This is a genomic window from Flavobacterium sp. PL02 (assembly GCF_035013205.1).
In the GTDB taxonomy this organism is placed as follows: domain Bacteria; phylum Bacteroidota; class Bacteroidia; order Flavobacteriales; family Flavobacteriaceae; genus Flavobacterium.
In genome coordinates this window covers 1-115,343 of sequence record NZ_JAYGJP010000005.1, presented here as the reverse complement: position 1 = coordinate 115,343, position 115,343 = coordinate 1, and the positions used below count along the sequence as shown (strand labels likewise).

90 protein-coding genes and 1 tRNA gene (1 of these 91 running past the window's edge) are annotated in these 115,343 nt (G+C 34.5%); 49 read left to right on the top strand and 42 right to left on the bottom strand.

Annotated features, from left to right (window positions below; all coding sequences use genetic code 11):
• The 3 genes from SHI72_RS15540 to SHI72_RS15530 form a co-directional block, all read left to right on the top strand.
• On the top strand, positions 1 to 1,677 hold the 3' portion of the coding sequence (locus tag SHI72_RS15540) for an alpha-keto acid decarboxylase family protein (protein WP_323490591.1). Its footprint begins 42 nt before the window's first position; only the last 1,677 of its 1,719 coding nucleotides appear in the window; its start codon lies off the left edge, out of view; its stop codon occupies positions 1,675 to 1,677.
• Positions 1,678 to 1,723: 46 nt separating this feature from the next.
• Entirely contained in the window at positions 1,724 to 3,709 is a 1,986-nt protein-coding gene (locus SHI72_RS15535; protein ID WP_323490590.1) for an FAD-dependent oxidoreductase, read from the top strand.
• Positions 3,710 to 3,887: 178 nt separating this feature from the next.
• Positions 3,888 to 4,169, top strand: coding sequence for a hypothetical protein (locus SHI72_RS15530; RefSeq protein ID WP_323490589.1), 282 nt, complete (start codon positions 3,888 to 3,890; stop codon positions 4,167 to 4,169).
• 537 nt (positions 4,170 to 4,706) lie between these two features.
• Here SHI72_RS15530 and SHI72_RS15525 read toward each other — a convergent pair.
• A complete protein-coding gene (locus SHI72_RS15525; RefSeq protein ID WP_323490588.1) occupies positions 4,707 to 5,633 on the bottom strand; it encodes a hypothetical protein in 927 nt (308 codons plus the stop codon).
• 617 nt (positions 5,634 to 6,250) lie between these two features.
• Between SHI72_RS15525 and SHI72_RS15520 the strand changes: the two genes are divergently transcribed.
• Positions 6,251 to 8,596 (top strand): hypothetical protein, encoded by a 2,346-nt coding sequence (locus SHI72_RS15520; protein WP_323490587.1) that lies wholly within the window; start codon positions 6,251 to 6,253, stop codon positions 8,594 to 8,596.
• 14 nt (positions 8,597 to 8,610) lie between these two features.
• Here the strand turns inward: SHI72_RS15520 and SHI72_RS15515 are convergent, their stop codons facing one another.
• The 18 genes from SHI72_RS15515 to SHI72_RS15430 all read right to left on the bottom strand — a co-directional run bounded on the left by SHI72_RS15515 (position 8,611) and on the right by SHI72_RS15430 (position 32,340).
• Entirely contained in the window at positions 8,611 to 12,543 is a 3,933-nt protein-coding gene (locus SHI72_RS15515; protein WP_323490586.1) for a hypothetical protein, read from the bottom strand.
• Positions 12,544 to 12,583: 40 nt separating this feature from the next.
• The gene (locus tag SHI72_RS15510) at positions 12,584 to 13,327 is read right to left on the bottom strand and encodes a hypothetical protein (RefSeq protein ID WP_323490585.1); all 744 of its coding nucleotides are present in this window, start codon (positions 13,325 to 13,327) and stop codon (positions 12,584 to 12,586) included.
• Positions 13,328 to 13,415: 88 nt separating this feature from the next.
• Positions 13,416 to 13,655 carry a hypothetical protein gene (locus SHI72_RS15505; RefSeq protein ID WP_323490584.1) on the bottom strand — a complete coding sequence of 80 codons (240 nt, stop codon included), beginning with the start codon at positions 13,653 to 13,655 and terminating at the stop codon, positions 13,416 to 13,418.
• A complete protein-coding gene (avs1c, locus tag SHI72_RS15500; protein WP_323490583.1) occupies positions 13,630 to 13,899 on the bottom strand; it encodes an AVAST type 1 anti-phage system protein Avs1c in 270 nt (89 codons plus the stop codon). The genes SHI72_RS15505 and avs1c overlap by 26 nt, the downstream gene beginning before the upstream one ends.
• Positions 13,900 to 13,919: 20 nt before the next feature.
• Positions 13,920 to 19,175, bottom strand: coding sequence for a serine protease (locus tag SHI72_RS15495; RefSeq protein ID WP_323490582.1), 5,256 nt, complete (start codon positions 19,173 to 19,175; stop codon positions 13,920 to 13,922).
• Positions 19,175 to 20,359 (bottom strand): AVAST type 1 anti-phage system MBL fold metallo-hydrolase Avs1a, encoded by a 1,185-nt coding sequence (gene avs1a / locus SHI72_RS15490; RefSeq protein WP_323490581.1) that lies wholly within the window; start codon positions 20,357 to 20,359, stop codon positions 19,175 to 19,177. The genes SHI72_RS15495 and avs1a overlap by 1 nt, the downstream gene beginning before the upstream one ends.
• Before the next feature lie 287 nt (positions 20,360 to 20,646).
• Positions 20,647 to 21,609, bottom strand: coding sequence for a hypothetical protein (locus tag SHI72_RS15485; protein ID WP_323490579.1), 963 nt, complete (start codon positions 21,607 to 21,609; stop codon positions 20,647 to 20,649).
• Positions 21,606 to 23,690 (bottom strand): AAA family ATPase, encoded by a 2,085-nt coding sequence (locus tag SHI72_RS15480; protein WP_323490578.1) that lies wholly within the window; start codon positions 23,688 to 23,690, stop codon positions 21,606 to 21,608. The genes SHI72_RS15485 and SHI72_RS15480 overlap by 4 nt, the downstream gene beginning before the upstream one ends.
• 123 nt (positions 23,691 to 23,813) lie before the next feature.
• Positions 23,814 to 26,108 carry a helicase-related protein gene (locus SHI72_RS15475; protein WP_323490577.1) on the bottom strand — a complete coding sequence of 765 codons (2,295 nt, stop codon included), beginning with the start codon at positions 26,106 to 26,108 and terminating at the stop codon, positions 23,814 to 23,816.
• Positions 26,075 to 26,974 (bottom strand): Hachiman antiphage defense system protein HamA, encoded by a 900-nt coding sequence (locus SHI72_RS15470; RefSeq protein WP_323490576.1) that lies wholly within the window; start codon positions 26,972 to 26,974, stop codon positions 26,075 to 26,077. Before SHI72_RS15470 ends, SHI72_RS15475 begins: the two co-directional genes overlap by 34 nt.
• A gap of 406 nt (positions 26,975 to 27,380) precedes the next feature.
• A complete protein-coding gene (locus SHI72_RS15465) occupies positions 27,381 to 28,184 on the bottom strand; it encodes a PRTRC system ThiF family protein (RefSeq protein WP_323490575.1) in 804 nt (267 codons plus the stop codon).
• Positions 28,181 to 28,897 carry a PRTRC system protein B gene (locus SHI72_RS15460; RefSeq protein ID WP_323490574.1) on the bottom strand — a complete coding sequence of 239 codons (717 nt, stop codon included), beginning with the start codon at positions 28,895 to 28,897 and terminating at the stop codon, positions 28,181 to 28,183. The genes SHI72_RS15465 and SHI72_RS15460 overlap by 4 nt, the downstream gene beginning before the upstream one ends.
• Positions 28,894 to 29,853 (bottom strand): hypothetical protein, encoded by a 960-nt coding sequence (locus tag SHI72_RS15455; protein ID WP_323490573.1) that lies wholly within the window; start codon positions 29,851 to 29,853, stop codon positions 28,894 to 28,896. The genes SHI72_RS15460 and SHI72_RS15455 overlap by 4 nt, the downstream gene beginning before the upstream one ends.
• Positions 29,854 to 29,861: 8 nt before the next feature.
• Positions 29,862 to 30,038, bottom strand: a complete 177-nt coding sequence (locus SHI72_RS15450) for a hypothetical protein (RefSeq protein ID WP_323490572.1) — start codon at positions 30,036 to 30,038, stop codon at positions 29,862 to 29,864.
• A 3-nt stretch (positions 30,039 to 30,041) separates the two neighbouring features.
• Complete coding sequence (locus SHI72_RS15445; protein WP_323490571.1) at positions 30,042 to 30,260, bottom strand: PRTRC system protein C; 219 nt, start codon at positions 30,258 to 30,260, stop codon at positions 30,042 to 30,044.
• Positions 30,254 to 30,787, bottom strand: a complete 534-nt coding sequence (locus SHI72_RS15440) for a prtrc system protein e (protein ID WP_323490570.1) — start codon at positions 30,785 to 30,787, stop codon at positions 30,254 to 30,256. The genes SHI72_RS15445 and SHI72_RS15440 overlap by 7 nt, the downstream gene beginning before the upstream one ends.
• Positions 30,788 to 30,847: 60 nt before the next feature.
• Complete coding sequence (locus SHI72_RS15435; protein WP_323490569.1) at positions 30,848 to 31,909, bottom strand: DUF932 domain-containing protein; 1,062 nt, start codon at positions 31,907 to 31,909, stop codon at positions 30,848 to 30,850.
• Positions 31,910 to 31,944: 35 nt separating this feature from the next.
• A complete protein-coding gene (locus SHI72_RS15430) occupies positions 31,945 to 32,340 on the bottom strand; it encodes a single-stranded DNA-binding protein (RefSeq protein ID WP_323490568.1) in 396 nt (131 codons plus the stop codon).
• Positions 32,341 to 33,105: 765 nt separating this feature from the next.
• Between SHI72_RS15430 and SHI72_RS15425 the strand changes: the two genes are divergently transcribed.
• The 9 genes from SHI72_RS15425 (at position 33,106) to SHI72_RS15385 (ending at position 42,669) form a co-directional block, all read left to right on the top strand.
• On the top strand, positions 33,106 to 33,765 hold the full coding sequence (locus SHI72_RS15425) for a response regulator (RefSeq protein ID WP_323490567.1): 660 nt from the start codon (positions 33,106 to 33,108) through the stop codon (positions 33,763 to 33,765).
• Positions 33,766 to 34,093: 328 nt separating this feature from the next.
• Entirely contained in the window at positions 34,094 to 34,342 is a 249-nt protein-coding gene (locus SHI72_RS15420; protein WP_323490566.1) for a bacteriocin, read from the top strand.
• A gap of 214 nt (positions 34,343 to 34,556) precedes the next feature.
• Positions 34,557 to 35,402: a hypothetical protein gene (locus tag SHI72_RS15415; protein WP_323490565.1), complete on the top strand. Its 846-nt coding sequence runs from the start codon at positions 34,557 to 34,559 to the stop codon at positions 35,400 to 35,402.
• Positions 35,399 to 36,370: a grasp-with-spasm system ATP-grasp peptide maturase gene (gene gwsG, locus SHI72_RS15410; RefSeq protein ID WP_323490564.1), complete on the top strand. Its 972-nt coding sequence runs from the start codon at positions 35,399 to 35,401 to the stop codon at positions 36,368 to 36,370. Before SHI72_RS15415 ends, gwsG begins: the two co-directional genes overlap by 4 nt.
• Complete coding sequence (locus SHI72_RS15405) at positions 36,363 to 36,578, top strand: hypothetical protein (RefSeq protein ID WP_323490563.1); 216 nt, start codon at positions 36,363 to 36,365, stop codon at positions 36,576 to 36,578. The genes gwsG and SHI72_RS15405 overlap by 8 nt, the downstream gene beginning before the upstream one ends.
• Before the next feature lie 2 nt (positions 36,579 to 36,580).
• Positions 36,581 to 37,666, top strand: coding sequence for a grasp-with-spasm system SPASM domain peptide maturase (gwsS, locus tag SHI72_RS15400; protein WP_323490562.1), 1,086 nt, complete (start codon positions 36,581 to 36,583; stop codon positions 37,664 to 37,666).
• A gap of 67 nt (positions 37,667 to 37,733) precedes the next feature.
• Positions 37,734 to 40,004, top strand: coding sequence for a peptidase domain-containing ABC transporter (locus SHI72_RS15395; RefSeq protein WP_323490561.1), 2,271 nt, complete (start codon positions 37,734 to 37,736; stop codon positions 40,002 to 40,004).
• Positions 40,005 to 40,014: 10 nt separating this feature from the next.
• Positions 40,015 to 41,253 carry an HlyD family secretion protein gene (locus tag SHI72_RS15390; protein WP_323490560.1) on the top strand — a complete coding sequence of 413 codons (1,239 nt, stop codon included), beginning with the start codon at positions 40,015 to 40,017 and terminating at the stop codon, positions 41,251 to 41,253.
• Between the two features lie 66 nt (positions 41,254 to 41,319).
• Positions 41,320 to 42,669 carry a TolC family protein gene (locus tag SHI72_RS15385; RefSeq protein WP_323490559.1) on the top strand — a complete coding sequence of 450 codons (1,350 nt, stop codon included), beginning with the start codon at positions 41,320 to 41,322 and terminating at the stop codon, positions 42,667 to 42,669.
• A gap of 122 nt (positions 42,670 to 42,791) precedes the next feature.
• Here SHI72_RS15385 and SHI72_RS15380 read toward each other — a convergent pair whose 3' ends face one another.
• The 3 genes from SHI72_RS15380 to dinB all read right to left on the bottom strand — a co-directional run bounded on the left by SHI72_RS15380 (position 42,792) and on the right by dinB (position 48,473).
• Positions 42,792 to 44,168: an exonuclease domain-containing protein gene (locus SHI72_RS15380; RefSeq protein WP_323490558.1), complete on the bottom strand. Its 1,377-nt coding sequence runs from the start codon at positions 44,166 to 44,168 to the stop codon at positions 42,792 to 42,794.
• A gap of 63 nt (positions 44,169 to 44,231) precedes the next feature.
• Positions 44,232 to 47,285, bottom strand: a complete 3,054-nt coding sequence (locus tag SHI72_RS15375) for a DNA polymerase III subunit alpha (RefSeq protein ID WP_323490557.1) — start codon at positions 47,283 to 47,285, stop codon at positions 44,232 to 44,234.
• 6 nt (positions 47,286 to 47,291) lie between these two features.
• Entirely contained in the window at positions 47,292 to 48,473 is a 1,182-nt protein-coding gene (gene dinB / locus SHI72_RS15370) for a DNA polymerase IV (protein WP_323490556.1), read from the bottom strand.
• Between the two features lie 87 nt (positions 48,474 to 48,560).
• Between dinB and SHI72_RS15365 the strand changes: the two genes are divergently transcribed.
• On the top strand, positions 48,561 to 49,328 hold the full coding sequence (locus SHI72_RS15365; protein ID WP_323490555.1) for a LexA family transcriptional regulator: 768 nt from the start codon (positions 48,561 to 48,563) through the stop codon (positions 49,326 to 49,328).
• A gap of 52 nt (positions 49,329 to 49,380) precedes the next feature.
• On the opposite strand, the gene SHI72_RS15360 is transcribed toward SHI72_RS15365, so the two are convergent.
• From SHI72_RS15360 to SHI72_RS15330, 7 genes are all read right to left on the bottom strand, one after another.
• Positions 49,381 to 50,028, bottom strand: coding sequence for a hypothetical protein (locus tag SHI72_RS15360; protein WP_323490554.1), 648 nt, complete (start codon positions 50,026 to 50,028; stop codon positions 49,381 to 49,383).
• A 100-nt stretch (positions 50,029 to 50,128) separates the two neighbouring features.
• Positions 50,129 to 50,731: a hypothetical protein gene (locus SHI72_RS15355; RefSeq protein ID WP_323490553.1), complete on the bottom strand. Its 603-nt coding sequence runs from the start codon at positions 50,729 to 50,731 to the stop codon at positions 50,129 to 50,131.
• Positions 50,732 to 50,758: 27 nt separating this feature from the next.
• On the bottom strand, positions 50,759 to 51,412 hold the full coding sequence (locus SHI72_RS15350; RefSeq protein ID WP_323490552.1) for a hypothetical protein: 654 nt from the start codon (positions 51,410 to 51,412) through the stop codon (positions 50,759 to 50,761).
• A 62-nt stretch (positions 51,413 to 51,474) separates the two neighbouring features.
• Positions 51,475 to 52,620, bottom strand: coding sequence for an HNH endonuclease (locus tag SHI72_RS15345; protein WP_323490551.1), 1,146 nt, complete (start codon positions 52,618 to 52,620; stop codon positions 51,475 to 51,477).
• A 78-nt stretch (positions 52,621 to 52,698) separates the two neighbouring features.
• The gene (gene mobC / locus SHI72_RS15340; RefSeq protein ID WP_323490710.1) at positions 52,699 to 54,678 is read right to left on the bottom strand and encodes a conjugal transfer protein MobC; all 1,980 of its coding nucleotides are present in this window, start codon (positions 54,676 to 54,678) and stop codon (positions 52,699 to 52,701) included.
• Between the two features lie 17 nt (positions 54,679 to 54,695).
• Positions 54,696 to 56,006, bottom strand: coding sequence for a relaxase/mobilization nuclease domain-containing protein (locus SHI72_RS15335; RefSeq protein WP_323490550.1), 1,311 nt, complete (start codon positions 56,004 to 56,006; stop codon positions 54,696 to 54,698).
• The gene (locus SHI72_RS15330; protein ID WP_323490549.1) at positions 55,991 to 56,383 is read right to left on the bottom strand and encodes a plasmid mobilization protein; all 393 of its coding nucleotides are present in this window, start codon (positions 56,381 to 56,383) and stop codon (positions 55,991 to 55,993) included. The genes SHI72_RS15335 and SHI72_RS15330 overlap by 16 nt, the downstream gene beginning before the upstream one ends.
• Positions 56,384 to 57,185: 802 nt before the next feature.
• Here SHI72_RS15330 and SHI72_RS15325 point away from each other — a divergent pair.
• The 3 genes from SHI72_RS15325 to SHI72_RS15315 all read left to right on the top strand — a co-directional run bounded on the left by SHI72_RS15325 (position 57,186) and on the right by SHI72_RS15315 (position 59,602).
• Positions 57,186 to 57,479 carry a hypothetical protein gene (locus SHI72_RS15325; protein WP_323490548.1) on the top strand — a complete coding sequence of 98 codons (294 nt, stop codon included), beginning with the start codon at positions 57,186 to 57,188 and terminating at the stop codon, positions 57,477 to 57,479.
• Positions 57,480 to 57,709: 230 nt separating this feature from the next.
• Positions 57,710 to 59,248, top strand: coding sequence for a MauE/DoxX family redox-associated membrane protein (locus tag SHI72_RS15320; RefSeq protein WP_323490547.1), 1,539 nt, complete (start codon positions 57,710 to 57,712; stop codon positions 59,246 to 59,248).
• A 78-nt stretch (positions 59,249 to 59,326) separates the two neighbouring features.
• Positions 59,327 to 59,602: a hypothetical protein gene (locus SHI72_RS15315; RefSeq protein WP_323490546.1), complete on the top strand. Its 276-nt coding sequence runs from the start codon at positions 59,327 to 59,329 to the stop codon at positions 59,600 to 59,602.
• 61 nt (positions 59,603 to 59,663) lie between these two features.
• On the opposite strand, the gene SHI72_RS15310 is transcribed toward SHI72_RS15315, so the two are convergent.
• Genes SHI72_RS15310 through SHI72_RS15300 form a run of 3 tightly spaced genes read right to left on the bottom strand, consistent with a single transcriptional unit; the run spans position 59,664 to position 66,724 of the window.
• Positions 59,664 to 62,216, bottom strand: a complete 2,553-nt coding sequence (locus tag SHI72_RS15310) for an alpha/beta hydrolase family protein (RefSeq protein ID WP_323490545.1) — start codon at positions 62,214 to 62,216, stop codon at positions 59,664 to 59,666.
• A gap of 55 nt (positions 62,217 to 62,271) precedes the next feature.
• Positions 62,272 to 63,690 (bottom strand): RagB/SusD family nutrient uptake outer membrane protein, encoded by a 1,419-nt coding sequence (locus SHI72_RS15305; protein ID WP_323490544.1) that lies wholly within the window; start codon positions 63,688 to 63,690, stop codon positions 62,272 to 62,274.
• Positions 63,691 to 63,700: 10 nt separating this feature from the next.
• Positions 63,701 to 66,724, bottom strand: coding sequence for a SusC/RagA family TonB-linked outer membrane protein (locus SHI72_RS15300; protein ID WP_323490543.1), 3,024 nt, complete (start codon positions 66,722 to 66,724; stop codon positions 63,701 to 63,703).
• Between the two features lie 508 nt (positions 66,725 to 67,232).
• Here SHI72_RS15300 and SHI72_RS15295 point away from each other — a divergent pair.
• The 8 genes from SHI72_RS15295 (at position 67,233) to SHI72_RS15260 (ending at position 73,118) form a co-directional block, all read left to right on the top strand.
• A complete protein-coding gene (locus tag SHI72_RS15295; RefSeq protein WP_323490542.1) occupies positions 67,233 to 67,589 on the top strand; it encodes a helix-turn-helix transcriptional regulator in 357 nt (118 codons plus the stop codon).
• A 215-nt stretch (positions 67,590 to 67,804) separates the two neighbouring features.
• The gene (locus tag SHI72_RS15290; protein ID WP_323490541.1) at positions 67,805 to 69,109 is read left to right on the top strand and encodes a DUF6602 domain-containing protein; all 1,305 of its coding nucleotides are present in this window, start codon (positions 67,805 to 67,807) and stop codon (positions 69,107 to 69,109) included.
• A gap of 36 nt (positions 69,110 to 69,145) precedes the next feature.
• Positions 69,146 to 69,517 carry a hypothetical protein gene (locus tag SHI72_RS15285; protein WP_323490540.1) on the top strand — a complete coding sequence of 124 codons (372 nt, stop codon included), beginning with the start codon at positions 69,146 to 69,148 and terminating at the stop codon, positions 69,515 to 69,517.
• Positions 69,518 to 69,591: 74 nt separating this feature from the next.
• Complete coding sequence (locus SHI72_RS15280) at positions 69,592 to 70,398, top strand: pentapeptide repeat-containing protein (protein ID WP_323490539.1); 807 nt, start codon at positions 69,592 to 69,594, stop codon at positions 70,396 to 70,398.
• 4 nt (positions 70,399 to 70,402) lie between these two features.
• Positions 70,403 to 71,035: a nucleotidyltransferase domain-containing protein gene (locus SHI72_RS15275; protein ID WP_323490538.1), complete on the top strand. Its 633-nt coding sequence runs from the start codon at positions 70,403 to 70,405 to the stop codon at positions 71,033 to 71,035.
• Complete coding sequence (locus tag SHI72_RS15270) at positions 71,028 to 71,330, top strand: hypothetical protein (RefSeq protein WP_323490537.1); 303 nt, start codon at positions 71,028 to 71,030, stop codon at positions 71,328 to 71,330. The genes SHI72_RS15275 and SHI72_RS15270 overlap by 8 nt, the downstream gene beginning before the upstream one ends.
• Before the next feature lie 9 nt (positions 71,331 to 71,339).
• Positions 71,340 to 72,494 (top strand): hypothetical protein, encoded by a 1,155-nt coding sequence (locus SHI72_RS15265; RefSeq protein ID WP_323490536.1) that lies wholly within the window; start codon positions 71,340 to 71,342, stop codon positions 72,492 to 72,494.
• Positions 72,495 to 72,527: 33 nt separating this feature from the next.
• Positions 72,528 to 73,118, top strand: a complete 591-nt coding sequence (locus SHI72_RS15260) for a hypothetical protein (RefSeq protein ID WP_323490535.1) — start codon at positions 72,528 to 72,530, stop codon at positions 73,116 to 73,118.
• Positions 73,119 to 73,203: 85 nt separating this feature from the next.
• On the opposite strand, the gene SHI72_RS15255 is transcribed toward SHI72_RS15260, so the two are convergent.
• The 8 genes from SHI72_RS15255 to SHI72_RS15220 all read right to left on the bottom strand — a co-directional run bounded on the left by SHI72_RS15255 (position 73,204) and on the right by SHI72_RS15220 (position 88,645).
• Positions 73,204 to 73,377, bottom strand: coding sequence for a histone H1 (locus tag SHI72_RS15255; RefSeq protein WP_323490534.1), 174 nt, complete (start codon positions 73,375 to 73,377; stop codon positions 73,204 to 73,206).
• 192 nt (positions 73,378 to 73,569) lie between these two features.
• Positions 73,570 to 74,172 carry a hypothetical protein gene (locus tag SHI72_RS15250; protein WP_323490533.1) on the bottom strand — a complete coding sequence of 201 codons (603 nt, stop codon included), beginning with the start codon at positions 74,170 to 74,172 and terminating at the stop codon, positions 73,570 to 73,572.
• Between the two features lie 175 nt (positions 74,173 to 74,347).
• A complete protein-coding gene (locus SHI72_RS15245; protein ID WP_323490532.1) occupies positions 74,348 to 75,043 on the bottom strand; it encodes a hypothetical protein in 696 nt (231 codons plus the stop codon).
• Between the two features lie 264 nt (positions 75,044 to 75,307).
• Positions 75,308 to 75,739 (bottom strand): hypothetical protein, encoded by a 432-nt coding sequence (locus SHI72_RS15240; protein ID WP_323490531.1) that lies wholly within the window; start codon positions 75,737 to 75,739, stop codon positions 75,308 to 75,310.
• A gap of 14 nt (positions 75,740 to 75,753) precedes the next feature.
• A complete protein-coding gene (locus tag SHI72_RS15235; protein WP_323490530.1) occupies positions 75,754 to 81,585 on the bottom strand; it encodes a DUF6443 domain-containing protein in 5,832 nt (1,943 codons plus the stop codon).
• 10 nt (positions 81,586 to 81,595) lie between these two features.
• On the bottom strand, positions 81,596 to 84,835 hold the full coding sequence (locus tag SHI72_RS15230; protein ID WP_323490529.1) for a SpvB/TcaC N-terminal domain-containing protein: 3,240 nt from the start codon (positions 84,833 to 84,835) through the stop codon (positions 81,596 to 81,598).
• 10 nt (positions 84,836 to 84,845) lie between these two features.
• Positions 84,846 to 86,504: a T9SS type A sorting domain-containing protein gene (locus SHI72_RS15225; protein ID WP_323490528.1), complete on the bottom strand. Its 1,659-nt coding sequence runs from the start codon at positions 86,502 to 86,504 to the stop codon at positions 84,846 to 84,848.
• A 464-nt stretch (positions 86,505 to 86,968) separates the two neighbouring features.
• A complete protein-coding gene (locus tag SHI72_RS15220; RefSeq protein WP_323490527.1) occupies positions 86,969 to 88,645 on the bottom strand; it encodes an AraC family transcriptional regulator in 1,677 nt (558 codons plus the stop codon).
• A 344-nt stretch (positions 88,646 to 88,989) separates the two neighbouring features.
• Between SHI72_RS15220 and SHI72_RS15215 the strand changes: the two genes are divergently transcribed.
• The 23 genes from SHI72_RS15215 (at position 88,990) to SHI72_RS15105 (ending at position 111,920) form a co-directional block, all read left to right on the top strand.
• Complete coding sequence (locus SHI72_RS15215) at positions 88,990 to 89,724, top strand: hypothetical protein (RefSeq protein ID WP_323490526.1); 735 nt, start codon at positions 88,990 to 88,992, stop codon at positions 89,722 to 89,724.
• Positions 89,725 to 90,038: 314 nt separating this feature from the next.
• Positions 90,039 to 90,911 (top strand): helix-turn-helix domain-containing protein, encoded by an 873-nt coding sequence (locus SHI72_RS15210; RefSeq protein ID WP_323490525.1) that lies wholly within the window; start codon positions 90,039 to 90,041, stop codon positions 90,909 to 90,911.
• 96 nt (positions 90,912 to 91,007) lie between these two features.
• Positions 91,008 to 91,688: a hypothetical protein gene (locus tag SHI72_RS15205; protein WP_323490524.1), complete on the top strand. Its 681-nt coding sequence runs from the start codon at positions 91,008 to 91,010 to the stop codon at positions 91,686 to 91,688.
• Positions 91,689 to 91,719: 31 nt separating this feature from the next.
• Positions 91,720 to 92,271, top strand: a complete 552-nt coding sequence (locus SHI72_RS15200) for a hypothetical protein (protein WP_323490523.1) — start codon at positions 91,720 to 91,722, stop codon at positions 92,269 to 92,271.
• Positions 92,272 to 92,586: 315 nt separating this feature from the next.
• Positions 92,587 to 93,066: a hypothetical protein gene (locus SHI72_RS15195; protein ID WP_323490522.1), complete on the top strand. Its 480-nt coding sequence runs from the start codon at positions 92,587 to 92,589 to the stop codon at positions 93,064 to 93,066.
• Positions 93,067 to 93,206: 140 nt separating this feature from the next.
• Positions 93,207 to 93,545, top strand: coding sequence for a DUF4134 domain-containing protein (locus SHI72_RS15190; RefSeq protein ID WP_323490521.1), 339 nt, complete (start codon positions 93,207 to 93,209; stop codon positions 93,543 to 93,545).
• Positions 93,546 to 93,556: 11 nt separating this feature from the next.
• A complete protein-coding gene (locus SHI72_RS15185) occupies positions 93,557 to 93,985 on the top strand; it encodes a hypothetical protein (protein WP_323490520.1) in 429 nt (142 codons plus the stop codon).
• A gap of 38 nt (positions 93,986 to 94,023) precedes the next feature.
• Positions 94,024 to 99,594 (top strand): helicase-related protein, encoded by a 5,571-nt coding sequence (locus SHI72_RS15180; protein WP_323490519.1) that lies wholly within the window; start codon positions 94,024 to 94,026, stop codon positions 99,592 to 99,594.
• Positions 99,595 to 99,921: a DUF4133 domain-containing protein gene (locus SHI72_RS15175; protein WP_323490518.1), complete on the top strand. Its 327-nt coding sequence runs from the start codon at positions 99,595 to 99,597 to the stop codon at positions 99,919 to 99,921. It abuts the gene before it with no gap.
• Positions 99,922 to 99,960: 39 nt separating this feature from the next.
• Positions 99,961 to 102,429 carry a TraG family conjugative transposon ATPase gene (locus SHI72_RS15170; protein ID WP_323490517.1) on the top strand — a complete coding sequence of 823 codons (2,469 nt, stop codon included), beginning with the start codon at positions 99,961 to 99,963 and terminating at the stop codon, positions 102,427 to 102,429.
• A gap of 10 nt (positions 102,430 to 102,439) precedes the next feature.
• Complete coding sequence (locus SHI72_RS15165; protein ID WP_323490516.1) at positions 102,440 to 103,129, top strand: conjugal transfer protein TraI; 690 nt, start codon at positions 102,440 to 102,442, stop codon at positions 103,127 to 103,129.
• 14 nt (positions 103,130 to 103,143) lie between these two features.
• On the top strand, positions 103,144 to 103,773 hold the full coding sequence (locus SHI72_RS15160) for a hypothetical protein (RefSeq protein WP_323490515.1): 630 nt from the start codon (positions 103,144 to 103,146) through the stop codon (positions 103,771 to 103,773).
• Complete coding sequence (locus tag SHI72_RS15155; protein WP_323490514.1) at positions 103,770 to 104,405, top strand: TerB family tellurite resistance protein; 636 nt, start codon at positions 103,770 to 103,772, stop codon at positions 104,403 to 104,405. The genes SHI72_RS15160 and SHI72_RS15155 overlap by 4 nt, the downstream gene beginning before the upstream one ends.
• A gap of 12 nt (positions 104,406 to 104,417) precedes the next feature.
• On the top strand, positions 104,418 to 105,614 hold the full coding sequence (gene traJ, locus SHI72_RS15150) for a conjugative transposon protein TraJ (RefSeq protein ID WP_323490513.1): 1,197 nt from the start codon (positions 104,418 to 104,420) through the stop codon (positions 105,612 to 105,614).
• A gap of 18 nt (positions 105,615 to 105,632) precedes the next feature.
• The gene (gene traK, locus SHI72_RS15145; protein ID WP_323490512.1) at positions 105,633 to 106,253 is read left to right on the top strand and encodes a conjugative transposon protein TraK; all 621 of its coding nucleotides are present in this window, start codon (positions 105,633 to 105,635) and stop codon (positions 106,251 to 106,253) included.
• A gap of 13 nt (positions 106,254 to 106,266) precedes the next feature.
• Positions 106,267 to 106,761: a hypothetical protein gene (locus SHI72_RS15140; RefSeq protein ID WP_323490511.1), complete on the top strand. Its 495-nt coding sequence runs from the start codon at positions 106,267 to 106,269 to the stop codon at positions 106,759 to 106,761.
• Between the two features lie 4 nt (positions 106,762 to 106,765).
• Positions 106,766 to 108,061, top strand: coding sequence for a conjugative transposon protein TraM (traM, locus tag SHI72_RS15135; RefSeq protein ID WP_323490510.1), 1,296 nt, complete (start codon positions 106,766 to 106,768; stop codon positions 108,059 to 108,061).
• 18 nt (positions 108,062 to 108,079) lie between these two features.
• The gene (gene traN, locus SHI72_RS15130; protein ID WP_323490509.1) at positions 108,080 to 108,925 is read left to right on the top strand and encodes a conjugative transposon protein TraN; all 846 of its coding nucleotides are present in this window, start codon (positions 108,080 to 108,082) and stop codon (positions 108,923 to 108,925) included.
• Between the two features lie 27 nt (positions 108,926 to 108,952).
• Positions 108,953 to 109,756 (top strand): hypothetical protein, encoded by an 804-nt coding sequence (locus SHI72_RS15125; protein ID WP_323490508.1) that lies wholly within the window; start codon positions 108,953 to 108,955, stop codon positions 109,754 to 109,756.
• 25 nt (positions 109,757 to 109,781) lie between these two features.
• Entirely contained in the window at positions 109,782 to 110,837 is a 1,056-nt protein-coding gene (locus SHI72_RS15120; RefSeq protein WP_323490507.1) for a hypothetical protein, read from the top strand.
• 13 nt (positions 110,838 to 110,850) lie between these two features.
• Positions 110,851 to 111,147, top strand: coding sequence for a hypothetical protein (locus tag SHI72_RS15115; RefSeq protein WP_323490506.1), 297 nt, complete (start codon positions 110,851 to 110,853; stop codon positions 111,145 to 111,147).
• 28 nt (positions 111,148 to 111,175) lie between these two features.
• Complete coding sequence (locus SHI72_RS15110) at positions 111,176 to 111,604, top strand: hypothetical protein (protein ID WP_323490505.1); 429 nt, start codon at positions 111,176 to 111,178, stop codon at positions 111,602 to 111,604.
• A 34-nt stretch (positions 111,605 to 111,638) separates the two neighbouring features.
• Positions 111,639 to 111,920: a DNA-binding protein gene (locus SHI72_RS15105; protein WP_323490504.1), complete on the top strand. Its 282-nt coding sequence runs from the start codon at positions 111,639 to 111,641 to the stop codon at positions 111,918 to 111,920.
• A 110-nt stretch (positions 111,921 to 112,030) separates the two neighbouring features.
• Here the strand turns inward: SHI72_RS15105 and SHI72_RS15100 are convergent, their stop codons facing one another.
• The gene (locus SHI72_RS15100) at positions 112,031 to 113,251 is read right to left on the bottom strand and encodes a site-specific integrase (RefSeq protein ID WP_323490503.1); all 1,221 of its coding nucleotides are present in this window, start codon (positions 113,249 to 113,251) and stop codon (positions 112,031 to 112,033) included.
• Between the two features lie 259 nt (positions 113,252 to 113,510).
• Positions 113,511 to 113,598 (bottom strand) — tRNA-Ser (locus SHI72_RS15095).
• 658 nt (positions 113,599 to 114,256) lie between these two features.
• Between SHI72_RS15095 and SHI72_RS15090 the strand changes: the two genes are divergently transcribed.
• Complete coding sequence (locus SHI72_RS15090; RefSeq protein ID WP_323490502.1) at positions 114,257 to 115,264, top strand: terpene synthase family protein; 1,008 nt, start codon at positions 114,257 to 114,259, stop codon at positions 115,262 to 115,264.
• Positions 115,265 to 115,343: the final 79 nt, after the last annotated feature.

Here is a 115,343-nt window from a genome sequence, read left to right as displayed (position 1 = left end):
ACGCGTCTCAAGCAATTAAATGTTACCGAAGTTTTCCAAATCCCAGGCGATTATGTAAAACACTTTACGCAGGCCTTAGAAGACTTTGAAGGCATTAAAACCATTGGAGCTTCAAACGAATTGGATGCTTCTTATGCAGCAGATGCTTATGCTCGTACCCGAGGTTTAGCCGCAGTTTCCTTACAATATGGAGTAAGTACTTATAGTGCATTAAACGCTATTGCCGGAGCTTATGTAGAGCGTAGCCCAGTTATTGTAATTAGTGCTACTCCCGGAGCAGATGCCCGGCAAATAGGCAGTATGTACAACGTACTTTATCATCATTCTACAGGTAATCTCAATGCCGATCAGGAAATTTACGAAAGAGTAACTGTTGCAGCCGAGACTCTGAGCAGTTCTGTAAATGCTCCCGAAAGAATCGATAAATTAATCATTGCAGCACTTACACACCAGCGACCAGTGTACATAGCATGTTTTAAAGAAGTTTGGGGCGAACCTTGCCCCAAACCTTCGAACAAAAAACTAACACCGCTGATAATAAAAAGTGAAGTAGCAGCACTTAACAATGCTGTTTCTCAAGCTTGGAGTCAAATTAGTCAAGCAAAATCTCCTCTTATTCTTGCAGGTGTAGAAATCTTACGACACGATTTATCAAATCAATTAGAAGAACTTATTAAAGAAAGTGGCATGTTGTACACTACAACTTCACTAGGAAAAACAGTTCTGGATGAGAAAGGAGATAAATTTATAGGAACATATTCTGATCAAGCTTCAATACCCGAAGTTATCAAACTGGTTGAAGCTTCTGATTGTATTCTATCGCTAGGAACTATCATTACCGATGATTATTTATGGTTGGTCGAAAATAAATTTTCGGATATGATTCAGGCAACCACTCAAGAAATGAGAGTTGGTTATTTTACGTATAATAATGTAACCCTAAAAGACTTTATCGAAGCATTAATAGAACGTTTTAAAAAAGCCGCAACATATCCTTTAAAAACTGTGGCGCCAGCTCAACCAAAATTCCCAGAACCCTGGATATCCAATTCAGATCCTAAATATGATAAAACACCCGAAGTAATAACGTTTAACCGTTTTTTTGAACATACTGTTTCTTTCTTAAAAAAGAACAAAATGCTAGACGATATTGTTATGACTTTTGGTGTAAGTACCTCTATGTATGTGGCAACTAATATCTACGGATTATCTAAGAATGCATATATTTCTTCGGCTGCTTGGCAATGTATTGGTTTTGAAACCGGTGCTGCATCTGGTGCGCAACTTGGGAGTGGTAAACAAGCCTGGACTGTAGCTGGCGATGGTGGTTTTATGACGGTAGCACAATCACTTTCGACTCTTGTAAAATACAATATCAACTCAATACTCTTTGTAATGAGTAACGGAGTATATGCCATAGAGCAAGTATATGTAAATATAGATGCATTTAAAGCAGGACCATCTCATAAGTTTGATGCATTTGATATTCTTCCAAAATGGGATTATCAGGCACTAGCCAAAGCATTTGGTGCAAACAGCTACCGAGTCGAAACAGTTACTGAGCTAAACGAAGTACTACTTAATCTCAAAAAGAAAACCCACCTCCCAACCTTAGTCGAAATTGTAATTCCTCAAAAAGATCTGGCGCAGCAAATGGCAAGATTGGGTAATGAATAAAAGCAATCACAAAACAATCGAATAAAAATTTTAAAAACATATAATCATGAGTACAAAAACATATTCAATTTTTGGAGCTGGTGCAGCTGGACTCTATACCGCTTGGAGATTACTTGACGGAACTTCCAAAAACAAAAAAAACGAAAAATTACTTGTCAAAGGGGATATATTAGAACTCTATGACTGGGGGAAATATGATTTTTCTAAAAAAAATCCTGGAACCAGAGAACCAGGTGCACGTGTTTGTACATGGCACTATAAAGACAATAAAGATAATTCGTACCTAGAATTGGGTGGTATGAGATATTTGTATTGGGACGGAACCCCTAAGGGACCAGGGCATCGTTTAGTAACTAAAGCCATAGAAAAACTGGATTTAAAGAAAGATTCAATTCCTTTTAATGAATCTGCAGACCCACTAATGTCTTTGCGTTCTAAAAACATGTATATATCAGATGTTACTTCTAACCAGCCAGCTCCGTATGCCGCAAACAATTACGGCGAAGATGCTCCACCAGATGATGGATTTACTGTCATACAATCTGTAGCTATTACTCAAGATTCCGGACCAGTTACCCGAAGAGAGTGGTGCAAATTTTATGAAGATGGAAAAATTAATATTGAAATGCCTGAAAGTTCTATCTTCAAAAAAGGCGATTTGCTAAAAGAAATTGGGTACTGGAATCTCGGTTATGATATGCTTGGACAAGAAGGATTCAGCTATTTATCTGATGGTAATGGCTATAGTTCAAACGTAGTAAACAGCAATAGTGCACAGTCCTTTAATGTCAATGACGAGTTTACTCCAGGAACAGAATACAAAACTTTAATAAAAGGATATTCGAGCTTATTTGATTCCTTATTTGAAGAAGTCGAAAAACTAGCAAAACAAAAAGGGATTACTCTAAATTATTATCCAAATACACGATTGCGTTCTATTTTACATACCAAGTCAGGAATACATTTTACAACAGCAAAACGTGAATCTCCTGATAAACTTGCAGAAAGTAAAAAATGTGATGCTGCATTTCTTGCAATGCCAAGAGCTGCCATAGAATTAGTAGCTGAAGCAACTAGATATTCCGACACAGAAGGTATGGATGTATTAAATCACGAAAAAGTTCAGTTGTATTTAGAATCTGTAATCATGGAACCTTCATACAAAATAGGTATGTTTTTCAAGACTCCATGGTGGAGAGAAACACCAGACGGAGGTCCAACTTATCCTGCCAAACTAACAAGTTACTTTCTGACACTGGAGGGAATAGCTAAATTAAAAAAAGAGAATTTCCCTGCTGAATATCTAAATAAAATAAATAATCCAGCTATTATAGGTATTCCGTTTAACGATAAAGCCAGTTTTATTGCTGCTGTAGAAAATGCAATTCAAGAGCATTTAACTTTTAAACAAGAAAGTCAAATTTTAACTGTAGCCGAATTAGATACCATTGGGCCTAGTATTACAGATATGCCTATCCGACAAGTAGTTTATTTTGGGGATAATGCCAGAAATGAAAAAGGAGATAAAGTATATGGTATTCTTGCCAGTTATGATGATATCCAGTATTCAACATTCTGGAAAGCTTTAGAACTCGGTCCAAAAGCAACACGTAAAATTCCTGAATCCAGAGATTGCCAACCACTCGAAGGACCGAGAAAGGCCACACCTGTAATGGTAAAAATGCTTCGCTCACAATTGGCGGCATTACATTTTGGACCACAGACAGATTATTCAGCTGTACCAGAACCTTTAGAAACTAAGTATATGGACTGGTCGCTCCCTCCTTTTAATGCGGGTTACCATGCCTATAAATCACATTATAATTTAGGTGATGTGCAAAGAAAAATTAGAAAACCATCACAACTTGTTCCAAAAACAGATTGCGATATTTTTATAGTTGGTGAAACGTACTCAAATGATCAGGCTTGGGTAGAAGGTGCTTTTTGTACAGCCGAATCTGTTCTTAATGATTTTTTCGGCATTGAACCAATTATAGATGAAAAATACTATCCATTTATTTCTCCAGAGTAATACTCTAAAAACTGTAACTATGTAAGAAAGCCCAAAAACTTTTTACACTAACAAATGAGGTGACAAAAGAGAATCTCTAAGAGGTAATACAACACCAGATCTAATGGGTTGGAAAAGATCGTTCTTTTCCAACCCATTAAATATAGTTACTATGAATAATTTTTTATAGTCTCAGAAAATGGACAAAAAAGTCAAAACACCATTACAAGATTTCCAACAATGGATGCAACAACTTCTGCCTGATCCATACCAACAAACAGGAATCAAGCCTAGTAGTTTACTTTCTAAAGCATCAAATAAATCATGTCTGACAAGACAAAGAGCAGAAATAAGAAAAGCCATAAAAGCAAAAAACCCGAAACTTTCGTTTGGGGTTTTAAATACTGGCGGAGAAAGAGGTTCCGATGCCTTTATTTTAATCCCAGTAAATACAAGTGTTTCGATATATTATTTAAGCTAGGGTCACCTATAGGGTCACTTAACTTTCAGCGTATTAAATCATTACAATGTAAAGATAATGAATATCTGTTTAAACTTGTAATTTTGGGCACTGGTTTTATTTTTTATATAGTATATTTATATGAAAAATTCAGTTGTATTAGTTCTTCCCTTATTCGGAGTCGATTGTATTTCTATCGAACACTTGATACCTGTTTTGACTTTTTTCGAAAGTATAAAATGAAATTTTTCGTAACGTAATGGCGCTTTGCTAAGTTGTGAGCTTTGGAAATTCGTATATTCGAAAGAGATGATTTCTAGCGAAAAAAAAGCTTCTAGCTTGCTTACAAAAAAGTTTTTCCAAACTTCCAACAAACGCTCGAAAGAGATTTTTTTGTCGAAAAAGAACCGACATATACCCCTTTTTTAAAGTTGTTCAAAACTTTATAGTGCTTTACATACGATCGGGTATAATAGGCAGTGCTATTTTAAATGTTCAGTAATTTTAATTAATTCTCTAAATGATTTTATGTTAGAAAATTTATAAAAACTTATTTGATTAATAATTTATTAACATCTGCGTATACTGTGAGGTCATAACTTCAATATTATTGATATATAAACTAGCTTTTGCAAGTATCTCATATTTTGCACTTCCATTAGTTGGCATAAGATTTAGCGCATAATACGGAATTTGAAATGTTCTAGAACTAAGATCGACAAATTTATTGGTTATAGGAAGTACACCAGTACCAGTAACAACTAATCCCGTAATATCCCTGTAAAAAGTTTCATTTGGATGAGCATATAAAGTTCTTCCGTTAGGAGTATAAAATCGAACTAAAAGTTCTGCATTATTACCTTGAGCGTTACTCATAAATCCAGGGATGGTGATAACCATTCCAGCAAAAGTGCCAGCAGGAGTTCTAACAGCAACATTATGATAAATCAAAGGTTCATTTAAGGAAATTTCTTGTTTAGATCCAGAAGGAACCGTGAATTGCATCTTTACACTTGATTTATTTAAAAAATTTGTGGCAGTATCATTAAAAAATTTTGCGTCAGCTGGACGATTATCTAATGCAGCTTCAGCTGCTAAAGCACGAATACGTTCAATCATTTGTGTTTCCATCCCATTTGTTGGCAATGAAGAAGGACTAAATAAACTCGACCAAAAGTCAGTTCCAAAATATTCTTGCAAAAGAGCAATCATTTGATTCGCTGCTTTTTGAGAAACTAATACTTTCCCAGCACCAACTTGAACAGTTGTATTTGGACCAGCATCTGTTTTTTTTCCTCCGTCACTACCTCCTTTCCCCCCGGGCTCGCCTTTTGGCCCTCTTTCAGGAACACGACCCTCTACACCAATTGGATCATGAAATTCATGACTTTGTCCACCATTATTTTCTTTGGTAGTCACATCGTGTTGCGCTGACATATATATAGGTGTTACAAAAATAAACACCAAAATCAAGAATATTTTCATAATTAATTGGTTTTTAATTACATAAATGTATGATAATAAATTTTAACACCAAAATTCTAACCAAAAAACATGCAGTTTTTCTAGGTTCAAAAAAGTAAGTATCTTAAAATAAAACCCAGTTCTGTCGCATTTAAGAAAAACTTTTTCTTTAAAGACTAAAAAAATATCAGATAAACATTAAAGGTGATTGTTGTCCTAAAACTGTAGTTTTTCAGGTTGCGTATTTCAAATTACGATTTACCCTAAGTTATAGAGATGTAGAAGAGATAATGAAAATGCAGGTTGTTTATGTTGAGTTTACTATCCAAACATGTGTTAAAATTAAAAAAGCCTATTTAATATAAGTAGGCTTTTTTATGGAGTCGATGAGGCTACAATCGAACACCATATTCCCGTTTTAACTTTTCTTGATAGCTTGAAATTATGACTTAATATGTTAAATTTATAACTTTTAAAAAAAAATCTCTTACGGAGAAGGAGCTTCCGATGCCTTTATTTCAATCCCAGTAAATACAAGGATTGCGATATATTATTTAAGCTAGGGTCACCTATAGGGTAGCTGCTATGAGAAGGAATGTTAAATTTGTATATTTAAACAATTCAAAAACGTAACTACTATGCCACAAAGCAGGAAAAGAAAGAAAGCCATAAAAAATAATCCCTCCAAAAATCCTAAGAAAAAGCAATATAAACCTTATGAGGTTGTTAAGCAAAACCTGTACAGTTTTCCCAATCCTATTAAGGAAGAGCTGACCTTTGAAGAACGCAAGGCTCATATCCTTAAAATAGCTGAAAAGGCGGGTGAAGAATTCGAAAAACAGTATGAGGAGCTTATGTTATATTTTAAGGAATATGACGCTAGGTATCTTTGTTCTTTCTGCCTGCTGTATTTTCTTGCAGGCCCAGAGGGTGTCGACCGGGAGGCGATTGATGGTAAGCTGGATTTCCATCCTTTTATGCTTGAGGTACTACAGTGCTTCGCGCTGTTACAGCCTAATGCCATATCAGCAAAACCTTTACAAAATGAGGTTCATACATTTAAAAAGTTGCTCATGGGGATTAATCAAAATCTTTCCCTAAGCTATTTGAGTTTAAATGAAAAGGCGGAAAATCTGGACGATATTTCGCGGTTTTCGTTGCGAATTGAAATGATGATGCACACCCTAGCAGTTCGTAATTGGGCTTATGAGCATCAGATGAAGGAGATTGCCTTTGACCTTGCCCATATCATTGGAGAACGTTTTGTAAGTGCTAAAGGGCATGACCCAGTAATGCTTCTAGATGTACTTTTTAGCCTAAATGACATTACCAATATCAGGCTTACCAACCACATTTTAAAAATGAAGCCAATGTTAAAGGCTAAAAATTATAATGATGTTTTCAATCTATACGAGAGTGCTTTTCCACATGTATCAATCGTTTCTCCCACAGAGCGGGAAAACATGTGGCATCATTGTGGAAAAAACCTAAAGCAACTGCAAAGTATTATGATGCAACATGCAGATATAGTTTTAAGAGAGGCATTCACCTACAGTGTAGAGGATATTCGAGCAATTAATAAAACAGAAATAAATAAAGTCTTGACGGTTGAAATCTTTGATGAGCTTTCCTATGTTTTTGGCGATTTGGAAGGCTTTGATAAGAACCATATTTTTTTGAACAATCCAGTGCACCAAAAGCCTTTTATTAAGCTCGAGGACGGTTCTTATTTTTCAGCAATTACATTCCTTTTACCTCATTTAGGAATGGATATTTTAGAAAACGTAATCAATACAGATCCAAAGCTCAAGAAACAATATGCTGCTGAAAAAGGGAAGTATCTGGAAGATAAACTTGAAAAATTGTTCAAGGATGCTTTTACAGATTGCCAGATTTTTTCAGGGAGCATGTGGCAGGATGCCGACAGCGATCGGTTATATGAGAATGATCTTCTGGTCATTATAGATGACTTTGCGCTTATTGTGGAAGCAAAGTCGGGCACGGTAAGCCCTCCTGCAAAAAGAGGGGCGCCAGATCGCTTGTTTGGAACACTTAAAGATTTGGTTGAGGCACCATCAATGCAGGCGATACGTTTTGAGAAATATCTTAAAGCTAACAAGAAAATACATAATTTCAAAACCAAGTCAGGAAAGAAAAATGTAGTTGACGCTTCAAAGATCAAATATTATGTGCCGTTGGGTGTTACTTTATCCAACTTAGGTTCCATTGGTTGCAACCTAAAAAAACTTATCGAGGCTGGGGTAATCAATAGTGGCCTAAATGAACTTGCACCCTCAATCAGTATCACTGATCTTGAGGTGATTTTTGAGTTGCTACCCATGCAGGCAGAGAAGATTCATTATTTGATGCGTAGGAGAGAATTTGAGGCACATGTGAGTTTTCAGGGAGATGAGATGGATCTTTTTAGTTTCTATCTGGGAACTGGATTCAACATCGGTCCGACAGAATATGACAATTCAATGTGGCTGAATCTTACATTAAAATCCAAAGAGCTTGATCCTTATATAATAGGTAAATCCAGAGGAGTGGATGTTTCCAAGCCGAAGCTGGAAAAATCTTCCTATTGGGAAGACATATTACATTCCCTTGAAGAGTCTAAAGGCCCAATGTGGCTGCAGTCATCTTTTATCCTTTTGAATGTGGCAAAAGAGGACCAGCAGCAATTCGAGAAGAATCTAAAAGAGCTTAAGAAGAAAATAAAGGCTGGCAGTATGTCCCTAAAACATAATTACATGCGCCTGCTTAGTGGCCCCGAACGAAGATGCTATTCTATAGTCGGCTACCCGTATACCAACATAGATATCGACGAAAGAAACAACATGTTAGAGGATATTATTAATAAAGATACCGAAAATCTGCGAGGTACGGTTATACTAGGATTCAATCTTGAATATGACCACTATCCCTATTCGTTAGTTGCAGGTAATCTTGGTACCGATCTTCAGGATGACCTTGAGCTGTAATAATCTTAAATCTTTTATAAGGAAGGCACATTGTTGGCTACCTGCTCTTGGGTAATCTCAATTATCTTGTGCAAAAAATCGTTTTCTGATTTTGTACGACCAGATTCAAGGGTATTATTTATCCATTTCGCAAATTCGCTTTTCCTATCTATTTTTGCCTCAGCCAGATAGGTAGTAATTTTCCTTTGGCTGCTGTCCCTGATGTCAAGTAGCCATGACTTGTCAAATGCCTGACGTGTGTCCAGGATTTTACCTGCTTGATTGAGTTTCCACAACTCCATTACGACTTGTGCCTTTTTTTCAGTTTTTTCATTAGTTTGCATGGGAAGAATCTTCAGCCCTGGAAAGCACGGCAGTAATTCATCGGTTGGTAAAATGGGATATATATTTTCCATTTTTAACGCCTTGTTATTTCCCGAAGTAAGGAACTGATCCATTGTGATAAAGAAGTCTTGAGAGGCACGTACCGCATTTGTTATCGTATTATTGGAAACACTGACCAATGTAAAAAAAGTTGCAGGGTATATCGCCAGAGAACTTAACGCTGCCAATATCTTTCCTACGGACTCTTCATTGCGGAAATCTATACCTTCTATAGCAATAGGTACAGTGGTTAAGGTCTCCGTTTCTATAAATTGTTTGGGAGCAGTAAGACTTGCCCCTGTAATTTGTGATGCAATACTAAGTACGGATGAGAGCTGGTGTAAACGATTGAGCTGAAAATTATAGTACCACAGCTCAATAGCCTTTTTAGCTACAGCTACTTTTGGCTGTTCTTCAATAGGGAGGTGCGCCATAGTATAAAGTACACTTTGGTAAAGTCTTGTGTATAGAATATTTTCCTGTCGGTCCCTTGAAGCAGAATCAAAATAAGCAATAGTAAGTTTTTCCATTTCGTGGAAAGCCTTCTGCATCTGTTTCAGGTTAAAAAAAGCAGCTTTTATATTAATGGAAGCTTGGTTGCGGTCATTATCCCCTTTTGGAGAAAATAGGCTATACACCTCTTTGTTGGAACTATTTAAAGAGCTAGTCCATTTTTTAATCGGCTTTTCCATATTGAGTCTATGTTTGCTATCAGACATTTTCCTGCCATAGCTCGGATAAGGTTTCTCAGGATTTATGGAGTTACCGAGTTTCTCTCTTGAAATTTCAAAAGCCTTTAGAGCTCCATCCCGTTTGGATACATTGGCTTCAAATATGGCATCGGTTACCTTTAGAAGGTTTCGCACCCATTCTATTGCTATATCGCGAATATCAAGCATATTTTTTTGCCACTGATAAGCCGAACTGACTTCATAATTTTTTTCGATGGTGTCGATCCAGATACGGTTGTAACGGCTCTCAAAGCGATCTGTTATATTTTGTGGGCTCATGCTCTTTTGTGAATCCCTTAAAGTATGTTCTACAATCTCTCTGGAAGGATAAGGTAGCATTACAGCAGTAGCTTTGTACATTTTGAAAAAGGGAAGAAAATTAAATACGATTTCAATACGGTTTACACTTAAATCATTGGCAGAGATACTTTCATTACCATCAAATATATATTCAAGCAAAATATTTTTTCCTTCCTGCTTTATTGATAAAGTATTGGTTGCTTTTCTCAGGTAGTTTATAATATCTATTTTATGTTTTTTTGTAAAGTCTTGAAATTTAGCGGGGTGGAATATCCTATGGAATTGCATGAGACCTTTTGCTTGTTCCAAGGGCATGGCGGCCAGATTTGCATGAAGAGCCTTGGTATCAAATAAATGCAAAAAGCTTATATCGAGTTTTAATTTTCCGAACCATTTGGAAAGATCGTCGAGTCCTGAGTAGGATATTGCCTGTACTGTTCTTGTAACTAGAGCTTCTTTTAACATTTCTGCAAAATAACAAACATCCGTCGTGTCAGGGTTGTACGGAGGCAGTTCTTTCAAGATTTCCACGTAGTACTCGAGATTCTTACGCATGCCTTGCGGTACAATATTAATTAGGCTTTCGAATGTATTTAAGTTCAAGCCAGGAATGGTATGCATGGTAAAGAGTACTATTCCTCCTTTTTGAAATGCCTTATCATAGATATGTTTATTCTCCAGCCAATATTTTTGAGGTTCGCCATGAGCAATACCGTCCAATGCGTTTGCAATGGCAATATAGGGACGTTCCTTAAGTATCTGTGCCATTTGACGATAAAAAGCTTGGCGGTCGGTCTGTCGAAGGAGCTGAGGTGCAGCTATAAAGAAATCTTCTGTATCGATTTCATTAAGAATAGAATAAAGGTTGATTAGGGATTCGGACAAAGGAAGGGTCTTGTGGAGTATATCACGCATATGTATGGAGCGCACTGGATGCAAGCCTTCGATAAAAGTATTTTCAAAACTCAGGAAATACTCGTCCTGCAGTTCGGAAAGTACTTCTCCACGGTCTTGAGAAAATCCAGTGGATGTGGCAATATACCCAAGTAGCTGCGATGTATTGATTTTCATATTCATAGAATCTGCTAGAGATACCATTCGGAGTATTTCTAATTTGGACGCGGCTCCAGTAAGTTGATTGAGTGTTTTTATTTGGGCATCTATTCGCTCGTGTATCATCTGGCCACGCGTTAACAGAAAGGTATATTCAATAAGGAGACCTCTTTGACCGACCTGCTCCCAGACAGGCTGCCATTGAAGGATATCTGGATGTATTTTGCCCTTATTACTAAACTGTCTGAATATTTCCCTAGCTTCTTCCGCAGATAGAGAAATATCTATATGGCGTACTGCTATCCTAGATATATCGGCTCCATAACGTATCCAGTCTTCGTGACGAGAGGTAATGATATATTTTACAGGCTGCTGCGCAGTAAGCTCCACTAGATGTGCCCAGTATTCCAGAGAAGATGATAAACCGTCTATGACCACAAGTGGATATTGCCCAATAGCAACCCGGGATTCAATAAACTCTCTAATGGAGTTGGCTTGCTCATGATTTCTTAGACTGTTTATGCGATAAACAGTATGTTGCGGACAAAGATTATAGCTCACTTGCCAGGCCAGTGTAGATTTACCCTGTCCGCTTGATGAGCGTATAATTACAACATCGTTTGATTTCAAGGTATCGTATATTTCCTTTTCCCAAAACTTCCTGCGGGCTGGTAGTCCTGAGGCAATATGATAAGGTTGCGCAGCCTTACCATCATAATAATGACTGACATTGCCTTCGCCGCTGTTCAAATAATCTACGGATTCGATCCATTTATACTTGATAGCCTCATTTATACTTGCTTTGGAAAAAGCATCATTAATATCTGTAAATAGCTGAGCCAGATCTTGATACCCTATGGTTTCTCGTTTTTGCGACCACTGAAGCACATGATAAGACAAACCGCTAATAAACTGCATTTCAGTACCCCGGTTAACATTCCAATTCTCGTAGAGCTGTCCATTTATTTCCTGAGTAAGTTCTGACACAGTATGTTTTTCAAAGGTAATTCTTCGTAAAAAATCCGCAATATCAAATTCATTTTCAAAAGCTAATTTTATTTTTTTCTGCCAATGTTCAAAAGCTCGGGCACTTAGTCTGCAGTCAAATAATTCCTGCAAAAGACCTTCAGCTATTTTAAAGTTATAAACGAGCCTGAAGGTACTCTGGAGATCGGCGAGGTAGATCGGTATAAAATTTTGAAGCACTCCCATTGCCCAGAAATCAGCCGCATTAATTTTGTTTTCAGAGGATTTTAATTGGATATAATTGTGACTGTCTAAAGTTAAGGCGGGGCGGATAAGATCTGCGTCCTCAATACCTTCTAGTCGAATTTTAGTTGTTGTGTTCGAATCGGTGAGCTGCGCTAGCAGCAAGTGGCAACTGTAAAGCATTTGATAGTTTATGCCACGAAAATTGACTGCTCCGCCAGTCCTTTTGCGTAATAATTCTTCCAAAGTGTAAGAAGTAAGAGCCGTGGAAACTTTGGAGGATTTACTCATAGTGATTTGTTAAATAGTTTATATTTTGTTTGAGAACAAATTAATCAATTAACTCTCTTTCTTTCTTCAATAGTTCATCTTTCACTAAATCATATATCAAAATATATTTTGATGTACTGACGACATAGTATCTATTTTTATCCGTCTTCTGTAAAAAAAAAGTTCCGTCCTTTAGCTTTATGTCTTTTTTTAGCGCAACAATTTTAATTTGTCTTGCATCAGCTCCTGCAGATGTAACTAGAAATAATCCAGCAAGTAAGGCAAGACCATACATAGCATATTTATTGACAAATAAATATAAAACTACAATTACAAATGCCATAACTATATATAAAACGATTTGATACCACATAAAATGTCCAATATTACCTATGACTCCAATAACTAGACATGTGAATGATATTATTCCAAATGGAAGATGGTATTTCCAAAAGCGGACAGAAATTACGCAGGCTGCAATGGCAAATACCATAATTAACATTGTAAACCAAAGTAATGTACCCTTTCTGTAGAGGATATAGTAGACATCATCAAAACTATAGCAGAATTCAAAATAATCAACGTGAAATTCTTCAAGAAGTAATCTCCAATATGTAAATGCAGAAAGTGGAAGTATTAAAGCGAAAGTCGTGATAAGTCCTGTTATTTTCATTCCGTGTTCTTCTCTCTGATTGATTTGGATGTATCTTTCTACTTTCTGATGCAGAGTGTGAAATACTGTTATAACTTTTTCGTATGTGGTACTTATTATTTTTTGCAAATTCATTTTATTGTATTTTTTCAAGACTTTATTCCATTATTTAAAATCCTCCTTGTCAATACACAGAATAACAATACCATCTTTTATTAGATTAGTAGTATACTAGCAAGTACTAACGAAAACTATCGTTATTTTCCATATTTGCTTGGAGCCTTATCATTTCATTAATTGTCAATAAGTTTATTCGGGCATTTGGTAATCTTTTTACTTTCTTCAAATGTGGCCATGTTGCACTTGAAAAATTTTGCATTGCACTTTCGTTTTCAGACCGTACTACCCTCAAAGCACGCTCTTCCATGAGATGTAGATTATGCTCAAATTCTTCTCTACTCTTCGGTGTTTTGATGCTCATTTTTTATTTTTTTAAAAATACTTAAGTCCATGTCTATCATACTTGCAATATGATTAGCTTTTAGTCGGGCCGTTTCGTTAACTGTCAAGAAATTTATCCTTTTGTTAGGTAGTTCCCTTACTTTAGACAATTCTTCCACCTGTCCCGAACCTTGCGGAAAGAAATGTTGCCCTTTTTTAATTCTATCTACAAGAATATACATATTGCGTTCAAACTCATCCCTAGTTCTGGGAATACTTTTCATCTTTTCCATTTTCATATTACTCATAATTTTAAAATTGTACTAATCTCATCAATCTGCAAATCACCTACACGTCCAATTAGTGTTTTATTAATAGCAATACGTAATAGGTATGTATAGTGCCCCATATTAATGTTCTCTTCATAAAAACTTCTTCGAATATATCTTTCTACCCGCAGCTGATCGACAATGCTAAGAGGTTCTGACAGTTCACTGATATTATCCATAAGATTTTCGCAGAAAGTACGGTTAAGTACCTCCATGCTATTTAGTTCGTCAATCAAATTTTCAATAGGTTGCAAGGAAACATCATCGAGATAAACATCAGAACCAATAATCTTCCCAACAGGAAATTCATCTGAAAAACGTTTGTATAAAGCTTCAGCATATGCATCCTGTGACCTACAAGCCGCTAATACATCTCGCCAATAAATCCGAATCATTATGTGTCCGACTTTAAAAATGTCATCCTGAAAAGATTTTTTATAGACTAAGTTATTCCAAATATAAATGGCATGAGTCTTGGAAAGATTTTTTAATAAATATGCACTCATTTCGCTAGCTCTTTCTATTTTGCCAATTAAAGAATATTCAATTAGAATAGGTATTACAAGACTTGGCTGTACGGTTCCTAACCATTGAAGTGCATTAAGAACTACCTTTTGAACCGAAGCATAAGGATGATTCAGCAGCCAAACTAAGAATTTTGTTAATTGGATATCCTCATTTTCGATTTGTCCATTTCCATCTGCAAGCCATTCATATTTTTCCTTGAAAATTCCATTAGAACGAATTAAGATTTCGATATGTTCTTTTACTATTAAAATAATTTTTTCCTTCTCATCATCAGGTAACTTATTATCTAATAATCCCAACAAGAAACTGGCTACATGCCAGTCTTCAGTTAAATGCTCAAGAATCAAATCTTTAAATAAAAGGATTAACTCTTTAGAAGAACTATGATCTTTTAGAAGATTGAACAATAGCCCCAGTTCTGAAGTTAAATACCTGCCCTGCCATATATCAGATTCATCGGCGTGTAACATCTTTAAACAATCTATCAATAGCTGCCGACCGCCTTCATCGTTTTCTATAGCAAACTCTTGTTCAGCAGCTTGAATTGCGATTGTAATTTTTGGAAAATTACTCATTTTTCCGACTCCAGGAAATGGCAGTCCATATTTGGCCATTTTTTCGTCCTCTTCTTCTGTATATTTTGGGCTTTTCTTTTCTAATTTTGGTTGTTTTTTCTCCGGAAGAATATCTGGGCTCAAGCCCGCTTCAAGCAATTTTCTCTCCAAATGTTCAAACTCTTCCCCAAAGGCTTCAGAAAGTTTATATATATAACTCGACTTTTCTCCCTCTAGACGAGGTGATAAAATAATGCTTGTAAGTCGATGTAGTATGTGCTCACAATCTTCCCTGGAGGTTGATTTCGCATCTTGATACACTTTATATTGAATTTCTGTAAACCCCTTCAGATATCTTTCAGTATCTGAACTAATCAAAAATACTTCACTTAGAGCAATTATTAGCATGGAGTTAGAGGTTGTCGTCTCCAGTAGCTCTAATATCGCACTTGGCTCAATAATTGTTCGAGCTCCTAAAACATAGCCGTCACCTTTTATAGGAGCATCGATCAAACTAGATTCAGCGTTGGCCAAAATAACAATCGGATCTGGTAATAACTGAAATTTGAAATATTCTATTGCTTTGGAAAGATATCCAGCTTTTGTAAGTGTTCCTATAAAACCATGTATTTCAGACTGAACATAACGTTGAAAGGTCATTTCACCCGAAGCGAATTCCAGACACGCTGCGAAATCAACAAAGTGTTTATGTGCATTTGGTACATTCATTTTTCTCAAAACAGAATTAATCAGAGCAAGTTGCCCCTCCTTATACCAGCTAGGCCCCATTGAGGTATCTAACATCTCCTGATATACGTACTTTGCTTTAGATTTCGAGCCTAACTTAGAATATAAATTAACAATATGGATGAGTTCAGGTGTGCGTTCCCAACGATTCTGGACTGCCACATAAACATGCTGTTCCAGTATCTCGATCAATTTAAATGCATTTTGCTTTTGCGAAGGATATTGTGCTAGCTTTTCTGCCATTTCAGCCATTGATTTGCGATAACCTTCTGTGTATTGGCCCAATTGGTTCTCACAAGCCTTAATGATATGCCCAATGAACCAACTTTGAGTTAGAGGTTTAAATTCCAAATATAAACTTATCAACCGATGGTAAAGAATAGGCATTATCTTTTCTATAAGTTGGTATGAGCGCTCGAATTTTGTCCTGTCAAGCAAAGTGAAATTTAGCTGTAATACTAAATCTCTGCTTTTTTGCTCTAAAGTGACAATTGACTCCGGAAGACCTTCAGCTTTTAGGCGATATACTTTACCTGTGATAAAACCTGCTAGTTCAAATGCAGATTTAAAAAATAACTCCCATGAATTTGCACTTCTACTTCTTAAAATAGGAAAAGCATTGAGCTGATCAATGTAACCATCGTAAGTCCTTTCATTGAACAGCTTTATAAAAGAATCAAAATCAGCATCAACACCATTAATATTCCTAAAGTTAAATTCGACCCTATTAGTTAATTGTTTATTAATAATGCCTTCAATTAAAGTTGGATTTTTACTTTCTTCTATAAGGGTTTTAATTAAAAATTCGCTATCCTGATCGCGATAACCATAGTTGGTAATTAGCTCCTCAATATCATCTGTTAAATGTAGGTAGGCACTATTGTCTTCACTGCCCTGTATCCCAATTTCCTTTAAATGATAATAGTGAATGGCGGCCTCTGCCAAATACTTTGCAGAGCTATTGTTGTAGATTTCATCTGAAATCTCTGCCATTTTTTCAATTCCAGGGTATCTATTAAAACGGTAAATAATATAACCCAAATACCATGTCGAAATATAGTCACGAAGTTCATGAATATATTGTCTGTCTTTCGCTGGTGTATCTGGATAATCCTCTAGATCTTTAAGAATTTGCATGCCGTTCATAAATTTGAGCATGACACTGTTAATTGGCTCTATATTACATCGTAGAGTAATTGCTTGAAGATTATAAACAAATCCTTGCAAATCAATTTCTTGACCTTGATGAGCTTTTTCAATCATGGCTTTGAAGCGAATATCAATCGCATCATTAATTAAAGAAGCTTCTTTACAAGCTCCTGTTTCATAAAGTTTTTGCAAAAAATAGACCGCATCATCCAGCGATACGAGAAGTAAGTTGCCTCTAAGTATATATTTCAAAGCATCCTCAGAATTCCCCATTTGAATCAAAGCGTCTGTAATTTCATAAGCATGTTTTGCTAAGACATTATTATAGCGAAATCTCAAGCGCTGTAATAGTAATTTGATACGAATCAGATCAGCAGCAGAAGCCTGATCGATGCATAGTGCTTCAACTCGAAGGATATCGTCAATAATCCGATCAGGCTCCATATGAACCAAGGCACAATCATCAGCCCACTTTTGATTACAATACGCCATAGCCGGAACAGGATTAGGAGAATGTAGTAAATGATGCAATCGGTTTTTCAAAGCATATACAGATTCGTTTGTCGAGAGATTAAAATCCGATATATATTTGTGCGCATCTTTAATATCTGCCAGGCCTTTTTGTTCAATAAAGTTTTCAAATGAATTGTGATAAATGCTCACTTTTCCACCAGTCTTAAACAAATGTCTAATGTTTGCAAACTTACGCTGGAAATGATAACGGGTTGCTTCAGGAAGCATACCTTTAAATTCATTCGTTGTCACGGATTCTCTCAACTGCGATCCAATAAGTGCCATCCAGTATTTGTCTGTATCTGACATAATTTGAGAACTCCAAAGTGATTCATAATAGTTTTTTATGTCACCACCAATGACAGGTAATGCAGTAATCCATTCATCCCTATCAGTTGGTAAATTGATTTTTAGTGTTTCAATAAGATATCGCAAATAAAGCGGATGTCCTTCAGATTTTTGTGTCAGAAATGTTTCCTGAATAAGCGTTAAACCTAAGTCTATTCTTTTATTCTCCTGTTGAATGAACCTAACAGTTTGCGATTGAGATAGCGGTGTCACATAAATCTTTTGTTCTTCAGTCAATTTACTGGCAATACTCACCGGCAGAATCTCAATTGTAGTGCATGATAATATTACAGTGAGATTTGTTGGTAATTTTTCTGGCAAAACACTCAAAAAATCACCTATGGTATTATTTCCGTTTATTAAAAGCTCGTCAAGTCCATCGACAACAATTACAGCAAACTCATTTTTAGCTGAATAATAGTCATTGAATTGCCCTAGCCAATTTGATAGGCGAGCCACCCGCTCATTCCACCCGAGCATCTCTTTAGCAATGGGTTCACCTGTTAGTGTTTTACTGATCAGGTCTTCCATCCACTGCATGAAATTCTCACGTGTAGCTTTGACATAAATTGGAATTGGATCTCCGGGAGTTCTGATAAGGTAACGACCAATCACCTTTATTTTTGGATCTTCCAGTTTGATGGTGGAAGCTATAATACTTTTTCCAGAACCTGGTGAACCATGTAACAAATAGTAGTGACCAGCTGAACTTACAGCAGATTGCAGAGTTTTAATGACTTCCTCATTTGCTACTGCGCGATCCATTTCAGCCAAAAAATCGTTCGACCAAGATGCATCGATCATATCCTCAAACTCCACATTGTTTTTAGTCAAGAATTTAATAATTTTCTTTATACTGATAGCTCCCAAACCTCTGATAGTACTCCATGTAATTATTCCAGTCACTCTACCCGACATTATCAAGGGAGAACCTGATAATCCATTGTAATCTAAACAAGTCTCTATATCAGCGGAAACTAAACTTAAATCATAAGGAAGATTTCGTATCAACGCAAGAACAGTTCCACTTATATGTTGTCCTTCAGCAAGCTTAGCAAACGGATAACCAAAAGTAACCCATTCTTCATTATAACGAATATAGTCAAGCAAGACTGGTAAACATGTCTTATTGGTTCTCTCTCCAGCAATCTCAATTATTGCAATATCTAAATTTTCATCTTCGTCAATTAACTTAGCTAAAAATTCCGTAAATCCTTCTTGATTTTTATCTGGAAATTGAATGGCTATCTCATAAGCATCTGTTAGATGATCAACTATCACATGCCGAGCCGTCAAAAGTCGTGTAGGAGAAATAAAAAAACCGGTACCCTGCTCATCACCGCATGAAATCCGACTTACATTGTCAACAAGTTGTTCAGGATGAATAAGCATTATATGGTGATTTTGCGGTTAGATAATTGATCTGAAAGGATTACTTCGTAATTATATTTTGTCTTTAAAGTCTGCTTATTGAGAACATCATATCCCGAATTTTCATAGTTAAAATAAATTTTTCGTAGGTTCTCTGTCGAACGACCAACCAACCAAGCTAATGTCGCCTTACTTGGATGGGGGCTAGATTCTCCTTTAGTTGAAACGAGGTAATTTCTTGCATCTGTTATTTCGAATAACTTAGGGCTATTGCTAGCATAAGAACCATGATGAGATAATTTGATCAGATCAAACAGAACTGGCTTTGACTCGGAGGCAAGTTTTTTTTCTAATTGTTCGTTGACAATACTCGGTATGGCATCACCTAGGAACAGCATTTTTTTATCATTAACAGTTAATATGAAAGCAAGAGAACTTCCATTTTTAGGTGTCCTGTCCAGAACACAACTTTGTTTTCGAAGTTCTTCCACATCAAAGTCTGAGGCTGAAATTTCTTGTGATGAAGTTTCATCTGGTGCTATTTTGTCATTCATCAAAACAAATTCAAAAGCATCGTCGAATATTGCCTGCTTCGTTATCTTATCTCGAAAACCGAGTTTATACAATTCCTTTCTCCAGTACTTTTCCAAACGATTTAGCGCCGCATCATCTGGGGATAAAAGTTCGAATTTAATTTTTTCGCTGACTTTCACTTCTGGGAAATGATCTATAGAAAATGCTTTACCCTCAAAATCGTTGTTCCAATTATATCCATTTTGTAATATTAAAGCAGCTAATGAACTTCCCTGTTTGGCGCTTATCTGTTTCTCCGTTTGTAATTCAATTGTTTTAAAAGAAGACTTCAATATCGATTCTGCATTACTACTTATTTTTTCGTCTGCTCTTTCAGCTTGAAGATGTTTGTAACTGTTATGCCAAATTTGATCGATTTTTATGATTTGAGGATTACTTGCATTGCCATTTTCGGCTAGAAATTTAATAGCGCCTTGAATATGGTCTTCGTCAATATGGGTCAAAATAAATCTTAGAATAGATTTACCCTGCTCATTTAATTTTTCCAATGCTGGTTTTAAATGAGAACTATAAGTTGACACATAACCACAATCAATTAAGATTAATCCTTCATCGGTATGTATTAAAAAACAGTCACCATTAATGGCAGGAAATATTTCTATTTGTATCATTCAATTAATTTTAAATTATATTTAGAAACCAAAATACAGACATTTTTTTAACGTATTAAAAAAATGAATAATTAGAAGTAAAATGGAAGGTTGAAGTTAATAAACATTACTTTGGTAAAATAGATAAGTTTAATAAAAAAGAACTTTAGTAGCAAAAGCTACTAAAAATCTGTCATTAGCAAACTTTTTTTAAAATATTATTTTTATTTAATTTTAGCTAATCTTATATGTAGTAAATGGAAAACAACGAGTATTAACTACTCGCCAGACTCCTTGCACACAGATAATTATAGCTTAAATTTTAAGCTTTTTATTTCATTAAAGAGGTCTTTCTTAATTTTACTAAAAGGTCTTTTATATTGCTTTTCATCCTCAAAGTATGTTTCAAAAAGAATACGATATGCTTCGTTGAAACTTATACCATAATCTTGTAATGATTGGATATACTCATCGCTATTGGCAATTCGTTTGTTCAATATATCTTTAATTAGTCCCTTGTGATTTTGCTCATAAGTTTCTTTTAAGCTGAAAAATTCAAACGAAGATTCCATTCGATCTTTTAATTGAGTGGAAGGAGAATCTACCGTAGTATTTATAGCTAAAGAAAAATTATCGCCTTTCCCTAAGAGACTATCATAATCACTTGGAATAAAAGTAAACTTAAAATGTTTAGTGACGTCTTTATCCGTATAAGGATTTAATAAATTATGATCATCAGGATTTATGGATCCTTTAAAATACGTATTACAAACATTGCAACTAGGAATTAAGTTAAAAAACGATAATGCCAAAAGGGGAAAAGTTGTTTTCGGATAAAAATGATCAAATTCGGGAAAAACATTTTTGTTTTTCGAATTTATTCGATGTGAGGTGGTGTAGTTCCGGTTACAGTACGGGCACACATCGATAGATAGTGCCACCGCCAAATCAAATCCGTCATAGAGTGTCTTTTTGTACGTTCGGAACCAAGAGTAGTCAAAAATATATTCCAAATCTCCAATTAAATTAGCTAAATCAGTAACGAGAATGTTTAGAACCTCAGAACATTCTAGTACCGAACTAAGATCACCAATCAATATTTTTTCAATATTTAAATCTAAATGACTTTCCAAAATAAGGAAGTCGGCTATTGATAGGCAAACATCGGGCGAATTTTTTCTTCTAGTGATGCGTAACTTTATTTGATCTTTCAGCCCCTTGAAGTGTTTTCTTGCTGCACTTTTGGTACGTTCTGTTTGTATTGATATCATTTAAGCTTGTTTTGTAGTCTTTCAATTTCTTTTCTGATCGCATCCTCATCGACAACCGCATCAACGTACATTCTCCGTAGCTTTTCCTTCACAATAGGTTCATCTATTATCTCAATAAGTTTTTTGTGATAAGAAGAAGAATTATCTTTTTCAGAATAACGAACGGACACATCATACTCATTGCCTAGTTCCCTATTAAGCCAATTGATTGTTCGTGTTATTTTATTCTTAGCGAAGTCCCCAACCAAGCCTTTTTTCACAAAAAAAGAATCAGATAAAAGGTCATTGACATTAGCTCCGAACGATTTTGGACGGCTAATATCTTTATAGTCTAAAACTTCTACAAAATTATTTTCGTCCTCTTTTTTTAAGAATACAATATTATGGTTTGGAATGTCCGACAGGGCCAAAGGATCATGTGTCGTAAAAACAATCTGTACAGATGGTGTTCCATCAATCAATTCGAAAAAATAAGGAATTGTTTTCACCAAAGATGTGATATATAGTTTTTTCCAAGTAGGGTGAAAAGATAAATCTGCTTCGTCTAAAAGTAGTATAAAGTGCTTTTCCGTTTTTAGTGAATATGGATTATCTATAAAATTTTCTTTTAAATGCGTATACAGTCTAGAGAAGAAATTCAATAGTGAATTTTCTCCTGAACTTAATTTTTTTTCAAATGGCTCATAATTAATAAATCCATCAATTTTATTCCTGTTATCCAGATAACGAGTTTCATCTTTTCTTACACCAAAAAAAAAGTACTGTTCAAGTGCTATAATAAACTCACGTTGTAATTTCAGAATTTTTGTTGCAATTTGAGGGTCAGGATAAATGGTTTTCTTATAAAAATCTATTTTATTATCTGCATAACCAATTGTATATTGCTCATCATTAGGTAATATGTCAATCTGCTCGAAAATAGCATCTAATAAATCTAAAACTACTTTTTCAGGAAGCGGCTTTCGTTCTACCCCGTGATAAATAATCTTATGTTCCTTAACAAAAAGCTTAAATGTATCGATAAAAGACAGTGATTTTGTACGGTCAGCGAAGTTCTCGTCAAGCCAACCTTCTGACAAAAAAGTATTCTTTTTCTCCATTTGGCGAACAACAACAGAAAGTAAATCATTAATTACTTCGTTCTTAAAGCTGGCACGATCATTAACAGACTGAATAATTTTTCTTTCTTCTAAAGAGGACTCATTATTATTTTTTCGATTAGAAAGTTTCTCACTGTCCTTTTTTTCTTGAAGAATTTTGAATAGATCTCGAAATTGAAAAGGTGTATTGTCAAAGTCAAGTTCCTTTAATTCCAAAGCCTCATGACCTCTAAAAACAAGTTTAGGAAAGCCGTGATCAGGAAAATTGAAAACATCAGCAAATATTTTTTTTTGTTGTACCAATTCTGACGTTTGAAATTGAAGTTGCCTTAATGAGTTTTTAAATCGTAGCTCCTGAGATGCTGAAAATTTTTGGTTTTGGCTTATAGAATCCTTGTTCTCAAGGTCCTCCAAATCTTTTTCTAAAATTGCATCGAAGGAAATATCGTTCAAGTCAACATCATCAAAATTAGAGTTGTATAAATAGTCAAAATGAGGAGAATAATATATAGACGAAATTGTTTCCCGTTTTTCCATTAATTGGGAAAAATCTTCAGTAGTAACTTTTTTTGAGGTAGAATTTACCTTTTCTAATATTTCATAGGAGTTTAATAAATACAAATTGTCTGAAAATGATGAGAACATTATAAATGGCAATGATTCGCAATCGTCTTCACCAACCAGAGCTAAACGCATATGAGGAAATGCCTGTCTGTATTCTACAAAACCACTTCTAATACAATCCAAAAGGGAACTTTTCCCAGCTCCATTTTGACCTACAATAGCTGAAATTAGAGATAACTTAGATATGGCCGTAGTCTCTGAAAAGAAATCATCTATGAACAAATCATTTTTTTCTCTACTCACCCTCAATTTATTGTTACCTGAACGAATATCATAATAAAATTTCCCTCCCAAATTAATGGTTTCCGGTTTTTCAAATAAAAAATGGTCCTCAATATATATAGCTGCTAGTCGCATATTTTTTTAAAGTTAAAGGTTTTATTCAAAAATATATCTGTAAATCCTCCATCCTTCTAAATCAATATATTATAACACTGATAGTTTTGAGATTAAGGTGTCAGGTACTTAAGAAACTTAATTTTAAGTGAAATCAGTTTTATTTATAATATGATCTATCTTTTTAAATATTTCAAACTCATAAGAATCAAATCCTTCTCGGATAGTTGCAGAATTATTTTCATTTTCATAATATTCAACAATGTTTGACGGGACTCCAAAATCACTTGCAATTCTTCCTTTTTCTGTCAAGGCATTATATTCTAGTTTTACTAGCAATTTATCGATTCCTGTAATTTCTTTAAAAGGTCTACTAGTCTCTTGCGAAATACAAAACTTATACATAATATTAAAGACTCCTAAGTATTTCACTACCTGATATTTTAGCATATTATACACAAAATCAGCAGTATCTTTTATAGCTTCATCAATAGTTTTTCCGTGTTCAATTTTATATCTCATAGAACCCAAAAATCCTCCTATAAGATAAAAATGGACTAAATTAGTTAATGTTGAATACTGCCCATTTCCTTTAAATTCGATGAAGAATTTCAATTTCTGATTTTTTACAATAGGTTCAATCACTTTTAGTATCGTTTCAAATCCATTGTAATCTATATCCATTCTAAAGTTAAGATTTCTGATAAGCACATGAATGGATTCCCTCTCTGAAGGGTTAAGTGCTTTTATTCTGTCATATATTGTTATCTTATCAACACGGCTTACTACCTTGTATTGCTCAAATACAAAGTCTGGAATATTCCGTTGTAATTGCTCAGCTTTGATGTTTTCTAGTTTAGCTTTATCAGCTGGAGATAAGAATTCGTCACCTGTGTAGTATAGATCTATTTCATCTTTTGGGGCATCAAGATCAAAATTTTTGTGTTTTATTCCTTCAGATTTAGAATTAATTGCGTCCATAAAATCATTCTGAAGAGCCATAACCCGACCACTGTAATGATATAGAAACCTTCCTGCTCTTCCCGCAATATTTTTTGCATCAAATTTTTTGAGGTCTTTATTACCTTTTTTACTGTGTAATACTATAAGGTTTTTTGCAGAAGTATTCACTCCTTCCGTTATTGTTGTTGTGGAGATCAGAACTTTTAACTCGCCTCGGTTGAACAGGGAAATGATCTCTTTTTGAATATATTTAGGAATAAGTCCATGATGAATACCTATACCATATTTTAAAGCCTGAATCAAAACCCAGCGCTCATTAAAGTTCTTCGAAGTATGTGTAATAAAATCAATATAATTAGAGCTATCATGCTGTTTTAAAATTTCAGACGCTATTATTTTCTTTGCATAAGATTCAACTCCATTTCTTGATGAGCAATAAACAATAGTATTTTCATTTATCTCCTTTATTGTTTTAATTATTTCGATCAACCTTCTCTCTTTATCATTAGTCTGAAAGTTAAAAGTTAAGGCGTCATCAATTTTGATCTGCTTTTTAGTTTTAATTTCGTTGTATGATTTATTTACGATTTCGTAGTTGTTGTAATCAATGAGGTTTATCTCGTTTTGTAATAGAAAACTATTAAATGAATTATTATAATTTTGGTCACCAGGCTGTGAAAAATCGATGTAAGGGCCAGCAAGGAGTACATCCACATTTTCTTTTAACGTATAAAATACAGCAAGCCTGTACGCAACATCTCTCTCATTTTCTTTTACTTCTTCATCGATAATATAATCGTTATCTATTTTATATACCTCATCTACGAAAGCAAAGTCAAAATGAATATTGGTTTCATTTTTCTCTATAAATGACAAAAATCTTTCCGGAGTAAATATAAAAAGATTTTTTTCTCCAAAATTTTCTACCTCACTTAAGGTATGAATTGTAAAATTATCTTTGAAATAGACATAATTGCCGTCTGAAATTATTCTCTCCAGATTTTCTGATAACAGAGCAATTGTTGGAAAAATCAGGACAACATTCTTATAGTCCATTTTTTTTATTACTTCAAAAACAATGTGTGTTTTTCCAAATGAGGTACTGGCAGATAAAAAAAATCTATTCAGCTTCCCAATACTGAAAAGTTCCAAAATTTCTTTCTGATATTTATGTACCTTATTGTTTTCGCTTGTATGTAAGGTACTTTCATATAAAATTGAAGAAAAGGTATTTAAATCAAAATTTTCTATTTCTGTTTGTTGTTCAAACTTTGAAAGAAGATCATAGAAATGTGGAATCCCAACGACATTTGAAATATATTTTAAGAAACATAGATCTGCATATCCAATTTGCTCATCTTTTACCTCATCAAAATAATCACATACAACTTTGATTAAATCGTAATCCTCGATTTCATTTTTTCTGTACTTGTTTAGTTCAATTACAACATTGGCGGTTTCCTTGATTCTATCCATTGAATAACACTTAATTTAGTTTCTTTGACTTTCTCGATAGGAAGCAGTATAAAAAATATGCTGTAATCGATTGATAATGAAAATTTCTTTGCTGAAAATTTTTTTTTAATGTATTCGGGAATTTTTTTAATGTTCCCATCATATCCTTTTAAATCATCTTCATAGAGAAGTAGTATTGGATATACTAGTTTTATTCCATGTTTTTTGATCTCATCACCAATTTTTATTATAGGATTTTGTTCCCACTCGTTTAATATTACTTCAATTTTAGACCCTTTGAGATTCAAGTTGTTCTTATGATTATGAATAGCTATAATATTGTTCTCAAAATACCAATCTGATAGTGCTTTATCAATATTTTCCATCACACTGTTTATACCTGAAATATGACTTATATGAAACTTCACTTCTCCAAACCAGAGTTCAGTAATTCCCTTATTCTCCACTAACTGGTATGAATCATAGCCTTTTGTTTCAGCATTTTCAAGTGGGTTATAAAAGTAACCTCTGGCAATTAAGGGCTTCGCTTTAAACATGACCATAAGTAAGCTGTAAAGCAAAACTTCACCAAAAAAACCATATTTTATTTTCGTTTCTTCGGTGGCAGCCGGGTTGTATTTTAATTTATTTCGCAATGCGACAGTATGCAATGCCTGATAATCTTTTCCTGTAATATCAAATTCATTAAAAGAATACTCAATAATTGAGTTAAATATTATTTCAGCAATATCATCTTTGTCATTTGCAGCATAGCATCTGTCATTTTCAGTTGAGTAAATAGTACTGAAAATTCCTGCACCGCTATTGGGCAAATCATATTTATATACAATTGTTTTATTAATCAGATCTAAAAGACTTTTTCTCATTTATTTCAAAATATATTCTATACTCATTATAACATAGAACCTGTCAATTTGATTCTAGACTTAATCTTGAAACGCAGTCTTGTAATAATAGTAGTGTTTTTCATTATGCTAATATATTCTATTTTATAACCTTATACATTTTTAATACATGAATTTTGTAAGATTTAATGTGTTTTGTAAGTAAAAATAAAAAATGTTTGATATTTAATTATAGATAGTCGGCTCTTAAATAGTTTTAAGTTTAAGTAGACATCATTGTAGAGGAGTTATCCTTGGAGGTAATAAAAACCTCGTGCCCGCTTGCATGAACTGCCTATAAAGGCATGTTCTGTGCAAGTGGGCGCATCCGATTAGAACGCCCCGCAATTGTCCCGACGAAGGAAGTGCAATTGTGGGGCGGCGGGTATCAGCCCACCATTATGGGTTCTGACCTGAAATTACTCAAATTCAAAAAGAATCCCCTTTGGGCTGTCATGCCTTCACGAAACAGCTTCCAAAGTAAAGAAGCCCCCATACTTGCTAGCGTAGCATTGATGAACAAATCCTGTTTTTCGAGTGCTTCGGCAAGCGAACAACTCGGTTCTTTGTTTTCTGTCTGCGCTTCTAACAGTTCTTTAAATTCATCGGTAACCATTGGAAGATTTGCCACAGTCCTGTATAGTTTGGATGTTGGTTGCCTGATTTCTCCGATAGTAGACAAAAAAGCCTGACCAGTATTTCGGGAATTACCAAGGTCGAGCCAATAGAGTGATTTATTGCGTTCCCAACTGCTGTTTCCTATACAGTCCTGTAACGCTTTTGCAATATCAAATCGTGCCGATACGGTATCGACACAGCTGATATACATATTTGCCTTACCACGGTTGGGCAGGGATTTAAGATTTGCTGTAGAAAACTGCTGTGTTATGGCTTTCCAATTCGTACCAAAAAAACGATTGGTTCGGTTAATGAGTGCTACTGCTTTGTATAACCCTACTTCGGTATCAGCAAAAAGCTGTCGCCCCTGATTGGCTTGGGTTATCCTATCATCATCGTATAGATTGACTTGTAATCCTGTATGCCCTAAAGCCATAAGGCTATGGTTCATTCTTGCGAGTTCTGTGAGCATCCTGCTTCCTGTCCCTCCTGCACCAATAAGATTTATTGTAATTGGATTGGTTGGATTTATCAGGTAATTATCGGTGTAATGCATTGGTTTTAATGTGTTCATGACAGTAATTTATTAAGGGTTAGACCGTTTTTTATCAGCACTTTCATAGGGAACTTTTTTCGGGTATTTACAAGGCTTTGCCACAACTGAATGATGTTTCCTTTTACTGGACTTTTTTCGCTAATCAGGTGGCTGAAATAACTGTTAAAAAAGTATTGTTCCCACAACTGAATAAATTCTTCCAATAGGCAATCTGTTTTAATATTGACTGAAACGGTTCCCATGCAAACCCTACCATCGGAGTATAGATTAAAGTAGGGGGCATGGTATAAAGAGGTCGTTTCTGTAATGGCTGTAGTTCCGTCCAAAGCGTATATCCAAAGCGTGTTTTTAGAGGCTTTCCAAAGCAAAGGAGGTATTGATGCCTTGCCATTTGGAATACCCAAACTCTCGACAAAAAACAAATCTGCCTTTTGTGAAGGGGTATGCCAAATGGCATAACCATCATGGTCGGGATTGATATACAGTACATTTTTAGGTAGCAGTCCTAAAGGTTTCAAAAAGTTGCGTTTAAGTTCGTCAGAAGTATCTAAGGCATTGGCTAGCTGTGTACTTTCTTTTAAACTTAAGGGATGCGCATTGGTAGGATAACCATTTTTGTCCATGTCATAGCTTTCCACATAAATAGTCTTGTCAGACGCATATTTCTGATAAATAACAAGAGCTTTTACAGGGTTGTACAATGTTCCGAAGTCGGCTGTTATGTCTTTCATGGTACATGGTTTAAAAGGGTACATAGTTCATTAATCAAAGGGAAAATTCGGTATTCAAAATCAAGACTATCTTTAGACGGACGGCTTTCGCTATCATAGATTTGCTGTAGTGTGGGTTCTTCGATTTCCCCACATTCATTGAACTCATCATTCACAACACGAGCAATATTTTCATATAACATACCATCGCTGTCCGCTATAAAAGAGATGTATTGTTCTGCACGAATAATGCTATCATATTCTTCACGTTCCTGATTCAGGGTATTTCGGAAAATACTGGCATCGGGATAATCGGTTAACAGGGTAAACGCTTTTTGTGCTACGCTAAGGCAATCCCGACTAAAAGAAGACTTTGGCTTGTAGGTATCTATTCGCTTTTTAAAAACATTCAGATGATAGGGATTGTATATTTTTCGAAGCATAATATCCCCATAGTGGTTTGCCTCGTTAAATTCTAAAAATTCATTGTTTGCATCATCACTATCGCAACTTTCCAAATCATCTATCATCCATTCTTCCATACACTCATACTGATAAAATAGATAGGTATGATTCTCCCTGTAGTACGGAATCCCTGCAATATGGTAGAGATACCCAAACACAGACAAGAGAAGTTCAGCAATTCGTTTCTGTTTTTTGTCCTGCAATAATCGGTACAAAGGAAGCACTGGAATATAATACAGTGTTGTGCCTGTATTATAACTGTGATTGGTTGCCAATTTTATGATTCCATCATCTTCCTGCATAATGGTAAGTTCTATGTCCTGACCTGACTTTTTAAGTTGTCTTTGAGCATACTGATGCGCTAACAAGATGTTATACGGATAGGGTTGACACTCTACTTCTATCTGCTCGAATCCATATAATCCTGTCAGGATGTTCAATGAATCAAAAAATCCCTTTTCGGATTCTTCGCAGTTTGGTATTTCCTCGCCTTGTTCGTATAACGGTAACAACTGGTGTTTTAAAAAACCATCGGTAAGAGTTCCAAAGAAACTGAGACAGGCTTGTTGTTTTTTACTTGTTGAGCATCGGGGAGACGGTTGGTGTTTTCTGCCCAATTGCCTAACTGTTGGTATAGTTTGCATAGTTTTTTCGTTTTAGGCAATTTGATACTGCCTGTTATGGATTTCGTTTTCATGGTTTATCCTTTTGTGCCTATTTGTGATACAAATTTGTAGTGTACGGCATCATCATTTATTACAGGTCCTTCGATGGTTGCTGTTGTTAGTATGGGATAGGTCTGCGCATAAAAGTTCAGTACCGCTTCGGGGCTAAATGAGGCGCACGGGTCAGCAAGTTTTATCTCCTGCTCTTTATCTTTAAAGGAAAAAACTCTTTCTAATAGTGTGGCTGTTAACATGGTGCTGAAGTATTAGGGTCGTTAAAAAGGTCTATTGGAAACTTATCGGAGAGTTCCGCTTTGCGTTTGTGAATCATGTCCTTATGTTCGGGATATAGGTCAGCAGGGGGGACTTTCATCCATGCTTCTTTGAATTTGCCTATCGCTTCAAGTTCATCGGCTTTTTTCATGGCTTCTTCATATTTCTTCTGCATTTCAGTTTTTTCCTTGCCCATCTTAAGGATATTGTCCTTTTCCATTTGGGAGCTGATTTTTGCCTGTGCTGATTCTTTGAGGAAGTGTTCCATATTGGTAAAGAGCTGTGCCGTATCTTTTACAGGCTCTGCAATAGCTTCAAAAAATCCTGCATCCAATTCCTCGGCTGTACCTTTAAGCAGTATGGGCGGTACTTTTTTACGCGCTTCATCGCCAATGGTATCATTAAAAAATAGTACCGATACGATAAGCCTGTCGGTAGTTTCTTTGGCTATATTTATTTTCCAATCGCCTGCAACCTGCAAAGCGATTAGGGATTGAAAGAAATTCATAATGTTGCGTTTTAAGTGGATAAAAAGAGGTACAGGTAGGTTGCGCCTGTACCTATGAGATTAGTTTAGCAATAATGCATCTGTTCCTTTGCTCGCAAAATCCATACACAAATTGAATGCGGACTGTGTGCGTAGCTGTCCTGTACCACCCATTAAAAGGGAGGTTAATTTAGCCTCATCGTCTTTATAATTTCGGACATTCTGAAAGTAACCCGTTACACTGTTGTATGCCCCAAACACCGTTCCTTTGGTGGTGTCCATTAGCTGTGTGGGGTCACTCATGGCATACTCAAAAGCACTATCCACCATATTGGTAAAACAGGTAGAAAGTTCGTCTTCTTTACCGTTCTGTATGGATTTTAAAACCTCCTTATTGGGAACAAGCGCCAACGAAATGAGTTTTTTAACCTCTTTATCTGTGATGCGCACTTTTGTCCAATCGTTGAAAATGGATTCCATTTGTGATGATAGCATATCTGATATGCCCATTACCTTATGCGCCTGTTCCAAACGTTGTTTGGCATTGGAGGTATGACGAATGCGTACGGTATTGGTTTTATTGTTCAGAGCGGCATTAAGGGTATTGGCGCATACAATTCGTATGGGAGTAAAAGCGGCTGTTATGCTCCCGCTTCCATCGTGTGAAGTGGTAAGGAACAGGTATTTTTCGATAAGGTCGTCATTGCCGACCCTGATATAATTGGGTAGTTTAGCAGTTATAAAAATGCGTTCGCCTTTACCCAAAGCCCCTGCGGTTTCGTATAGGATGCCGTCACCGCCAACGATGCTATCGAAAAAAGAAAAGGCATCACGGTTTTGCACGATTTGGTAGTCCTTCCCCACTACACCCAAAACAGTATCATTGTCGGTGCGTACGGTGCTGAAATAATTCGGTACTTCGATTTTATTGTGGGTGGTTTCATTATTTACAATAATTTCCTGAGAACAGGGTGTAAATAACTTGCGTTTTTCGACTTCGTAATCTAATCCAGCATGCGCAATAGCTTCTGCGCTTGTTGGGTAGTCCGAAATTATCTGCCCTAAATTGTGCCATGCTTTTTCTTTAACGCTGAAAAAACTGTGTTTTTGGCTTTGCTCGTTATAATATATATGATGTGCCATGATATTTAAATTTAGAATGTTACTGTTTGAATGGATTAAAAAGGCAGGTCGTCTGCGGGTTCTTGTTTTACTCCCTTAATGGATTGGGGTGTTATTTCGGTTTGGGTCTGTTCTGCTTTTTTGGCAAAAGCCAAAATTTTAATGTTGTTGGTATGAAACGTAAGGCTACCCAAAGGTTTACCATCGCTACTGCTGTACACATTCAGACCGATACGCCCGAATAGTTGTACGAGTGCGCCTTTTTTAAGCCACTGGGCAGTCTTTGCGCTTAACCAGTACGAACAATCGATATAGGTTGTAATTTCCTTTACCTCGGAACTGTTTTTGGGTTTGTAACTGTCATTGATGGCAATTGAAAAATTGACCACCTCTTTGTCACTCTTCACTTTGTAAATTGTGGCATCTTTTGTAATGCGTCCTGTGATTTCCATGATGTAAAATTTTAATGATTACTACTGTTTTGATTTCTTCCCCAATCCCTACAAAAAATTGTTTTCAAAAGAAAAAACGGGAAAAAAGAAAGCAAGAATCAAGTGACCGGTTAACGGATGCGAAGTGCTATAAGTCCCGAAGGGTGGCGCAAGCGTGAGCGAAGCCATTATGCGCACGGGGCATACGGCGGGCACTATCTTGGCTGCCCTTTTACTCCGTTTTGAGTTGGAATTCAATTCAAATTATTTCACAAATTTTGAGGTCACTTTCGGAAAAGACTTATTGGGGAGTAGTGTATCATAAAGAATAATCAAAGCAAGACCTTTGAAGTTATGGAAGAGAAAAAGCATCAGTGATTGTAATGGAAATCCTTTTCTTTTGAGAAAAGATTGGAATGAAAAGCGCGACCCAGACAAGGGATGCCAAACAGGACAACTTCGAAAAATTAACCATACAAAAAAGACCAGCCGTTATGCGCTGGTCTCAGGGATGTGGTATTCGGCAATTATGATTGTGATTTTTCCTCTATTCAAAAGACCACAGCATAATTATTTTTTGTAGGATACCGGTAAAAGTGAGTAAGGTAAATATAGTAAATAGTTGTGTATATATTTGAGAGAAGAAAGTAAGTAGTATTTTTATCACAAAATAAAACATCAAAATTTGAATCTTCTGAAACAACTTATCAATTAATGGATTAGATTTATTCTACAGTTCTCTTTAAAAATCATACAGATTAGATTACAATTTTAAAAATTTGAATAATGAACATTCTTATCGTAGATGACCATCCTATGAATGTAGAATTATATGAAAATGTACTTCTACAAGATTTTGCATCCTACAAGCCTCTTTTTATTACAAAAGCATTTGACTGCAAAGAGTGTTATACTGCGATTGAATACGCTAACTTAAATCATGAATTATTTTTTGATTTAGCGATTCTCGATTATTCTTTACCTATTTATCAAGAGAAAAATATTTTATCCGGAGCTGACCTGGCTAACCTTATTAGAAAATATTTTGAAAACTGCAAAATCATAATTATAACATCACATACGCAAAAGCTACTGGTTTATGATATTATTAGGAAAATCAAACCTGAAGGGATCGCTGTAAAAGCAGATGTAACCACGTCAAGTTTTACCAATATTGTTACCCATGTCTTAGAAGGTAATCTGTATCAAAGTGTATTGGTAAAAGAATATGTTAGCGAAATTTGGAAAAAGGAGTTAATGGTAGAAGACACCAACAGACAAATTCTTTTTTACTTAGCTAAAGGGTACAGAGTTAAAGAGCTGGAAGAAGTAATACCATTAGCTGCCAGCACGATTCAAAGACGCATTGTAGATTTAAAGAAAATCTTTGGAGTAATAGATGACACCACACTTGTAAAAGAAGTAATTAGGCAAGGTTTTTTATAACTGTTAAAATAATTAACACCAATGGGGGTTCTACTATCTCATTTGTTAATTCTGTATTTGTAGTAATTATCTGTATCAGTTTTCTTTTTACATTCGACCCAATAATATCATAAAAATACCTTTAAATTTTAATTGAATTACTACCATTATCATCATAATGATAATGTTTTGTTTGTTTTTTTAATAAAACTTACAGTCAATATAACAATATTTAGTCGCGATAGATTGAGGTCTTACCTTTTATTAGACCAAAGAAAAAATGAAATAAAGGAAGCGCTAAACCCATATGCGTTAAAGGGATTAATCAACCATTTTTAATCTATTAATTATGCAATTAGAAACATTAAAATCTGCAAGATTTGAACCACTTACTAAAGAACAATTGAAAAATGTTACAGGTGGTGCAGAGAGAGAAGGAAGCAGCCAATCACCTCGAGAAGGTCAACCTATGCTGTTTGTTCATAAAGGAGTGAAGTACTATGTAAAAGCTGACAAATTTACTCAAGATTTGGATACAGGAGAATATACCTGCCTGGAGTTGCAAGACATGAAAGGCAATTGGGTTACAATAGTTTAATCTATTTTTATTAAACTATTTATTTTTTGATTTTGGAATGGTACTTAAACTAATTAAGTATCATTCCATTTCATATTATTCAATACTATATTATACCATATCATAAATCAATATGAAAAGACACTTTTATATATTTATCTGTTGCTTATATCTGACTTTAAATTGCTACGCCCAGAGCGAAAACTTACTAAGAGATTACTACTATACTGTAAATTTGGCGGAACTTTCAATAATTGATAATAAACTACCTGAGGCTAAAAAAAATTATGAAAAGGCATTTGGAACGGGCTATTCTTTTCCTTCCGATAAATTTAACGCGTTTGCCGTTTCTTATTTTATGAAAGATACCATTAAGTCTATACAATACTTTAATGATCTTGCAGCATTAGGTCAGGATAAAGAAAAATTCATTAAATACTTTTTGCACTCTGACCCTAAACCGAATCCATACATTGATTTTGTTACAAAAGATTATAAAAACATCCATGAGAAAGTAATGAAGAGTGAAATGCCCTTATTAGCAAAAAAAATGGATGCAATCTTCAAGATGGATCAAGACTGCAGAAATAATGGCTCCGAAGATAATCTCTTAAGTTGTGATCGAAAAGTAAGAGAGCAATTATATGCTTTTATCGATACTTATGGTTTTCCCAGTTACAAAAAAGTTGGTGTGCTGGAGGAGGGTGTAATTCAAGCTACCAATGTAGGTAATTTTGATATGATGCTTTGGCATACACGTGGATTGCCAGAGGAAGAAATATATAGTATAGGACTTGAAAATGTGAAAAAGGGCGTCTATGATGCCCGAAGATTCGCAATGGGATTTTTTTACCAAGGCAGTGATTATCCTGTAGCTGTTCCCTATGATCCAATTACTAAGGAGGAACTTGATGCTATCAATAAAAAAAGAGCCGAAATTTACCTAGAGCCTATCGAAGACTATATTCGTAAAGTTGCCTATCATACTAAAAATGAGCTATACTATAGAGGCGATTATTGTTTTTTAGATCCATTCCTTTGCATTTATTCGTTGAATCAACCATTGGTTATAAAAGAATGATTGTTATACAAAGCATTCGTGATGACTTTTCAACGAATGACGTTTTGGATTGGCTATATTTTTCCAAGAGTGATCCGGTCTTACGATTAAATGACTCCATCGCTGTCGAGAGTATTACTATCGATGAGAAAGTTGTATTTAGCTTTGAAAATACTCAATTGGATCTTGAAGAAATAAGTTCGTATTGGTACAGAAGAGGAAATTTACGCACTCCTAAAAACAAGCTAAAAAACCTTACTTATTTGGCTCAGAAACTTAGTACACCTTTATTTAAAGAGATTGATTCTGCCTATGCCAAAGTGGATTTAGCCTCAGGGAAGAATGCTATAGGTAAATACGCTGATAATACAATTGACAAGATACAGATGCTGGTTCTGGCAGTGCGTTCAGGCTTAAAGGTACCTAAAAGCATTGTCACTGGGAAAACGAAAAAATTAAATGAATTTATTGCATTGTGTCCTTCGAAGATAATAACCAAAGCTATAGATATTGACGTTATGACTCTTGAAAACTATCCAGGATTCAATTGTTCATTGACTTTAGCAACTACGATTATTACTCCCGAAAGTTTTAAAAACACCAACATTGAAAACTGTACACCGGCATTATTTCAACAATATATTGAAAAAAAATATGAATTGCGGGTGTTTTATTTAAGAGGTAAATTTTACTCAATGGCTATTTTTTCACAACGAAATGAAAAAACCAAAATAGATTTTAGGAATTACGATAAAGATATGCCCAACAGAACTGTTCCCTATACGTTACCGGATGAGATACAACACAAGATTACAGCATTTATGCAGTGTATAGGTTTAGACACAGGCTCTTTGGATTTAATCTACTCTATAGATAATGAATATGTCTTTTTGGAAGTTAATCCAATTGGACAGTACCAATGGCTGGAGAAAAATTGCAATTATCCAATAAGCAAAGAAATTGCAGAAGATTTAATGTATTATGGATAAAGACAAAATAACTTCTGAAATAAGAGAATGGATAAATGACAATAAAGAAATACTCCCCCTTAATGTTGACTATTGGGATATTAATGTATATGAAAATAACGCAATAGAAATAAACGTAAGAGAAATGTCTTTTGGTAAATATAATTCTATCGACCTGAGTACAAATAAATTTTACAAACCCCTTTCCCGAATAGTGAAATTAAGATAGAAATGTATATTAAAATATTCAGTTGTTGTACTATTACAAAAGGCAGTAGCAGAGCTGCTATTGTAGACATACAGAGAGAACAAATTTTCTTTATTCCTTTGTCACTTTATGATCTCATAGATCAACAGGTAAATGCCATTAATGTGCTGAAAACAAAGCAAATTATTGAGGAAAAACATTATCCAATCTTAGATGAATATATAGAATTTTTAATCGACAATGAATTAGGCTTCTATTGCGATAGTGATGAATTAGCAATTTTTCCGAAAATGTCTGAAGAATGGCGTTTTCCTGCCCATATTACAAATTGTATAATCGATAGCAATGGTACTATTGAATTTCTTAACGAGCAATTTTTCTTGCAGCTTGAGGAACTTTGCTGCAATCATATTCAGTTACGTTTTTTTTCTCCAGTCGAACAAGAAGATTTGGATGTAGTTCTAACGTTAATAAATGAAAATCAGATTAAATCTCTGGAAATAGTACTTCCCATAAATAATTATTTAAGAGACGAAAAAAACATTGTCCATTTTTTAGAATTCAATCGTAAGGTTAAAAACTTAATTATTACTTCAGCGGATGAATATAAAATACTACAACCAGATGATTTCTCAGGAACTGCGGTATTAACGGATAAAAATATTACAAACAATCTGCATTGTGGTTTAGTACAGTTAGAGCAATTTTCAATTAACGTTTTGCATTATACAGAATCATTAAATTCTAATACGTGTTTAAACCGTAAAATCGCGATAGATACTGAGGGCAATATTAAAAACTGTCCGTCGATGAAAGAAAGTTATGGAAATATTCGAGATACAACTTTAAAAGAAGCTGTGGCTAATCCCTATTTTAAAAAATACTGGAACATTACAAAGGATCAAATAACGAAATGTCAGGACTGCGAATTTCGACATGTCTGTACTGATTGCAGAGCATTTATCGATGTGCCGGATGATATTTATTCTGCTCCATTAAAATGTGGTTACAACCCGTATACCTGTGAGTGGGAAGAATGGAGTCTGAATCCTTTAAAACAAAAAGGAATCTCTCACTATGGCTTACAGGAATTAATCAAAAAACAATAAGTATTGTAAACTATAATCGGGTTTTAAAAACAAAATTTAATTTTAATTTCCTTAATTATCTACCAAATTGAAATACGTTTTTTATAAACAATTGGACAAAATGGATTGTGGTGCTACCTGTTTAAGAATGGTAGCTAAACAATATGGAAAAGAGTACAGTATTAACAAATTAAGACGAATCTGTGAAACAGGTAAGCAAGGTGTTAATATGTATTACATTAGCAATGCTGCCGAACAAATAGGATTTAATACATTAGGAGTTAAAGTTAGTATTGAAGATTTAAAGGACATCCCTCTGCCTTCTATACTGCATTGGAAAAGCAGTCATTTTGTGGTATTACATAAAATAACCAATACCAAATCCAGTCCTAAAAATTGGAATTTTCTAGTTGCAGATCCCGCCACAGATGGTCTTTTGACTATTGAGGGGGACACATTTAAACAGATGTGGTTAGGAGATACTCAACATAAAGGAATTGCTTTGCTTCTGGAACCATCGCTTGAATTCAATAACAGTGAAGACGAGTTTGGCCATGAAAAGCAGGTAAATAAGAAACTCTCATGGAGTAAATTATCAGGTTATTTATTTCAACACAAAGGATACTTTTTTCAGATCATCTTAGGTTTATTGGTAGCGAGTGTTCTTCAGCTAATGATTCCATTTCTAACACAAAGTATTGTAGACAAAGGTATAAATACACAAGATATTAATTTTATATATATTGTCCTTGTTGCGCAATTCGTATTAATGCTGGGAAGAGCAATCGTAGAATTTTCCAGACAAGGACTACTCTTATTTATCAGTACAAGGATTAATCTTTCGCTACTTACTGATTTTTGGAAAAAATTAATGCGTTTACCTATTTCTTATTTTGATACCAAGCAGACCGGCGATATTATGCAGAGGATCGGTGATCAACATAAAATAGAGCGGTTCCTTACCGGAAACAGCATCAATATTCTTTTCTCCTTAATGAATCTAGTGGTTTATTCATTTGTAATGCTACTCTATAGTTTTCAGGTGTTTTTAATATTTATCATTGGAAGTGCATTATATATCTTTTGGGTTACGTTGTTTTTAAAACAAAGAAGAAAGCTTAATTATAAACAATTTGCTTTAGCATCCAGAGAAAATAGCGCCACATTGGAAATGGTGCAAGGTATGCAGGAGATTAAAATGCACAATGCAGAGAAACCTTTTCGATGGAAATGGGAAAATATGCAAAGAGGGCTTTTCAGTATTGGTTTTAAGAATCTATCCCTTAACCAGGCACAAACGGCAGGTGCTTTATTTATAAATGAAGGGAAAAATCTTCTTGTTACAGCTATAGTTGCTACATCAGTAATTAAGGGTGATCTAACCTTAGGTGCGATGTTAGCTATTCAATATATTCTGGGAGCGCTAAATAGTCCCATCCAGCAATTCATCAGTTTTATTCAGGAATTCCAGGATGCAAATATTGCATTAGAACGACTAAATGAAATACATCAGGAAGAAGATGAACCCGAAGGCCCCGTTTCAGCCTCAAAAACAGAAAATGCACAAATTGGAATATCAATCAAAAACTTAACATTCGGTTATTTTTCTGGCGAAGATGAACAAGTACTAAAAAATATTGATTTAGAGATTCCGGCTGGAAAAGTCACAGCTATTGTAGGGATGAGCGGAAGTGGAAAAACGACAATTTTGAAAATTATACAAAAATTCTATGACGATAAATACAAAGGTAGTATTAGAATTTGGGAAGCACAAAATGAGCCATTATTAACCAATGAAAAAGAACTACTCTCTAAAAATCAGGAATTAAAGATGATCATTCCTGAACACTGGAGATCCAGAATTGGAAGTGTGATGCAGGATGGTTATATTTTCAGTGAGACTGTAAGTGGCAATATTGCTGTAGGGGTAGAAGAACCCGATAGAGCCCGTTTAGAATACGCGGCTACTGTGGCAAATATCCTGCCTTTTATTGAAACATTGCCTTTAGGTTTTCTTACTAAGATTGGAATGGAAGGAAATGGAATTAGTGCTGGGCAAAAACAAAGAATTCTAATAGCCCGTGCTGTATATAAAAACCCAGATATTTTATTGTTTGACGAAGCCACCAATTCTCTTGATGCCAATAATGAAAAAGTAATTCTTGAAAATCTGGAATCTTTCTTTAAAGGAAGAACTGTCGTAGTTGTCGCTCATCGATTAAGCACAGTGAAAAACGCCGATAAAATTGTAGTGCTTGAACAAGGCAAAATTGTTGAAGAAGGAACGCATTCAAAGCTAACCGCACTAAAAGGCAAATATTTTGAACTAGTAAAAAATCAATTGGAATTAGGTAATTAATTATATAGAAATGGACAACATCAAACCCAACATTTTAAGCAGATATGGAACTCCGATTACTTTTGGGATCTTATTGTTTGTAGGGATTTTAACATGGTTTATTCAATATCCGGAAACAGTTTCCTCAAAAGCAAAATTGACAGGTAGTAATGCACCCAAGCCTATTATGGCAAAACAAGCTGCCAGATTAATTTCATTGGATAAAAAAAACGGTTCATTAGTAAATAAAGGTGACATTATTGGTAGCCTCGAATCAACCGCACAAGTAGATGAGGTATTGCAATTCTCAAAATTTATTGATGAGGTTTATACCCTTTTACAAGAGCATAACCCGCAAACTATGAAGCTATTAATGAAAAGTGAGTTTAGTCATTTAGGAGAATTACAAGGTGACTATCAAGTATTTATGCAAGCTTATATCCCTTACCGTGATTATGTTTTAGGCGACTACTCGAACAAAAAGAAAAATCTTCTGAATAAAGACTTAAATAATGCCCACCAATCACGAAATGTGCTAAATGAGCAAAAGGACTTGTATAATGCAGATTTGCAGTTAAACTTAACTACACTTGAAAAGAATAAGCAATTACTAGAAGAAAAAATTATATCCGAACAAGAGTTTAGAGAATTAACAAGCCAAAACATTGGAAAAAAGATGTCCCAACCACAAATGAAATCCAATTATATAAATAACTCTTCAGAGTTAAACGGAATTCAAAAAGAGATTGTGGAATTGGACAAGGAAATTGTTTCGCAACAAGCTTTATTTCAGCAAGTAGTTTATAATCTTAAAAGTAAAATAGATGATTGGAAAAATAGATATCTTTTAGTAGCGACTGAAAAAGGGAAGTTAGTTTTCACTTCATTTTTGCAGGAAAACCAAATAGTACAAGCCGGTAAAATAATAGCGTATATCATTCCAGAAAATAGTGAAATCTATGTTGAGAGTCTTGTGCCTCAGGGAAATTTTGGTAAGGTAAAAGAGGGACAAAAAGTATTCCTGAAATTTAATGCTTACCCTTCTCATGAATATGGTAAGGTAACCGGTAAAGTAGAATACATCAGTCCGATTCCTGCCGACAGCGGCTATTATTTGGTCAAAGTAATACTTCCAGATCACCTGAAGACAAATTATAATAAAGAGATTCCTTTTATCGAAGGACTTACAGTACAGTCTGATATTGTTACCAAGGATATGCGACTGGCAGAGAGCTTGTATTATGATGTTATAAAACAGATGAAAAAATAAAGCTACGATGTCAGACTATGAAAACATTCAAACGATAATTTCAATTAATTAAAATTAAACTACCTCTTGAAAAGGATATTAATACTGTTTACCCTCTCTTATTTTGGGGCACTATGTCAGGCTTATGCACAAGATTCTATCTGGACTTTATCCAAATGTATTCAACATGCCCAAGTAAACAATCTATCGATTAAACAAGATGAATTGGATGCCAGAGCTGCAAAAATGATTTATCAATCCAGTAAATACAGTCATATTCCAAGTTTAAACTTATCCTCAAATTATGGAACTAGCTTTGGACGTTCAATAAATCCAACAACAAACCAGTTTGAAAATACAAAATTTTCCTCTCTAGGATTATCTGCCGGATCAAGTGTATTACTCTTTGGATGGTTTCAAAAAAGGTATGCTATACAGAGTAATGAATTAAAATATAAAATAGCACAAGAGAGCATGGAACAATTAAAAAATGATCTTTTGCTTAATGTTGCAACAGCCTACCTCAGAGCGCTATTAGCCAAAGAACAAATTACTAATGTATTATATCAAATTGAGATAAGTACTAATAATCAAACCAGAATTGAAAAACTTACAACAGCCGGGAGAAGTAATATCTTAGAGCTTTCCCAAGCGAAAACACAATTTTACAATGACAAAGGAATATACTTAGAAGCACTACTAAACTATGAGCAATCTTTAATTGATCTCAAGGTTATACTAAATATTGATTTGCAACAAAAAATTGTACCTGTTCCAAATTTAAATGAAAGTGTATTTTTATCAGTTGAAGAAATAGATCCTGAGGCTATTTATAATAGTGCATTAACCTATATCCATTCGATTAAAAGTAGCACCTATAATGTACAAGTAGCAGAAAAAGATATCCAACTGACCAAGGCGAAAGAACTGCCTCAATTGAGTTTAAATTTTTCATCAGGTACAAACTATTCTTCTTCATACTATGAGGTACTGCCTTCAGGTGATAGCCAATTAATTTCATTCGGAAAACAGTTTAACAATAACCTATCCCACTTTGTTGGATTAGGACTTAATATTCCTGTTTTTAATAATTTTTCTTCCAGAGACGCTATTAGAAGTGCTAAGATCGGTTTAGAAAAAGCTAGAATTACCGATGAAGAAAATAAACAAAAATTAAAGCAGGAAATATATAAATCCTGTATTGAGTATAAAAGAACCTTACAACAATACAATTCTTCCCTAAGTGCTTTAGAAAATGCAGGAATTGCATTGAAGGCAGCAACAATAAGACAAGAAAAAGGTTTTATTTCTTATTTCGAATATCTAACAGAAAAAAATAACTTTCTTAAAATTCAAAATGAAACCACAGCATTAAAATATGAACTACAATTTAAAAAAATAACAGTTGAATATTTTCAGGGCATATTTACAATTTAAAATTCAAAGCTGATGATTCGACAGTAAAAATTCAAGTACTAATGTATTTGCAGTTATACCTGAAAATGAAAATAATTATATTGGAAAAATTAAGATTGGACCAGCAGTAAATATAAGGCTGATTAACTTTCCTTTTTCATACCGTGAACTTTACCTGGATGTTTCTCTGCATACGTATAGATTAACTGCATGATATAATGATTGCTTTTATAGGGTGTAATATAATCCTTGATCTCCGATGGCTGCGTAATTCCTACGTCCGATGTGATATAGCCCATTCCGTAAAAGTGTCCGTTTTCAATCCATATAAAACTACGTTCCTCTGCCGTTCTGCCTTTATCTTTAATAAAAAAGCTTGGCCTATTTTTTAAAACATAATCAATAGCATTTTCAATTTGCTGATTATGATGCTCAATCGCAGGCAGATTTGTGAGGTCATGTTGTTGAGGAGCTTCTGCTTCTGTAGAGGTGCAGTATCTACAAAACCTGTAGTCAATCTCAAACTTTTCTGTCAAACTCTGTAGTACGTTTATCCCATCATAGATTGTATTGAAAACTTCGATACAGTTCTGAAATTTATTCACCTTGCCAATTGCCAGATACTTGTAGCCATTGCGTGCTTCATATTCGTAAAGTCCAAATTTTGCCTCGAAGCGCTTCAATGCCTTGTTATATATTGGCCAAAGTTTCTTAATTTCAGTACATTCTAGTAATAGCGCCATTAACTCAGTGGCACATATCTCAAAAGAAATAGCGTATATATCCCTTAAGAAATGCTGTCTTTGGGGCGTAATTTTGTGCCCACTAAAATGTGAAGCTACACGCTTTTTTAAATTGACAGCCTTACCTACATAAATGACTTTATTAGCCTGATTATAAAAATAATATACACCCGGTTTTTCAGGTAATTGCTCAAAGTCTGCAGGAGGCAGATTTGGAGGCAGACGCTGATCTTGTGCTGTCATCTTTACCATTTTGCCAATTTCGTCCTCTTCATCCCATTGTAGTAATCGGGAAAACAATACAGTAGTAGCATCCGCATCACCACCAGCACGGTGCTGATTCTCCAAAGGTATATCCAGTGAGTGACAAAGTTTCCCCAGACTATACGAGGCTAACCCAGGTCTTATCTTTCTGGCTGCCCTAACGGTGCATAGTTTTCTTGCTGTCCACTTAAAACCGGCTTGCTCCAACTCATGGCGAACGAAAGAATAATCGAAGTTGACATTATGAGCAACGAAGATACGCCCGGTAAGCATCTCTAATACCTTCTCAGATATGTCATCGAATATTGGCGCATTTTTTACCATTTCATTGTTGATGCCCGTCAATGCAAAAATGGGAAGAGGAATTTCCTTTTGGGGATTTACAAGTGTTTCGAAACGGTCAATTACATTTGTACCATCATGGATTACAATTGCAATTTCCGTAATACAACTGCCACTGGCATTACCGCCTGTGGTTTCTATATCTACTATGGCATATTCCGTTTTTTTCATCTATTATATAACGTGTTTTTTTTGCATTCTTGCTAATGGGGTACTATGAAATATCTTATTTTACTATCCCATTTTATGCCGTGGCATGTTGTATTCATGTTCTTGTGGGTATGGAGCGCGGTGTGTCATACTCACATCTTCCCGAATATGCTCATGCACTTTAAATTGCCTGTCGTTAGTATTAGAATAACGCGGATCCGGTATAAAGGGCATCTTAGCCATTTTGGTAACGGTTATTGTTGGAAAATGATAATCGACCTCAACATTTCCTAATAATAAATAACAGCCACCACCTTGAAAAGGATATTTTTCCAGTGAATCTGTAAAATGTGCTGTATCGAAATATTCACCTTCTACGTCAATCCAAGTACCAAAGTACATTGTTCCTCTTTTGGTAGGAACATGTTTTCGAGAAATCAGATAAGCGAGCATTTTTACCGATTTCTTATGGTGCTTAACTAAATCTTTAGCCATTATAGCACCTCTGTATGTGGTTTGTAAGAGATCAAAAGGAGAGCAAGACACGGGAAAACTCAATAACTCTATTTCGTCAAAGGCATCTTCAAAAGCAGAGCGTTCCAATACAGGTAGCTTATATTCTTTAACGGGTTCCTGAATGAGCATCAGATTTCTATTTTCTGGCTTAAAATTCACCAGTATTAATCTGGCAATTACCAGTAACTGATTTTTAGTTTTACCAGTAAAGTGAAATGCACCAATAAAAATCAAAATTTGAATGCCTTCAATTCCTATGGGTATGCGATTGATAAAATCTTCCAAAGATTTAAACTCCCCATGCATATTCCTTTCTTTGACTATAAACTGAGCTATTTTGGTTTCCAAACCTTCCAAGTGCATCAAACCAAGATAAATATCAATACCATACAGATTTGTTTCATATTCGCTTTTGTTCACACAAGGATTATGCACAATAGCACCTGACATTCGCGCCTCATGAATGTATACCTCCGTACGATAAAAGCCTCCTTGATTATTTATAACTGCAACCATAAACTCAACAGGGTAGTGTACCTTCAGGTATAAACTTTGATAACTTTCTACTGCATAAGATGCGGAATGTGCTTTACAGAAAGAGTATCCTGCAAAGGATTCTATCTGCCGATATATTTCTTCGCTTAATTTTATGGGATGTCCTTTTTGCAGACAAGAAGCAAAGAAGTTGTCTTTTACTTTTTGTAAGGCTTCTTTTGAACGCCCTTTGCCGCTCATGGCACGGCGCAAAATATCTCCATCAGCAGCTGGCAGACCTCCATAGTACAAAGCAATTTTAATAACATCTTCCTGATATACCATTATTCCGTAGGTTTCTCCTAACTGCTCTTTGAATACCTCATGAAAATATTCAAACTTATCAGGATAGTTGTGACGGAATATATACTCTTTCATCATTCCTGATTGAGCTACCCCTGGGCGGATTATGGATGAAGCTGCAACCAGCGTTTTATAATTATCACATTTTAGGCGACGGAGTAATCCACGCATGGCGGGGCTTTCAATATAAAAGCATCCAATTGTTCTTCCGCGTTCTAAATATAGATTGGCATTGGCTTCATTTTTAGATAGTGACGTATTGCGTATATCTACTTTAATACCACGATTCTTTTCTATTAGTTTCACACTGTCGTCAATATGCCCGATACCACGTTGGCTAAGGATATCAAACTTTTCAAAACCTATATCTTCTGCAATATGCATGTCAAACAACACAATAGGAAAGCCTTTGGGTGGCATTTCTAGTACTGTATAGTTCGTGAGTGGCTTTTCTGAAATTATTATCCCACAAGAATGCATACTGCGCTGATTAGGGTATTTTTCAAGCATCATCCCATATTCCTGTACATATTTTACCACTGAATTTCCATCATGCAAAGCCATTGGATTTTTAGCCAACATATCCAGTTCTTCTTTGGGTAGCCCGAAGACTTTACCCACTTCCCGAAATATAGACCGGTATTTGAATTCCACATTAGTTCCGCAAAAAGCTACGTGTTCAGCACCATACCGATTGAAAATATATTCCAATATGGTATCACGTTCCTTCCATGACCAGTCAATATCAAAATCAGGAGGGCTTTTACGGTTTAAATTCAAGAAACGTTCAAAGTATAAATCGAGTTCTATTGGACAGATATCAGTGATACCCAGACAATAACTTACGATGCTATTGGCTCCACTTCCACGTCCAATATGCAAAAAACCACAACTATTGCTATAGCGTATAATATCCCAGGTTATTAAAAAATAGCCACTGAATTCCAGTTCTTCAATTACTTTTAATTCCTTTTCCACTCGTGCTGTAGCCTGAGTGTTAGTAGCACCATATCTCCAGAGAAGACCTTGCTTCGCTAGACTTGTAAGTAAAGCCATATCACTAGTTCTACTGTTGGTATAGTACTTTTTATTTTTCGGGGTTTTAAAATCAAATTCAAAATTACACTGGTCTATAATTTTTTCGGTATTGCCAATAATCTCAGGATAATCGCTGAATTTTGAAATCAGTTCTTCAAGTGGTAGCATCACTTCAGTGGTTTTGCAATAATCATTCAGGGTAAGCTTCGATAGAATGACATTTGTATCAATAGCTCGTAGGATCTTATGCAGATTAAATTCTTTTTTAACCCGAAAAGTAACAGGTTGAAAAATAACCATTTTATCAAGTCTTTGTTTCCAATGGGAACCAAATAATTTAGGAAGCTCTTCAAGGCGGATACCGATATACTCGTATTCTTTCAAAGTTGTCGGAGCATTCTCAAAAGAATAAATTATAAAGACCTCTTTGAATTCAGGCGCTTCTAAAGGTAAAACTGTATTGTCGAAATTATGTTTGGTCAAAAAACGATTCATTTCTGCAAGACCTTCAGCATTCTTGGCTAGCCCAATATAACGCAGTTCATTATTGCAGCGAAATTCGATACCAACAAGCGGTTTAATAGCTACTGCTTTACATTCTTTGATAAAATCATAAATACCTGTAACGGTATTAATGTCCGTGAGTGCCATAGCTTTCACATTGCATTGCACAGCTTGCTGCACCAAGTCAGTCAAGGGTATCGTACCGTAACGCAGGGAATGGAAAGAATGACAATTGAGGTACATGATGTGTTAGTATTTACGTTTTAAAATTTCTGCTTTGTTATTGGGTTTGAATGTAGCACCGGCGCAACGCATCACGGCATCGAAACCATAGCGGCTTTTCATTTTATCCATCGCCTGATATAATGCTAACATTTCTTCTGTATCCTCAAAGAGATTGATTTGATAGGTACCACGAACCAGTCCACTAAAACGAATTCCTATCAATCTGAGACGCATACGACGTTGGTATAACTTATCGAATAAATCGGTAATGCTTTTGGTTAATATATGATCGGCAGAAGTGTATTGTATCCTGCATTGCTTGGTCTCCGTATCGAAATTAGAATACCGTATCTTAATTACTACAGTAGAAGTCAACCACTGCTCAGATCGCAATTGAAAAGCCAGTTTTTCTACCATACCCACCAGTATTGATTTGAGTCTTTGAATATCGATTGTATCCTGAGTGAAAGTGTGTTCTGTTGAGATAGATTTACGCTCTGTGTAGGGTTCAACGGGGTTGTTATCTATACCGTTGGCTTTCTTCCATAGCTCAACACCATTTTTACCGATCATTCGCTGTAATACCTCAGCAGGCATTTCTGAAAGCGTCTGGATTGTTCGAATACCAATTCTGGATAATAATTGAAAAGTAACATCACCGACCATAGGGATTTTCTTTATCGATAGAGGATTTAAGAAGGGTTGAACCATTTTTTCAGTTATTTCCAGATTTCCTTTGGGTTTTCCCTCGCCAGTAGCAATTTTAGAAACGGTTTTGTTAACAGATAAAGCGAAACTTATTGGTAGACCTGTTTCTTTAGTAATTGACTGAGCTAACTCGTTGGTCCATTTATAACCTCCATAGAATTTATCCATCCCGCTTATATCAAGATAGAACTCATCAATACTTGCCTTCTCCATAACTGGGGCTTTCTCTTCGATAACCTGGGTAACATCATGAGATAACTTAGAATACAATTCCATGTCACCTTTCATCACTCTTGCTTGTGGACAAAGTCGAAGCGCCATTTTAATAGGCATAGCGGAGCGCACTCCAAATGTGCGCGCTTCGTACGAGCAAGATGCTACTACTCCACGATCGCCACCGCCTATAATCAAAGGTATTCCTTCTAATTTTGAGTTCCCTAATCTTTCACAGGACACAAAAAAAGTATCTAAATCCATATGTACAATTGCTCTTTCCAACGCCGTCTCTTTTTATACACGACAAAATTAGTACAGATTGTAACAAAATGTTTTACATTTGTTGTTACAAATTATAACAAAATCGACATGTCTTTATTTTCCGACAACATCAGGAGCCTTAGGCTTAAAAAGAAGATTTCTCAGGAAAAAGTCGCTGAAAGCCTTCTAATCACGCGAGGGAGATACGTTAAATACGAAGATGGCAGCTCCGAAGCTCCCTATGAAATATTAAAGAAAATCGCACATTACTATCATATTAGTATCGATTTGTTGCTTTCTGTAGATGTACGAAAAATTCCGATGGATGATTTGCTGAAGCTAGAAGGTAACCGTTTAGTACTTCCCATTACAGTAGATAAGGAAGGAGAAAGTTTTATCGAAGTCGTGACTCAAAAAGTAAAAGCTGGATATTTGAATGGTTATGCGGATCCGGAATATATTGAAAACCTACAACAGATTTCACTACCTTTTTTAGGACCAGGCAAGCATAGAGGATTTCCTGTAGAAGGTGATTCTATGCCACCTCATGAAGATGGTTCTATCATAGTTGGCCGCTATGTAGAAAGGCTGGGAGAAGTTCTTGATGGGAAGACCTATATCTTAATTACAAAAAGTGACGGTATGGTATATAAACGACTCAATAAAAATAAAAAAAATATACTCGTTTTAGAATCAGATAATAACTTTTATCCACCATATGAAGTAAAAGCTTCTGACATTCTTGAGATATGGGAATATAAATGTAATATTGGACGTTCAGATAAAAAACAAGCACCGACAGAGACAGAAAGTCTGAGAGAATTAATTATGGAACTAAAAAGAGATGTAGTAAAAATAAAAGACTCATTACTTTAGATATAATTTTGATTTTCTTTCGTTAAGTTTTTAACTCTCAATTTATACATTATTATGACTGAGGAGGGAGTTCGTTTTCAAGCTTATATTCCTTAGCCAATCCTCTATACTTTTCCATTGAGTTTTTCTTTTCTACTACGATTGAACTTATACTATATTTCAAACTTACTGCAGGGGAATTTATAACATCAAACATTCTATGGGTTAAGTTTAAAAGCTTACCCAAAAACAATATTATTTCTTTTGCTAAATCTAAAAAAAGAGTAATTGTTGTAAGAGGTATTAAATTACTAATATTGTCACTGCCATCCTCGTGTACATAGATTTTATCACGTTGGAGTTTTAAATTGTTTATTGATTGCTCTTGTTCCTCTAATATTTTCTCCCATTTTATAATTTGTGAAACAGGTACTTTAAGCTCACTATATTCACCATCTTTTTTCAGTTTTTGAATAATCCTAAATAAACTGAATTTTTCTTTTTCTTTCAATAATTTAGCTAATTCTATTATCGTCATTTGCCAGTAAATAACTCGAGAATAATAGAAAAAAGTATTCATTTGTTTTTCATACATAACATCTTGATCGATTTCATTTTCCTGCAAATACTTAACTATTAAATAAGCTTCCTGAGCTTTGATTGTAATATTATTAATGATTGTAATTTCTTTTTCTAGATTACTTCTTCTTTGAACATTCATATTATTTGCTATATTAACTTTATTTGAAGTCGTTTAATAGGTTTGTAGCATGTGATTTATAGATAAAAACGAATAATACCTCAATTCCGTCGAACTTAAATTATAGAAATTCTTCATATTCATTTCCATTACACTCAAAACAAATACCATTCATATAATATTGATATTGATGTACATAACCGCTACCATTACATCTATTGCATTTTTTTAAATTCAATTCAGTTTGCATTAAATCATTTAAATAAACTGGAATATTTTCCGTATCGTGAATTTCTTGGTGACAATTTTTACATAAGCTAATTAGTGCTTCAGAGGGATAATTCCATGGCAGTCTATTTTTTATATAATATTTATGATGAACATGTAGAAATGTTGGTTGATAATCAATATGCAATGGATTTTCAATTCTATCAGGTATAGGAGCTACTATATTCATTTCTTCAAGGAATTTTTTTATGCTTTCTCTAACTTTTTGAACAAATTCGTCTTCTTCCTCTTTTGTATAATTAATATAAGCTTGTCCGTTAATGTATTTAGATTGTCTGACATTACACTTAACACACATTTGATTATCACGGTCAATTATCTCAGAACGTTTTTTTTGCCATTCGCTTGTATTAAGCTTCTCTACATAAGTTATGTATTCTTCATTTAGTTTTTTTTCATAAACTAGTGTATTATAATCGATATATGATTTTTCCATATAGGGGCTTTTAATTTTAGTGTAATGTTACTTTTTTTCATTACTCATAGTTCTGTCTGATACTACTGCCGCTAGATATAATGTTTCTAGGTCATTCATAATTTCAAGGTAATGAGTATCTACAGATCCAAGAAATAAAAATCGAAAACTGTCAAATGAATAGGAGTATAAAACATTATTATAAATCCCCCCTTTACTAATATATTTTTCATTCTGCTGTTCAAAAAATGGCACAAGATCAAGAAATATTAACTCAAAAATTTGGACCAGTTGCGCTTTGTTTTTTATTGAAAAATCTATATTGTAAATCTGTAAAAATAGATTATATCTTACTCTTACAAATTCTCTTTTCATAAATGGGTCATTTTTCTCAATCTCAATGAATCTTATATCCAGGACTGTTTTCCATTCTGAGAAACGGTCTTGTTTTAGCTTATCACTATTTGCATCGGTCGCTACTTTTAACCGATTAAGCCCAAAATAAGCTGCAATAGTTGTTACCGTTGCGGTAAATAATGCTTTATATTGACCAAATGAAGTTAGGTAAGTATTTATGTCATCTGGTAAAAATGAAAAAGAATATTTGTTATAAAGAGTCCAATGGATTGTTATTAATGCAACAAGAGACATAAAAATTAAGGCTATAATTATTATTAGTAGAATACCGTCGAATATTTTCATTCTTATTTGCATATGATTTTTTCTAAATTTTTTATTATTAGTTTTCTGTGTAATTTATGTAACTAACTAAATGATTCCAAGAAAGTGGTATGATTTTCTAATCTATTTTTAAACTGTTTGTAATCGATAACAACTCTGCAGCAATTATTTTGTGAAAGTATACCTAAATCAGGAATACAAAATGAAAAAGCAAACTGTCCATTGAACAGACTAATCCTTATATTTAAGAAGTTGTCCATTTGGTATATAAATATATTATGAGTACCAGCAATGGTATCAATAATTTTATTTCTACTTTCCATCTGTACATTGAAAGTACGATTTCCCGTTTTTACAAAATCTTTAAAGTTCTGAAGTTGTGGTTTATTTTTAATATGAGGAAAATAATGTAAAAGAACATTGACTCCAATTTTCACAAGAGCTTGCTCACACTTCTTTGAATCAAAGCTCATTCCCACAGAAACTTCAGGAAGATTTTTGTTTGTAACAGGAAAACTCTTTATTACTTGTTTTGTATCGGAGAATTTGAGTAATTTAAGAATGAATTTAATTCCCTGATTTTCTGTACGAGCTCTAATTTTTAATCGAAAGTCATCATCCATATAAATTCTCGTTTCTAGATACTTATAAAGTTTATGAGATTTTGGAAGCAAATCTAGAACTATTTCATTTTTTATTTTTAGATAATCAGTTGAAATTGAATGTTCAAAATTACTTTTTGAATCTCCTATTTGGATGAACCTTACTTTATCATTTTTGGTTTCTGGAAACTTTAAAACGACTTTTAGATTACTATTTTTCCAATCTTTGAATTTCATAAGTAAGCGATCAACATTAGTTTGTGAATCCCCCTCAATGTATAAAATTTTATTGATTTCAATTATTTGAGGTCTCAAATGAAGTGCCATTTTTTCAGACTGTCCTACTTCATAGACTATGTTATTTATCTTTTCATGACTTAGGAGAAGGGGAGCTTTAAATGATGCTTTAGAATTCCCTCTTTTATATCCACGCACACCTTCAACACTCCTGATTAATCCTATTGGAGATTTTTGATATAATTCTCTTTCTAAAGCCGAAAATTTATTATTGCAAGCGCTACATACACAATCCAAAAAAACATCTTCACCTCCCAAACCTAAAGGAAAAACATGTTCAGTATCTTTTAAATATTCTGCATTACAATATTGACAAGTTTTTATTATCATAAACTTTAATATAATCTGCTAATATATTGAATATTAATGACTGTTAAAGAAGCTTTTTGTTTATGCTATTTCTAAGCTTTACTTTTTCTTAATTACTAAATAAATCTGTCTAGGATCATTAAGTAATCGTTCCATTTCAGAATGAATTATATCCTGAATGTCCTGTTTTATTTGCAGGTAATTTCGCTGGATCATTATGTTGTCCAGTTTACGTACCGGAGGTATTTCTTTATAGTTTTCTTCTTCTTTTTTAATTGCCTCATGGTCATTTACAATTTCGCAGTGGAAGGTTTTTAAATCAATTTTACAATCAGGATCGTCGGCGACCATCCCCACAAATTCACCAGAACTAAGACCGGAAATTTTTGAAGGAGGCACTGCCGATTCCAACTGTTTTGAACGACTGATTGAAGTATCTCCACTATTAATTGATAGGCTTTCCCGATCCTGCATAATCTTTCCAAAACGTTCCGATAATTGCTTGGAAGTATCTCCGGTGACTTGTCCACTAATGATATTTCCGGTAATGTTCATAATTACATCAGCCTGTTCCCGTCCATAGTCTTTTCGCAACTGACTAAAGTCCTGAATTCCTAAACAAGTTGCTACTTTATTACTGCGTGCAGTGGCAATGAGGCTATCCACATTATTGAGGTAAATGGTAGGAAATTCATCAAAGATGAGGCTGGATTTCATTTTACCTTTTTTGTTTACCAGCTTCACAAGACGGTTTACATATAACGATAAAACAGCTCCATAAATTTGTATTTTCTGCGGGTTATTCCCCATGCATATAATCTTAGGTTCCTGCGGATTATTGATGTCCAAAGTGAAGTCATTTCCCGATAATACATAATACAGTTGCGGCGAGGAAAGCCTTGCCATTGCTACTTTCGCTGAAGCAATTTGTCCCTCCAATTGCTCCATAACATCATTTAAATAGGCGTTGACAAAGGGATTAATTAATACCTCAATTTCCTTTTCGGTTCTAAGTAATGTAAAGAGACTATCATAATCGACCTGCATGAGTTCAATTACATGAGGCAGGGTACAAAACTCCCCATCTTTATATCTCCTGAGATACCATATAATAGCAGATAAAAAGTTAATGGGTGATTCCACAAAAAAGTCACCTTGCCGTTTGATCCATTCTCTGTTAAGACCCATTAATATCGTTCGGGCAGACTCGGAAGCATCCGTAATATCTTCCATACTCTGAGGATCTAAGGGATTACAACGATGCATGATTTTATCAAAATTTATAAAATAACATTTGGGCAGTACTTTATAAACATGCTTGTATTTTTCAAAGGTATTATAGACTATTTTGGAAAGATCATCATACTTAAAATCATAGACGAACATACTGAATCCTTTTTTAATATGCTGCGTGATTACATGCCGAATTACAAAGTAGGATTTACCTGAGCCAGGAGTGCCCAGGACCATCAATGCCCTGAAGGGATTAATAATGTTTATCCAACTGTTCCGTATTTTATCTTTTAAATGGTAACGAGCTGGCAGGTTAATGGAATATTCATTTTCCAGAAGTCGTTCTTCCTGAGGGAAGGTCTCATTTTCTTTATTGAAAATATCCTTCTGGTTAAGCCTGTTTTTTATAATTCGGGATAGTAAAGTACCTCCTGAAAGCATCAAAAGAAATCCTATTATGGTCATGCCCATATAGATCGTAGCAACTTGTACAATTTCAATTTTTAAAAGCAAAGAAAGATAGCTGATGAAATAAACCAACAACCCTGTAATTATATAGGCAAAAGCCGTTTTATAATTAAGTTTTTCATCCTTACGTCCTTTAGCACCAATGAGTGAAATAATTAAAAAGGCTAAGGCAAATAGTTTGGATTTATGAAAATTACTGAATAATCCGGTGTTGTATAGATTGCCTAGAATTTTATCACTGAATGCACTAACAAGATGCCACTCTCTAAAAGCGGCATAACAATAGTAATAAAAATGTATACTTAAAATAATGATACTGATGAGTCTTGTCATATCCAAGATCTTTCGTAGCGCCTGTTCATTTTCTCCTGTCTGCATCGCCATGATTTCAATTTTTATTGATTATCAGATTGTCCTCTTCTTTTTTTCTTTTTCTTCTTCCCTTTAAGCTGATTGGGAATGTAGTTTGCTGTCTGTTGAGATTCAGTAAGTATAGCTGCGAGTTGCCTCATTAAGGTATTGGATCCAACGTATTTATTATTCTGGAAATCACTACCAAACAACGTTGCCATAATTTCCGAATTAGGTGTTTCAAAAGTGATATTTTGCGATTTTTCAGTATTAGAATCAGTTGTTTTTTGTTCTACCAGACGAATTGATGTACAACGATCCTGTATGGCTTTAGCACTGTATTCTTTACCCAGCGCACTGCCGTTAAAAACACATTTGGTTGTATGGTCTACATAGGTAATTCCGTAAAGCAATCCTTCTGCGTTTTTCCTGAAAACTGTATTAATTCCTTCTTTTTCTAATAGTACTACCAATTCAGTCATTGACATTTTTGTTCTTAAAAATGCCTTGTCAATGACATTTTTTATTCTGCTTTTATCCGAAGTTTTAGTAGTAGCATTTGATATGAATTTTTTCTCCAAAAACTTTAAAGTAGGTGTATAGTAAAAGTCACTAGCCTTTATAGGTACTCCAATAGATTTACCGTCATCATCCAGTATTCTATACACTAATCCTTTAGCTTTGAATATTCTTGAATTTTCATTGCCTCGGTCCGCCAAAACATTATATTGTTTGAGTACTGCATTGAGTTCTGCCAGACTTGCATATCTATAAGACGTAAGTACCTGAGACAATACATTTGAAATTGCTTTTTTGGATTGGATTCTACCGTATTTAACTTTACCAATTGAAATAGGTTGGAGTTCCTTATTGTGATTTTTTCTACGTCCCTCAGCTACGACAAGTCCAAAGGATTTTTCAATTTCTTTTCTTGCCGTTTCAGATTGATTTCGACCAATATTATGCATGTCAATTCTACTTCCGTCTGCTCTTACTTTTATTGAGGTTATGTGAATGTGCGGATGTGCGGAATCATAATGCTGATATACCAGATAGGGTTGTTCTCTAAAACCAATTTTTTCCATATATGAATTAGCAATGGCCATCAGTTTACCATTTGAATAGTTTTCTGAGGGATCAAAGTTTAGTGATATATGTACGCTGTTTCGCTTTACATTGTCATTCAAAGCTGCTTGTTTTAGAAACCGATTTAGTTTCATAGTATCACTCATTTTATCCACATCCATAGGATAATTTCCTTCGCCTATACATTCTGCTACTCCTTGTTTTACTTTGTTTTCGTTGTAGTTAAAAATACTGTGTATCGAATGTCCGGTTTTTATGATCGCAACCATCTTACTGAAATTTGCTGGATAAATTTTTTGATTTCTTCAAGCTTTTCCATGAGGTTTTTTTTATCCAGTTCAGCGCTAATAATCCATACTTTAAATTCCGGAATCTGGTTAAGTGTATGCAGCTTTTTTACGGCTTGGTTAAAGTTATTTCCAATGGCATTTAGTTCGCCTCGAAGCCGTATAATCTCCAACATAAATTCGTCAAGGGATTCGTTACGAAATTTAGTCGTAATTTGTTTATCTAATAAGTGTTTACGGATGTAGTCACTTAGCTTGCGGGAAGTACTGGCTTTCCATTTACGCTCAATTTTCACATACTCTTCAGGGGTAAATCTTAACCCAACTATGCGTGTTCTGTTTGAATTTTCTCTTTCCATTTTCTCTCTTTTTCATTATTATCAAACTCTTTTTATCCTTTTAGTTTCACTGCTCACGAGTTCCGAGTGTAGAGCAGCCAGAGTCGGTTGTTTAACAACCGGACATCTGGCCGATCACAGGAACGTTGTGATCTTCCTGCTACTTTAAATGTCTATTAGACATTCCAGTATTTCTAAAACCTTCAAAATTCAAAGTTCCCATTTGTAACCTCTTTTTATAAAATTGCATTTCCCTACTATTACTTCAGTCCTTCATTCCGGCTACAGCTGATGGAATTAAAATATCAGTAGCTTTTATAAAAATCATTTCAGTGCTATTTTTAATACTCCAAGAAAGTGCACACTGCCGATTATATTTTCACTGTTGTGAATCCTGAACAGCCAAACCAATTCAAATTCACTTTTTTCTCATAAAAAAAAGTGCTCTTTCAAAATAATAAACCCATTTTAAAACAATAAAGTCCTGACTGTTTTCAGGAAGGTTTTTATTGTTATTTTCTGATGTAAAAAACAGTTGTAACACTACTTAAATTGAACTCTTTTTTTTTAAATAATATGTCAAGTGAAAAGCCAGTCTTAAAAAAGTATTACTATCGCTTTTTTATCCTTTTTGATTTTCTGCTATCCCAACAACTTAACAGATAGAACCCTTTTGAATTTATTTACTCTCACACTCAATTTGAAATACGAAATTAGATAAGTGATATGAATCCTACCTAACATGGGTATATTATGCCCATGTTACTTTGACAATGGCTTTATATATTTGTGTAATAGATTATTAACTTAAAACGTGGAAATTATGCTAACAACAAATGACGTGGCCCAGGTACTCGATACTATACTTAGTATCCCTGGAATGAATGAGGTGGTGAAGATTGATTTGAAAATTTCGCGAAAGAATGTACTTTTATTAAATCATGTTATTGAACGCGGTTTATCTGGGAAAGACAGTGAAAAACCATCGATTCTTTTAAAGAGTATTCCTGATGAAAATCTGCATGAATTAAAAGTACTTGCTGAAGAATGCCTTCAAAAAGCAGGTCTGATAGAATTCAGTGAAAAACTAACTACTCTGAGTGAAAACAGTAAGTAAATCAAAGCGATTTAATTAAAAATGAAGTGATGCCATTCAATAGTAACTATTGAATGGCATTTTTATTTATTATGAATTCATTTTGTAAGAAATGAAACGCTCTTTTTGCTTTTGATTGTAAAATGGCAGGATTTTCTAAACTTTTAGGATGTTTTAGCAGGATTTTCGCAACATACTGTAAAACAAACTTCTATAATTTTGTTTACGTTTCAATTAAAGCTCCAAATATCATGAAATTGAATGTAAATATTAAAAGCATAATTTTAGATGCAATCTGCTTACTATATATACTACTATTTGTATATGCAGCCGTAAGTAAATTTCGTGATTTTGAAAACTTTCAAACTCAACTAGGACAATCTCCTTTGCTAAGTGCATTTGCAAGTTGGGTTGCTTGGGTTGTCCCATTGGTAGAGTTGATAATTGTCGTTTTTCTTATATTTCCAAAACTACGGAACATTGGTCTTTTTGCTTCTTTTAGCCTAATGGTAATGTTTACAACTTATATTTATATCATTTTAAATTACAGTTCATTTGTTCCCTGTTCTTGCGGAGGTATTTTGGAAAAATTGGGATGGAAGGAACACTTGATTTTCAATCTTATTTTTATTGTCCTTGCCATCTTAGGATTATTTTTGTACTACGAAAAAGAGAAAGTGAACGAGACTTCTTTCAGAAGGATAAGGTCAAAAAAAATGAATATTGCTTTTCTTCTTTTATTCCTGCTTTTAATTAGTGGGGGGATGGTTGTTTTCTTATTTAATAAATCTGAAAATATTATTCAATATCACAATACTTTCATTAGAAGATTTCCACAACATCCAAATATCGAAACAGCCCCAATTGATTTAAAATTCAACTCTTACTACTTTGCAGGCGCGGGAAATGGAAAAATTTATCTAGGTAATTATACAGCTGCACTGCATGTTTTGGAGTATGATACTATCCTGAAAACAAGAACTGTCCATCAAATAAAAGTTGATAAAAAAGACTTGCCATTTCAGTCTTTGCAACTGCGTGTGGCTCCTCCATATTTCTTTATGACCGACGGAACTGTACCATGTATATTTCGCGGTATTATACAAGACTGGTCTGCGAAACTTTTAAAATTTAAAAAACCAACTTTCACTCAAGCAGAACCTATCGATTCTATTACAATAGCATTAAGAGCTGAAGTACCTCGAACAGGAGAAAATATTTTGGCAGTAGTTAATTTAAAAGATTCTTCAGAAGTGAAATATGGAATTGGTTTTCTTAAAAAACAGATTGATGGCATTTTTGATACAGACGGCAGCCTGCATGTTGATCCTGTTACCCTTGAGTTATCTTATTTATACCGCTATAGAAATCAATATATGACTATGGACAACAGATTAGAAAAGGTTCATTACGGACAAACAATTGATACTGTAAGTAAAGCCAATATAATTGTTGATACCATTCAAAGTAGAAATGAGCGAAAGTTTGCTGCACCACCTCTTATTGTAAATAGATTAAGTATTTCTTACAATGATTTGTTGTTCGTCAATTCAGGACTCCGTGGACAATATGAAACTGAAAAAATGTGGAAAGATGCAAGTATAATTGATATTTATAAATTGAGCGATAGGCGCTATCTACTGAGCCTCTATATTTATAATGTAGGGAATCATAAACTTAAACAAATACTGGTTTATAGGGACAATATTTATGTACTAATTGACAATCAATTAATACGATATGTAATTACTCCTGTAATCACTGATTACTACAAAATTAAAATCAAATAAAACATACCCGGCCGGTATCAGGAATTTGATCGAAAACCTGTAAAAGAGTAGATCATAAACCAATTAAATTTTATTATTATGAAAAACAAGTTTGTAAAATTCGTAACCCCGGCATTATTTGTTGTTGCCGGTATTGGAGGAGCATTTGTAACGACTTCGGCACAAAGTACAGCTTCACTTACACAGGTGCCTGGTTATCGTGCATTCAATGGTAATCCCTGTCACTCAGAAATTATGTGCGAAACTTTAATTACTCCCGATCTTTGTACCATCAGTGGTGGTGTTAAGCTTTGGGGAAAAGAAAACCCATCCGATACAGACTGCCCAGTCAAATTGTATCGTATTCAAAATTAATAATCAAATAACTCTAAAATGCAATGCGGCTTCTACTAAAGCCGCATTGTAATTTTACAAATTAATTGCTTTGATAGGGTTTTGCCCATTCAGGATACGCCTCGTCCTTTAAATAATAACCAAACCATTGTTCTATTTTTTGTGTCAGATCAGCTTGGTTTTTTGGGTCTTCAAATACATGGTTTTCGTCAGGGTAAACAAGCATAATATTTTCCTTTCCAAGCCGTTTTAAGGCGAGCCAAAATTCAAGACTTTGGTCAGGATTGACCTGTGTGTCTTTTGCTCCAATATATGTAAGAATTGGCATACTAAGATTCTTAGATGCACGAAGTGGTGAATTACGATCATATTTTGCCCAATCTTCAAAAGGAGTAACTTTCATTCGTTGCTGAGAATTTTCAGAGCGCCAATATTCAGGAATTTTATGATTGCCGCTTATTGACAAATAATATTTTGTAAAATCCATAAATCCTGCTCCACTGACAACTGTAGCAAAAAGGTTAGTATGTGTTGCTATATACGAACTTTCATATCCTCCGAAAGAATGACCTATAAGTCCAATTTTCGTCTTATCAATATTAGCCTTTTGTAACGCTGAATCAATGGAAGCCAGAACACATTTTAATGCAGATTCCCCTGGTTCGCCCAACACATACTCAATATCAGGAAATAATACAAAGTAACCTTTAGCCGTTAAATTTGCAGCATTAAATCCTGCTTCATTTAATAAGGTTGGTTTCCAGTATTGATGACGAGTCCATCCCATAGTTTCATAAATATTTATTATCATGGGATATTTTTTCTGAGGGTTATATTCAGCAGGATAATAAAGGACTCCGCTCAGGTTTTGTCCATTAGCCCCCTTATATTGAATTTGATCAGAGGAACTCCAATTGTAGTTTTTAAAATGTGTATTACTCTGAAAGAGCTTTTCTTTATGATTATTTTCCTGAATTTTAATCAGTCTCGGGGGAGTGGCAACGTCCTGTTCCATTACTGTTATCATTTTTCCATTTGCAGACTGCTGGAATTCAGAATATTTATAATATCCTGAGATAATCTCTTTTATGCCATTAGATGTCCATAAAAAATATCCTGATGTAGTATGATTTAATTCCTTTGCCAGTATAACAAACCCTTTGTCAAGATTGTAAATTTCCTCATTTCCAATATAAGCCTGTTGCCATTTTTTAGAGTTCCGAACTATTCTGTAAATAATATTTTTTTCTCGCCCCTTGGTTAGCCGTTGACTTGACGAACCATCAGTTGCCACCTTATAGATATCAAATTTATCATAGATCAATATATGACTATCTTCGGCAGTCCAACCCGCTATTCCGTATTCTCCGATGCTACCAGCATTATCGTTTACATTACTAAGAGGCACTTTTATTTCGCCTGATATCATCTTGTGACGACATTGTTTAGAATCATAAACCCACCAATTTCCATCAAGGAAATAGGTAAAATAACGTCCTGTAGATGATTCTGTAACACTTCTGGCATGACCAGGGAAATCTTTGAGTATCAATGTTTTTTTACCGCTCTGTAAATCCTTTACAAAATAATTGTTGTTTGGGACAAGCGTATTATATTTCAGAGGAAGGACAGGTTCTGCTATTAGAATCTTTTCCATGTCGGAACTCAGAAGGATGCTTGTATCAATTCTTTCAGTCAATGGGATGATTTTGGAGGTCTCTGGCAGCCATACAAAAATACTTTTCTTCTGCGGACGTTTTGATGACCTGATTGACGATGTATGAATGTAATCATCTGCTGTATTCCAAACTTCTACCACTTCGGGTTTTAACTGTTCTGCGGGAATGTGCATAGGAATATAGATATATTTGCCATTAGGTGAAACTGCAGGTTTTATTGGTGTGAATTCCCAATCAACTGAAGCTGGTACAATCGCATTGCTACTGAGTGTAAAAAGTCGTTTATCGGATAACCTAAAGTAGTGGATATTTTTGTTTTGTTGTAAACTTGTAGTAGATGTGTTGGCTTTTGATAACAAAGTCAAACCGGTACTGATTTCATCCCATTCAATGTTATAAAATGAGCTTTCTGAAGAATTGATTGCTTTGATCGGTTCGATTGTTTTGCCTAATTTTAAAATGATTACTTCTTTAGATGTAACACATGCTATAAAGTTAGCGCAAGGAGAAACCTTCCATGCCAGCACTTCATTTACTCTCATAATTTCTTTCCCATACATATCCCTTAAAATAAGGTATCCATTATCGCCAGACTTAAAAAAAGAAGCAATGAATTTTTTATTTCCTGAGAAATGATATTCAGTTGTTTGGGGAACATGTTGAATAATTCCTTTTGCGAGATTTACTATAGAAAGAGTATCACCTGGGATCTTGCAAGCATACCAATTGTCTGAACCAAAGGTTCCGCTATATCCTTTTGGAAAGGAATATCTCTTATTGGTTCTGGTATTTTTCACGAACAGTGTGTCTTCCCCAGAATCATATTGCATTGCAAAGCTTGCCCAACTTCCATTAGGTGAAATCTTTTCATTTCGTAGTGTTCCCCATAAGTGATAGTCTTTTTCAGTAAGAGTCTTTTTTTGTATAGACTGTCCTTTTACCTGAATGAAAACCATAATGAAGAAAAAAATGATGCGAATCTTATATATATTAAATAGTCTCATAGTATGATTAATATCCTGTATTTTGGGGTAGTAGATTAGGGTTGATAAGTAATTCTGCTTGTGGTAACGGCAGTTGTCTTTCAAAAGAATTCCATCCCGGTTTCACTGAGATTAATGCAGCATCCAGACTATTGGTGCGTTTTAAGTCAAAAAAACGGTGTCCGAATTCTGTAAATAGTTCCACATTTCTTTCACGTAATATAGCATCGATTATTTCTTGCTGAGAAACGGCTTTCGTTTCACCAATTCCGCCTTTATTCCGGATACTATTTAAATCTTCTTTAGCACCAATAAGATCACCCTGTCTAGCACGAGCTTCAGCTCGTATGAGGTATTGCTCCTCAATTCGCAGAACAATTGAAAACTCTGTTGAGCTTCCAGTATTTTCATTCTGCTTATATTTAGAGGGATAAAACCATGTTTCATTACCATCTGTTATAGCAGTAGTCCATTGGGCTTTACGCTTATCACCCGCCTCAAATGACTCTATCAAATTTTGTGATAAGGCGGAATTAGGGGGTGGACCAGAATTAAAGATGAAAGTGGTGGCTTCAATTGTATTATTACCACTAGCCGATGATGAAAATTGCCATATTGTTGCTGGACTATCTTTAAGGAAGGACAGGTCCAAATTAGTTTGTAAAGAATAAATTGTATTATTTAATACAGCGGATGCTTCGTTTGCAGCTTCATCCCATAACCCCATATATAAATCAACACGACTAAGAAGCGCATGTGCAACAAACTTATTTGGACGTACACGCTCAGAACTATGATATTCTTCAGGTAATAGTTCAATAGCTGTAGTGAGGTCAGTTTTAATTTTAATATATACTTCATTTTCAGTTAAGCGATGAACCCCACTGTTTTCTGTATAATCGGTTGTAACTATGTAGGGAATATTTCCGTAAAGATTTACAAGATAAAAATGAAGTAATGCTCTAACAAAAAGAGCTTCACCTTTTAACCTGTTTTTATCTTCTGTTGATAAAGCAGTTGAATTATGTACACCTTCATACAAGGCGTTAGCATCATAAATTTGATTGTACGTAAAGTTCCACCAATCAGCAACGTTTCTGTTTGTTACAAGCAAGCTGTTTGTGTGAAAATTTTTGGAAGTAGCAGAAGCATTTCCATAAAAAGTTAGTTCATCAGTATAATTACCTAGCTGATGAGACATACCTTCCATTCCACCAGTTAAAAGCCCTGTATCACGCATTTTCGCATAAATGTTTGTCATTGCTGCGTCAGCAGTTGCTTTATCCTGAAATATATCTGAAGAATTTAGTTGAGATTTTGGCAATTCAATATCAACGAAATTATCACATCCCATACAAAATAGGACTAGTCCTGTAATCCATGTCAAAAGCATTTTCCTCTTAACCTGAGATAGTCCCATGATTGTTTTATTTTTTATATTTTTCATGATAATCCTTTTAGAATGTTAGTTGTAAACCAGTAGTAAATATTTTTAAGGGAGGAAGGTAACCTCCGGCTGTGAATTCAGGATCAGCACCTTTGAACTTTGTTATCGTTATTAGATTTTGCCCTTGTGCTGTAATAAGGCATCTTAAACCTCCTGTCCAACGCTTTGGTAATTCAAAAGAAAGTGCTATGTTTTTAAGCCTAATAAAAGAAGCATCGCTAACAATTGCATTGCTGTCAAGATATTGGTCGAAAGTACTAAGTGCTGCATCATTGTATCCTGCGGAAAACATCTGATGTATTGCAATATCTCCTTGCTGTTGCCAGTGATTAAGTACTTCTACACTTTGGTTTACAGGCATACCTGGCATACCAGACGCATATTCTTGATTTAGATTTTCCTGCTTTACAAATTGGAACAGGAAATCAAGTTGCACCTGTTTATAACGAAGTGAATTTTGAATACCTCCAAAGTATTTCGGATTGAAATTGCGGACAAGTTGCTTATCATCTGATGTTATGGCACCGTCTCCATTGAAATCTTTAAATTGATATAATCCCGTTTGAGAGTCGACTCCAGTAAACTGATATAGCTTTCTGATATTTGTTGATTCGCCGATAACGAATTGGTTACGATAGGTGGAACCAGCAAGACTGGGAAACGAAATAAGCTCATTTTTCGCAAGACTTATATTTAAAGATGTTGTCCATTCAAAACTATTATTGTTTATGTTTTCTGTTCGTAGCGTGAATTCGCATCCACGATTTTCTACTATAGCATTTAAATTGGCTTGCATGGAACTAAAACCAGTTGTACCGGGTAATGGAATACCTACTAATTGATTTGATGATCTATTACTATACCATGCGGCTGTAAAAAAAATACGGTCTTTTAGGAATCCTGTTTCAAGGGCTACTTCCAATTTTTTATTTGTTTCCCAGCCAAAATTGGGATTGTACAATCGTGTCGGAGCTAGTCCAGACACACCTTGATATGTTGTTGATGAGGTACCATAGGTGTTTAGGAATTGATAATCTCCAATCTGATCATTTCCGGTTGTACCGTAACTTGCCCGTAGTTTACCTAAACTCAATATTGTATTGTCTTCTAACCAAGCTTCTTTTGTAAATAGCCATGCTGCACCCAGTGCTCCGAAATTTGCGAATTGGTTCTCTACACTAAAACGACTGGAACCATCGCGACGACCAGTAAAATTTAAAATATAACGTTGTTTCCAATTTATGTTAATCCGACCAAAAAATGCCTGATACTTATAAACCGATTCGTCATTACCAAGAACTGTAATTCTTGCAGCAGAAGCTAAATTATAGATCAGACTATTATTTACAAATCCGCGACCACGAACAATTAAACTATTCCCCGTTTGTTGCTGAAAAGTTCCGCCAACCAATACGTCTACTTTGAGCTCCCCAAAACTATTATTCCAATGTAGCTGTGGTTCTATTATCCAAGACTGCCTGTTATTACGGTTTATGCCTATAGATGATGAAGCACTTGTTATGCCATAAGCCGGATTGTAAATTGTATTGGGGGAAGTTGTACTTTCCTCATGATTTAAATTGGTGAATCCCAAGCTTGTTTTTGCTTCAAGAGATGGGAGAATGCGGTAGGATAGCATTGTGTTTGCAATGAGGTCATATGTTTTAGCTAGAAATTCTCCCTCGAGGTTTGCTAATGGGTTATCAAATGTATTGTCTTCCCAGTTTAATTTTCCATTCTTATCATATAGTTCAGGAGCATTTGGCGCCAAAGATCTTGCTGCATAGGTCAGGTCTGTCCCTGGCTGATTGTTATCCTGTATTGTGAAACCTGTAGAAAAATTAACTCTAAATTTTTCGTTTTCGGACAAATGATTCAGATTGACATGAACATTCCCTTTTTGATACCTGAAATCACCGGGATATACCGTAGTTTCTTTATTATAACCCGCACTAATGAGAAATTGAGTTTTATCGCTTCCTCCTGAAACTGATGCTAATATATTTGTATAATTGGATGTTCCACCTAGTAATTTCTTTTGCCAATCGGTATATCTTGTTTGACTCCATTTGCCGTTAATGTCATATTCTCCTTCTGGATATTCTGTTATCCCATCATTGGAGAAAGCTTGACGACGCATGTTGAGGTATTGTTCCGTATTGAGAAGTTTGCTAAATCTCGTCACTTTACCAAGACCATAGGAATAGTTAGCAGAAAACTGGGTTTGTCCTCTTTTACCTTTTTTGGTTGTTATTAGTACCACGCCATTTGCCCCTCGTGAGCCGTAAATGGCTGTCGCATCAGCATCCTTTAATACTTCAATACTTTCAATCTGGTCAGGATTAATACTTGATAACGGATTCGTGCTAAACGGTAATATTTGAGATGTTTGCGCATTACCAATTGGGTCTGATGCATAGGGAACACCGTCAATAATGTATAATGGTCTATTAGCATCGGTTCTCAGGCTATTTTGTCCTCTTATCTGGATTTCAAATCCTCCTCCAGGTGTTCCCGTAGTCTGGGTAATATTAACCCCAGCCATTCTTCCTTGCATCGTAGCAAGTACATTTGTAACAGGCTGTTTTTCGATGTCTTTTGATGTTATTCGCGCAATACTTCCGGTACGCTCGCTATCTTTTACAGAGTAGTATCCTGCATTGATTGTAACTTCCTGAAGATTGGTTGCGTCTATCTTCATTTCCAGATTTATAATAGATTGTGAACCGATAGGGATTTCCACCGTTTTATACCCGATATAAGAAAATACCAATATATCTGTATTGAAAGCATTGATAGTATATTTACCGCTAAGATCAGTAACGGCTGATATTATAGATCCTTTTATTCCTACTGTAACACCTGGCATAGTACCGACACCATCAGTGATTGTACCACTAATTTGCAACTGCTGTTGTGTAGGGGAATATTTTGTTATGGGTTTAGCAAAGGTATCAGGGCAAGTTAGATAGATCGCTGAAATAAACGCGTACCACAGAACCTCCCACCCCTTGCAAAATGAAATATTTTTCATAATTTTGGATAAGATTAATAAACACAAGTTTTTTAATTATGACTCTCTACTCTTGTTGCAAACTGGTGAGTAGAGGGTCTTTTTTTATGGCGTTTCGATTTAATATTTTATTAAATCTTTAGATCCATTCCTTTTTAATCGCCTGCAACTGTACAGTTACTAACTCAAAAATTGAAAAAGACAGCGCAGGCATCAAAAAAACAAAGCAAGAATTTTATATCATAAGCACACAAGTTTAGTATTGGTTAAACAATAACTAATTGCGAGACCATGAAATTAAGGAAGTAATACGCGATGAATCAAAGCTGAGAAGAATCTATAAAAATATAGAGGCGTGGGGTGTTCTCAGCTTACTATGCATTAAAGGTACTGGAATGACCCGCGCGCAAATAAGTGAGCCCACGCCAATATAAATATGGCGTGAACATTCACACTTATCGTCTTGCGCGCTCAAAAATTTCCAGTTTTTTAATGCAAGATTCAAAGCGAATGCTTCAAATTTTTCTAAATGAAGTATCGCAAATTTAACAATTCTATTCAAAAGTATAGAAAAAATTTATGTAATGCAAATGCATTACGTGAAAATCATCAAAAAAAAGAAACTTGCTGTATGGGTAAATTAAGAGCAGAAGACATAATATTGCGAGATCAGATTAAATTAAGGCTTAAAGAGTTACGGGAAAAAGCCAGTCAAAATAAATCTGACCTATCAAAAGATGTTGAGATAGATAGACAAAATTTTCAAGCATGGGAGAAACTCGATATTGACAGAGGTATGAGTATTTATTCTATTAGTAGAGTCTGCAAAGTCCTTGGAATTACTCTTAAAGACTTTTTTGATAGTAAGATATTTAATGAAAAATAGAAAGATGCTTATGCATCTTTTTTTGTTTTAAGAATATCACATAGCAGTAAAAAACAGGTGTTTTTACCTACTAATTACTCTTTTAGTTTTACATATATTTATAAAACCAATATTTAATCTTAGTAAATCTTCCGGATTTAAATTCAGCATAATAATAACATTCTTTCGCAATAGTATGTTAATGATATTTTACAAAATTTATTAATAAATGCATTATGATACATTCCATAGCCGACCTTTTAAAAGAATTTGTCGCTGCAGAAGTTGAAATTCTTAATAGTTATGATATGAAACATCCAACCACTATTGGAACGATGTTCGAAGGATTAACCCAAGAAATATTCGAAAAAACTATTTTTAAAGGCTTAGATCTAAAAATTATCAAGAATAGTTTTATTGTAGGTTGTGATACTGAATTTGATGTTATGCTTGTAGAGGGATCCGGAGAGAAAATACCTAAAACTGATCGTTATAAATACACCCCCGAAAAAGTAATTGCCATTGTACAAAGTAAAAAAAATTTATACACTAAAGATTTAAAAGGAAGCAATGAAAATTTAAAATTTCTCGTGGATTATTATGAAAATATTAAAGTTGTGGAACCATATATAGAAAGATTATTTAGAGATAGTTTTCGTACGACATGTAGAAAAGATATTACTGCTAAGAATCTTGGAGAACTAACTTTAGAAGAAGAGTATATATATCATACTTTGAGAATTGAAGCATTACTACCAGTAAGAATCGTTTGGGGCTATAATGGATTTAAAAGTGAATTTAATTTTAGAGAGTCATTTGTGGATTATATAAATGAAAATTTAACCACTGATTTCAATAATAAAATCGGCTACTTTGGTCCACATAATTTCCCAAATATGATAATCTGTAATAATTTATCAATTATCAAAGCAAATGGGATGCCAGTCATTTCACCAATGCTAAAAGATAAATATTGGCCTTTTTTAATAACCTCATCATATAATCCAACATATTTCTTTTTGGAGCTTATATGGACTAGGCTTTCATACAAATATGAATTACCTATGGAAATTTTCGGTGAAGATTTAGATATGGAGCCAGCTAATCGATTTTTGGATTGTCGTCTTAAAAAAATAGACCAACATATCGGTTGGGAATTCAATTACTTTGAAATTAGTAATACCACATTAAAGTCAAATACAGAAATTAACAAATGGCAACCTATAGAATTAGACATTATCCAATTTGAAATAATCACTCAACTTTGTGTAAAATCGGAAATCGATATTGAAACTTGCAAAAAAGATATTGAAGAAAATGTTTTAAAAGAGGGATATGAATCAGTAGAAGTTTTTTTTGACAAGTTAATAGATACTGGATTAATTGTAATTGAAAACAAAAAAATTAAGCTTTTGACTCAGGAATGTCAATGCGCTATCACATCAGATGGTCGATTAGTTGCAGGTGAGAATAACAGTGGAAGATTTTCAAATTGGTTCAACAACCAATTACAAAATACAAATACTTCTACTCTTTCTTAAATGAACAACTAAAAATACTACTGTAAACCTAAAAATATGTTTGAAAAGGGAGATATACTAGAAGCTACATATCGCGAATTAATAAAAGGAAAGCATTATATAGTATACTATAAAGGTTTTTCGCAAGATGATTTTATTGGAGGAATGATAACTCATTCTGACGTAAATGGAAATTTTAAAATGGATGCCAACCATTTTGAAATTCACAATGCTAATGGACACTTATACAAGGTTACATATGATAATTCATATTTAGTACAAGCAAAACTCATAAAACCTAGAGACTGGGGTCCGTTTATGAAGGTTGGAGAATTGTCATTGGCAGGAATAATTTTTTTTGAAAATAGTATAGGAGAATTGCAATCTGAAACTTTTGCAAACTACTACAGAAAACAAATGAATAAATAGAAAAGTTATCATTTAGTAACAGCTATATACTTATACATAGTGTAAACTATTACTTTTTAAATTACAGCATATTAATGACAGAAAATAACAGAGAAAAAATAGAAGATAAAATTATTGATGGTAATTTAGAAAACATTAAATTCCGCAATAAACTTTTTGTTAGAGTGGGATCAAAAGATAGATATTTTAAAAATGTTGACTTCAGTCATACATATTTCGAACATTGCTACTTTAGAAAATGCACCTTTGACAATTGCAATTTCAATGGCTGCAAATTTATAAATAGTAATTTTGTTGGAAGTTCTTTTCCTGGAAGTCAATTCGAATATGCCACATTTGATAAGACTATTGTCGACAATGATATTCTCTATAATAACAGCCCTAGTAGTGATAATCTAACTTTAAAATTTGCTAGAACTTTAAGAGTAAATTATCAAGCTTTGGGAGATGCTGAATCGGCTAATAAAGCAATTAGAATAGAATTGCGAGCAACTAAAGAACATTTATACGATGCATGGAAATCTAATAAAGCCTACTATAGACAAAAATATTCAGGTTGGAAAAGAATCGGAATGTTTTTTAGTTGGTTCTATTTTAAAATTCAAGAATTTATATGGGGTAATGGTGAAATACCTTGGTATTTGTTAAGGACTGGTTTACTTATCTGGCTAGGTATGACAGCAATTGATGGAATTGTTTTTAAAGATACACTTAATATCAAAGATTATTGGGTTTCTTTTATAGAGATGCCTGCTATCTTTTTTGGTATAGAAAAGCCTAAAGATTATTCTAATTTATATCTTTCATCAATTACTCTTTATCGATTAATTGGTTTTGCGCTATTTATGTCAATTATCTTAAAAAGATTTAATCGCAGGTAATAATATGCATTTATACATTTTTGGTTCATTTTGTAGAGGAGAAATTGATCAATATTCAGATATTGACTTACTAATTATCAAGACTAAAAATGAGAAGACTACTGCCTACGACTTAAATAAATACTCTATATATAATCAAGATAGAATTCAAGATTTATGGAAAGAAGGAAATCCATTTGCATGGCATCTATATAAAGAATCAAATTTAGTTTCTTCGGATGATGATACTGATTTTTTAAAACAATTAGATGAGCCTAATATTTACAGTAATATGGAAAATGATTTAAAGAAATTTTATAAACTTTTTAAAGATTCTTGTGATTCAGTTGCGAAATCAAAAGATTCTATCGATTTTGATTATTCAATGATCTTTTTAGCAATTAGAAATTTTGCTTCGTGCTATTCATTAGGACATTTAAAAGAATACAATTTTTCTAGAAATTCCTCACTTAAGTTAAATGATGATTCTTTGATAATATCTGACAACTGCTATTCAATACTTGAAAAATCAAGAATATTATCGACACGCGGTATTGGAAATAATCTTATTGAAGAAGAATACCAACTAGTTTTAAGTGAACTAAATATAGTTGAAAATTGGTTTAATAAATTAATAAGAAAAACAATAAATGAGTGATTTTTTAAACAGAATTGATATTCAAAGAAGAGCAATAAAAATTGTTAATAGTAATAATAGTTTCAGGTTTCATCTTGCAGGTTTATCTATTAATGCCGTCGAAAAATGGAGAGAACAAAATGACATTTCAATTGAACATGATATTATGAAAATGCTTTTAAAAATCTCTTCTAAAATATTTTTCTTATCAAATAAAAGTCAAGAACAAATAACGGAAGACTATAAAATATTGAGTACAGAAGTTGATAATTACTTATGTCAGCTAGAAGGTCTAAGCAAAAATTTCAATGTATAGAAGAATTATATGCAATCAACAGATTCTGAAAAAATAGTTTCGAAAATAAATTCAAGTGTATTTTTTAAAGAATTTACTTTTAGTAAAAATGACTTTAAAGAACTTGATACCAATCAGCAGTTAGAGTTTGCTGACAATGTTGTTTGGCTAGATGATTTATTCTTTATATTCCAGATCAAAGAAAGAGAAAATGGAGCTTTGAGTGACGAAAAGTGGTTTGAGAGCAAAATAAGAAACAAAGCTGTAAAACAGATAAAATCGACTTTGAAGTATATTTCAAAGTACACTGAAATTTTTATTGAAAATGAGAAAGGACATAAGCTTGATGTTACGAAAGCAAAAGCAAATACTAATGTCAAAAAAATAATCATTTATTCTACAAATGAGGATTTTCCCGAAAAGTTGAGGAACCAAAAATTTTATGAAAGCACTGACGTAGGATTAATACATCAATTTCATTCTGAAGATTATTATTGGATTTGTAAGTATCTTATAACACCTACAGAAATAAATGAATATTTAAATTTTAGAGAAGATCTTTTCTTATCTGATAAGATAAGAAGTGATGCTTTAGCAGAGCAATACTTCTTATCTCATTTTTTGGAAACTCCATATGCTGATCATTTTAATTCGGAATATCTTAATAACCTCAAAAATGAAAATATAAAAACAGAAGAATTTGATGTTTCATTTATTATAAATAATTTCAATAAAAATATTAAGCTAATAAATCATCAGACTGAATATTATCCGATTATTCAGGAAATAGCGAAACTAAATAGAACAGAACTCATCGAATTTAAGAAGCGTGTTATACGAATTATGGAAAAAACTGAAAGTATAGACTTAGTGACTCCGTATAGAATTTATACACCTAGAACTGATTGCGGATTTGTTTTTATTCCGGTGCATTCCAGTCGATCTCAACATTGGAAAAATACACTTTTGAATTACACTATGGCACATAAATATGATAGCAAAGCAACAAAATGTATTGGTTTAATTGTTTATAAAGACAAAGAACAGTCAGATAATTTTGAATTCTTTTGGCAATTTATTGAGGAAAAATGGGTCTATAATGAAGAATTAGATATTCTAATTGCTAAGGATAATCCGTTTAGAAAAATAAAAACAAAGAGGGTCAATAATAGGTATAATATGTAAAGTCCATAATCTTAATATAAAAAATGAAAAAGTATGATCAATCTAAATTTGAATGGAATTAGTAATACATTAAATGAGAATAATTTTCTAAATGTTTCGGTTAATTTAAACAGGAAGAAAGAAAAGGAAACAATAGAACAAGCGATTCCAACTGTAACTGAAATCCCAACATTTAAAGATCGGAAAACTACATTAGGAAGTTCAAAGATTGAATTGATAGATAAAATCAAAGATGATATAATTGTTTACTTGTTTATACAAAAAAACAAAGAACATAGCGCTTGGAATTTGATTGCCCCTGTAATAGTAGAAAGAGGAAGTGGAAAAACGTATCAATATCACTATAATTACTTTGCACTTGAAGGCACAGGTGGTGGCTTATCAAATACATCTTCCATTCTTTACTACTTAAAAAAACATGCGGAAAAAGGTTTCCAAGTTTTAATTGCACCGAAAATTACAGATAACTTATTGATGAATGCTTTTGAATATGCTGACAGTGGCATTAAGCTAAGTGATTTATTGGAAGACTCCATTGATTTACATAACTATAGAAAAGATTCTTTTGAATGGATATACAAACAGTATCAAGAATTGATTACAAAACATAGATTAGAAGACTAACAATGAACTTTTAATTAAATATAATATTATAGATTATAAAAAACATACCTCGTTTAAGCATATTAAACGAGGTATATTTTTACAATTATTTCTTAGACTCTATAGAAACCTTTCTAAATTCTTTCAATAGCTTCTCCAACTCTAAAGTTGATTTACGAGCTCTTGCACCAGCAGCTTTAACACCTTTCTCGATTAGAGAGTCAGATTCTGTTTTAAATGTTTCAAATTCTGTATTGATTTTTTTGAATAAATCTTTCATGATTGTATTTTTTTTTAAATTAGGGAGGTAAAAATAGGAGTTTACATACCATAAAACAAAGATCCACTTAAATTACTTGAACATAAAATTAGCATCTATTATTCTGTCTTGATTTTTTTTTTAGCTAAAATATTCAAAATTAGAGTCATATTTAAAAATACCCGACCAATAGGATACTTTACCGTTTTTTATTTAATAAAAATCTAATTCAGCTGAGTTATCGTAATTAACTAACATATTAGTGATATTACAATCTAATAAAAAATCTATTAGCCTTTCTGAATAGAAAGGCTTCACAGACGCTTGAATATTAATAACATCTCTTCCTAAATATTCTTTGGATATAGATATTTTCTCAAATCTTCCTAAAGGATTCGTTTGTTTGAATTCTCTATACTCTTGAAGAGTATTAATAACATGATACTTTACATTATTATGTCGTTTATTTCCAGTTATTATAGTTGACTTTTCATAATTTATGTCATCAAGAACAATCGTCTCACCAAACAGCAAATAGTATTTTTCTAATACACCTTCTATGCCTACTTCAAAAGTTGTATAGTTACCTATATTGAATGCTTTTAGAATATCAATATATTTTTCGCTATACACTTCATTCAGAAAAGAAATATCTGGAGTATAGCCCATAATGTCTGTAACAATTGCTTTTCTAAGTAATTTAGCTGGAATTGAAGGGACTTTAAAAGATTCTACTTCATCTTGTCTTTTCCAAAAATTACTATTTGCATAATCAAAAAAATCTAAAAAAATTTTAAACTCATCATTTTTCAACATTAAAGGTATGTCAATTTCTATTTGATATATTCCATCTTTTACACCAACTATTTTGGGTTCTGCTGTTATTCCTATTTTGATAATATCTCATTTGTTTTTTGTGCTGATTCAAGTACTTCATCTACATACCTTATAATCAATCAGTTAACATCATTAGCGAGTTTTAGTTTTTTACTTAATAAAAATCTAATTCTATGGAATTATTATAATTTATTTGTAATCCCGTTATACCACAGTCTAATAAAAAATCTATTAATTTTTCAGAATAAAAAGGCTTACCTGATGCTTGAATCTTGACAACGTCCTTACCAAGAGATTCTTTAGGAATAGAGATCCTTTCAAAATCATAAATTGGTTTTTGCTTTATAAATTCTTTAAACTCTTCATAACTATTAATGTTGTGATATTGAACGTTATAATTACGAGGTTTAAATCCAGTATACAATATCGATTTTTCAAAATTAATTTGATCAAGACAAACTGTTTCGATAAACAACATGTAATATTTTTCTATTACGCTATCTATAGCTATTTCAAAAGTAGTATAACTACCAATATTAAATGCTTTTAAAATATTGATATATTTTTCACTGTATACTCCATTCAAAAAAGAAATATTCTCAGTATAACCCATAATGTCAGTTACTTTTGCTTTTTTAAGCAATTTTGCTTCGATTACAGGTATTTTTAAATTTTTAATTTCATTTTGTCTTTTCCAAAAATCAGCATTTTTAGTGCTGAAAAAAGATAAAAATTCTTTAAAGGCAATATCTTCTTGCATTGACTTTTTTGCTATCTCGATTTGATGAATACCGTTGGTAACTCCAATTACTTTTGGCTCAGCAGATACATCGACCTGATAATACTTCATTGTTTAATTTTGATTTATGGTCTAAAATATTCCTTAAATTTTTGCATTGCCTCTAAAGCATCATCAATCATTCCTCACAAATACCCCTGTAATTCTTCTATTAAATCTTGAGTAATAATAAAAATAGTTGATTTTCTACCAATTTTATGTGAAATAATTATACACCAACACATCTGATACATTACCAAAACAAAAGCCATTCGTTATGGAATGGCTTTCTTATAGACTTTTTTTTTACACTGATTACTAATCAGCTTATCTGCTCTATAATAATTTTTGCTCCACAAAGAATGATTTTAAATCTGACTTAAATCTTTCTTTGTCAAAGTTTATTATTTTTTTGGGCAATTTATCGAGATTGAAGAAAGAATTCAAAATTTCATCCGCTAGTATTTTTTTACTTTCGTCATCATCTGCTAAAATAAACTCATTTAATCTATCGTTCTTTAAAAAGAATTCATAATATAGAGTTTTGTCAAAATCTTTATATTTTAGTTTCTTAAGTTTATACCAATCGTCATAACCTTCAAAATTATCACCTTCCGTATAAACCATTAATATTCCAATTTCCAGCTTATTTATAAGGTTATATTCAAAATGAAAACCTGATAATATATCATTAAAAGTTGTTATAAATAATGATTTATTAAATGCTTTTTCATCATTGACTATTGGTACTGAAATTTCAAGTTTCATATTTTTAATTTTGTTTATCTAAATATTTTGTTTCCCGCGGGTAATTGCCCATTTGCAAAAAAATAATTGTAAATTTTTGATTTTTCAGCTATTTTAATCGATATCTGACTACCCCGAAATTCATCAACCTGCCTAACTTGCATTCCATTTTTAAAAGTTTCAGAATATCTCGAATTTGGGTTAATTGTTTCTCCATATTTCCAAACAGCTCCAGCTTCTAAATACCTATACCCAGTTGGTATTTTTGAACCAAAAGAATAAATAGGATAGTCTCCTGAAACGGTAGCTCTTAGTGAATATTGCACTCCATTCGGCCCCTTAAGCCTGTCCATAATACCTACTATTTCTTCACTAGCTTTTTTAGTAATTTCAGGGGCATAATATATTACCATGCAAAGTGTAGCTACTCCCATAATAATTTCGCCCGCAGGTGTTGGTTCACCAATCGCTATCGCCCAACCTCCTGCTAATGAAGAAGTTATACTTTCTCCTTTTCCATTTACTACAACTTCATTTAATTCTTCCGCTGGCCTATCAACTCCATTAGGTAAACCGTCAGCACCATTATACTGTGCATTTCCTGTGTCTGTACCTGCTCCTTTTTTAGATGGGTCAATGTCGTTATTACCACCATTATTAACCCATTGAACAAAACTTTTATTACTAGCATTTAATTCCGCTTCAGTTTGGTCATTTTTTCTTCCATTATGTCCTTGTGCTTCCATTCCATCAGGGTCGATAAAAAACACTGGATTATTAAGAGCATAGGCAAATGGACTAAATCTTCTACTCGTTTCTGCCAGCGGGTCAATGTTCATCCAACGTCCAATTGCAGGGTCATAATTTCTAAACCCATAATCGTACATCCCAAACCCCAGTTCGTCTTGGAACTCTTTTCCGTTGTACTTAATTTTGAAATTTGGCTGATTATTATCCGTATTATATCCTTGATGTTTTAAACCAAAAGGATAGTAATTATTCTCTTCAAGAATCTCAAGAACTTTTGCAGCATTCTTTTTATAGCTCACACGAACATTTCCTAAATGGTCCGTATAATTAAATACATAATTATAACTGTTTGTTCCATTTACAAACGTATTATTTACATACCCTTCTGCCGTCGGGAAAAATTGCAACGTAGGTGTAGATGGGACTTCTTGATTTATTGATTGCCCTCTTAACGCACTATTCCTATTGTTTTCTATGGGCGGAGGATCTGTACCATCAATAGGAGGATCTTTAGGACCTTGTGGATCTTCTGGTACAGGAAGATCTCCACCATCTTGATTTTCTCTATAGTTGTACTGAAACCCTCCCAAGTAATTGGTGTAGGTTGTAGTCGTTCCCTCCGTAACAATTTTCTCTAACTTTTGTCCTGCTGCGTTGTAAATATAAGCAATTGAATTTCCAGTTCCAAAAGTTATTTGAGTTGGCAAATTAAGATGATTATAGTGTATTTCGGTAATGTTTTTGTTTTCATCTGTAATCAAATTACCGTTAGCATCATAGCTATAATCGTCTGAATTGTCATCATAACCATTACTATCATCCTTAAATCCTTGCGGAGAATTAGATGTATCGCTTACTTTCATCAACTGGTTTGAGTTGTCAGTATAAAAATACCCTAAGTTATCCATGTCTCCGGCATAAGGGTTGCTTGATACTCCAGCCATGAATTTACGCTGTAGTCGAATAATATTTCCGTTTTTATCATAATCCAGATTCTCTCCAAAATAATTCTTGTTATCTGTTAGATTTGGAGTTTGATAGGTAGCATCCTTTAAGCGATTTAGTTGGTCGTATTTATACCCATACCCTCGTGTAACACCTGTAATATCATTTCCTGTTATCCAAGAAGTTTCTGCAATATTACCGTTATATAGTTTTTGGGCAGCTCCTGCATCCCAATCAACTTTATTATAATTTATCTTAAAGGCAAATAAATCTTTTGGATCTGTATCTTGTTGTAGATTATCTGTTTTATTTATTCCGGTTAACCACCCTCTTATGTTATAACTATAGTTAACTTTTTGGAGTGGATTTCCAGTACTTTCACCTACCTTTTTAGCGTTGAGCTGGCCTAAATCATCATAAATATTCTCGGCTAGGAGTTGTACGGCACCTCCATTAATTTGATGGGTATGAGTGAGCAGGCGATCTTGTGCTGAATAAGTGAATTCTTCTCTTATTGTAAGCTCTACGTCTCCTGTCGTACGCTTGTGCTTAGTTATAGTATATTCTGGTTTTCCTGCAAAATCGAGTTTATTATCTGTACTCGTATTTCCTCCTAGATAGTTTTGGGAATAACTACGTATTGCTCTGGCTTTATCGTCATAAAAAAGACTTGTAGTTTCTCCCGAAATTACAAAAGCTGATGAGAGTACTCTTACCCAACTACCTGTTGCTAAACCTTTGGTATTAGCCAAAACATCTTGTCCTTCAATACTTGTAGCTACAGTCGAAACATTAGGATACTCATAATTATCATAATAGTTTACTGTAAGTAACTTAAAACTAGTTGGCTCAATAAGATTACTATAATTGACAGCAACTCCATCGATCGTACCCGAAGTTTGTTTCGTTTCGAATAAAGCAGTGGCTGCAGTGACTGCATTTTGGGCATCCTGCATGGTTTTTCTACTTGATGTATTCGAGGTAGAATTTAACCAACCAGTATAGACAGGTCTGCTAAAAGCATCATATTTGGTAATTAACCAACCTATTGTTTTTTCTCCTTTAAAAGGAGAATTCGCTGGTCCTATAGCCACAGGACGACCAAGTCTATCATATACAATAAACTCCCATTGCTTTCCTGGTAATTTTTTCTCAGCCAAACGGTTGCGATAATCGTATTTGTACTGGTAACATAACCCATTTAAAACTTCGTCACTAATAGCTCCATCAGCTTTTGGAGGAATTACATAGGTTAGATTCCCGTAATCGTCATAAACATAATAGGTATCGTGCTTTTGTTGCGATTCGTAGGTTCTTTTTAAAATTACCTTGCCTTCTTTATCTTTAAATTCTACTGTACTTCCCGAAGTTTCAGAAGGATTAGAAGAAGAATTCTCATCATAAGTTACCGTTTTGAATAACTCATTAGCCTCATAATATCCATTATCCGATAAAACAATATCAAATATTCCTTCCGAAGCATTCCAACTTGTAGCTGCTTTAAAAGATTTTACTTCACTACCTGAATTCGTTTGGTAATCCAGTTTAATTTCATGTCCTCCACCCATAGCCCAGTCTGTTCCTGGAGCAGCTTGTTTTAATACTCTGCTAAGAGGAGACGATTCTAATTCCTTTTCAGAAAAAGGATTAGCTGTATTTTCATATTTTTCTGTACTATAAAAATTAATAGTATTTACATCCGCATTTGCTTCATAAGCCATATTTACTGATGTTGCGGCATAAGGCAAGTATTCCTGCGTTTGTCGTCCAAAATCATCATAACCGATATGTGTTATAATGTCTTTACCCGAATTGGATTGCTGATTAGCAATTTGTTGTATGGGTCTGCCTAATCCATCAAAATAAGTAATACTAGTTTGGGCTTGATTTGGTGATGGATTCGCTAAAACAGTTTTAACTGGTTCTTTGTAATTAGTTGTTATGACATAATTATGGTCTGATGAAGGATTTTTAATACTAGAACAATCTGAATCTGACCCATAAAGCAATGGGCAATTATCAGAGTAATTATCTACATAATTCCCAGCCGGTTTGGTGCATTGTTGCACAAAATTAGAAGGATCTCCCAAACCATCACCTTCATTATCTGCATACCATTTTGTATTGGGATTTATCAGTGTAGCTCTATCATCGCAATCTGAAGCATTGGCAACATAACCTGTGGGTTGAATACTGTAATACAAACTAACATTTGGATTCCCATAGGTATCTTTGTCAAAATCTTCGTAAAATGTTTGCGGAGGAATATTAGTGATAAATTCTGTCCTATCATCATAGTCAGAATTATTGTTTACATATCCAGTCGGTTGAAGACTACGATATACACTTACATTAGGATTCCCAAAGGTATCTTTGTCAAAATCCTCATAAAATGTTTGCGGCGGAATATTAGTGATAAATTCTGTCCTATCATCATAGTCAGAATTATTGTTTACATACCCTACAGGCTGAATACTGTAATACAGGCTTACATTTGCATTCCCAAAAGTATCTTTATCAAAATCTTCATAAAAAGTTTGTGGAGCTATATTAATAATATTTCCTGTCCTATCATCATAGTCAGAATTATTGCTTACGTATCCTACAGGCTGAATACTGTAATACAGGCTTACATTTGGATTCCCAAAAGTATCTGTATCAAAATCTTCATAAAAAGTTTGTGGAGGAATATTAGTAATATTGCCTGTCCTATCATCATAGTCAGAATTATTGGTTACATACCCAACAGGTTGAAGACTACAGCTAATACTCACACTCGGATTTCCAAAAGTATCTTTATCGAAATCTTCATAAAAAGTTTGCGGAGGAATATTAGTGATACATCCTGACTCATCATCGTAATCACTGGCATTATCTACATAACCATACGGTGGGATACATTTCTCTAGCGTAGTTGTACTTCGTCCAAAACCATCCCCATCTTTATCATAGTACCAAGTTCTAGCATATTTATATGCCGGATTGCCATCAGCACAATCGTCTGAATTTTGAACGTACCTGTCTGGTTTTGTACAACTTTGGATAAATACAGAAGCATCACCAGCACCGTCTCCATCATTATCATAATACCAAATAGTATCAGGATTTACGAATTTATTCCCATCGTCACAATCTCCAAACTTATCAGCATACCCTTCAGGTTTTGTACAATTCAATACAAAATTAGCAGCCACGCCAAAACCATCACCATCACCATCAAGATACCATCTTGTATATTTATCTATTTCTGGATTGTTATCATCACAGTCGCCTGCTCTCCTTACATAATTTTTAGGTGCAGCACATCCTCTAAATGTTATATTATCGTTTCCACTACCATCGTCATCGTTATCATAGTACCAAACGGTATCTGGGTTTAAATCTGTAGCGGCATCATTACAATCATTTGCATTATCTACATAATCTGTAGGTTGCGTACAGCTTGCTACCGTTACTGCCCGATTTCCAAAACCATCATGATCTCCATCAAAATACCAAACCGTCTTAGGATTTATTAGTATGGCTCTATCATTGCAATCCTGATTATTGGTTACGTAACCTTCAGGCATTACACTGCAGTATATTGTCTCTATCGCACTACCATAAGTATCCGTATCGAAATCTCTGTAAAAAGTCTGTGGTGTAATATTGGTAATCGCTCCATTACCATCATCAAGATCCCATGGATTTGCTACATAGTCTGTAGGTTGTAAACAACTTGTTGTAGTAATTGATCGGTTACCAAAACTATCGTGATCACCATCAAAATACCAAACTGTATCTGGATTTACTAATTTTTCTCTATCATTACAATCTTGATTATTAGTCACATATCCTGGTGGTTTTAATGTATAAAACACACTGGAATTGGGATTCCCGTAAGTATCGCCATCTATGTCCTCATAAAAATATTGGGTAGGAGGTCTATTGGTAATAAAACGATTGTTATCATCTAAATCATTACCCTGAGATACATATCCCTCTATTGCTTCTGAACTCATAATAGATTTAGTAGGATCTCCAAATCCGTCTCCATCTCCGTCTCTATACATTTTAACAGGGCGGTCTCCTCCTCCTCCTCCGCCAGGAGGAGCAGCTTTAAGACTTGTATCCTGTCCATATCCTAATGAAACGATTAATAGTAGTAAGAAACTGTATATATATTTTTTCATCGTTCTCATACTAGTTTTTATAATGATATTGGTTTTCTGATAATATATTGCCCTGACTGTCTTTTACTACTTTTAAACGATTAAACTCGTCATATTCATAATAGGTAGTTAAACCTTTGGGGTCTGTTACAGTACTTACGCCTATTAATGGTTTATAGGTATAGGTTGTAATCATTGCATTGGGTAAGTTATTCCTAAATGTATTTTCGTTTGTTGCGTATGCTACACTTGCCTGATCGTAAGTTGCATTTTCAACCTTGGCAATAGGTTTTGTTTTATTATATCCCCAAATGATTGCCACTGGTGTACCACTCTCTAAAGTATATTGGAGTATATTCCCGACATCATCATATTTATCGTAAGTAATTTTTTTCTCTAATGAATTTGCTGTAGAAAGGGAATTAGGAAATTTGGCAGCATAGATAAATTTTGGTAACAACAAATTACCCGTTGTGGCATCCTTTGCATATTCTGTTTTTTGCTCGGATTGTTTTGTACCCCCTCTAAAAGTTTCTGTTTTCAATGGAGTATCAATTCTATTAGTTGTGATCATCTCTGAAACAAAAGGTTCTGCAGTCATATCCTGAGGATAATAATATTTGGTTTGCAAAGTTTCTTTCAATGAGGATTTGGTACTTTGTGAAGTCAGCTGAAGATGAGTAGGATTGTTATATCCATAATTTGTTGTAGTTTCTATTGGATTTAATCCTTTAAGATCGTATTTTTTAGATATGGACGATTCCATATAAAACCAGTATGCTATTGTTTTATATTCTGCTATACTCAAATTATCAACAGATCTAACATCGGCGCAGAGTTCTTCAAAATCTTTTCTAACCGTATACCCCTTTATCTCCTTGTTATAAGAAGGATCTAACTTGTACATATTTTCATTCTCGGCTACAACTACAAACGGAGCACCTTCAATTTTTTTCTGAAATACCTTTGATTTTCTTTCCAAACCGTTATCCCATCCAGTATTAGTAAGCGGAGCGCTTTTAAGTTCACCTCCTAAAATAGGATTACTAAAATAGTCTCTATGAATAATAAATTCTTTCATTTCTCCACCATTTTCAAAAGCATCACCGCCTTCACTAACCGTAACATACTTATAAAAACAATTGCTGCTACCAGTATCAAATAAAGAAATTATACTACTAGAACTAATTGTAAGATTACTATTATCCACATAATAACATCCTCCATCGATTTCATCTGTTTTTGGACACAATCTTCTTTGAGTAGATATATCCGCATAAAAAGGAGTTTTCCCTTTATCTCCCGAAGAATGATTAATATCATTCATATTAGCATAGTAATAGCGCTTGTAATTGGCTTTAGCCGATGATTCTGCGAAATCTTTAGTGGCTTTGATTCGTACACCCCCTGTTTCTATATTTGTAGATATCGTTACTGAGGCAGTAGCATAATAGTTAATATCTGCCCTTGCTGAAGCCCCGTTTCCATTTTTAGAAAGAAGAAGCGTATATGTTTTTCCTGCTTTTGCATCAAAATAAAAAACATTATCAACAATAGCATTATCTCTGCCAGTCAAAAAAGCAAAACCACCTCCATGATAGATATTACCACGGTCATTCTTTTCATAAAATCCAAGACAATTTTCTGAAGAATCTACGCAGATTATTCCCATTGAGGCACTATAATGTCCTGTATTTCCAGGGTCATTTCCATCCTGTCCAGGTGCTGGACCATTACCTGAATAAACAACACTACCATAAATCTCAATTGTTTGATCAATAGGTGAAGTGATATTTATAGTTTTTGCTTCATTGTTTGTTTCTTCTTTTGTTTTTCTTAAGGTTAGTGTAGTTTTTTTGGGGTAAGTTGTTTTCTCTCCCCAATAAGTATTACTCTCATAATCAAATTCCGTATATCCTTTGGTTGGATAAATAATTTTATTCAGCAGTCCTATTTTAGCAAGATTCCCATTTGGTTCTTTATCGGCTCCATCGTACTCTATATTGTCTAAACCTATATCAAAATCTTTTATGTTTTTAGGAACTAAATTAATATTATCCTTACCATTATAATACCCCCAGTGGTCCTGACTTGTTGAGAGTCTTCTAGGGAAACCAGTCTGATTTATATACTCAAAGGCATATTTCTTACTTGGATCGTTAAACGTGATATTTTGCAAAAAAACACGTTCGTTGGGCGTTTTTAAATAATTGAAGTTTATTTTTTCAATCACAAGCCCATCGGCATTGTATTGGGTGATGGTTTCGATTTTACTATTTCCATCCACTTCCTCATTGGTTCCAGAAGCTGTATAAGCAAAAGTTACGTACCCGTCATTACTATTATTACTACTTATTTTGTTTATTCGTTTCCCAATAACCTTCATATTATACGATACAATACCACTAAGAGCTGGATCACTAGTGTATGGAGCACTAACATCACAGCCTCTTTGCATTTTTGGATATGACATAGTGAGCGTTTGAGAATTTGAAGCCGTATAATTCATATTTGCTCCGTCATAAGTAAGATAAATCTCTGATCCGTTTGGGTGTACCATCTTACTTAAATACCATGCCGTTACACTGCCACTTATTATCGAATGTCCCTCTCCCTGACTTCTAAAAGAAGTTATTTCTTTTTCGGTAAAATAATATTTAACACCATTGGTGGTGGTCAATAAAAAATCGGCATTATTAGTGATTCTTTCTATTTTAATTTTTTGATTATTTATTAAAACCGGTATGTTGTTTTTATCATATATAAATTTTCCTGAGTTGCCATTAAAATTAAAAGAATATATATCTCTTTCTGAATCAGCATTGCCTTGCGCAGCTGCTTTATAAAACGCTACTCTTTCAGCATTGGTAGCATTAGGCATATCATCTGGTGGGTAAATCATTGTTTGTAAATCATCGGATTTATCTCTTACGGTTCGGGTAATAACGCCTCCAAAATTGAGGTTCCAACCCAATCCCACATTCGAAGCAACTTCATCTACCTTAATTCCGTTAGAGCCATAAAAAAGTGACATAGGAGATTCTAAATCTTTTGTTTTAAAACTTATCAATGGAACTGATATGTTTGCCGCCCCAGTAAACATTCCAACAGGAACGTTACCGTATTTACCTAATTCCCCGGCTACAGGTGATGGTGGTGTTATATTAGGCATGAATTTACTATTATCCTGTGCAACTGCTTGTAAGAATGTGAAAATGAACAACAGAAAAAATGCGTAATTAATTCTCTTGTTGGTATGTATTGTATTCATTATGACTTTTTTAATTTTTTCCTCTTCTTATTACTTTCACGCCATCACTCTGTACATTTGTTTTTATGTTTATCACATAAATACCTTCGGCATAACGGCTTAAATCTACAGGAACAGTGCGTTCTGTAATACTAAATTGTTGTAGGATCCGTCCTGCCACATCTACAACTGTTGCAGTACCCGTTTCATACTCATATCCTACAATGATATTGGTAAATGTTACAACTGGATTAGGAATGGCTTCTACACTTGTTTTTACTTTTTCGAGTTTGGTTTTGTCTTTTAGCTTGACTACCCAAAAATCATTATCACCTATGCTTCCGTTTTTATCCTTAGAGGCACTGGAATTTGAGGTTCCTGCCATAAGATACCCGCCATCTCTGGTTTCTACAAGCTTGCGAAGGATATCCTCTCCTGCACTTCCAACTGTTTTCTTCCAGAGTTCTTCGCCTTTATCATCTATTTTTAAAGCGATATAATCATTAATTCCCTCTTTGTCCTTATCTATCAAACCAGTTACTTTCCCAACAATACCTTCTTTAGGAGCTTTTTTTTCGCTTTGGGCATAACCTCCAATCAGGTAGGTCTTATCTTTATTTTCTACTAATGAGGTTAAGATATCTACTTTGCCAAAATCATAGGTTTTACTCCAGATTACTTCTCCTTTTTCCTCTAGTCTTAATACCCAATAATCGGTACCGTTACCTACTGTACCGCCTAAAGTAGTAAGGGGTTGGGTACTATTAGAGTTTCCTCCTGCTATATAACCTCCATCATGTGTTTGGTGTATTACATACAACTGATCATCACCATTACTACCATACGTATTTTGCCATTCTATCCCACCTACATCGTTAATTTTTATAATCCAATAATCTCCTATTCCCTTATTAGGTACAGTTTTGTCTCCTGATTGTGGCGAATTAGAATAGCCTCCTAAAATGTATCCTCCGTCTTGGGTTTGTTCCATGCTTCTTAATAAATCTGCGTACTGACCGCCATAGGTTTTTTGCCATTCTACAACTCCTGCTTTATCTAATTTCACAATCCAATAATCCATGTTTCCACGGCTTTTTTCAGATTTAGCGTAGATATCAGTTTTGGTATCCAGAGGTAAAGATTTTGATGTACTTATTAATGCCGGACTCGAACTTGATGATCCTCCAAGCATATACCCGCCGTCTTTTGTTTGAAAGGCACATAAAAGTTCATTCTGTCCGCTACCACCAATTGTTCGCTGCCACAGCTCTTCGCCTTTGGCATCGAGCTTTATTACCCAAAAATCAGTAATTCCTTTGCAAGGATCTTTCTTTTGGAAATCATTTGGGGAGCTAGAAGTTCCTGCAAGGATAAAACCGCCATCTCTTGTGTTTTTTATGCTTTGTAGTAAATCAAAACCGCTTCCTCCAATGCTTTTTTGCCAATCGAGGTCGCCTTTTTCATCCATTTTCCAAATCCAATAATCTAAATCACCATGATTATTATCGGTTTTGTTTCCAGTTTTATCAGACAAAGAGCTGCCTGCCAGTATAAAACCATAATCGGCTGTGGGTTGTGCATCGAAAAGATAATCGGCATGTTTGCCTCCATACGATTTTTCCCAAAGGATATCTTGGGACTGCATAAATAATGGACAAATAAATAAAAGTAGTAAGTAGTTTTTTCTCATATATTTAGGATAGCATTTTAAGAAGATATATTATGTTTTGCTTCGTAATGAAGTTAAATAGATATAATTTGTGCAATGATAGACTCTCTTTGCTCCATATACAATACCAACTTTTAGTGATTTTAAAAGTAAAATTATCGACTAAATGCACAAATTATCGCTTAAGTGTAAAAGATATAGGACTGTATTATTATTGATGGAGTTTATTCGCCAGTACCTTAGTGATATAGCAAATCAGATGATCTAATCAACCTAATGTAAAAGGTAGGAAATAAGACGCTTTAGGTAGGCAAAATTTACCTTATCAAATAAAAAGATAGCCCATTATCTTTGTATAGAAGTGTGAATTAGTGTAGAATTTGCGAAAGATTATCAAACAGTCTTTCAACTATTTAAATAAGAATGTGCCAAATGGGAAATGGAAAAAGAGAAGAATCACACCTGAGAAAGCCATGGAAATGTTACTATGATTGCTCTTTTTTTATTTCTTCAATAAAGTAAGCTGTTGGCATTCCTGTTCTGGCAAAAAACGCATTTGCAAAACGTTGTGTACTGCTAAATCCTACTTCTTCTGCTAGCGCTTTATTTGTGTATTTTCTTAGCTGTTTATTTACCTTAAGTTGACTAATTAAATAATCAACCTTAAGGTCATTAATATATTCTACAAATTTTTTACCTCTGTAGTGTTGTATTATTTTTGAGAGATACTTGGCGTTAGAATCAAAAGCAACAGCAAGTTTTATTGATGTTAAATCTTTTTCAAGAAATTTCTTTTCACTTTCAAATTTTTCTAATTGATTAAGAACTGAATTGACCGTTTCCTGATTTATATCCAGTATATTAGGTTGTATACTTTTGGTTAAAGTTTTGCTCGTTTCATTTTTCCCCATTAGTTCATCAAACTTTCGCTTATAAACCCGCTTATTTCTGTTATATCGATATACCAGAAATAATAGTAATGAAAATAAAACAACAATTACACTTGTTAGAATAACATCGTTGTGCTTTCTAATCTCAAGAGAAGTTTCAATTTGTTTTTTTTCTGCTAACAATTGTTTTGTATCATATTCTTTATGGATTCTTCCTGATAAATATCTATATCTTTTATTTAAAATACTGTCAGCCTTAATCAATTTCCTTATATAATGCAATTGTAATTTGAGGTCGTTTTTAGATTTATAATGATCAATGAGAATCTCAAAACTCTGTCTTAAGTCTGGTCGGATATATCCTTTCTTTTCAAATATATTATCTACTCTTTTAAAATACGACAATGCTAAGTTTAGCTTCTTGAGATCCCAATAACTTTTGCCAATATAGAAATATCCGACAGCTTCATTTCCAAAATCTTTATTTTCTACCAATGTTGGAAGGGTATAAGTTATCTTTTTAATAGATGCTGCCAAATTGTTTTTAAAATATTCATTGACACCTTCTGAATGAATAAAATAATCCTTCATTTCTTCGTTTTTAAGTCGCTTTCCTTCTTGTAGCCCCAGATTATTAGTTTCAGTACATAAGCCATAATTGCCTATTTTATTATAACATAACCCTAGAGAATGAATTGAGTTCAGATAGGCTCGGTCGTTTTCTTTGTCTGTTTTAAAGTAGCCAATACATTCCTTAAACAATGCTATTGCTTCATTATAAAATCCGAGATAGTATTTTATACCGGCAATGTTGTATTTAACTTTAAAAATTAGATACTGATCGTTGGTTTGGGATATAAAATTATTAGCAGCTAAATAATTATCTAATGCTCTTCTGTGCTTCTTCTGTCCATAATAGACAATTCCTTTCGATAAATATGCAGATCCTATTAATGCATTGTCTTTTGATTTTATCGCCGTAGAGATCATACTATCAGCATACACAAGTTTCAAATTGTCGGGTAGATAAAGTAGATAGTTTCTATATCCATCTACTATTTCTTTAGAATTTTTCTCTGACTTAGCTTTGTGTAGATATGATTTGAGATATATGGACTGCTTAGTACTATCTTCAGTTAGATTTTCTATTCGTTCGTACAGATAATCAAAATTCTTATTGCGAAGCGTATCAGGAAAGCTGAACCCAGTTTTCTGTGCGCAAATCGGTTCTCCCAGGCAAAGGGATAGTATAAGGAAGATTACTTTAATCATTAGTTCAATTAAAATTGAGGGATTTTCCTATACAATTTCTATTTTTTTTATGACTTAAGCCTTTAGAAATAGCGTAAGGTTTTTTTGCAACAAATTCCGTCAAATATAACATAAACTATTGATTATAAGATGTTAATTCTAAAAAAAGAGGTGTGGATTTTCCGAAAATCCATACCATTATTCTCGGAAATCCATACCTATTGTGTTGTGAAGCTGGAATGCTCCTTTTAGCTTTGTCCTGAATTCAAAAGCAAAAAAATTAGCAAGGCGCTAATTTAAAGTTCTGCTTACCCGGGTAAAATGAACTGACTCTATAAGTCAGCCACATTTAACACATCTTAATTATGAAAACAATTTCATTATGGGTAGTGATTTTATCATCGCTATTAATCTCATGTACTAATGATGAGGTGATTAATACCAACGAAAATGCATCTAAAGAAGTTGACCAAATTTCTACAGGTTTAAGTCCTACTGATGTTGCGAATCCAGTAAATCCCTATGACAAGTTAGGACAAGCTTATGAAGACATACTTACTGTTTATGAGACTTTAGACACTAATTCTGACACTACAATTCTAAGAATAAGTGAGCGGGTTAGTAAAATAGCTTTACAAAATAAAGATTTAATGAGTTTAAACATGGGAAATAACACTTCGGTTGTTAGTCCCAAAGAAATAGAACTACTCTTAAAAAACCCTATGTCCAGCTTACAGGAAACATTAGCGAAGTCCTCTATGACCATTGATGCAAAACGTTGCTTATTTGATTTCATAAACTCACTTCTTTTACAAGAGAACGAAGAATACGATATCATTTATCAACAGATCATAGCGTTCGAAATATTAGTCATCAATAATAGCACTTTCACCACTGATGATAAGAAAATAATTCTCTTGTCGTCATCCCTGGCCAAACACATTCTTCGTGTAATCAAAAAACGGAAAGATCCAGATTGGAAAACATCTATCGGAAATTTTGAGGGAGGCGTAAAAGGTCTAATTGAGAGTCCTTTTCAGGCAGTGACCACAGCAGTTGTACTAGATATTATTAAACAAAAAAATATCCTCAGCAGATGATGAGTCAAATATTTTTGATTGAAAAACAATTAATCGGCATTTTTTGTATCCTGTTAATTGTCTTCAATCTTATCAGCCTTTATTTCATCATGGACTTGCTAAGCTATGATGAAATAATTGCCTATCTCGCCGATGGTGAGTTGAAGGGTAGTAATCCGAGGAATCTTGCATTTCTTTTCTTCGGAACTACGGCTTCTAATATGTTTTTTGTCTCTGTTTTCCTTATGGTAAAGTTCTCAAACATACATGAGGCATCTATAAAGTAATGTAATTTCAAAAATAGTAAAACTGAAAACTAAACAAAGAATACTGTCTTGGCAAACATAAAATCTATATCTCTTCCGTTAGGTTTAAAAATTCACTTACTTGAAAATTCGGTACCGAAATTTTCAGTGACGGATCTTTTTAATGAAAATTATTTTTCGATTGTACTGGTTAAATCTGGTTCTGTTAACCTTCAAATTAATGAAAATAAAATTCACCTCTTTACTAATGAGATTATCACTATTCCACTGAGTAGATTCTGTAAAGTGCTATTTATAAACGAGCCATCAGAGATCTGCGTGTTGTCATTCACTTTAGAATTTGCCTATATAAATAGTTTAAAGCATCCACACATTGGGTATTTTGAGTTATATATTGCCAAATACCCATCAAAAATATCACTTAAAAATAAAGATCTTCTACATCTGCTTGATTTATTCAGATTATTATTTAGTAAAGCAAAACGGTACCGCAAACACGTATTCAAAGAAGAAACACTGATGCTAGGTTTTAATTTATTGATCTACGATCTTGCGGAGCGATATTATCAGTTTTATAAAGAATTAAATATTGATAATACCCTAAAAGAAAAAATACTACTACAGTTTTTCAGAACCCTTGAGTTAAACTATAAAAAGCAGCATGGTGTAAAATTTTATGCAGACGTGTTATGCATTACTGCTGATCATTTAACGAAAATTGTTAAGGAAAGTACACAAAAAACAGCCAAGGAATTTATTGTAGATGCAATAATATTGGAGTCAAAGTACTTACTTCAAAATCAAGACTTAACGATTATCAACATAACAGAAGAATTGCAATTTGGCAATTCTTCTTTGTTTAGCAATTTTTTTAAAAAACATACTTTCCTTTCTCCAAGTGAATATCGTTTAAGTTTAAATATACCCAATACTATGAAATAATTGTTTTGGCTGGGTTAGTAATGTTCTGCAACTATTGATTTAGAATACTGTCGATTACAAGTCGATAGCAATATTTACTAATTAAAAGTAAAAAGAATGACTCAAACCTATCTTTTAGAATGGATGGATTTAATGGTGACTTCAACCCTTGATCCCAATAAAACAGACCTTACTATGATTACTCCAGTTCAATCAAAAGAGATTATTGAAAAAGCAACTCAGCAAACATTAATTATCCAATCACAGTTTACTATCCAGGTATTTTCTCTTACTAAGGAAAAACAAATCAAAATTTTAGTTGGGAATTACTATTCCACATTGATTTTTCTTCAGGATAAAATCAGTGAAATTAATAGTGATAACACCTTTTGTACTGACAATCTAAAGGAAGTTACAACTACCTTAATTACTTGTTTGGGTGAATTAATCGCTTTCGTTGAATCTAGATTTGCAAATTACCTGAGTGCACCTTTCCAAATAACTGAAGGTAGGACAGCTAGACCTCCTACAGCAAATTATCCTTCTGGAAAAGTCTTATGCAAACTTTCAACAGATCAGACAGCCTTAATATTACGTGCCTCCGATGAACTGAAAATTCTAATGTCAAAATCGATGAACCATTTATTTAAAACAATAGTCCCGTTTTTATCGACTCCCAACAAGACAGATCTCTCTTATGATTCTATGCGTAGTAAGGCATATGTTGCCGAAGAACGGGATAAAGAGATAGCCATTGAGACGTTGGAACGCATGATTAAACAGATTAAAGAATATTAACTGAACAATAATCCATTTAAAATTTAACGACATGAAAAAACTACAGCAAATTTTAACAATGACAATCCTCCTGATAACGGTTGGATGCAATACTGAAGAATTGGACAAGGCTACAGCAGCAGAACTTATTAAAAAAGAATATCATTACCCAAAGGTAGTCGATTATGATATTTTTTGTAGTGATCCTGAGCATGCAAGAAAACTATTAAAAGGGGGATTAGAAGATAAAGGATTTGTGATTGTACAACGTACCCAAAAACTGCGGGATATAGGAAAACCATTAATAACATTTACAGAAAAAGCACAACCCTATTTCCTGCCCACTTCCCACGAGGATAAAGAACACAATATTCAAAAAGTAAAGATTGCCGATGAAGTATTTGAAAGTATAAAAGACATAACAAGTAACAGCCCTGGTGAAAAAGCAATTGTATCTTATACCACAATAAGAACTAATACTATTTTTAATTCATTATTCAATAAAGACCTAACAACAGTAAAAGAACATAAGGCCTATTTTATACGAACAAAAAACGGATGGCAAATTATGAGGAAGTCAGATTTTGAAGGTATTAATTTTTGACAGCTAGCCTGCCTAATAGTTATCTCTAACTATTAGGTATAAATTATCTTTTTTATCGATTCATTCATAATTATGCCATTTGATTAGCCTCCCACTGGGAGGCTTTTTTATTTTTTTTCATTTTTTCTATTTTTTTTTCTCCCTGATTTTACTGGGGGTCCAACGGGGTACAACCGGGGTACAACAAAAAGTTGGACTTGTAGCAGTTGATTCACTAACATTTCTTTGCCCTATAATTACGAACATCCGGATGTGAAAATAACCCAGGAATTCGGATGGTAAAGAACTAATGTAGAACGATAAAATGAGGAGCGTATGTTTACAAACATTTCATGGGGCAATTACATAGTTGTAATTGTTCTTTTATTAGCAAGCTGGTATTTATTTGTAGGATTCCGATTTTACTTTGGTGAGATCAAAGACCTTCTAAATGGCAAGCGGAGACTTCAATTCCGTACACCACAGCATACCAGTTCTTATGAACCTGATCCATTGTTGCATTCTCAGGAATCGACAGAACGTAATTCCGTACAATCTCCGTTTGGAGAATTTGACACCACATTTGAAGATGTTGATCATTTAATAGAGCGATTAAAAACTGTTATCACGGATTCAACCAAAAAGAAAATTCCAAGGCAAGAATTTATCGATTATCTCAGATCAATTCTTGTTGAATACCCCTCCATCAAAAACTCTTCTTTTAGTTCTTCTGTGAGTGAACTAATTGTTTCAGAGTGTACGAAAATCGATGCTATAGTTCTTACTCAGCAGGAAGCGGAAGCATTATGGATCTGAAAAAACTTGAACTTTTTATACGGAGGAAATGCCCTGTCCGTCCCGATGCGGTATGGCAGATGTGACAGGAAAGTGGAATTGTGACAGCGGCAGCCTCCTTCGTTTTTTACCTAATTATTTGAACTTTAAAATAATGTGTCATGAAAAAATGCGAATGGAATTTTAGAAAGTTTAACCCTCAAAAATTAGCTATTGTTGCTATAATCCTTGCACTTCTGGTATTTAATTATCAGACCTACGGTCAAGATGGTCTTGCGGGAATCAATGAAGCCAATCAACAAGTAAGAAGTTATTTCGATGCTGGTACAGATCTAATGTATGCCATAGGAGCGCTCTTAGGATTAATTGGAGCTGTCAAAGTATATCAGAAGTGGAACGCGGGAGATCCAGATACCGGGAAAGTAGCAGCAGCCTGGTTTGGAAGTTGTGTATTTCTGGTTGTAGTTGCTACCGTGATTCAATCCTTCTTTGGTATTTAAAACCAATAGATATGGAAGATCTACTCAAAGAAAAACTATGGTTCTATATCATTCATAATAATCCTGACTTAACGTTTGCCCTACAGGAAGAGTATGATGTATTGGGTTATCTCAATGAAAAAGTAAGTAGTGTAAAATCCTTACTGGAAGATATGTTATCCGAGCGTACACCTCAATATATCATCGAAGAAATTTGTCTCAACATACTTACCGAAGATCTAAAACCTTCCCGGTTTATTTATCTCCAATCTCTACTTTCTGATGAGTTTGAGACAACCTATACCGCCTTTCAGGAATCTGGTATTCTTACATATGAGGTAATCAACCTTATGGAAAGTTGCCAGCCCATTTTTGAAACTATCGGTTTTACAAAAGAAAATGAAGAAGATCCTACTTTGAGGAATGCCCTTATTGGTCAGATTGCTGACTATCTGAGTTGAGCTATTTATAGCAATATGTAGTATGAAAAGGAGTAATTATGGCGTACAATCTATCTCAAAAACTAAGCACCAACATCGAGGCGATTACCATTGCAATGCAATGGCAGCAAGGTGATGTTTTATCGGAAGAAGCTATTGCGACACTTAAGGCATATGCTGGCTTTGGAGGTATCAAAGCTGTATTATACCCTAATGGTACTGCCGAAGATTGGATTAAATCGGGAGCGACTATCGAAGACCAGAAACTACATTCAGAGATGATTCGGCTGCACGAATTACTACAGCAACACTATTCTGAAAAGGATTATAATGCGGTTGTTTCTTCGCTACGCAACAGTGTACTAACAGCATTTTACACTCCAGAGATTGTACCCAAAACTCTGTACACTGTTTTGCAAGAAGAAGACATTAGTCCCAAAAGACTATACGAACCATCAGCAGGTTCCGGTATTTTTATTACGGAAGCAGATAAGGCTTTTCCAAATTTAGAACAAATTACAGCTATCGAGAAAGACAGATTGAGCGGTTTGGTGCTTTCGGTATTAAACAGTACGCTGACAACAAAAAGTACCACTCATATCATAGGATTGGAGGAAGCACCCATAAATAATAATGGCAGTTATGATCTTGTAGTGAGTAATATTCCCTTTGGTAATTTTTCAGTTTATGACCCGGCTTATCCCGACAAAGCAATCTCCGGAAAAATTCACAATTATTTCTTTGCAAAAGGACTGGATAAACTCGCTGATGGTGGTCTTATGGCTTACATCACAACAGACGGTTTTTTAAATAGTCCTTCAAATCAGAATGTACGGGAGTATCTTTTTCAAAATGCAGATTTTGTGAGTGTGGCTGTTATGCCTGATAACCTGATGAAAGAAACAGGTAATACAGATGCTCCCAATCATTTGCTAATTGTGCAGAAAAATGAGCACAAGGAAACCTTGTCTGACGATGAAAATGAACTGCTGCAAACCGTTGAACTGGAAAATGAGTTTGGAAAATACAATACCAATAAATACCTGTACAATAGACCTGAACTTCTTATTGGAGATGAAGTTTTTGCTGGTAAAAACCAATATGGACAGGCGCATCAAAGTGTTAGACAAAGTGGCGACATTAACTCTATAGCAAATCCTCTGGCACAAAATATTAGAGGTGGACTAAAAGATAATTTCAGTTTAGAGCGTTTTGTATCAGCCCAAAAAGAAGGTGTCATTCAGCAACCTGAAATATCTGGTAAAAAATTCACCTACTTACCCATGCCGGGAAGCATAGCAAGTGGTATTTCCGTTCAGCTGGGATTGTTTGATACTGTACCAGCGGAGAATATCAACCGCGCGATGGATTATATCAATCCGCTTGATGAAACTATAGTAGATAAAAAAACGGCAAGAATACTCAGTACCATACGTACCACTGATAATCCGACACATGAAAATGTGGTACTTGTTACCGCCAAACAAAACAAGTCCAATCGGTATTGCTATAAATTATATTCTAATGTAAAAGAAATCGATGGCTTTTCAGCCAATTGGATGAATGGTGGATTATTGCCCCATGAATTATTGGGGTTGTCCAATACACTTCAGCAGTATGACCATACCTATGTATATGAAGGAGACAGAACCCTGGAATCTGCCTTTAATTTGGAAAGGCAAGTGTATGAAGAAATAGCCTCGTTCAAACCGTTTTATAAAGAAGGCACACTGGTTCGATTTGGAGAAGTCGTTGGAATTATCACTGATGTAGATGGTACCCATAAACAAGCCTTTTTTCAACCGTTACCATCACAAGGCAACCTGAAATTTTACGATTCCTATATTGTTATTCGGGATAATTATCTGGAACTATTTGAAAAAGAACAATCGGATAAAGCTGCAAGTAAAGAAGTCCGAGAAAATCTGGATAAGTATTATACCAAATTTGTTGCTCACTATGGTATTCTTAATAGCGCGGAGAATCGCAGATTAATCATGCAAGATTCCGCTTTTGGTTTCACCATTCTTTCTTCACTGGAACGCAAAGAAGGGGAACGTTATGTGAAGTCCGATATTTTAAGTGAATCTGTAATAAAACTTCAGGAACGCTATTATACAGATGATCCCGTTGAAGCACTAGCTCGTAGTCTGAATGAAAAAGGAACTGTCGATTTAGGATTTATAACCGCTGCGACTGGTCTTGAAGAAAATGAGGTTATAGAAAGTCTTAACCAACATATTTATCTAAATCCGATGCATCAGGATTGGGAGACTTCAGATTTGTATCTCAGTGGTAATGTGGTAGAAAAATTACAACAGGTTAAACAGGCGGTACAACAATATCCTGAAAACACACAGTATTATAAAGGAATGCAGGCATTGGAAAAGGTACAACCAGAACGCATCCCTTTTGAATTACTCGACTTTAACCTTGGCGAACGATGGATACCGATGCATTACTATGAAAATTTTGCTGGGCAATTATTTGATCAGGCAACTGAAATTAGTTATTTCCCATCACTAGATACCTTTAAAGTAAGTTCGGGGCATAATACCAAGATCGACAGGGAATTTGCAGTAACTCCAAAAAGTGGAAGAACTACTTACGGCTACACCATATTAGAGCATGCACTTGAAAACACGGCTCCGTTTTTTACCTATGAGGTAGACGGTCCAGCAGGTAAACCGATTCGATTACCGGACAATGAAGCCATTCAACTGGCGCATCAAAAAATCGAGAACATCCGTAATGGGTTTATTGAATGGCTTCAGGAATTGCCCATGAGTGATAAGAATGAATTAGAAAGCCTCTATAACAAAACATTCAACTGTTATGTATTACGTGAGTATGACGGAAGTCATTTGAGTTTTCCTGGTTTGGATAAAAAAGCACTTGAAATTGAAGATTTATACAGTTCTCAAAAAAATGCTGCATGGAGGATTATTCAGAACCGGGGCGCTTTAATCGATCATGAGGTTGGACTTGGTAAGACACTGACCATGATTGTGGCTGCCAATGAAATGAAGCGATTGGGAATTATCCATAAACCTGCAATACTTGCGCTACATGCCAACGTAGAACAAATTGCTACAACTTATCGCAAAGCATATCCCAATGCAAGGATTTTAGCTCCTGGGGAAAATGATTTTACTCCGGCTAAAAGAGTACGGCTGTTCCATGAAATCAAAAATAACAATTGGGATTGTATTATTCTGACGCATGATCAGTTTGGCAAAATTCCACAATCACCAGAAATACAAAAAGAGATTTTCCAAAATGAACTGGACAATGTAGAACGAGATCTTGATACAGCAAGAGATTTGGGAGGCGATATCTCCAAAAAAATATTAAAAGGTCTTGAAATACGAAAAAACAATCTCGATGGTAAACTAAAAAAAGTACTGAGTGATATAGAAGACAAGAAAGACAGTGGCATCAACTTTAAAGAAATGGGTATCGATCATCTGTTTGTAGATGAATCACACAAATTCAAGAATCTAACTTTCACTACCCGTCATGATCGTGTTGCCGGAATTGGAAATATGCAGGGAAGCCAAAAGGCGCTTAATATGTTATTTGCTGTAAGGACTCTTCAAGAGAAATTTGATTCCGATCTGTGTGTGACCTTTCTTTCGGGAACTCCTATTTCCAATAGTCTTACCGAGATGTATTTACTATTCAAATACCTGCGACCTAAAGAAATGGAACGTCAGCGTATAGAAAACTTTGATGGATGGGCATCCGTATTTGCCAGAAAAACAACTGATTTTGAATTTTCAGTCACCAACGAGATTATTGCCAAAGAGCGTTTTCGTCATTTTATTAAAGTTCCGGAACTGGCATTATTCTATAATGAGATTACGGATTATAAAACAGCAAAACATATTGATCTAGATAAACCTGAAATTGAGGAACAGCTTGTCAATATTAGCCCAACACCCCAGCAGAGCGAGTTTATTGTACAGCTTATGCAGTTTGCAAAAACCGGTAATGCAACACTTATCGGAAGAGCCCCTCTTACCAGAGAGGAAGATCGCGGAAGAATGCTAATTGCTACCAATTACGCTAAAAAAATGGCTTGCGATATGAGGCTTATAGATGAAAAGTATGCTGATCATCCCGACAATAAAGTCAATACATGTGCCAGAAATGTAGCTGAAATGTACAATGCTTCGGCTATACACAAAGGAACACAGATCGTTTTTTCAGATATCGGAACTCCTAAACCGGATGCGTTCAATATGTACGATGCGCTAAAAGAAAAACTAGTAGCAGATTTTAATATCCCTGCCCATGAAATTACCTATATCCACGACTGGACTGATAAAAAGAAAGCAGAGCTGTTCTACAAAATGAATACTGGTGAAATACGCATTTTGTTGGGCAGTACTGAAAAAGCGGGTACCGGGCTTAATGTACAAAAACGTGTGGTTGCCATGCATCATTTAGATATTCCGTGGCGACCATCGGATTTGGGGCAGCGCAATGGACGAGGTGGCAGACAAGGGAACGAAGTAGCCAAACAGCATTACAACAATAAAGTAAAGAATTTCATTTATGCCACTGAGCAGTCCTTAGACAATTACAAATTTAATCTACTCAAGAACAAACAGACTTTTATCAGTCAGATGAAAAACTGTGAACTGAATGTCAGATCTATTGATGAAGGGGCAATGGATGAGCAAAGCGGAATGAACTTTTCAGAATACATCGCAGTACTTTCAGGTGATACTTCTTTATTAGAAAAATCAAAATTGGAGAAGAAAGTAGCAGTAATGGAAAGCCTCAAAAAAGCGCATTATAAGGAAATTTCCAGAACTAAATATCAGGTTGAATATCAGCTGGAGGAAAAAGCAGTCACTTTTAAAACATTGGATAAGCTAATTACCGACGACAGCTTTTACAAAAAGAATCTAAAATATGAACCTGATGGATCTAAAGGGAATCCGATACAATTATATGATTGTAAAGTAACCGATCCCGAGAATATTGGCAAGCAAATTATCGAACTCTATAAACACTGGAAACCTCCTGAAGGAGAAAATGAATGCAAACAGATTGGGAAATTATATGATTTTGGACTCTATATCAAAAGAGAACGCGAAGCCTATCAAAATGATGGTTTGTATGAGTACCGCTACTCCAACAGTTTTTATGCACAACGTTTAGAGGATGGGATTAAATATACTTTCAATGGCGGGACTCCGAATGTGGACAATCCAAAACTGGCAGCCCGTCATTTTCTAAATGCTATTGACCGGGTGGAACACCTCAGGGAAAAGTACCAAAAGTCCCTGAATGAAATTGAAAATCAGTTGCCGGAATTGCAAAAATTAAGTACAAAAGCTTTTAGCAAAGAGCATGAGTTGCAACAAATGAAAAGCGACCTCTCCAGTTTGGAAAGAGAAATAGCCTTAAAAATTCAGGAGAACCAACTCAAACAAAGCAATCCACTAGATAGCAATAGCAATGAACAAACGGTAGAATCTGGAGTAGAATCAGTAATTCAGTTACCGGTACAGAATAATGAAGAATCAAAACACTCTACTACGACAGAAAGTGATAGTGCTAAATGGCAGCATCGGACATTTTCCGAAATAAGACGTAGCAACAGGATGAAATTTTAAATGTATAGTATGTCAAATAGTGTATATCAGATTAATAAAGGAATTAACCAGAGTATAGAATTTCGTGGTCTTAAAGCACAATACATATGGTATCTGGGAGGTGGTGTTATTGTTCTTATGATTCTTTTTGCGGGAATGTATATAGCGGGATTACCCTCATTTGTCTGCATAGGAATTATCGGAATATCAGGTACGCTATTGGTTTTGAAAATCTATAAAATGAGTCACAAATATGGGGAATTTGGTATGATGAAGTCGCTTGCAAAACGGCAGGTACCAAAGGCTGTAAAATCTCAAAGCAGAAAGGTATTTATGATGCAGAAGTGAAACTTGCTCAAATGAAATGGGTGGTAAATAAAGATGAAGATGGAAAAGATGATAGATGATATTTTACCGATTATGGATGTAGAGCACGATTGCATCCTGTCCAAACAAGGAGATGTAACGGTCGTATTCAAGGCGGAACTACCTGAGATATTTACTTTATCGGATCAGGAATATGAGGCATTCCATCAGACATGGCTCAAGGCTATAAAGTTACTTCCAAAATTTAGCGTGTTTCACAAACAAGACTGGTTTATAGACAGTAAGTTCCAACCAGATTTTATCAGTGGAGACAATAGTTTTCTTACCCGAAGCAGCGAACGTTTTTTTAACGAGCGTCCATTTTTGGATCATTCCTGCTACATATTCCTTACTAAAAAACCACTCGGAAGAAAAACATCAAGTTCATTATTTTCTAATTTACTTCGCACTACAATAGTGCCGGAAGAAACTATGAAAGAGCAACTGCGTCAGGAATTCATTGATAGTACCGGACAGTTCCGACGCATATTGGAAGATAGCGGCTTTGTGAAATTAACTCGTCTTAAAGATGATGAACTCAGAAGCCATAACAGGAAGATTGGTCTTATCGAACGGTATTGCTTTTTGTCTGAAAAGCAGAACTCCTTTATTTTTAAAGACATTGCTTTCAATGATGGTTTACAGGTTGGAGATAAACATTGCCAGATATATAGCCTAGGAGATGCTGCCGACTTACCTGCTCTGTGTGGTTCGAGAATTAACTACGATCGTTATTCTACGGATAAGACCAAATTTAGCATTGGATTTGCTTCAACACTAGGTCAATTGCTTTCTTGCAACCACATTTACAATCAGTATATCTTCATTGAAGATTTTCAAAAGACTTTACAAAAACTGGAAAGTAAAAGACTACGGTTACAGTCCTTGTCCGCATACAGCAGAGAGAATCTTATCGCTCGTGACGCCACTAATGATTTTTTGAATGAAGCGTTTAGTCAGCAGCGTTTACCAGTCAAAGCACATTTTAATGTTTTGGTATGGACTCAGGATAAAGAAGAGCTGAAAGATCTTAAGAATAAAGTTTCTTCTGCACTAGCTCAGATGGATGCTGCCGCTAAACAAGAAACCGTAGGTGCTGCACAGATTTTCTGGGCAGGTATTCCGGGAAACTCAGCAGACTTTCCTATGAACGATACTTTCGACACATTCGCAGAACAAGCGACCTGTTTCCTGAATATGGAAACTGGTTATCGTTCTTCACTTAGTCCAATTGGTATTCGATTAGGTGACCGCTTAACTGGGAAACCTGTACATGTGGATATTAGTGATGAGCCTGTAAAAATGGGTATTTGCACCAATCGTAATAAGTTCATATTGGGTCCTTCGGGAAGCGGAAAGTCTTTTTTTACCAATCACATGGTCAGAAGTTATTATGAACAGGGAACTCATGTTGTTTTGGTCGATGTGGGACACAGTTACAAAGGATTGTGTGATATGGTAGGTGGTTATTATTTTACCTATGATGAAAAGAACCCAATCCGGTTTAATCCTTTCTATATCAGTGATGGGGATACGTTGGATACTGAAAAAAAAGAAAGTATCAAAACGCTATTGCTTGCTTTATGGAAGAAAGACAACGAAACATTCAATAGAAGTGAATATGTAGCACTATCCAATGCATTGCAATTGTACTATGAAAAACTGGATAGTGATTCCAATTTATTTCCATGCTTCAATACTTTTTATGATTTCCTGAAGGATGATTTTGTAAAAATCCTGGAGGGTGACAACGTAAAAGAAAAAGATTTTGATGTGAATAATTTCCTGTATGTACTGCGTCCATATTACAAAGGAGGTGAATTTGACTACCTGCTTAATGCTACCGAAAATCTCGATTTATTAAAAGAACGTTTTATTGTTTTTGAGTTAGATAACATTAAGGATCATCCGATACTTTTTCCAGTAGTCACTATTATCATCATGGAAGTTTTTATAAGCAAAATGCGCAAGCTCAAAGGAATCCGAAAAATGATATTGATTGAAGAAGCCTGGAAAGCCATTGCCAAGGAAGGAATGGCAGAATATATTCGGTACTTATTCAAGACTGTGCGTAAATTCTTTGGTGAAGCCATTGTAGTCACTCAGGAAGTAGAAGATATTATTTCATCACCTGTAGTAAAACAGGCTATCATCAACAATAGCGACTGCAAGATACTACTGGATCAAAGTAAGTACCAAAATAAGTTTGAGCAAATTCAGGAATTACTTGGGCTTACCGAAAAAGAAAAAGCACTTGTCCTTTCCGTAAACAAGGCAAATGATCCCGACAAAAAGTATAAGGAAGTGTTTATCTCTTTAGGTGGAATGCTTTCTAAAGTTTATCGTACTGAAGTATCCCTTGAAGAATACTTAGCCTACACTACCGAGGAAACCGAAAAAGTAAAAGTGCAGGCATACGCCAAAAAATTTGATGGCGACATCCGAAAAGGTATTGCAGCACTGGCAATAGATATGAGAAATGGAATTTAAATGAAACATTATGAAAACAAAGAGTAAGATTTTGGTATGCCTGCTTTGCCTGTTGCTGGTAGGCACACCCGCAAGACCAGCGGAAACGGTTGCTGCCTTACCTATTATTGGTGCTATAAAGACAGTCATCAAAAAAGCAATTAAGGCGATTGACCTTCGGATTCAGCGTTTACAGAACAAAACAATCTGGCTACAGAATGCACAGAAAAAATTGGAAACTGTCTTATCCAAACTGAAACTCGATGAGATTTCTGATTGGACACAAAAACAAAAAGACCTATACAAGAATTACTATGATGAACTGATAAAAGTCAAATCTATCATTACCTATTACCAGCGTATTAGAGATATTAGTGAGAAACAGGTTCGTTTGGTAGCTGAGTATGAAAGAGCATGGGACTTGTTTCAAAAGGATGCTCATTTCAATAGCTCCGAACTGGATTATATGCAAAGGGTCTATTCCGGCATATTGAATGAAAGTTTAAAAAATATAGATCAGATTTTTTTAGTGCTTGATTCTTTTACCACCCAGATGAGTGATGCTAAAAGGTTGGAAATTATAAATAGTGCTGCGGATCAGATTGACACCAACTATGATGACCTCATGCAATTCAACAGACAGAATGTATTGCTGAGCATCCAGAGAGCCAAAACACAACGTGATGTAAATGCGGCTAAGAAATTTTACGGCATACCGTAATAAAACGATAAAAGATGAAAAAGATATTTTTAGTGCTGCTTTTTGCAGCAGTTACAATAGGAAACCTGTATGCGCAGGCAAGTCAACAAAAAGTAATGTTCCAACAAATTGCAGCTCTTAAAATGTATATAGGCTATGCACAAAAGGGGTATTCAGTGGCAAGAAATGGGCTAAATGCTATCGGGGACTTCAAACGAGGAGAACTTAATCTTCATGCCGATTATTTTACTTCGTTGGCTCATGTTAACCCCAAAATTAAAAAGTACACGAGAGTTACAGAAATTATAGCACTTCAGGTAAAAATCCTGAAAAGCTATAATCGGATTTATGGGCAGGTCCAACAGGATGATTTGTTTCATGGAGATGAAGTGGATTATATAAAAAGAGTATTTGAACGCCTGATAGAAAACTGCGATGACAACATGGACAATCTTTTGACAATTATAACCGATGGAGACCTTGAAATGAAAGACGATGAGCGAATCAAATGCATCGACGGGATTTACCAAAATATGCTAGAGAATCTAATTTTTTGTGAAGGTTTTAGCAATCAAACAAGGGTGCTGACTATATCAAGAATGAAGGAATTAAATGATGTAAAAACCAGCCGCTCATTAGGCGGTTTTAAAACTGTTCTACCATGAAAAAATTAGTTATTACCGGAATTGTATCTGTTGTTTTTTTATTCCCGGTTCGAGCGACTGCGCAAATGCAGGAAATGCAGCAACTTATCCTGAACATAGAAAAACTGGCACAATTCAGACAGATCCTCAAGGATATGAAAAAAGGTTATGAAATGCTGACTGGTGGTTACAACACCGTGAAAGATTTATCTCAGGGAAATTTTAACCTTCATGAAACATTTCTTGATGCGCTCATGCAGGTAAGTCCAACGGTACGGAACTACAAGCGTGTTGGGGATATCGTTAATTATCAGGTGATTTTGGTAAAGGAATATAAAACAGCATTTGAACGCTTCAGAAACAATGGCAATTTTAATCCTGATGAGATTGCCTATCTCGAAAAAGTCTATGCAAATCTATTTAAACAAAGTCTTAGGAATATTGACGAACTCACCACAGTGATTACCGCTAATAAAATGCGCATGTCAGATGATGAGCGATTGGCTTCAATTGATAAAATTTATACGGATATGCAGGATAAGTTATTGTTTCTAAGAAACTTCAACAATACTACTTCAGTCCTGGCTATACAGCGAGCAAAGCAGCGTAATGATGTAAATGCAATGCGTCACATCTACAAAGTAAATAACTAAAAGCTACTTATTATGATAAATAGAAAGAAGGGGGCAATATTTGCCATCCTAGGATTCACATTGCCCTTTACGAGCCACGCACAAGGGATGGCAGATGATATGAATAGTCTTCATAGTGTCTTGGAACAATTGTATGATGAGATGATGCCTTTATGTAGTAACCTTTTGGGAGTTGGACAGGGAATTGCAGGTTTTGGAGCTATCTGGTATATCGCATCCAGGGTTTGGAGACATATTGCCAGTGCAGAGCCTATCGACTTCTACCCACTGTTTCGTCCTTTTGTGATTGGATTTTGCATTATGATTTTTCCTTCTGTATTGTATATGATTAATGGCGTTATGAAACCTACTGTTACAGCGACAGCTGCTATGGTTGATGGGTCAAACAAAGCCATTGAACGATTATTGAAAGAAAAAGAAGAAGCACTTAAAGACACTGATCCGTGGAAAATGTATGTTGGTTCTACAGGATCAGGGGATCAGGAAAAGTGGTTTAAATATACCAATGATGATGCTGATCCAAGCAGTCAGGGAATGTTGGAGGGTATTGGAAACGATATCAAGTTTGCCATGTCAAAAGCTTCTTACAACTTTCGAAATTCTGTAAAAGAGTGGCTGAGCGAGGTCTTACGAGTTTTATTTGAAGCTGCTTCCCTTTGTATTGATACCCTTCGAACTTTTCAATTGGTAGTACTTTCTATTCTTGGGCCGCTGGTCTTTGGTATTGCTGTCTTTGATGGTTTTCAGCACACCCTTACGGTCTGGCTGGCCCGTTACATTAATATCTACTTATGGCTTCCTGTTGCCAATATATTTGGCAGTATCATCGGAAAAATTCAGGAAAACATGCTCAAAATTGACATAGCGCAGGTTGATCAGTACGGTGATACCTTCTTTTCCAGTATTGATATTGCCTATTTAGTATTTATGATTATTGGGATTGTTGGATATTTTACTGTCCCTTCAGTTGCCAATTATATTGTTCATGCCGGTGGTGGCGGCGCACTGGGTCAAAAAGTGACCAGCATTTTCAGTAATTCAACAACGTCCGTGGTTAATACGGCATCTCAAGGTGCAGGCATGGTTGTCGATGCGATGGGTAATGCAGCAGGACGTATGTCTCAAAGTATGTCAGGTTCGGGTAATTCTGCTCCTTATTTTAAAGATAAGGATAGCTATATGGGTGATAAATTAAAAGGCAATTCTTAATTCCTAAATACAAATATCATGTTTAGCAAAATGAAAAATATTGACACTGCTTTTCGACATGTTCGAGGCTTTACTATGCTGGTAATTAGCGGCTGCATTATAATTTGTTGTTTTTCACTTTATAAAAGTTTCAGTTTAGTATCACAAATGCAGGACAAAGTATATATACTGGCTAATGGAAAAGCACTGGAAGCCTATGCTTCTGATCGAAAAGACAATATACCTATCGAGGCACGAGATCATGTAAAGACCTTTCACAAATTATTCTTTACTCTTGATCCTGATGATAAAGTAATTAAAAGTAATGTTACCAAATCCCTTTATTTGGCGGACGAAAGTGCCAAACGAATCTATTATGATCTAAAAGAAAATGGCTATTACTCCGGTATCATATCAGGAAATATCAGTCAGACTATACAGATTGATAGTGTGACTATTGACATCAATATTTATCCATACAGATTCCGATGTTATGCTTCTCAGAAAATTATTCGTACAACGAGCATTGCACATCGAAACCTGATAACCGAAGGTAATCTTCGCAATGTATCACGAAGCGACAACAATCCTCACGGTTTTTTAATAGAGCGATGGAATACTATTGAAAATCGAGATTTAAGTACGGAAAACAGAAAATAATAAATTCCTGATTATGAAATTCAACTTTAAAAGAAATAGCAAAAAGAATCCTACTATAGAAGATATTAAAAGTAATCTGTGGCAACGATTTGATGAAGCAAATCTTAGACTGCAACATAAGTGTGCTAATTGGCTAGAGCGCAAGACCTCACATTTTTCACGGCTGAACTGGATTATAATCCTCTTTTGTTTTACAATCGGCACCGGTGCTTGTAGCATTTATTTGATTGTGAATAGTATCACTGGTGATGCAATTAAGAATGTCTCTGTAACACCGATTAATAAACCAACAAACGCGGTAGCATTCGAGCATGAAACTATGAAGGTAAATCCGGTAATCAGTACAACCGAATTTGAAAATATTATTCTCTTGCGCAGGCATATAGATAGTCTGGGGCGCAGTCCGACAGGAAAAAAGACCTACGACAGCATAGTCAGATTTCGTCCTGGTCTTTTGGACAGTCTCCAACTGGTAGAGCAATATTATCAATCACAATTAAAAAAATAATATCATGGAACAAAAAACAAAATCACTAAAAGTGCTGAAACAGCGTAAAATGCTCTTGGTATTGCCATTATTGATACTGCCATTTATAACTACTATATTTTGGGCATTGGGCGGTGGAAAGATGGATGCTGCCAATTTAGCGACACCGCAACAAAGAGGTTTTAATATAAAACTTCCTAATGCCAATCTTAAAAAAGGTATTGCCCTGGATAAGATGAATTATTACGATCAGGCAGCTCTTGATTCCGCGAAACTTGATGAACTTATAAAAAAAGATCCCAACTATTTAAGTCAATCTTTTCCAACTGATTCTACTGAGGATGGTAATGAATCCGACTACAAAAAAGGTCGAACTGGTTTGAATACATCAGTATATCATGACTCGAACGAACAAAAAGTACATCAAAAATTGGAAGCATTACAAAAAGCAATAAATGCACCGGTGGCGCCTCCAGTACAAAATAGAGATTTAAATAGGTATGCAAAATCAAGTGAACCTTCAATACATTCCGGTGATGTAGACCGATTAGAACAGATGATGCAATCCATGAATAGCCAAACCAGCGATCAGGATCCTGAAATGCAACAACTCAGTGGAATGCTCGAAAGCATACTGGATATCCAGCATCCTGACAGGGTTCAGGAAAAATTAAGGAAAGCTTCAGAACAGCAACGGGGTCAGGTATTTGCGATTGCCACTAAAACCAAAGAAGATAACATTTCTTCATTGCAAAACACCCCAGCAAAAACGGCAACTTTCGGTGGAAAAGCTACACATAATGGATTTTATTCCTTTGATCAAGCCGAAACTACTGATCACGTACAAAATGCGGTTGAAGCTGTCATTCACCAAACACAGACGATTGTCAATGGTGCTACAATTAAATTGCGTCTTGTCAATGATATCTTTATCAATGGTATACAGATCCCAAAAGATAACTTCCTTTTTGGCACCGCATCTCTAAAAGGAGAAAGACTGGCAATTAAGATCAATAGTATTAGGTATAACAACTCTCTTTTCCCAGTTGATTTATCAGTTTACGACATGGATGGACTCTCTGGAATTTATATACCGGGAGCTATCAATCGCGATGTTGCCAAAGCATCTGCTGACCGCTCCATGCAAACTCTTGGTGTTGCCTCACTTGATGATTCCTGGGGATCTCAAGCTGCTGGCGCTGGTATTGAAGCTGCCAAAAGTCTCCTGAGTAAAAAAGTAAAACTAATCAAAGTAGTTGTAAAGGCAGGTTATCAGGTACTACTTCGTGACGAAAAACAGAAACAAAAAGATTCCAACTAAAAACTAAAAATTAATATTATGAAAAATTTTAATCTATGGATGATCGGGTATGTATTCCTTATCGCTATTAGTGCATTTGCACAACAATCAACTAAAAATGGTCTTTCTAAAATTGAGTCCGATTCATTATTGATCGCCTATTCAAAAACTACCAACATCGTATTTCCTTTTGCAATTAAAAGCGTAGACAAGGGAAGTCAGGACATATTGGTACAAAAAGCAAAAGGGCTTGAAAACATTCTTCAGATCAAGGCAGCCCAAAGGGGATTTTTCCAGACCAACCTTACAGTGGTCACAGCCGACGGGAAACTCTATTCTTTCGTATTGAATTACGACGAGCAGTCACCACAATTGAATCTCACTTTAAACAAAAGTAAACCCAAAGAACAAGAGATTTACTTTTCTGAAGAGAATATCAATGATCAGGATGTTGAGCAGTATTCCAAATTGGCTTATTATGATAAGAAAAAAGTATACGGTGAAAGAGAAAGTAAATATGATATTGCATTTGCACTCAATGGAATTTTTATTCGCGATGATGTCATGTATTATAGGATAAATGTTACGAACACTTCTAAAATCAATTACGACATTGATCAATTACGTTTCTATATTAGGGACACTAAAAAGGTCAAGAGAACTGCCTCACAGGAGATCGAAATTACGCCACTTTATGTTCTTAATAATGAACCAAAAATAGAAGGAGAAGCGGAAAATACATTTGTATTTGCCTTGCCAAAATTTACAATTCCTGAGAAAAAATACCTTGCCATACAACTTATGGAAAAAAATGGTGGCAGGCATTTGGAACTTCATGTCAATAATACAAAGCTGGTCAAGGTAACTGTATTGCCAAAATTGTAAACTATTAATCATTTAAAGAATGTAATCATGAACGAGAAAAATTTTGAATACTTAAAAGACCAAGTTAAGTACACCGGTTTCGGTGAAGGATTGGAAAGCGAGTTAAAGGAAAAGATGCAAAAAGAAGAACCAAATTTCACTTTGAATTATACGGCGAAGTACGGCGATGATACTACTGAGGCAACATTAAATTTCAAGAAGTCGAACGAAAGTGATATGTATTTCTTTAACTCTTACAAAGTGGAGCTTCATAAAGAAGACTCTAAAGAGGCTTTAGAACAAACTTTTTATATCAACAAAGGGAGCAACATCACTATGAAGGAAGCGTACAATCTTTTGGAAGGAAGAGCTGTAAATAAAGATCTTACCAACAAAGAAGGGGAACTATACAATTCTTGGTTGCAGCTCGACTTTAAACAGGCTGATACCAATGGAAACTTTAAATTGAACCAATACCATCAGAATTACGGTTATGATCTTGAAGCAACTTTAGCTAAGCATTCTATCAAAGAACTGGAAAATCCGAAGTACAAAGAAGACTTAATGGATTCTATGAAAAAGGGAAATCTCCAATCCGCAACATTTTTGAAAGATGGAAATGAAATCAAACAATACATCGAAGCCAGTCCACAATTCAAGACTATCAATGTGTATGATACAAACATGAATCGTATCGACAATCGCCATGCTAAAGAGGAAAAACAATCTGAAGGTGAAGAAGTTTCTGTAAAACAAAATAGCAGAAAACAAAATCAAAGCACGGATGATGACGGCCCTGAAGTACCTAAGGAAGCAAAGAAAAAGAGGAAAAGCCAATCCAGTTCTATTTAGTAGATAATCAATAAAATTCTGAGTAATGAAAGATCAAATTCCTAATAACAGAGTGGAGATGGAATTAAACCAATGGCGCTCAAGGGAAGAACGTTTCAGCAAACTATTTAATTTCAGTCTTTCAAAAAATAGAGCACTACTTAAAGAAAAGTTATATCACTACGAACGTATTGCTACAAAATATAAGGGAACCAATAATATTGAAGAACGGATCGCTTTACAGCTTCTAAGGCAGGAAAAAAACAAGATACTAAAACAGCTTTATCCGAACTTATTAGTGCGTCTTATTCGTAAGCTGGTCGTTGCACCACTCATAGATCAAATTGCAGTTCGGAAAGAGGCTAAAGAAGAGGAACAAAATAACCAAGCGCTGCATCAGCAGGTGCAGCGTATTGGTTTTACTAATCTCTCGAGTGTAATTGATCAAAACGTGCGACAGGGACACCCAGAGTTCAGTATACCAGTTTCGTACTACGTTAATGAAAAAGAAAGGCTTAATCATGAGTTGTCTTTTAGAAAAGATGAATCTGGAAAGTATCAATTTGAAAGCTATAAAACTACTTTACAAAATGAATTAAAACCGGATCAAAATAGACAACAGTTCTTTAAAATGCAGGAAGGAAATTCTGTGACCACAACACAAGCTTATAATCTACTTGCCGGGAGAGCCATTGAGAAAGAAGGAACTTGGATTCAGCTGGATCTTAATGACAAGGATTCCTTTGGCAATCATCGTTTCAAAGAATTTCACTCAGGATACGGATACAATCTTCAAAAAGCAATAGAGCAGTTACCAGTAAAGGAACTTTTGAATAGAACGGAATCAGATAAATTACTGGATAATTTAAAACAAGGAAACAGGCAATGCGTGACCTTAACAAAAAACGGAAACGAACATCGGTTTTATATCGAAGCCAATCCGCAATTTAAATCTGTAAATATTTATGATGAGAATGCCAAAAAGATTACACTAGCAAGTGCTTTAGGAAACAATACAATGGAAAGCGTAAAGGAACTGCAAAAGACAAATGAAACTCAACAAGAAACTCATTCCAAACGTACTGGTATGCATATAAGCTAAAAATTCTGCTCCAATGGAAACTTTAAAACCTTTATCCGATTTCTTTGAAGCCATAAAAAAAGATGAGCGAATTAGTATCGTCCATATTGGTATGTATGCTGCTCTTCTTCAATTTAGAGTTGATAAAGGTTTTATTAATCCCATTTTGGTATACCGATCTGAAATTATAGCTATTGCTAAAATCTACTCTCCCAAAACGTATCATAAATGTATGCGACAATTAAATGAGTACGGCTATATAAAGTATGAGCCAACACGCAATAAGTATAAGAGGAGTAAAATATATTTCCTTTCTCGCTCCAATAAGTAGAAGTGAAAATTGCAAAAGTGACAATACTATGAAAAAATTCACATTTGAAGAGCTTCCCGAAGCTGTTGCAGACTTGTATGGAAAAATGGAGGGAATGGAACGTTTTTTTGATAACAGTTCAAGCAAAAAGGGATTATCATTCAATCATTTAACAAAGGAAAAATGTTGTACTTACTTAAACAAAAGTGATTTAGCACAACTTTTCTATATTCTCATGGATGAAAAAATTTTCTTTTTTGATGACCATAATCAGAAACGCAACAGAAATAAAATTCAGGTTTTTATAGAGGACAATTTTACATATGCTGGAGATGGCGGACTTCAAACTGACATCGATACGATAAGTAAACAGTTTTCTGAAGCAAAAGGTTTTACCTATAAAGACAAACAGATCAGATTCCTTGAAAATATTATCGGTACACTTCAAAAACGTCGAGAGAAACTAATTTGTTGGTAGCCTATATCATTACAAAAACTAAAAACTATCGTTTATGTCTAAAGAAACAAAAACTTCTTATATCGTAGCAATTAAGCAATTACTGGATCCTTTATATGCCAGACTGGAAAAAATAGATTCTAAAATTAAAGGGAACGATACCAAGCAGACCTTACGATATTATAGAAATGAAGATCTAAAAAAAATCTTCAGACTGTCAAACAATACTATTATTAAGTACCGGCAAACAGGTATATTACCCTATACCAAAATGGGTGATATCTTCTTATATGAAGCCAGTAAAATAGAAAAGATTCTGAATGAGAATAGGCATTAAGAATAAGTAACATGTGATTACCCATAAAGACACAGAAAAAAGGCAAGTGATTCAGTTATGAATTACTTGCCTTTTGTATTAAATAACTTCATGTAACCCTTCCTTGCAAATTAACTATACTTCTGTTTTAATTTTGACATATCTTCCATCACGTTAACATCCAAAACCTTAGCGTAATGCTGCGTCTGCTTAATGTTTGTATGTCCCATCATAGCAGAAACATTCTCTATCCTAACTCCATTACCTAATGTCACTGTTGTTGCAAATGTATGTCTGGCTACATACCACGTAAGATGTTTATCGATGCCACAAAGGTCAGCTATCTCTTTAAGATAGGCATTCATCTTCTGATTTGATATCTGCGGTATTAATCCAATTTGCAGATTTCGATATTTATTAATAATTGTCTGGGTGGGGGGAAGAACAGGAACATTTGCCCGAATTGCTGTTTTTGCTCGATAGGTTATTATCCAAAGATTGCCATAACTATCTTCCGATATGTTATTTGATGTAAGATTCGCAGCATCTACCGGAGCATACCCCGTATAACAACTAAACAGAAAAACATCTTTAACTAGCTCTAGTCGTTTAATTGAGAAATTTTTACTTTCAATTCGATCTAATTCTTCTTGAGTAAGAAATATAGCGTCAGTCACATATATTTTACCATCATAAACACTAAATGGATCTTTATCTATTAACCCCATTCTAACACTGTATTTACAGGCTGTTTTATACATTCTAATGTATTTCACTACAGAATTGTTTTGGATGCCTATCTTGCCTTTAAAATGACTATCGTATTTAAGAAATGATTCAAGATTATAAACATAGGAATTGGTCACGTCATTTAAAGACATATCCGTCATTCCATACTGTTTCGTCATGAAAGACACCAGTAAATCTTTTGCACGCTCATATTTTTGGTGAGATGCGATAGATCGTTCACCTGCATCGACCTTTCTTTGAAAGAACTCATTGTGTCTTTCCATGATTTCTACTATGCTAATGTCGTTCGCCTTTGTAGTGCTTTTTCCCTTAAATTCATTCTTAAGCAATTGTAGAGAAAACTCTGGATCAATTTTAAGCAGATGATTAAATTTCTTTTCCAAATTCAAAAGAAAAATATCCATAGTGCTTTTGATTACCTTTTCTTTTTCAAGTTTAAGAACACATCTTAAGTTGTCGGTAAATTGCCATCTGTCTTTTAAGATTGATTTACCTGTTGCCAATGTAATAGATTGCTTCTTGAATGAGATGCGGGCGTAAATGGGAGATTCTCCCTTTTTGTTAAACTTACCTGATTTTAGATAAAAAATTACTTTTAACATAACTCACGATTTTAAATTAATAATCAAATTGATTTAAAAGCGCTGAAAGTTTGTAGTGTTTTTAAGGAATTCCCGAGGAATCCATTGTTTTTTAGTGACCCTTTTTCCACTTTTTTCGTGAAAAAAAATAGGGTCACCTATAGGGTCACCGTGCTTTGATAATATATGTGTTCTTTGACAAAGTACAAAAAACAAAAAAGCCTTTAAATACTAGTATTTAAAGGCTTTTGACTCTTAAAGTTTCTTTTGAAACTTCGTCTGGCGGAGAAAGAGGGATTCGAACCCCCGGACCTGTTACAGTCAACAGTTTTCAAGACTGCCGCATTCGACCGCTCTGCCATTTCTCCAGTATGTCGCTTTCATTTCCTGATTGCGAGTGCAAATATAAGACGCTTTTTTGATTATAACTAATCGAATTTCCAAATACAATAAAATTAAATCGTTTGCCAGAATTTAAGCAATCTAAAAATCATGTGAAGTAGTAAAATTTTATCAATCTAAAAGTAATAAGTTCAACATCAAATTTATGTTTAAAAGACTAAGAGACTGAACCATATCTAAAACCTGTGGATAAATTTTTTTTTTGATTTAAATAATTTACATGAATATAGTGCTTCAAATATTTTTGCATTAAACATCTATTTTCAATGAAAAAAAAATAATTTCACATTAAATATTTTTTTAAATTATCATATCTAATTAATTCAAAATCAAATAATTACAAATTACACAAATTTTAGCACTCTGGAGCTGATCTGCAATAAATTTAAATATCCTTTCACAACTTTGTCTCCCTCTCATCATGCAACAATTATAAAAAATCAATGAATTCACAGAGTATCTCTGGCTTTATTGAGCTAAGAATTATCACAGTTTATGCTCCACTTTACACGAATGATTAGCATTGGAAACTGAGCTGAAGCATAAGAAAAACTAGAACAAATATAATTTCATTAATTTTCTTTAGACCCTGTATAAATTCTAATCTTTTAAAAAATCATTTTTATGCAAAACAACACGCTCCCAAATCCTTCTTTTTTTGAACAACTCCGAAAAATCACTCGGAATGAAATTAAAAGTTATGATCCTTCATTTGAAGATCCTGTTGAAGTTATACTGACTGAATATTTCAAAATAAATCCATATCATCTCCCTTTAAGGAGCAGATTTATGAAATGGTTTAAACAGTATGAAAAAACAAGTCCACGATGTCACGAAGACTTGGTATATGTTCCAATATATTTCTTCCCAACAAGCAAAAATTATGATAAACTATTTTTAAACTTTGTTTTAACAGTAACCCTTATCGATATAGATGATTCCTCCCAAGGTGATAAAAATTTTATGACAGATTTCGCAATCAAATGTCTAAAAACATTAAATCCTGATCCGACGTTACCTACAAGTATCCTCGAATTTATAAAAGCAATGATCGGATTTCTATCTGGAGTAGATGATTATTTAAAAAAATATTATCTATTGATCATGGTCGAGTTTTTTGAAGGCTGTCAGACTGAACACAAAGTAGACAGATGGTCACAATCTTTTGATGAATACCTTGAAAATCGCAGAGACGTAATTCTCTTGAGAATGTACACATATGCAATATGGATAATAGAGGACAGGTTTGACCGTAAGGAATTTGATTTGGTATTCGATATTATGCGTGATGTTGATGAATGGGGCGTAATGATGAATGACCATCTTTCCGTTTGGAAGGAAATAGAAGAAGAAGATCCTGGCAACTGGATTCTTATCAAGTGTAAGCAAACAGGAGAAACTTTTAATGATGTTTATACTGAGCAATTTAAACAAACGTTGGATAAAACATATGTTTTAATGAATAAGCTCCAAATGGTTGACTTAGCAAATAATACTGATATTGGTAAAAATATACTCCATTTCGTGGCTGGAATATATATATATGGAATAAGTATAGTAAACGATACCAAGTTAGGTATAGTTAATGTGGATCAAGAACAAAACCTGGGGAGGAATGTCAAAATAAAATAAGAACTTTGTAATCTAAGAATTTGAGATGACTCCTATAGACCTTTTAAAATTTATGCTGCCTGATTTTTTAGTAGAACAC

Coding starts and splice junctions, on each gene's coding strand:
- SHI72_RS15120 (WP_323490507.1), top strand. CDS start 109,782: ATGAAAGATCAAATTCCTAATAACAGAGTGGAGATGGAATTAAACCAA.
- gwsS (WP_323490562.1), top strand. CDS start 36,581: ATGTATATTAAAATATTCAGTTGTTGTACTATTACAAAAGGCAGTAGC.
- SHI72_RS15425 (WP_323490567.1), top strand. CDS start 33,106: ATGAACATTCTTATCGTAGATGACCATCCTATGAATGTAGAATTATAT.
- SHI72_RS15440 (WP_323490570.1), bottom strand. CDS start 30,787: ATGAATTTCTTTCAATCCCTAATCGCTTTGCAGGTTGCAGGCGATTGG.
- SHI72_RS15515 (WP_323490586.1), bottom strand. CDS start 12,543: ATGAGTAAATCCTCCAAAGTTTCCACGGCTCTTACTTCTTACACTTTG.
- traM (WP_323490510.1), top strand. CDS start 106,766: ATGGAACAAAAAACAAAATCACTAAAAGTGCTGAAACAGCGTAAAATG.
- avs1c (WP_323490583.1), bottom strand. CDS start 13,899: ATGAAAAGTATTCCCAGAACTAGGGATGAGTTTGAACGCAATATGTAT.
- SHI72_RS15430 (WP_323490568.1), bottom strand. CDS start 32,340: ATGGAAATCACAGGACGCATTACAAAAGATGCCACAATTTACAAAGTG.
- SHI72_RS15255 (WP_323490534.1), bottom strand. CDS start 73,377: ATGAAAGATTTATTCAAAAAAATCAATACAGAATTTGAAACATTTAAA.
- SHI72_RS15435 (WP_323490569.1), bottom strand. CDS start 31,909: ATGGCACATCATATATATTATAACGAGCAAAGCCAAAAACACAGTTTT.
- SHI72_RS15475 (WP_323490577.1), bottom strand. CDS start 26,108: ATGGATAGAATCAAGGAAACCGCCAATGTTGTAATTGAACTAAACAAG.
- SHI72_RS15215 (WP_323490526.1), top strand. CDS start 88,990: ATGAAAACAATTTCATTATGGGTAGTGATTTTATCATCGCTATTAATC.
- SHI72_RS15315 (WP_323490546.1), top strand. CDS start 59,327: ATGAAAAACAAGTTTGTAAAATTCGTAACCCCGGCATTATTTGTTGTT.
- SHI72_RS15225 (WP_323490528.1), bottom strand. CDS start 86,504: ATGAGAAAAAACTACTTACTACTTTTATTTATTTGTCCATTATTTATG.
- SHI72_RS15250 (WP_323490533.1), bottom strand. CDS start 74,172: ATGTTGAAAAATGATGAGTTTAAAATTTTTTTAGATTTTTTTGATTAT.
- SHI72_RS15265 (WP_323490536.1), top strand. CDS start 71,340: ATGCAATCAACAGATTCTGAAAAAATAGTTTCGAAAATAAATTCAAGT.
- SHI72_RS15140 (WP_323490511.1), top strand. CDS start 106,267: ATGAAATTCAACTTTAAAAGAAATAGCAAAAAGAATCCTACTATAGAA.
- SHI72_RS15165 (WP_323490516.1), top strand. CDS start 102,440: ATGAAAACAAAGAGTAAGATTTTGGTATGCCTGCTTTGCCTGTTGCTG.
- SHI72_RS15160 (WP_323490515.1), top strand. CDS start 103,144: ATGAAAAAGATATTTTTAGTGCTGCTTTTTGCAGCAGTTACAATAGGA.
- SHI72_RS15320 (WP_323490547.1), top strand. CDS start 57,710: ATGAAATTGAATGTAAATATTAAAAGCATAATTTTAGATGCAATCTGC.
- SHI72_RS15170 (WP_323490517.1), top strand. CDS start 99,961: ATGGAAAAGATGATAGATGATATTTTACCGATTATGGATGTAGAGCAC.
- SHI72_RS15375 (WP_323490557.1), bottom strand. CDS start 47,285: ATGTACCTCAATTGTCATTCTTTCCATTCCCTGCGTTACGGTACGATA.
- SHI72_RS15450 (WP_323490572.1), bottom strand. CDS start 30,038: ATGAAAACGAAATCCATAACAGGCAGTATCAAATTGCCTAAAACGAAA.
- SHI72_RS15380 (WP_323490558.1), bottom strand. CDS start 44,168: ATGAAAAAAACGGAATATGCCATAGTAGATATAGAAACCACAGGCGGT.
- traK (WP_323490512.1), top strand. CDS start 105,633: ATGTTTAGCAAAATGAAAAATATTGACACTGCTTTTCGACATGTTCGA.
- SHI72_RS15200 (WP_323490523.1), top strand. CDS start 91,720: ATGAAAAAACTACAGCAAATTTTAACAATGACAATCCTCCTGATAACG.
- SHI72_RS15365 (WP_323490555.1), top strand. CDS start 48,561: ATGTCTTTATTTTCCGACAACATCAGGAGCCTTAGGCTTAAAAAGAAG.
- gwsG (WP_323490564.1), top strand. CDS start 35,399: ATGATTGTTATACAAAGCATTCGTGATGACTTTTCAACGAATGACGTT.
- SHI72_RS15100 (WP_323490503.1), bottom strand. CDS start 113,251: ATGTTAAAAGTAATTTTTTATCTAAAATCAGGTAAGTTTAACAAAAAG.
- SHI72_RS15465 (WP_323490575.1), bottom strand. CDS start 28,184: ATGAACACATTAAAACCAATGCATTACACCGATAATTACCTGATAAAT.
- SHI72_RS15300 (WP_323490543.1), bottom strand. CDS start 66,724: ATGAAAAATATTTCATTTTGCAAGGGGTGGGAGGTTCTGTGGTACGCG.
- SHI72_RS15280 (WP_323490539.1), top strand. CDS start 69,592: ATGACAGAAAATAACAGAGAAAAAATAGAAGATAAAATTATTGATGGT.
- SHI72_RS15235 (WP_323490530.1), bottom strand. CDS start 81,585: ATGAAAAAATATATATACAGTTTCTTACTACTATTAATCGTTTCATTA.
- SHI72_RS15325 (WP_323490548.1), top strand. CDS start 57,186: ATGCTAACAACAAATGACGTGGCCCAGGTACTCGATACTATACTTAGT.
- SHI72_RS15190 (WP_323490521.1), top strand. CDS start 93,207: ATGAAAAAATGCGAATGGAATTTTAGAAAGTTTAACCCTCAAAAATTA.
- SHI72_RS15405 (WP_323490563.1), top strand. CDS start 36,363: ATGGATAAAGACAAAATAACTTCTGAAATAAGAGAATGGATAAATGAC.
- SHI72_RS15505 (WP_323490584.1), bottom strand. CDS start 13,655: ATGAGCATCAAAACACCGAAGAGTAGAGAAGAATTTGAGCATAATCTA.
- SHI72_RS15480 (WP_323490578.1), bottom strand. CDS start 23,690: ATGCGACTAGCAGCTATATATATTGAGGACCATTTTTTATTTGAAAAA.
- SHI72_RS15220 (WP_323490527.1), bottom strand. CDS start 88,645: ATGATTAAAGTAATCTTCCTTATACTATCCCTTTGCCTGGGAGAACCG.
- SHI72_RS15290 (WP_323490541.1), top strand. CDS start 67,805: ATGATACATTCCATAGCCGACCTTTTAAAAGAATTTGTCGCTGCAGAA.
- SHI72_RS15240 (WP_323490531.1), bottom strand. CDS start 75,739: ATGAAACTTGAAATTTCAGTACCAATAGTCAATGATGAAAAAGCATTT.
- SHI72_RS15245 (WP_323490532.1), bottom strand. CDS start 75,043: ATGAAGTATTATCAGGTCGATGTATCTGCTGAGCCAAAAGTAATTGGA.
- SHI72_RS15335 (WP_323490550.1), bottom strand. CDS start 56,006: ATGGTTGCGATCATAAAAACCGGACATTCGATACACAGTATTTTTAAC.
- SHI72_RS15525 (WP_323490588.1), bottom strand. CDS start 5,633: ATGAAAATATTCTTGATTTTGGTGTTTATTTTTGTAACACCTATATAT.
- SHI72_RS15360 (WP_323490554.1), bottom strand. CDS start 50,028: ATGAATGTTCAAAGAAGAAGTAATCTAGAAAAAGAAATTACAATCATT.
- SHI72_RS15180 (WP_323490519.1), top strand. CDS start 94,024: ATGGCGTACAATCTATCTCAAAAACTAAGCACCAACATCGAGGCGATT.
- SHI72_RS15175 (WP_323490518.1), top strand. CDS start 99,595: ATGTATAGTATGTCAAATAGTGTATATCAGATTAATAAAGGAATTAAC.
- traN (WP_323490509.1), top strand. CDS start 108,080: ATGAAAAATTTTAATCTATGGATGATCGGGTATGTATTCCTTATCGCT.
- SHI72_RS15275 (WP_323490538.1), top strand. CDS start 70,403: ATGCATTTATACATTTTTGGTTCATTTTGTAGAGGAGAAATTGATCAA.
- SHI72_RS15460 (WP_323490574.1), bottom strand. CDS start 28,897: ATGAAAGACATAACAGCCGACTTCGGAACATTGTACAACCCTGTAAAA.
- SHI72_RS15310 (WP_323490545.1), bottom strand. CDS start 62,216: ATGGTTTTCATTCAGGTAAAAGGACAGTCTATACAAAAAAAGACTCTT.
- SHI72_RS15305 (WP_323490544.1), bottom strand. CDS start 63,690: ATGAAAAATATAAAAAATAAAACAATCATGGGACTATCTCAGGTTAAG.
- mobC (WP_323490710.1), bottom strand. CDS start 54,678: ATGCAGACAGGAGAAAATGAACAGGCGCTACGAAAGATCTTGGATATG.
- SHI72_RS15105 (WP_323490504.1), top strand. CDS start 111,639: ATGTCTAAAGAAACAAAAACTTCTTATATCGTAGCAATTAAGCAATTA.
- SHI72_RS15295 (WP_323490542.1), top strand. CDS start 67,233: ATGAAGTATCGCAAATTTAACAATTCTATTCAAAAGTATAGAAAAAAT.
- SHI72_RS15350 (WP_323490552.1), bottom strand. CDS start 51,412: ATGAAAATATTCGACGGTATTCTACTAATAATAATTATAGCCTTAATT.
- SHI72_RS15115 (WP_323490506.1), top strand. CDS start 110,851: ATGGAAACTTTAAAACCTTTATCCGATTTCTTTGAAGCCATAAAAAAA.
- SHI72_RS15270 (WP_323490537.1), top strand. CDS start 71,028: ATGAGTGATTTTTTAAACAGAATTGATATTCAAAGAAGAGCAATAAAA.
- avs1a (WP_323490581.1), bottom strand. CDS start 20,359: ATGATACAAATAGAAATATTTCCTGCCATTAATGGTGACTGTTTTTTA.
- SHI72_RS15420 (WP_323490566.1), top strand. CDS start 34,094: ATGCAATTAGAAACATTAAAATCTGCAAGATTTGAACCACTTACTAAA.
- SHI72_RS15495 (WP_323490582.1), bottom strand. CDS start 19,175: ATGCTTATTCATCCTGAACAACTTGTTGACAATGTAAGTCGGATTTCA.
- SHI72_RS15205 (WP_323490524.1), top strand. CDS start 91,008: ATGACTCAAACCTATCTTTTAGAATGGATGGATTTAATGGTGACTTCA.
- SHI72_RS15530 (WP_323490589.1), top strand. CDS start 3,888: ATGGACAAAAAAGTCAAAACACCATTACAAGATTTCCAACAATGGATG.
- SHI72_RS15535 (WP_323490590.1), top strand. CDS start 1,724: ATGAGTACAAAAACATATTCAATTTTTGGAGCTGGTGCAGCTGGACTC.
- SHI72_RS15090 (WP_323490502.1), top strand. CDS start 114,257: ATGCAAAACAACACGCTCCCAAATCCTTCTTTTTTTGAACAACTCCGA.
- SHI72_RS15390 (WP_323490560.1), top strand. CDS start 40,015: ATGGACAACATCAAACCCAACATTTTAAGCAGATATGGAACTCCGATT.
- SHI72_RS15445 (WP_323490571.1), bottom strand. CDS start 30,260: ATGTTAACAGCCACACTATTAGAAAGAGTTTTTTCCTTTAAAGATAAA.
- SHI72_RS15110 (WP_323490505.1), top strand. CDS start 111,176: ATGAAAAAATTCACATTTGAAGAGCTTCCCGAAGCTGTTGCAGACTTG.
- SHI72_RS15260 (WP_323490535.1), top strand. CDS start 72,528: ATGATCAATCTAAATTTGAATGGAATTAGTAATACATTAAATGAGAAT.
- SHI72_RS15195 (WP_323490522.1), top strand. CDS start 92,587: ATGTTTACAAACATTTCATGGGGCAATTACATAGTTGTAATTGTTCTT.
- SHI72_RS15155 (WP_323490514.1), top strand. CDS start 103,770: ATGAAAAAATTAGTTATTACCGGAATTGTATCTGTTGTTTTTTTATTC.
- SHI72_RS15345 (WP_323490551.1), bottom strand. CDS start 52,620: ATGATAATAAAAACTTGTCAATATTGTAATGCAGAATATTTAAAAGAT.
- traJ (WP_323490513.1), top strand. CDS start 104,418: ATGATAAATAGAAAGAAGGGGGCAATATTTGCCATCCTAGGATTCACA.
- SHI72_RS15285 (WP_323490540.1), top strand. CDS start 69,146: ATGTTTGAAAAGGGAGATATACTAGAAGCTACATATCGCGAATTAATA.
- SHI72_RS15485 (WP_323490579.1), bottom strand. CDS start 21,609: ATGATATCAATACAAACAGAACGTACCAAAAGTGCAGCAAGAAAACAC.
- SHI72_RS15230 (WP_323490529.1), bottom strand. CDS start 84,835: ATGAATACAATACATACCAACAAGAGAATTAATTACGCATTTTTTCTG.
- SHI72_RS15520 (WP_323490587.1), top strand. CDS start 6,251: ATGCCACAAAGCAGGAAAAGAAAGAAAGCCATAAAAAATAATCCCTCC.
- SHI72_RS15125 (WP_323490508.1), top strand. CDS start 108,953: ATGAACGAGAAAAATTTTGAATACTTAAAAGACCAAGTTAAGTACACC.
- SHI72_RS15185 (WP_323490520.1), top strand. CDS start 93,557: ATGGAAGATCTACTCAAAGAAAAACTATGGTTCTATATCATTCATAAT.
- SHI72_RS15355 (WP_323490553.1), bottom strand. CDS start 50,731: ATGGAAAAATCATATATCGATTATAATACACTAGTTTATGAAAAAAAA.
- SHI72_RS15470 (WP_323490576.1), bottom strand. CDS start 26,974: ATGAGAAAAAGTCTTTTAGATCTGATTAATAAAACAATTGTATATAAA.
- SHI72_RS15330 (WP_323490549.1), bottom strand. CDS start 56,383: ATGGAAAGAGAAAATTCAAACAGAACACGCATAGTTGGGTTAAGATTT.